Origin of the sequence: Nonomuraea sp. NPDC052634 (assembly GCF_040678535.1) — a bacterium.
In the GTDB taxonomy this organism is placed as follows: Bacteria; Actinomycetota; Actinomycetes; order Streptosporangiales; family Streptosporangiaceae; genus Nonomuraea; species Nonomuraea fastidiosa.
This window is the reverse complement of the sequence record NZ_JBFATY010000005.1, coordinates 112926-228268: the sequence shown is the minus strand read 5'-3', so window position 1 is coordinate 228268 and position 115343 is coordinate 112926. Positions and strand designations below refer to the sequence as shown.

Genomic DNA, 115343 nt, shown 5'->3' with positions numbered 1-115343 from the left:
CAACGAGTGGACCAGCGGCCAGAACCAGGGCGGCTTCACCGCCAACATCACGCTCAAGAACACCGGCGACCCCATCAGCTCCTGGACCCTGGCCTTCGACTTCCCGACCACGGGCCAGCAGTACACCCCGAGCGGCTGGGGTGCGAACTGGAGCCAGTCGGGCACCCGCGTCACCGCCACCAACATGCCGTACAACGGCAACCTGGCCACCGGCGCCTCCGTCTCGATCGGCTTCAACGGCACCTGGACGGGCAGCAACCCGAGCCCGACCACGTTCAGCGTGAACGGCGTCACCTGCGGTGAGACCGGCTCCGCGCCCACCGTCACGCTGACCTCGCCCACCGCGGGCCAGACGTTCACCGCCCCGGCCACCGTGCCGATCGCGGCGACCGCCTCCGACTCCGACGGCACCATCAGCAAGGTCGAGTTCTACCAGGGCACCACCCTGCTCGGCACCGACACCTCCGCCCCCTACACCTACGACTGGACGAACGTCGCGGCCGGCAGCTACTCCATCACCGCCCGCGCCACCGACAACAGCGGCCTGGTCACCACCTCCGCGCCCGTCGGCATCACGGTCTCGCCGAACACCGGCCCGGCGCTCGTCGTCAGCCCGACGACGGTCTCCGTGCCCGAGGAGGGCGAGGCCACCTTCAGCGTCCGGCTCTCGCAGGAGCCCTCCTCGGACGTGACTGTCAGCGTCGCCCGCGTCAGCGGTGACACCGACCTCACGGTCTCGCCCGAGTCCGCGACGTTCACCCCGAGCGACTACGACGAGGCGCAGACCTTCACGATCAGCGCGGCCGACGACGAGGACACGACCGCCGGCTCGGCCGTCTTCCGCGTCAGCGCGGACGGATACACCGCCGTGGACGTGACCGCCAACGAGGCGGACGACGACGTCGGCGGCGACAACGAGTACGTGCAGCGCTTCGTCGAGCTGTACAACGAGATCCACGACCCGGCCAACGGCTACTTCTCGCCCGAGGGCGTGCCGTACCACTCGATCGAGACGTTCATGGTCGAGGCGCCGGACCACGGTCACGAGACCACGTCCGAGGCCTACAGCTACTACCTGTGGCTGGAGGCCACCTACGGCCGGGTGACCGGCGACTGGTCGAAGTTCAACGCCGCGTGGGCGTCGATGGAGCAGTACATCATCCCGTCCACCGCCGACCAGCCGACGAACTCGTTCTACGACCCGTCGAAGCCGGCGACGTACGCCGCCGAGCACACCGACATCAGCGAGTACCCGACGCAGCTCGACAGCAGCGTGTCGGTCGGCTCCGACCCGATCGCGAACGAGCTGCAGAGCGCGTACGGCACCCGCGACATCTACGGCATGCACTGGCTGCTGGACGTCGACAACACCTACGGCTTCGGCCGCTGCGGCGACGGCACCACCAAGCCCGCCTACATCAACACCTACCAGCGCGGGGCCGAGGAGTCGGTCTTCGAGACGATCCCGCAGCCGTCCTGCGACACGTTCGCGCACGGCGGTCCGAACGGCTACCTGGACCTGTTCACCAAGGACGCCTCCTACGCCAAGCAGTGGAAGTACACCAACGCTCCCGACGCCGACGCCCGCGCGGTCCAGGCCGCCTACTGGGCGCTGACCTGGGCCAAGGAGCAGAACAAGGAGTCGGAGATCTCCGACACCGTGGCGAAGGCCGCCAAGATGGGCGACTACCTCCGCTACGCGATGTACGACAAGTACTTCAAGCAGCCCGGCTGCACGAGCCCCTCGTGCCCGGCCGGCACCGGCAAGAACGCCTCGCACTACCTGCTGAGCTGGTACTACGCGTGGGGCGGCGCGACCGACTCGAGCGCCGGCTGGGCCTGGCGCATCGGTTCGAGCCACAGCCACTCGGGTTACCAGAACCCGTTCGCCGCCTGGGCGCTGTCGAACGTGAACGAGCTCAAGCCGAAGAGCGCCACCGGCGCCAGCGACTGGAGCACCAGCCTCACCCGGCAGCTCCAGTTCTACACGTGGCTGCAGTCGGCCGAGGGCGCGATCGCCGGCGGCGCGACCAACAGCTGGGAGGGCCACTACGGCACGCCGCCGTCGAACCTGCCGAAGTTCCACGGCATGACCTACGACTGGCAGCCGGTCTACCACGACCCGCCGTCGAACCAGTGGTTCGGCTTCCAGGCGTGGACGATGGACCGCGTGGCGCAGCTCTACTACGCCACCGGCAACGCCGACGCCAAGGCGCTGCTCGACAAGTGGGTGGAGTGGGCGCTCGACCACACCACGATCAACTCCGACGGCAGCTACGAGATCCCCTCCACGCTGGAGTGGACCGGCGCTCCCGCCGGTGACTTCGACTCCGACACCGGCATGCCGCCGGCCAACCCGAACCTGCACGTGACCGTCAAGGACTACACGCAGGACGTCGGCGTGGCCGGCGCGTACGCCAAGGTGCTGATGTACTACGCGGCCAAGGCGAACCACGCCGAGGCCAGGGACACCGCCAAGGCGCTGCTCGACGGCGTCTGGGCCAACCGCGACGACAAGGGCGTCTCGGTGCCGGAGACCAAGGCCGACTACCAGCGCGTGGACGACCCGATCTACGTCCCGGAGGGCTGGAGCGGCACGATGCCGAACGGCGACCCGATCAACTCGGACTCCACGTTCCTGTCGATCAGGTCGTTCTACGAGGACGACCCCGACTGGGAGAAGGTCAAGGACTACCTCGACGGCACCGGCCCCGCCCCGGTCTTCAACTACCACCGGTTCTGGGCGCAGGTGGACGTCGCCGTCGCCCTCGCCGAGTACGGGCGGTTGTTCCCGTGAGAAAAGCGGTGATGATCGCCGCGGCGTCGCTGGTCCTGCCCCTGCTCGGGGCAGGGCCGGCGGCCCACGCCGCGAAGGACGCGCACGCCGCCGCAGCGCAGGCCGCGCCCGCCTTCGCCTACGGCGAGGCGCTGCAGAAGTCGCTGTGGTTCTACGAGGCCCAGCAGTCGGGCAGGCTGCCCGACTGGAACCGCGTCTCCTGGCGCGGCGACTCGGGCCTCGACGACGGCAAGGACGTCGGACTCGACCTGACGGGCGGCTGGTACGACGCGGGCGACCACGTCAAGTTCGGCTTCCCGATGGCCTTCTCCGCCACCATGCTGGCCTGGGGCGCGGTCGAGTACCGCGACGCCTACGTCTCCTCCGGCCAGCTCACCCACCTGCTCAACAACCTCAAGTGGGTCAACGACTACTTCATCAAGGCCCACCCGTCGCCGAACGTGCTCTACGGGCAGGTCGGCAACGGCGGCACCGACCACGCCTGGTGGGGCCCCGCCGAGGCGATGGCGATGAACCGGCCCGCGTACAAGATCGACGCCTCGTGCGGCGGGTCGGACCTGGCGGGCGAGACGGCGGCGGCCATGGCGGCCTCGTCGATCGTCTTCCGCCCGACGAACCCGTCCTACGCCGATACGCTGGTCACGCACGCCGAACAGCTGTACAACTTCGCCGACACCGTCCGGCAGAAGTACACCGACTGCATCACCGACGCCTCCGGCTACTACAACTCCTGGAGCGGCTACAACGACGAGCTGGTGTGGGGCGCGATCTGGCTCTACCGGGCCACGAACGACGAGTCCTACCTGGCCAAGGCCGAAGCCGGGTACGCGAACCTCGGCACCGAGCCGCAGACCGACATCAAGTCGTACAAGTGGACGATCGCCTGGGACGACAAGTCGTACGGCGCGTACGTGCTGCTGCACAAGCTCACCGGCAAGCAGCAGTACCTGGACGACGCCAACCGCTGGCTCGACTGGTGGACGGTCGGCGTGAACGGCTCCAAGGTGGCGTACTCGCCGGGCGGGCAGGCCGTGCTCGACCGGTGGGGCTCGCTGCGCTACGCGGCCAACACCGCGTTCGCCGCGCTGGTGCACAGCGACTCGATCACCGACGCCACGCGTAAGGCCCGCTACCACGACTTCGCGGTACAGCAGATCAACTACGCGCTCGGCGACAACCCGCGCAACTCCTCGTACGTGATCGGCTTCGGCGACAACCCGCCGAAGAACCCGCACCACCGGACCGCGCACGGCTCGTGGACGGACCAGATCACCAACCCCGAGGAGACCCGCCACACGCTGTACGGCGCGCTCGTCGGCGGCCCGCCCGACCCCAACGACGCCTACACCGACGCGCGTGACGACTACGTGATGAACGAGGTCGCCACCGACTACAACGCCGGCTTCACCAGCGCGGTGGCCCGGCTCTACCAGGAGTACGGCGGCGAACCCGCGGCGAACTTCCCCGTCGAGGAGACCCCGGACGGTCCCGAGATCTTCGTGGAAGCGGGCGTGAACGCCTCCGGCTCGACGTTCACCGAGATCAAGGCCATCGTGCGCAACCAGTCGGCCTGGCCGGCGCGGGTGCTGTCCGACGGCAAGTTCCGCTACTACTTCACGCTCGACGGCGACACCACCGCCTCGCAGATCAGCGTCTCCTCCGCCTATACGCAGTGCGAGGCGCCGACGCTGCACCAGGCGAGCGGGCGGACGTACTACGCGGAGATCGACTGCTCGGGGCAGGCCATCGCGCCCGCCGGTCAGTCGCAGCACCGCAGGGAGGTGCAGTTCCGGATCGCCAGCGCGGGGACGTGGGACCCGTCCAACGACTGGTCGTACCAGGACATCCCGACCACGCCGGGCACCACGCCGGTGCGTACGGACCGCATCACCCTCTACAGCGGCGACACCAAGATCTGGGGTGAGCCGCCGGGTCAGGAGGAAGAGGACACGACGCCGCCCAGCAAGCCGGGCACGCCCGAGGTCTCCTCGATCACGGGCTCATCGGCCCGGCTCACCTGGACGGCCTCGACCGACGACGTGGGCGTCGCGGGATACGACGTCTACCTGGGGTCCACCGTGGCAGGCACCGCCACCACCACGTCCTTCGACCTGACCGGGCTCACCCCTGCCACGTCCTACACCGTCCACGTGGTGGCGCGGGACGCGGCAGGCAACACTTCGGAGCCGTCCGAGACCGCGGAGTTCACCACCGAGGACTCCGCCGACCAGACGCCGCCCAGCAGGCCGGGCAAGCCGGCGGTGTCCGGGATCACCGCCACCGGCGCCCTCGTGAGCTGGGAGGCGTCCACGGACGACGTGGGCGTGGCCGGTTACGACGTCTACCTGGGGTCCACCAAGGCAGGCACGGCCACGACCACGTCGTTCGACCTCACCGGGCTCAGCCCTGACACCGAGTACACGGTGAGCGTGGTGGCGCGCGACGCGGCCGGCAACAGCTCGCAGGCATCGGAGAGCACGTCGTTCACCACGTCCGGCTCGTCGCCGTCCGGCGGGTGCTCTGCGGCGTACACGCTGGTCAACTCGTGGGGCGGCGGCTACCAGGCCGAGGTGACCGTCACCAACGACGGCAGCTCCACGATCAGCGGCTGGACCGTCTCCTGGAGCACGCAGAGCACGATCACGCAGCTCTGGGGCGGCCGGCACACCGCCTCCGGCGGCACGGTGACCGTCTCCAACGAGGCGTGGAACGGCGGGCTCGCGCCCGGCGCGTCCGCGACGTTCGGGTTCATCGCGAACGGCACGTCCACGACCCCCGAGATCACCTGCACCACCGCGTGAAGACCCCGCCCCCGCCGCAGTAGCGGCGGGGGCGGTTCCACTGAACCCGTCGGCCCACAGGTGCGTATGAGGAGGTGAGGCGAACCCTTAAATCCCTGCCCGAACACCATCCCCGCCCGGATGGGACGGACGCGGCCGAACCTTCACTCGGCCGCGTCCGTGTTTCACCGCCCCTTTTCACCGGCTTCCCTGTCGCCGCTCAGAAGCGCTGTCGGACGGGCCACCGTGCGGAGGGCGGGCCGGGCGTGCGGAGGGCGGGCCGAGCGTGCGGAGGGGGCCGGGCGTGCGGAGGGCGGATGGGGCCGCGCGGTCGTCGGGGCGGGTCGCCGCTGGGGCCGGTCCGGCGGATGGAGGCGCCGTCCGGGGCGGCACGCGCACCCCTGCCTCGCAAGAGCGTTACTTGGCCGCCGACGAGGCCAGGGCGAAGCGTTCGCGGGCGGCATCGATCGCGCTGTCGTCCTGGAAGTCCTCGAACGCCTGCTGATGGTAGCGCTCGGGGATCAGCCGCTTGACCCGCTCAGGATAGCCGGGGCCGGGCTCGGGCACCTTGATCTGCGGCGGGATGCCGATCTTCACGGCGATCGGCCCCGAGGCGCGGACGGACGAGGCCCACTCGGGGCTCTCGCCGGTGACGGCGCACATGTGGCGGGCGTAGACCCAACGCACCTCGACCAGCGAGGTCGCGTTCGGCGGCTCGGTGCCGAAGGGTTCGACGGCGCACACGACGCCGGACTCGAAGTTGTGTCCATGGGCGTGGTGCTCGCCGGGCGACGCCTGTTCGAGTATCAGTGTCACCTGCGCGGCGAGCTCCTCGTTCAGCGTGGAAGACGGCTGCCTGCTCGCGAAGAACATCACCCCGGCCAGGGTGATCCCGGCCAGGGTGATGGTCGCCGCGATGAGCCCGCGACGCGAAGTGATCACGAGCTGGTGCAGGTCAGGCTCGGTGCGGGGTTCGGGATGGAGCCGGTGGCGTTGAACCCGAACGTGGTGGAGGCACCGGGCGCGAGCTGCCCGTTGTGCGTGGCGTTCGTGACCGACACGTTGGGCGCTTGGGCCGAGAGCACGCCGTTCCATGGCGAGCCTTCGAAGCCCTGGCCACCGGTGTAGGTCCACTTGACGGTCCAGCCGTTGATGGCGCTGGTGCCGGTGTTCTTGACCGTCACCTCACCCTGGAAGTGGCCGGCCCAGCCGGTGTCGGTGGCCTTCCAGGTGGCGGTGCAGTCGCCGTTGGGCTCCGGATCCGGCTCGGTCGGTTCGGGGTCGGGCGACGGGCCGGGGTTGCTGCCGTCGGGGCCGACGCCCGTGACCTCACCGTTGCCGCCGTCGAAGACGACGTCGGAGCAGCTGTAGAAGTTCTCGGCGCTGTCCGAACGGATCCAGTGTGTGAAGATGATGTGCCGGCCGCTCTTGCCGGACGGGAGCTGGGCGTTCCAGTAGTAGTAGTTCAGGCCGCCCGCTCCGCCGGACTTGGGCGGGTCGGTGACGCTGCCGAAGAGCTCCAGGTCGGACCACTTCAGCGGGCTGGTGGGGTCCCAGCCGTTCTTGGTGATGTAGTAGTCGAACCTGCCGGGGTGCTCGGCCCAGTTGCTGTGCCGCATCTGGATGGTGGCGCCCGAGGTCAGGTGGGTCGTCGGCCAGTCGGTACGGGCGGCGTTGTAGGCGGTGAAGTCGTACGGGCCGCCGGTGCCGCCGCTGCAGATCTGGCCGTCGGGGATGAAGCCGGAGGTCCGGCCGGCGCCGTCGGAGCGCAGTACGGCGAACCAGTTGTACAGGGGAGTGGTGCCGCTCTGGGCGACGGCATCGGCACACGCGGGGTTGTACGGCTGGATCTGCCCGTTCTCCCGCAGGCCGTCCTGCCAGCACAGGAACGTACGGCTGCCGGGGAACATCGTCACGCCGTGCGCCTGCGCCTGTGTGGGCACCATTAACACTGAGGTGATGAGGACGAGGACGGCGGTGATTCCCGCCGACTTGAACAACTTCATGTGGAGATTCCCTTGCGCTGACGACAGAGGAAACCTGCCCACGACCTGCCCGCCCGGCCAGCGCATTGAATCACGACTTTTCGGGATTCGACAATCTTCCGTGAAACTTTCATCCGATCTTGGTCCCACTTTGCGCTGGTGACCGCCCGCCCGGCCCATGAAGCACGTAAGGAAATGCTTGCCGGACGTTTCCGTCGCCGGAAGGCTGACGATTGGGAGCGCTCCCACTACACTCCCCTGTCAGAGAGGCGGGAGCAAGACGCCATGAGGAACGCGCACATCCTTTTGCTCATCGGGGCGTTGTTCACGCTGGGCCTGGTCGCGTCGCCGGCCCATGCCGCACCGGTGATCTGCGAGAAGTACGGTTCCGCGAGCATCCAGGGCGGCCGCTACATCGTGCAGAACAACGTCTGGGGCGCGAGCACCGCGCAGTGCATCGACGTCAACCAGAACGGCGGCTTCAGCATCACCCAGTCCGACCACGACAACTCCACCAGCGGCGCACCGGCCGGATACCCGTCCATCTACGCCGGCTGCCACTACGGCAACTGCACCACCGGCAGCAACCTGCCCATGCAGGCGAGCGCTTCCGGCTTCGCCGCGCTCAGGAGCAGCGTCAGCATGTCGTATCCGGGCTCCGGCACCTACAACGCCTCCTACGACCTGTGGTTCGACCCCACGCCGCGCACCGATGGCCAGAACACCGGCGCCGAGCTGATGATCTGGCTCAACCGGCAGGGCTCGATCCAGCCCATCGGCTCGCGGGTCGGCACCGCGAACCTGGCCGGCGCGACCTGGGAGGTGTGGTTCGGCAACACCGGCTGGAACGTCATCTCCTACGTGCGCACCTCGCCGGCCACCTCGCTCGACTTCACCATCGACACCTTCTACTCGGACGTGGTCAGCCGCGGCTACGGCCAGCGGTCGTGGTACCTGACCAGCGTCCAGGCCGGCTTCGAGCCCTGGATCGGCGGTGCCGGGCTGAGCGTGAACTCGTTCTCGTTCACCACCGGAGGAGGCGGTGACGGCGGAGACGGCGGCAACGGCGGCGAGAACTGCGCGGTCACCGCGACCATCCAAGGCGAGTGGAACTCCGGCTACGTCGTCCAGCCCGTCACCGTGACCAACCGCGGCACCTCGACGCTGAACGGCTGGACGGTCACCTTCCCGCTGCCGCCGGGACATCAGATCACCGGCATGTGGAACGCCGAGTACACGGTCAGCGGCGACACCGTGACGGTCAGGAGCCTGCCGCACAACGGCGGCCTCGCGCCGAACGCCGGCGCCACGTTCGGCTTCCAGGCGTCGCGGCCGGACGGGAACTCGCAGGTGCCGAACGGTTACTCCTGCGCCTGAGGCTCGCGCGGGCACGCTTTGCGAGGGGCCCGGCCCGCGCGAACGAGGGGTACGGCTGGTGCTGCCGTACCCCTCACCCTTGCTCCAGCCGAGAAGCCTTCCGGGCCGGGAGCCTTCCCGAGACGGACCGCCGGGATCAGTCGCGTTCCAGCGCGGCCTCGATGTCGTCCAGCCTGGCTTGTAGCTCGCTCAGGCAGGCCGGCCGCAGGCGGCCTTCGCGCAGCCGGTCGGAGAGCTTCTGCCGCAGCTCGCCCGTCCTGGGGCCCTGCGCGGACGGCCCGTGCGCCGGCCCTTGGGCGGGGGCGACCACGGCGGCCAGCACCTGCTTGAGGTCGAGCACCACGTCGTCGTCCGTCGCGCCGCAGGGCGTCCTGGCCTCCAGCGTGGTCGTGAACTCGGCCGCGGCCTGCTCCAGCGTCCGCGCCGATGCGGGCGAACGCTCGATCAGCCGGGCCGAGGGAGACGGCGGCACCGCCACCGGGTCGGGCGGCGCCTCACGCTGCGGCGCCGACTGCTGAAACCACAGCAGCGCCGACAGCGCGAGCGCCGCCGAGCCCGCCACCGTCAGTCCGCGCCGCACGTTGCGGCCGAGCGAGGCGGTGCCGAGCGCGCTGGTCAGCGCGGCGACGATCTGCGCCGCCGTCGGGCGATCCTCCGGCCGGTGCGCCAGGCAGCGCTGGCAGAGCGTGGCGATGGCGTTCGGCACGCCGGTCACGCGGGGCGGCGGCTCGGTCCTGCGCACCGCCTCGATCTCCTCCCATGTCGTCTCCGGGTACGGGGTGCGCCCGGTCAGCATGAGGTGCAGCAGCACGCCGAAGGCGTACACGTCCACGGCGGGATGCGTGGGCACGCCGAGCAGCCGCTCGGGGGCGACGTAGGGCGGGGTGCCGCGGTCGTCGTCGGGGTCGCCGGCCCAGGCCGCGATGCCGAAGTCGAGCAGCTTGGGCCCTGTGGGGGTGAGCAGCACGTTCTCGGCCGTGACGTCCCTGTGCACCAGGCCACGGGCGTGCCCGGCCATCAGCACCCTGGCCAGCCGCAGCCCGATGGCGGCCGCCTCCTGCCACGGCAGCGGGCCCTGCTCGATGCGCTCGGCCAGCGGGGTGCCGTCGAGCAGCGGCATCACCACGTACGCGGCCACGCTGCCGCTCGCGGTGACGGTCTCGCCGTAGTCGTAGATCTCGATCGAGTCGGGGTGGATGAAGCGGGCGGCGGCGCGGGCCTCGCTGCGTACGCTGACCCGTTCGAACGGATCGTGCAGCGAGGCCGTGAGCACCTTGACCGCGACCATCCGGTGCAGAGACTGGTCGAAGGCGCGCCAGATGACCGACATGCCCCCGCGGGCCAGCGGATCCAGCAACAGATACCGCCGGGCCAGGACGTCCCCAGGCTCAAGCCGACTCACGGACGACCAGTTCCGTGGGGAGTACCGGGTCGACGCCCGTCGCCCCGGTCAGGAGCAGCCGGGTGGCGACCGTGGCGAGCTCCTCGACGGGCTGGCGGATGGTGGTCAGGGCCGGGACGGTGTGCCGGGCCACCGGCGCGTCGTCGAACCCGATCACCGCGACGTCGGCCGGCACCTTGCGTCCGGCTCTGCGCAGCGCCTGGATGGCGCCCGCCGCCATGAGGTCGGAGGCCACGAACACGGCGTCGAGCCCGGGTGCGTGGCGCAGCAACCACTGCATGGCGTGGGTGCCTGAAGCTGCGGTGAAGTCACCGTACGCGACGGGGACGTCGGGCGCCCCGGCCGCCTGGAGGGTGCGGACGAGGCCCTCCAGCCGGTCGCGGGCGCCGGGTAAGGAGGGCGGGCCGCCGATGGCGGCGACGTTGCGGCGGCCGGTGAGCAGGAAGTGCTCGGCCGCCTGGCGGCCGCCGTCGAGGTTGTCGACGTCGGCGAACGGAAGCTTGAGGTCGTGGGGCGGCCGGCCGATGTTGCGGACCGGGATGCCCGATGTCGATAACTTGATGGCCAGGGGATGGCGCTCTCTGGCGCCGATGATGAGCACGGAGCCGGATAACGCGGGCAGCGTGGACGAGGTCGGGGTGACGGTGGTCACCATGAGATGGGTGCCGTGTTCGCTGATCACGGCGCCTGCGGCGGACAGGAGCCGGGCGTAGTAGGGCTCGGAGAAAAGCCGGGGCAGGTGGTCGCAGATCACCGCCGTGACGCCGTCGGTGCTGGTCTTGGCGGCGCTTCCCCGGGGTGCGCGTTGTCGGACGTATCCCATACGGGACACGGCGTCGTAGACTTGGCGGCGGGTCGAGGTACTGACCCGCACCGAGCCCGTGAGGACTCTTGATGCGGTCGCGGGGGAAACCCCTGCAGCGGCCGCCACCTGTGCCAGTGTGGGCTGCTCGGTCATGGAGCACCTCGCGGAAAGATCCTGGGAGCGCTCCCACGTTACCAATGTTTCGCCGTTGTTAATAGGGCCTTTGCTGAGAGTGCGTCCGCGTGTGCGGACGCACTCCGAATTTGCTCAGCTAGAGGCGGTGGTAACTCGTAGAGGTTTCCGCGAGGTCAACTGATCACGACGGTATTTCCGTGCCCGATTTGTCTTATCCGACAATGAGGAAACCGCTCCTATCGGGTGATCATTAGAAGTCCGAGTCCGCCTCGTCGAGCTGCTCGATGCCGTCGTCTCCGTTGGTGGCGTCGTCCGGCGAGGTCTGGCGGACCGGCGCGCAGCCCGAGCCGCAGCCGCCGAAGCGGGCGGTGTTCACCGGGTGGAAGTCGGTGGGCGGCACGCCCTTCAGCGCGGCCATCATCGTGTCCTTCCAGATCGGCCCGGGGATCGAGGAGCCGAAGACGGAGGGGTAGTACTTCCCGCCGATGGTGATGTTGTTCAGCTTGTGGTCCTGCGCGCCGCGCGGGTCGCCGATGCTGACCGCGCCCGCGAGGTCGGGGGTGAACCCGGCGAACCAGGCGGTGGCCTGGTTGTCCGTCGTACCCGTCTTGCCGGCGGCGGGCCGGCCGATGCCGCCCACGCCCCGCATGGTGCCCTTGGTGAACACGCCCGACAGGATGTTCGCCGCCGCGTCGGCGACCTCGGGGTCCAGCACCTGCTTGCACTGCGGCCGGTAGGTGGTCACCTTGCCGTTGCGGTCGGTGATCTTGGTGATCGCCATCGGCTTGCAGTACTTGCCGCGCGCGCCCAGCGAGGCGTACGCGTTGGCCACCGTCACCGGGTCCATCTCGTTGGTGCCGAGCGTGAAGGTCTCGTACTCGGTCAGCGGCAGCCCGTCGGAGCGGTGGATGCCGAGCGACTTGGCGGTCTGGATCGTCTCACACAGGCCCACCTTCTGTTCCAGCATGACGAAGAAGGTGTTCACCGACTGCCAGGTGCCGGTGGCCAGCGTCTTGAAACCGCCGCCGCCCTCGTCGTTGGTGACGGTGTGGGTGGGGTCGCCGATGTTCTCCTTCTTGCAGTTCTTGAACGACGAGTAGTACGGCGCGCGGTAACCGCTGCCCACGGTGAACCCGTCGTTGATCTTCCAGCCCTGCTTCAGGGCGGTGACCAGCGTGAACGTCTTGAACGTCGACCCCGCCTGGAAGCCGGTGCCGCCGCCGTGCTGCGCGTCGGCGACGACGTTGTACGACATCTCCTTCTTGCGCTTGTTGTTGCCGTACTTGCGGCTGGCCGCCATCGCCTTGATCTGACCGGTGCCCGGCTGCACCAGGGCCTCGGCGGCGACCGGGTCGTCGGAGGCGTAGACGTGCTTCCTGATCGCCCGCTCGGCGGCGGCCTGCATCTTCGGGTCGATCGTGGTCTGGATGGTCAGGCCGCCCCGGTTGAGGAACTGCGCCCGCGCCTTGGCCGTCTTGCCGAAGGCCGGGTTGCTGAGCACCTCGTTGCGCACGTACATGCAGAAGTACGGGTACTTGCTGGAGGCGCAGCCGCCGGGCAGCGGGGTGCCCTTGTAGCCGAGCGGCTTGGCCTTGGCCTCCGCGGCCTCCTCGGGGGTGATCTTCTTCAGCTCGGCCATCCGGTCGAGCACCACGTTGCGCCGGGCGAGCAGGCGCTTGCGCTGCGCCTTGCCGAGGTTGGGGTCGGTCGCGTTCGGGTCCTGCACGGCGCCGGCAAGGGTCGCGGCCTGCGCGAGGTTCAGCTCGGAGGCGCGGACGCCGAAGAAGCGCTTGGCGGCGGCTTCGATGCCGTTGGCGTGGGCGCCGAAGTAGGCGATGTTGAGGTACTTCTCCAGGATCTCGTCCTTGGTGTACTTCTGCTCGACCGCCATCGCGTAGCGCAGCTCCTTGAGCTTGCGCGCGTAGCTGGCCTCAAGGGCGGCGTTGCGCTCCTTGTCGGTGGTGGCCGAGTTGAGCAGCACCTGCTTGACGTACTGCTGGGTGATGGACGAGCCGCCCTGGGCGATGCCGCCGGAGGAGAGGTTCTTGGCCAGGGCGCGCAGGGTGCCCTCGATGTCGATGGCGCCGTGCTCGTAGAAGCGGAAGTCCTCGATGGAGATGATGGCCGTCTTCATGATCGGCGCGACCTCGTCGAGCGTGACCGACTCGCGGTACTGCTCCCAGAACTGCGCGATCACGTTGCCCTTGGCGTCGACGACCGTGGTCTTCTCCGCGAGCGGGGGCTCTTTGAGCTCTTCGGGTTTGATCCCGAGTTCCTCGGATGCCGAGACGAATATCGCTCCAGTGCCGCCGACCGCGGGCAACGCGACGGCGGCGGCCAGCACGCCGGCCGCCGCGGCGGCCGCCGTCAGGCGCGCGACACTCGACAGACGGGAACCCATGGTGGTAAACCCCTCCCACTTGTGGCAATAGGGTGCATCCTAAACCCGGGCATCACATGCTCCGCGTAAAAGCTTGGACGCCCCTTGGGCCCCGAAAGTTGTGCGGGATCGGCGTTTTTTACGGGGATCCTGGGTATAACCGCTGTTTGCCCAGCTTGAGGCTGCTGCGGTCCGAGTGATCTCCTGTGGCGGCTGAGATTCCCCCAAGCCGCGGGCAAGGATGCGTGTCGGCCACCGTGTCCCCCGGCCCGGACTGGCAACGTCTACCAGGCCATTTCTTCCTGCGCCTTGGTGGAGGGGCTTATGCGTCACGTCGGGGAAGGTGAGCACGTCGACCGGCTGCTCGCCGCCGCCAGGACCTGCTGGGGAGACGGCCCGGGCGGTGACGGATACGTCGCGGTCGAGGCGTACGACGAGGACCTGCGGGCTGTGGCGAGGACGCTGCTGGTGGCGCGGGCGCTCTGCGCGCTGCTGGGGACGCGGCTGGTCGCCCGCACCCGCCCCGAATGGGCCCGGCTGGCCGTGGCCTTCGGCGCCACCGACACCACACCCGACCAGCCGCCCGCCGCCGTGGTCACCACGGTGGCCGACCGCTCGGTGCCCAGGGAGATCCCCGTCGTCCACGTGCACGGCAAGGGCTCGCTCCAGGCGTACGCGCTCTTCCCCGACCACGGGGCCTGCTCGATCGACGAGGAGCTGCCCGCCAGGGTCGGCGCGTTCTTCGAGCGGCACGTCTGGCCACGGCGCCACGAGATCAGGCCGGGCGCCGAGCGGGCCACCCGGCGGGCGCGGCGCGGCTACCAGGTCCGTACGGAGACCGAGCGCCGCCAGCTCCGCCACTACGGCTGCGCCAGGCTCGGCCTCGACCCCGACCGCCCCACGATCACCGTCCACGCCCACGCGCCGGGCCGCGACGACCGGATGTTCGGCGCGCTCACTCAGTTCGCCTCCTGCGACGAGTCCGCCAACTGGCTCTTCCACGACCCCGTCACCGGCCACTCCCGCGTCCGCCGGGTGGACGGCCGGCTGTCTGCGAACCTGCTGTGGAGCATGACCGACGCGGCGGTCACATTCGGCGAGAGCGACCTGCCCGCGTTCGGCATCCCCGTCATCCAGGCCGGCTGGTCGGAGGGCCGCGCGTGCGGCGCCGTCCACGCTCCGGCCACCCCGTCGGAGCTGCGCGCACTGCTCGCCGAGGCCATCGCCAGGCACGCCAAGGGCGAGAGCATCCTCGGGCCGGAGCAGCGCGAGCGCGCCAGGCTCTGGCTCTGGCTGCGCCGCTGCGGCGCGGACGCGCCGAGCCAGCTCCTGCCCCACTGGGAGCAGGGCGACGACTACGCACGCGTGCTCGCCGTCAACCTGCGGCACGTCGAGCCCGACGGAGACCCCCTCTTCGGCGCCGTGGCCCGGCTGTGGGAGCGGCGCGACCCCATGCTCACCCGCTTCGACTTCCACGATCAGGACATCACGTGCACCCCCTGGAGGAACACCCGATGAGCAGCACAGGATCGGTCACCGACGTCGACCCGGTGATCCTTCCCGCCATCCCGCCCGTCCACCTGAACAGCGGCAAGGTCGCCGCGCTCCAGGTGACCGACCGGCTGCGCCGAGGCACGCAGATCGTGGGCAGGTTCGAGACGTCGGGGCTGGCCGGGTTCAAGGTGTCGGCGCAGGGACGGCCGCTGCGGGTGCACGTCTCCCTGTCCACCGACGAGCGGTCGGTCAGCGGCTGGCACGAGGGACGGGCCGAGCCGGTCGGGCCCGTGCCGCGCTTCGTCCAGATCAGGTCCCAGGGCCGGATGCGGCAGTGCGTGCTGCTGCGCGGCCGCAGGGCGCACGCCAAGGTCGCCTTCGACCTCACGCCCGAGGAGATCCCCGACGACGGCCTCATCTGCATCGAGGTGCTGGACATCACCGAGGGCGACGGCGTGCACCCGGACGTGCGCGACGCCGTCTGCGGGCGGGTCGCCGCGGACGGCGCGGCCGGCGTGCGGCTGGACAAGGTCGTCTTCGAGGAGCCGCCCCCGGTGGACTACGACCCCGACACGCTCGACGGGTCACGCTGCGAGCTGTACGGGCTGATCAGCGCGGGCGGGCTGGCGAACGCCCACCGGCAGGGCAGGCGGGCGTTGCGATCGGGCATGTTCGTCGTGAACCCCGTGCTCAAGGACCGGTTCGGCTCCAAGGAGAAGATCATCCTGCGGCTCGGCACCCGTGCGGAGGCGGTCAGCATGATCCCCGCGACCTGGCGACGGGTCAACAGCGAGCTGCGCTGGCTGCGACACGCCACCAGGAAGCTGCTGCACTCGGCCGCGCCCAGGGTGGAGCGGGTGCTCAGCATCAGGGACGGCGACCTGGGGGCGCCGGACCAGAGCGAGCAGGGGAACGTGACCGAGCTGGTGCTGCCGGGCCCGTCCGGGTCGCCACTGCTGGTGCTGCTCGGGCCGTCCCCCGACTGCGTGCCGACGCTGGAATCGGGCACGCAGTCCGACTGACGCACGCGCGTCTCAAGGCCGGGATGTGCTCGTTCCGCCGCATTAGGCGGGCCTGGCGCGGCGCGCGAATCATGCCCGTTCCGTCACCTGCGGCCCTCGAATCGGCGATCACCTGTGAGAACGCCGCTCTGTGGGCAGTGTCTATCTGTGAGCAGGAGCGGATTGCTGATCGAGACGACCCGGCACCTCCACTGCACGGTCGTCCGTGCCGCCGGCGTGCTCGACCATGCCGGCCGCGAGCGCTTCAGCTCCTGCGTCGACATCGTGTGGAACTGGTCGGTCGGCCCCGTTCTCGTGTTCGACCTGGCCGACCTCGACTTCTACGACGCCTCGATCATCGGCGTGCTCGGCATGGTCATGCAGCGCATGGAGGAGGAAGGGGGCAGCGGCCGGATCATCCTCGTCCGGCCCAGCGCCCACCTGCTCACCGTGCTGCGGCTGACCGGCCTGCTGCCGCACGTGGAGCTGCGCGACAGCGTGGCCGAAACGCTGACCGAGCTGGCCCTGCACCCATCAGAGCACCCGCCCGGGCACCCGTCAGAGCACCCGTCCGGGCACCCGGCGGAGCATTCGTCTGAGCACCCGTCCGGGCAGCGGACGGTGCCCGATGAGCGGCCCGGTGCCGCCGGGCGCGCCACCGGGTGAGGATTCACAGCCCGTACGTCTCCAGCAGCCGCAGCCAGATCTCGCTCACCGTCGGGAACGACGGCACCGCGTGCCAGAGTCGGTCGAGCGGCACCTCGGCCGTCACCGCGATCGTGGCCGCGTGCAGCAGCTCAGCCGCGCCGGGACCCGCGAACGTGACGCCGAGCAGCACCTTCCTGTCCTCGTCCACCACGGCCTTGGCCTTGCCGCGGTAGCCGTCGCCCAGCAGGTACGCCCCGGTGACCGCGCCCATGTCGTACTCGACCGCCCGCACCCGGAAGCCGTCGGCGCGGGCCTGCTCCTCCGTGCGGCCCACCGCGCAGACCTGCGGGTCTGTGAAGACGACCTGGGGCGAGCCGTAGCCGTAGGCCAGGTCGCGCATCGCGGGCAGCTCGTCGCCGCGCGCCCTGGCGGCGATCACGTCGCCGCAGATCCGCGCCTGGTACTTGCCCATGTGCGTGAGCAGCGCCCGGCCGTTGACGTCACCCACGGCGTACAGCCAGCCCTCGGGCACGCCGGTGGCCCGCATGCTGTCGTCCACCTCGACGGGGGCGTCGTCCGGCAGGCCGACCGTGTCGAGGCCGAGCCCGCGGGTGGCGACGTTGCGGCCCGTGGCGACCAGCAGCTCGTCGGCCTCGATCGGCGGGCCGTCGCTCAGGTGCACGGTGACCTTGCCGCCGGGCTCCGGCCGCTCGACGCGTTCCATGCTCGTGTTGAAGCGCACGTCGATGCCGGACTCGGCGAACGACTGCGCGACCAGCTCGCCGGCGAACGGCTCCATGCGGCCGAGCAGGCGGTCCCCGCGTACCACGATCGTCGTCTGGCGGGCGCCCAGCCCGTGCATGGCCTGCGCCATCTCGCAGGCGACCACGCCGCCGCCCAGCACCACCAGCCGCTCCGGGATCGAGGATGCCGCCGTCACCTCGTGGCTCGTCCACGGCTTCGCCTCGGCCAGGCCCGGCACGGGCGGCACGGCGGCGGTGCTGCCGGTGGCGAGCACGACGGCCTGGCGGGCGGTCAGCACGCGCTCGTCGCCGTCCTCCGTGGTGACCCGCACCCGCTTGGGGCCGTCGAGCCTGCCGCGGCCCCGTACGAACTCGGCAGGAACGCTCTCGATCCAGCGCACCTGCCCGCCGTCGTCGTAGCCGGACACCGCCTCGTCCCGCCTGGCCAGCACCTTCCGCACGTCGATCTCGCCCAGCGTCATCCCCGGCACCCTGGCCACATCCGCCGCGAGATCGACCGGCCGCAGCAGCGTCTTACTGGGGACACACGCCCAGTAGGAGCACTCGCCGCCGGCCAGGCGCTCCTCGACGATGGCGGCGGTCAGCCCGCCGCGCACGGCGCGGTCCACCACGTTCTCTCCTGCGGGCCCGGCGCCGATCACGATCACATCGAACTCGTCCGCCACCGCTGCCTCCCCAAGCACTCGCCCGGTCTTTTAGCCGATGCTTTCACGCCCCGCCGCCGGACGCAGCGACCGGTCCACGGTACGAGGCTCGGCGGGGGTGGGGTGGCGAGGCGTTTGCGGTGGTCGGCGGGGGCTTGTGAGGTGCGCGCGGCGGTCAGCGAGGGCCGGGGCGCTTGGGACGGTGGTCGGCGGGGGCTTTAGGGGTGTGCGGCGGTCAGCGAGGGCCGGGGCGCTTGGGACGGTGTTCAGCGGGGGCGGCGGGGAGCCGGCTGCACGGTGCGGAGGCGGGGGAGATGGCGGCGGGCGGGGCCTGCCGGGCGGTACGCGGCCACGCCGGCCGCCGCGAGGGCCTCCGCCATGGTGGCGAACACCGGGATCGCCGCGTCCGCCTGCTCGCCCATCAGCGCGATGAGGCGGCGCAGCGGCGGGCGGGCCCCGGCGACGGCCAGGTGCCCGCCCTTGGCCCGCAGCGCGCGGTGGGTGAGCGCGAGCCGTTCGATGCCGCTGAGATCGCAGAACCACAGGTCGCCCGCCGCGACCAGCACGTGCGTGAGCGGCGATTTGGGCACGGGGTCGAGAAACGAGGCCAGCACGGGCCGGGTGGTACGGTCCAGCTCGCCGGTCAGGGTGATCACCAGGGTCGTGTGATCGATGGGAACGAGCCGGACGGACAGTTGCATCATCGCGAGCCCCCCTCTCAGAACATGGGGCGCGTGAGCCGGTGCCCATCTTCCTTCCCCGGCGGGCACGGCGATAGGCACTTCGCGTCAAAGAGTTCCGATGAGCGGGTTCGGCAGCGTGGTCCAGCGGTCGCCCGCGCCCTCCATGCGGGCCAGCAGGTGGGCCTTGGCCGGGAGCCGTTCACCGAACAGCGCGGCGCGGTCGGCGGCCGGCAGCGACCCGGCCGCGTCACGGGCGGCCGTGGCCACGACCTGCCACAGCTTCGCCTCTGCGGCCCTGTCGCCCTGCCCGAAGGCGGAGATCAGGCTGCCGAACGTGGTGCCGATCAGCGAGCCGAACAGCTTCGCGTGCAGGACGGCCGGGTCGTCGCTGAGCAGCCGCGCGCTCACCGGCGGGGTCTCGACGCCGTGGCGGGCGAGCCTCGCGGGGCTGATCCTGACGTCGGCGAGATCGCGGTAGATCAGCCGGTACGGCCGGCCGCCGCCGTCCAGCGCCACCAGCAGGTTCTGGCCGTGCGCCTCCATGGCGATCCCGCAGGCCAGCATGCCCAGGGCCGACTCCCAGGCCAGTCGTGCGAACGCGGTCAGCCACGCCACCGGCTCCCGCGCGACGGCGCAGAGCGCGGGCGCGGCGGGGCCGGGGAACTCGTGGCCGGGCGATGCGGGTCCCTCGGGGGCGGTGAGGGGCCGGGCGGCGAGGGGCCGGGCGGTGAGCGGGCGGACGGCGAGGGCGAGGGCGGCGAGCGGGAGGACGGTGCCTGGGCCGGTCCCGGGTTCGGGCTCGGGCGTGGGATCGCGGAGCATGATCGACACATCGGCGCTCGGCCGTCCGTCGATCGGACCGGCCGCGCCCGCCAGGTAGCGGGCGATGCGCAGCCCGCCGCCGCAGCGCGCGGCCACCGTGGTGAGCAGGCCGGACAGGGGCACGCAGTCGCGTACGGAGCCGGGGGAGATGTCCCTGACGTCCGAGGTCATGCGGGTGGAGAAGGCCGTCTTGAGATGCGGCCCGCCGTCGAGCGGGGCGAGCGTGCGTACGGCCATGAGCGGGCGCGCGGGGATCACCCCGGTCGCGTGCGGCCGCAGCCCCAGCCCGGCGAGGACATGCGCGCTCTGCCACGGATGCACGGGCAGCAGCAGCCGGTCGCCGTCCCTGAGGGAGTCCGGCCACGGACCGGTGACGAGGCAGTCGCGGGCGGGCACCGCCAGCAGGTCGAGGCGGACGATGGGGCGGTGCTCGGGCATGTACGCGAGCTGCTCGGCCACCGACACGCCGGGGCGGTTGCGGCAGCCCGGATGGTAGGGATGGCCGTCGATCACGGCCTGCTCGTGCTCCTCGGGCGTCGCGGCGGGCCGGGCCGGGGCTCCGGCTCTGGAGAGCGCGAGCGAGGCGACGCTGTTGTCCAGATCTGCGATCAGGGCGGCGGTGCCGGGTAGGGCGAGCGCGTCGAGCAGCGCGGCCGGGTGGGTGTGCGGGTGTCCGTCGAGGTGCAGTACGGGCTCGTCGCGCACGTCGTACGGCCGCCGCTCGGGCCCGGTGAGCTTGCGTCCGTCGGTGAGCACCACGCACCCGGGCCCGGCCGCCGACAGGCCCGGCAGCGTCTCGTACAGCAGTCCCCGCCACAGCCGTCCCATGACGGCGGCCCGCGCGCCGGGCAGTGCGGCGGTGTAGCGGCCGGACAGCTTAGGCCGTACGCGGGCCAGCTCCTCGGCGAACTCCGCTTCCACCGGCCTCATCACGGCCCCCATGATCTCCGCCTTCCCCGTCTCCAACCCGTCGGCTACCCCGTGGGCACCAACGGGGACAAAAGGGTAGGAGTACGGTCGCCATGGCGACTACCGACGATCCGTCCCTATCCGCCGACCCGCCACATGACCTCGCGGGCCCGGGCGATGCCCCCGTGCGCACACGGGACGACCCCACCGAACCGCGACCCGAGCCCGCCGGACGCGCGACTGAGCCCGCAGGGTCGCCGGACGCGCTTGCCGGACGGCCGGTTGGGCCTGCCGGGCCGCAGGAGGGGCGGGCCACGTCGCCGACTGAGCCCCCCATACCGCCGATCGGGCCTCCCGGACGGCCGGTTGGGCCTGCCGGGCCGCAGGAGGGGCGGGCCACGTCGCCGACCGGACCTCCCACACCGCTGACCGGGCCTCCCAGACCGCCGGTTGGGCCTGCCAAGGCGCCGGGTGAGCCGACAGGGGCGCTGGAGCGGGTGGGTGACGAGGCCGAGGCGATGGCGATCACGGCGTTGCTGCGTTGCCTCATCCGGGAGGTGGCCGAGCCCGCCGGAGCGGGGGCGTACCGGTTGCCGGCCACCGGGCGCGTGCTGCGGGTCGAGGGCGGGCGGCGGCCGAGCGCGCCGATGCTGCGTGACGCCGGCGGGTGGCGGGCGCTCGGGCTGGCCGAGCTGGTCGAGGTGGCCGCCGGCGAGCTGCGGGCGAGCACCGGGGCGGTCAACGACGTGCTGCCCGCCGAGATCCTGCACAGCCGCGACGTCACCGCCGCGCTGCTCGCCGCCAGGAGTGACACGACGCCGCCCGCCGACCTGTACCTGCGCTCCGAGCAGGCCCTGATGGCGGGCCACCCCTACCACCCGGCACCCAAGGCGAGGGGCGGCGGAGGGGCGCAGGCGTGGCTGCCGTACTCGCCGGAGGCGCGGGCGAGCTTCCCGCTGACACTGCTGGGCGTCCCCGAGAGCGAGCTGATCGAGGTGGGGGACACGAGCGCGTTCGACCGGCTCGGCGGGACACGGGAGGCCGGTCTGGTGCCGCTGCCCGCGCATCCCTGGCAGGTGGAGCTGCTCGGCGGCCTGCCGGAGCTGCCCGAGCTGGGCCGTACCATCCGGCGGGCGGTGGCCACGGCCTCGATCCGCACCGTCTACCTGCCGGAGGCGGACCTGTTCTGCAAGTTCAGCCTGGACGTGCGGATCACGAACGACGTACGCCGCCTGTGGCTGCACGACCTGCGTCACCTCCCGGTGGTCGCGGCCCTGCTTGAGGCGGCCTTCGACGACATGCCCGCACATCTGCCCAGGCCGTCGCTGCTGCGCGACCGCGGCTACCGCAGCGTGGAGCTGGGCGGAGACGGCGGCGAGGCGCTGGCGGTGATCGTCCGCGACGGGCTGCGCGAGCACGTACGCCCGGGGCTGACGGCGCTGCTGGCGGCCGGGATCGCGGAGGGCTTTCCCGGCAGCCCGCTGGACGGCCTGGACGCCGACGGGGCGCTGCTGTGGTGGCAGCGCTACCTGGAGCACGTGGTGCCGCCGGTGCTGCACGCGTACCTGCGGCACGGGGTGGTGCTCGAATGCCACCTGCAGAACGTGCTGGTCGCGGTGGACGCGGCCGGGCTGCCCGGGCAGGCGCTGTTCCGCGACTACGAGGGCGTCAAGCTGGTCGCCGACCGGCACGCAGGCGGCGGAGGCCCGCTGCTGGGCGAGCGGCGGGCGTGGGAGCGGCTGGTCTACTGCCTGGTGACCAACAACCTGTGCGAGATCGCGGGTGCGCTGGCCGACCGGCATCCGGGGGTGCGGGCGGAGCTGTGGTCGCGGGCCAGGGCGGTGTTCGCGGCGGCGGCCAAGGACTACGGCGATCCGCAGGAGCTGCGCGAGCTGCTCGCCGCCGCGTACGTGCCGGCCAAGGCCAACCTGCTGCTGCGCTGGCTGGACGACGACGGCGCGGCCATGCGCTGGGTGAACGTCCCCAATCCTTTGCGACTCTTTACGCCATAAGCTATCGTCGCCACACAATCCTTTACGGCGTAACGAGTTAGCGGAGGGGCGCCATGTCCAGGGCGACGCTGCACGACGGCAGGACGATCGAGGTGGAGGTGCGCGGATCGGGACCGGCCGTGCTGCTGCCCGTCGATCCACACCCTGTGGAGGGCGAGCAGGCAGAGGAGATGCGCACATGGGGCAACGACCCGGCACTCGGGCGCAACCTCATCGACGGCCTCGCCGACACCTTCCAGGTGGTGGCCTTCGACTACCAGGGCCACGTGATGGAGCACCCCAAGCCGGACACCCTCACCCCCGACAACATCGCCCGCGACTTCCTGGCCGTGGCCGACGCGGCGGGGGCCGAGCGGTTCGCGTACTACGGGTACTCGTGGCTGGCGCTCAGCGGGCTCCAGCTCGCCGTGCGCACCGACCGGATCTCCGCGCTGGCCATGGGCGGGTTCCCGCCGTACGCGGGGCCGTATGCGGAGATGCTCAAGGTCACGACGGCGACGTACGAGCTGGCCACCGCCCCCGAGCCCGCCCCCGAGCCCGCCGCCGAGACCGAGCAGGACGACGACCCCTGGTCCTCGGCCGCCGGGCTGCCGAACGAGGAGCAGGCCCGGCAGTTCGTCACCCTCTACGAGAACCTGCGGGACTTCGACGACACGAAGGTCCGGCTCACGTGCCCGCGCCTGTGCTTCGCGGGCTCGGCCGACCAGATCCGGTACGACCAGAAGTGGGGCGGCGTGACCGTGGACATCGGCGGCCCGCTGGTCCGGCACCGCGCCGAGCTGGCCGAGCGGGGCTGGGACGTCGAGGTGCTCGACGGGCACGATCACATGACCGCGATGCAGCCCGCCGCCGTGCTCCCGGTCCTGCGCCCCTGGCTGTCCAAGGTGCTCGCGGTCTGACGACGCTCAAGGCAGCAGGCGCATGCGGCCGATGATGGCGGTCGTGGAGTGGTCGGGCAGGTAGCCGAGCACCCGCACCTCGCCGCCCAGCGCCCGCACGAGCGGCGCCTCCGGCAGCATCTCGGCGGTGTAGTCGCCGCCCTTCACGTACAGCTCGGGACGGATCATCCGCAGCAGCCGCTCCGGGGTGTCCTCGTCGAACTCGGTCACGTAGTCCACGAACGTGAGCGCGGCCAGCACCGACATGCGGTCCTCGCACGGGTTGACCGGCCGTCCCGGACCCTTGAGCCTGGCCACGCCGGCGTCGCTGTTCACCGCCACCACCAGCACGTCGCCGAGCCGGCTCGCCTGCTCCAGATACGACACGTGCCCCCGGTGCAGCACGTCGAAGCAGCCGTTGGTGAACACCACCCGCTCGCCCCTGCGCCGGTGCTCGTCCAGCAGCTCGGCCAGCCGCTCGGCGGGCTGCACGCTGCCCTCCTGGCCCTCCTGGCGGCGCAGCGCGCGCAGCAGCTCGTACCGGGTGCAGACGGCGGTGCCCTGGCGGCGTACGACGACCCCGGCCGCCGCCTGCCCGGCCCGCGCGGCCTCTTCGGGGGGCGCGCCGCCGGCCAGCCAGAGCGCGAACGCCGCCGTGAACGTGTCGCCCGCGCCCGTCGCCATGTGCTGCGGCGCGGGCTGGGCGTAGGTCCGGTACGGCGGCCGCCCGGCCCGGTGCAGCAGCGTGCCCTCGCCGTCCAGGGTGGTGACGATCATGTGGGCGCCGGTCAGGTCAAGGAGCTGCTGCGATCTGGCCATCAGGTACGCGGGCCGGTCGCCGGTCTCGTCCTCGTCGTCGAGCAGCCGGACGACCTCGGCGAAGTTCGGCAGCACCGCGTACGGGCCGCACTCCCGCCACGGGGCCACCGCGTGCGCGTCCACGATGAGCAGCGGCAGCCCCGCCAGGGCCTTGCGGACGGCGGGGGTGCAGACGCCGCCCCCGTAGTCGCAGGCCACGACCACGTCGGCGGCCGGCAGTACGTCGCCGAGCCGGCGCAGCAGCTCGCGCTCGGCCGACTCGGGCAGCTCGGCGTGGTCCTCCTCGTCGTAGCGCGCGGTGAGCTGGCCACTGGTGATCAGCCGCCGCTTGTGCGCGGTCCGCCGGCCGGGCACGGTCACCAGGTCCACGCCGACGCCGTGCAGGCGCAGCGCCTCGACGAGCTTCGCGCCGCACTCGTCGTCGCCCACGACGCCGACGAGCCGCACACCGGCCCCGAGCGCGACGAGGTTGGCGGCGGTGTTGGCGGCACCACCGGGGGCGTCCTCGGTGGATTCCAGGCTCATGACGGGCACTGGCGCTTCCTGGGCGAGGCGCTTGGCAGAGCCGTGGAGCCACGAGTCGAGCATCACGTCACCGACGACCACGGCGCTGACGATCTTGTCTGTGCCCATGAGTGGCGAGTACCAGCAAAAGCGCTGTTCAAACCCGGCATAAGGGAAGTTAGGCGCGATAGGGGGCGGGTAGCCAGGCCGCTATGCAGGGCCCTGGAGACCTCGATGTGCTCGTACCGGCCGACCCGGAGGGCGGGAACGCGGGCGCGTCGCCCGGCCTCGCGATGGACGCCGGGCCGGTCGACGGAGTGCGGCGGATCGCGGTGCTGCGGGCCAACGCGCTCGGCGACTACCTCATGGCGGTGCCCGCGCTGGAGGCGCTCAAGCGCGCCTACCCGGACGCGGAGCTGACCCTGCTCGCCACGCCGTGGCACGCGACGTTCCTCGACGGGCGGCCAGGACCGGTGGACGACGTGGTGGCGCTGCCGCCGATCACCGGCGTGTCCACGTACGAGAACGGGCGCACCGCCCCCGACGCGCTCTACGACGAGCTGCGCGACCGGCGCTTCGACCTGGCGGTGCAGATCCACGGCGGCGGGCGCTACTCCAACCCGTTCATCAGGCGGCTCGGGGCCAGGGTGACCGCGGGGCTGCGCGCGCCGGGGGCCGAGAGCCTCGACCGGTGGCTGCCGTACACCCACTACCATCACGACACGCTGCGCTTCCTCCAGGTCGCGGCGCTCGTGGGCGGGGTGGGCGGCGGGCTCGAGCCGCGCATCGAGGTGACCGCCGCCGACCGCGCCGAGCTGGCCCGCACGCTCGGCCTGCCGCCCACCGGGCTGGTCGCCGTGCATCCCGGCGCGACCGACCCGCGGCGGCGCTGGCCGGTCGAGCGCTTCGCCGAGGTCGCCGACCGTACCGGCAGGCCCGTTGTGGTGACCGGCACCCGCGCCGAGGAGGACCTGGTGGCGGGCGTCGTCGCGGCCATGCGGGGGCCCGCGATCCCCGTCGTCGGCGTGCTCGGCATCGGCGGCCTCGCCGCCCTGTACGAGCGCTGCGACCTGCTGATCTCGAACGACACCGGCCCACGCCACCTGGCGGCGGCCGTCGGCACCCCTACGGTGGCCGTCTACTGGTGCGGCAACCTCATCAACGCGGGCCCGCTCAGCAGGGCCGCGCACCGGCCGCTGATCTCGTGGACCACGGCCTGCCCGACCTGCGGCGCCGACGGCGTCGACCCCGCGGCCGAGCGCTGCCCGCACGAGGAGTCATGGGTGCGCGACGTGACGGTGGACATGGTGGCGGAGCAGGCGTACGACCTGCTCCACGGAACTTCGGGGGAGAGCGGATGACGGATCACGTGGTGCTCGACGAGCTGCGCAAAGCCATCGACGAGGCGTTCCAGGGGCGCGAGCGGGTCGCGATGAGAGAGGTGTACGCGCAGGCGTCCCGGCACGTCGGCCTGCCCGCCGACCTGCTCGGACACCTCAACGAGCTGACGGAAGGCGACTACGACAGGCGGGAGCTGACCGAGGCCATCAACGAGGTGATCACCCGCAGGGGCGAGCAGGACACGCTCGGCCTGCTGGAGGTGCCCAGGCAGCGAGCCGCGGAGGACAAGCCCGTACGGGACCACCTCGGCTCCATGACGGACGACGACGACCCGGACATCATGCGCTAGGTCGCATAGCGGCGCGGCCGCACGGCGTCTGCAAGGGTGATAGTCGATTCCCTTGGAGGTGACCGTGGACGCCGCGGACGAGCCACTGTTCCGCGAGTTCGTCGCCGATCGTTCGCCTGCCCTCATGCGGCTCGGGTTTCTGCTGACCGGCGGGGACCAGCACGCGGCCGAAGACCTGGTGCAGACGGCGCTGGCGAAGCTGGCGGGCAGATGGCGGCAGGTGGCGGCGCCGGAGGCGTACGTCAGGCAGATCATGTACCGCCAGCAGGTGAGCTGGTGGCGGGCGCGCGTGCGCAGGCCCGAGGTGGTGCAGCCGATCCTGCCCGAACGCGCGGCCCGCGATGCCCACCATCAGAGCGAGCTACGCCTGATGTTGCGCTCGGCCCTGGCCAGGCTCACCGCCCGGCAGCGGGCGGTGCTGGTGCTGCGCTATTTCGAGGACCTGCCGGAGCAGGAGGTGGCGCGGGTGCTGGGCTGCTCCGTCGGCAACGTACGCAGCACCGCGCACCGGTCGCTGGCACGGCTGCGCGAGATCGCCCCCGAGCTGGCCCAGGAGATGAAGGAGGTGGCCAGGTGACCAGGCTGCTGCGCGACACGTTCAATGAGTGGGCCGACGAGGTCAGGGTGCCGCACGACCTCGCCGACCGGGCGCTGCGCGGCAGGCGCTCCCTCTGGCTGCCGCTGGGCGCCGCGCTGCTCGTCGGCGCGATGATCGCGGCCGTCGCCGTGTTCGTCACCATGCGGCAGGAGCCCGACGTCCAGCCCGCACAGGGCGTGGAGCTCCCCGTCCGGCCCTCGCCCGCGCCCACGGACGTGCGCACCGACACCGGGAACGTCCCGCCGGCCAAGCTGATCGCCGCGGGGAACCTGGCCGTGTCGGCGTACTACGTGACCACCAGGGAGAAGACCGAGGACGGCATGGTGCGGGAGCGGCGGACCTGGTCGGTGTACGACCCGGCGAGCGGCGGTTACGCGCGGACCCCGTACGCGTGGGTGGACGTCGCCCCCGGGCTCCAGGTCGCGGCCGTCATCGAGGGCGACCTGATGGGCAACCGGGTGGGCGTGCTCGACCTGAACACCCGGAGCATCATCGACTGGTACGAGCTGGACCACGACGTGGCCTCGGTCGCCTGGTCGCCGGACGGTACCAAGATCCTCGCCACCGCGTACTCGTCGTATCCGGACGTCTTCGAGCCCGTGAAGGACCAGCCCGGCCAGCTCATGCCCCAGAAACAGCCCAGCCCGCGCACCGGTTACTACGTGATCGACGTGCCGGCGGGCGTGTACGAGTACCGCGAGCTGGCGCCGCTGCCGACTTCCGGTCAGTCCACCATCTCCCGGCCGCGGACCACGGACCGCACCTACCTCTCGCAGCCCGAGGCGAACGCCCGCCAGGACCTCGACTGGAGCCTCGACGGCAAGCTGATCTGGGGCCCCACGATCAGCAGGTCCGACCGCGTCTGGTACACGATCGACGGCCGCACGGCGGACGCGCCGAAAGGGCAGCGCTATGTCCGCCACTCGCGCCATTCGGCGCTCTCGCCGGACGGCCGCCTGCTGCTCGGCCCCGACGGGCTGCCCACGAGGATCACCGACATCGAGACGGGCAAGGTGGCCGGCCGGCAGCGGGTGCTGCGGCTGCTCGCCTGGGCGGACGACCAGCACGTCATCGCGCTCGGCTGCGCGGGCAAGTGCGAGAACGAGTTCAACAACGGGCTGGTGCTGGTCAGCGTGGACGGCTCCGAGATGACCCAGCTCGCCGCCAACACCGACAACGAGGAGAGCCGCTCTTGGGACTGGGTCCTCACTCCCAGATAGATTTTTGACCGATCGGTCTCGATACTGCTAGCGTCACGTCCGTGGCAAGGACCAAGGAGTTCGACCCGGACGTGGCGCTGCAGCGCGCCCTGGAGCTGTTCTGGGAGCGCGGCTACGAGTCGACCTCGATGAACGACCTCGTCGAGCGGCTCGGCGTGGCCAAGGCGAGCATCTACGCCACGTTCGGCGGCAAGCGCGAGCTCTACATCAAGGCGCTCGACCGCTACCTGCGCCGGCGCGATGTGATCGGCCCGCTCGCGCAGCCGGGGCCCGCGGTGCCCGCCGTACGCGCCTTCCTCGACTCGTACGTGGCCACCTGCCTGGCCGACGAGCTGCGGCGGGGCTGCATGGTGGTCAACTCGGCCGTCGAGTTCGCCTCCCGCGACCCCGGCGTGCTCGCGAAGGTGGCGGCGAGCTGGACGGAGCTGGAGACCGCGCTGGCCGGCGCGCTCACCCGGGCCCGCGCCCAGGGCGAGATCCCCGAGAGCAAGGACCCGCAGGCCCTGGCCAGGTTCCTGCTCGTGCTGCTGCAGGGGCTTCAGGTGCTCGCGAGGGCCGACCCTGACCCGCGCAGGCTGCGCGACGCGGTCGATCAGGCCATGGTGGCGGTGCAAATATGAGAACGATTGGTATTGAATGATGGTGCGACGGTTCGAGGGGAAGGTCGCGCTCGTCACGGGCGCGAGCGGAGTCGTGGGGCGGGCATCGGCCCTCGCGTACGCCAGGGAGGGCGCGGCCGTCCTGGCCGCGGGCCGCGACGAGGCCCGGCTCGCCGAGCTGGTGAAGGAGATCGAGGGGAGCGGCGGCCGGGCGAGCGCGTACGCCGTGGACATCACCTCCTCGGCCTCGGTCGCCGGCATGGTCGAGGCCGCCGCCACCCGCTACGGCCGCCTCGACGTCGCGCTCAACGCGGCCGGCGTCTTCGGCGCGGTCGCGCCGCTCGCCGACTACGACGAGGACACCTGGGACGACGTCATCGCGGTCAACCTCAAGGGCGTGTTCCTGTCGATGAAGCACGAGATCGCCTACATGCGGGCCCACGGCGGCGGCGTCATCGTGAACGTCGCCTCCAACCTCGGCGCGCACTACCGGCGGCCGGGCGCGAGCGCGTACGTCGCGTCCAAGGCCGCGGTCAGTCATCTGACCAGGACCGCCGCCCGCGACCACATCGCCGACGGCGTCCGCATCAACGCGCTCAGCCCCGGCCCGATCGACTCGCCCATGTCCCTGCGGCCCGGCGAGACCCGCGAGGACCGCGACGCCCGCATGAAGGCGGCGCTGCCGATCGGCCGGGTCGCCACGCCTGAGGAGATCGCCGCCGCCGCGCTGTGGCTGTCGTCGGAGGAGTCGAGCTTCGTGGTCGGCACCGACCACGTCGTGGACGGCGGCGCCGCCGCCTGACCCGTTCAGTCCGCCGGTGGCAGGCCGAGCGCCTGGGCCGGCGGGATTCGCCGGGGAGCAGAAGACGGCGCCTGCACAGGAGACGGCCCGCGCCCGGGAGGTAGCAGGCGCGGGCCGTGGTTCCTGGAGGGTCAGCGGCTGATGCGGACGGCGTCGGCGATGACGAGGCCGGTGCCGCCGGTCCAGCGGCTCACTGCGACCACGTTGTACGTGCCCGCGTTCAAGGAGAAGGTTCCGATGGAGCGCCAGGATCCGCCGCCTGATCGTTGATCGACGTACACGGTCTGGTTGCCGCTCGATGTCGCCACTATGTAGGGCGCCGAGCTGTTATAGCCGGGGTCGGCCGGATACCAGACCTCGATCTGGTACGTGCCGGCGCTGGGGATGGTCGCGGAGTACCAGGCCGGGTCGCTGGCGGCGACCGGCTCGGCGAAGCGGTAGTTGGTCCCGTAGCGCTGGCTGGAGTAGGCGGAGGTGCCCCAGTTCTCGCTGGCGGTGAACTGGCCGGCGGTGGCGTTGTCGACCGTGGTCTGCCAGGTCGGGGTGCCGCCACCGGTCACGTAGTTCATGTACGTGGTCCAGTTCCAGTTCGAGCCGGGGTCGGTGTGGGTCGCGCCGGGCACCTCGCTGTGGCCGATGATGCCGGTCCGGTTCTTCGGAATGCCGTACTTGTCGCACAGGTAGCGGACCAGCGCGGCGGACGACCGGTACATGGCGTCGGTGAACCACGAGGCGTCGTTGACCCAGCCCTCGTGCTCGATGCCGATCGAGCGGTTGTTGTAGCTGGAGTTGCCCGCGTGCCAGGCGACGTCCTTGTCACGGACCATCTGGGTGATGGCGCCGTCGGAGGACCTGACCACGTAGTGGGCGGAGACCTGCGCGGAGGGGTTCTGGAACCAGGAGATGGTGCCCGCGTAGGAGCCCTGCGTCACGTGGATGACGACGCGGTCGATGTTGTAGCTGGTCTCGCGGTTGGAGACGCGGTAGTTGCTGGAGCTGGCGGCGACCCAGGCGGCGGGCGGGTAGTCGGGGCTGGCGATGCCGACGGGGCCGTCGGCGGCCTGGCCGGACTTGTCGCTCGCACGCGCGTTCAGGTCGCGGGCCTTGGCGTACTCCCCGCGGTCGGCGGTGACCTCCTGAGGCGCGACGCGCACGCCGCGGATGTCGATGCCGAGGCCGAGCTGCTCGTAGACGGCGTCGGCGTACAGGCGGGCCAGCTCGGGCGAACTGGCGTTGCCGTACTTGGCGACGGCCTTGTACCAGCGGCCCGGGTCCTTCCTCGCGGTCTCGTCGAGGCCGAGCGCGTCGGCGTGGGCGCGCAGGACGGCCGCGCCGCCGAGGATGTTGGACGCGTCGTCGGTCTTGAGCTTGTCGGCGGGGATGCCGGTGAGCTTCTCCGCCTGTTCGAGCGAGTGGTTGGTGGGGTTGCTGACCAGGTGCATGACGCCGTAGCCGCCGCTGGCGCTCGGCTCGCCGTCGTGCCCGTCGAGGTGGGTCTCGGCGTAGGCGAGCGCGACCAGCAGGTCACGCGGTACGTCGTGCGTCTGCGCCGCCTTGGCGAAGGCGGTGGCCAGCGGGGATTCGGCGGCGGTCTGGGACCAGGCCGGCCGGCCTGCGCCGACGAGGATGAGGGTGAGGATCGCGGTGGCGAGGGCTGCTAATCGCGTGCGGGCGAGAGTCATGGAGGGCTCCTCGTTCACAGACGTGACGCCAGCACGCTACGGCAATCTCCTGACTAATGTCGATAATTGACATTACTTCTGAGTTAAGTGAAAATTCTCTCCCTCTAGCGTGGCCTTGACATAGCGATCTTTCTGAAAACTATTGCGCTCGCCGTCAATTGCGCTGAAACTTCCCTTCGTGACCGCGCTTCCGCGTATCGTCCTGGCGGCGCTCACCGCCGCGCTCCTCAGCCTCGTGAACCCCGTCTCCGCCGCGGCAGCGGCCTGCACCCCCGACCCCGCGACCCCCAAGCGCCAGCTCCGCGCCATGTGGATCTCCTCCGTGGCCAACATCGACTGGCCGAGCCGCACCGGGCTCAGCGTCTCGGCACAGCAGGCGGAGTTCCGCGCCTGGCTCGACCTCGCCGTCTCCAAGCGCATGAACGCCGTGATCGTGCAGGTCAGGCCGACGGCCGACGCATTCTGGCCGTCGCCGTACGAGCCATGGTCCCAGTGGCTGACCGGCACCCAGGGCCGCGACCCCGGCTACGACCCGCTGGCCTTCATGGTCGCCGAGGCCCACGCCAGGAACCTGGAGTTCCACGCCTGGTTCAACCCGTACCGGATCGCCAACCACGCCGACCCGTCCAGGCTGGTCTCCACGCATCCCGCGCGGCAGCACCCGGACTGGCGCTTCGCCTACGGCGGCAAGCTCTACTACAACCCCGGCATCCCGGAGGTCCGCGACTTCATCGAAGACGCGATCATGGACGCCGTCAGCAGGTACGACGTGGACGGCGTGCACCTCGACGACTACTTCTACCCCTATCCGGTCAGCGGCGAGAGCATCCCCGACGCCGACACCTACGCCCGCTACGGCGGCTCGTTCGGCGACATCGGCGACTGGCGGCGCGACAACGTCAACCGCCTGGTCCGCGAGCTCGACCAGCGCATCCACGCCGCCAAGCCGCACGTCGCGTTCGGCATCAGCCCGTTCGGCATCTGGCGCAACGCCTCCACCGACCCGCTCGGCTCGCGCACCTCGGGCCTGCAGTCGTACGACGCGATCTACGCCGACAGCCGCACCTGGGTCAAGCAGGGCTGGGTCGACTACCTCGCGCCGCAGATCTACTGGCACATCGGCTTCGGCACCGCCGCGTACGAGGTGCTCACCGCCTGGTGGTCCGACGTGGTCAGGGGCACCGGCGTGCAGCTCGTCGTCGGCCAGGCCGCCTACCGCGCGGGCGCGTCCGGGCAGGACCCCGCCTGGCAGGACCCGGCCGAGCTGAGCGACCACCTCACCGACAACCGCAATCACCCCGAGATCACCGGTGACGTCTTCTTCAGCGCCAAGGACGTCAAGGCCGACAGGATCGGCGCGTTCACCAGGGTCGTCCGCGACCACTACGGCAGGCCGGCGCTGGTGCCGGCGCGCGGCTCCGCCGCCGCGCCCGCCGCGCCGTCGATCACCTCGGCCACCCGCTCCGGCGGCGGCGTGCAGCTCGCATGGAACGGCTCCGGCACCGCGTACGCGGTCTACCGGGTGGACGGGACCGCGGACGAGTGCTCGTTCGCCGACGCCAGGAACCTCATCGGCACGACCAGGCAGAAGACGTTCACCGACCCCGCGCCGACGTCCTCGCCCACCTACTACGTGACCGCGCTCAACCGCACCCACCAGGAGAGCGCGCCCAGCCAGGGCCGCGCGCCGGAAGGCGACGGCGACAGCGGGTTCAGCGTCGTGGTGGACAACGCCGACTCCGGGTTCACGGCGAGCTCGTCCTGGGGCACGTCCGCGTACTCGGGGCAGCGCCACGGAGCCGACTACCGCTTCGCCGAGCCGGTCGCGGCCAGCGACCCCGCGTGGTTCCGCGCCGCGATCCCGAGCGCGGGCACCTACCGGGTCGAGGTGTGGTATCCGGCCGACGCGGGCTACAACAGCGCGACGCCGTACATCGTGGCCGCATCGGGCGGGAACCGGACGGTCACCGTCGACCAGCGCAGCGGCGGCGGCGCCTGGCGCTCCTTGGGGACCTTCTCCCTCAACGCCGGCACCTACAACGTCGTCGGGGTGAGCCGCTGGACATCGGCCTCCGGTTACGTCATCGCCGACGCCGTCCGGATCACCCGGGTCTGACCGGCTACTGGAACAGGGGTGGGCAGGCACGGCGGGTGATCGTACGATGATGCGGTGGACGGTGCCCGCCCGCGACCGATCGACGCCCTCGCGGTCCTGGTCGCGGCCGGCTTGACCCTCGCGACCGGCCACCGGGGCGCGGTCCTGGCGATCCTGCTCGCGGCGGCGGTGCCGGTGCTGTGGCTGCGCCGCGCGCCGCTCGTCGTGGCCTGGATCTGCGCGGGCACGGCGGTCGCGCTGCCCGTCCTGTCGGTGCTCTTGCCCTCGGCCGTGCCGCCTCCCGTGGCCGACGCCCCGATCTGGCCGCCCGCCGGTCCGTTCGCCGCCTACGGCGTGATGGCCTTCGCGTCGGCCGCCCGCACGCCCGCCCGCTGGCTCCCGCTGGCCGTGCTGGCGCTCGGCGTGTTCGCGCTGCCCGACCGGCTTCCGCTGGCCGGCCGCACCGAGGCCGCGCTCGCCCTGTCCGTCATGTACGGCCGCTACGTCCGCGTCAGGGAGCGCCTGCGCGCCGAGCTGGCCGAGCGGGAGCAGCGCATCGAGCGCGAACGGCTGGCCGGCGAGCTGCACGACGTCGTCATCCACCGGGTCAGCCGCATGGTGCTCCAGGCCGGCGTGCTCGCGATGAGCACCGGTGACGAGCGGGCCAGGGCGGCGGCTGAGGAGATCAGGGCGGCCGGTACGGAGACGCTGGACGAGCTGCGCCACATGGTCGCGCTGTTACGGCGCGGCACCGGCGAGGGCTTCGACCTCGGGCTGCCGCTGCCCGACCTGCGGCCCCTGGTCATCGACGCGGCCAGGGACGGGCTGCCGGTCGAGCTGTCGGTGGACGGCGAGCCCGCGCCGGTGCCCGGCCAGGTGGGGCGCACGGCGTACGTGGTGGTGGAGACCGCGCTGGCGCACGCGCGCAAGCACGCGCCGGGAGCGGGCGCGCGGGTGCTCGTACGGTGGCTGCCCGGCACGGTACGCGTGTGCGTCCGGCATACCTGCGGCCGCCCCGACGCCGGCCCGCCGCACTTCACCGCCACCTCCGCCATGGACCTGCTCGATCTGCGGCGGCAGGTGGAGCTGGCGGGCGGCACGCTGGAGTGCGGCCCGCTGCCGGACGGCGGACAGCGCATCGAGGCGAACTTTCCCATCTGACCGCGGCCACCGTCCAGGCGAGCGCCTCGCACGGGGGCGCGCCTTGCGTCAGTCGCCGTAGATGACCGACAGGAAGCGCACCAGCACCGCCTCCCTCGACGCCGGGGGCAGCGCGTCGAGCACGGCGTTCACCATGGCCATCTCCGGCTGTCCCGAGCCCGGCCGCAGGTCCACGCCGACAGAGGCGCTCAGCTCGGCGAACGTCGCGTCGTCGATCGCCTCCAGATCGAGCCCGGCGACCAGCTCGACCAGCCCCTCCGGCAGTACCGCAGGGCCGCGCTCGCGGGCGGCGTGCGCCGACTCGGCGATCACCTTCAGCATGGCGTCCACCCCGGCCAGCGTGACGCCGGTGACCGTGACGTGCAGGTTCGCGGGGATGCCCGCGTACGAAAGCTGCGGCTGCAGGAACCAGCCGCGCGCCCGCGCCTCGTCGGCCAGCACGAACACGTCCACGTCCGCGCCGGTGAAGGCCACCAGCGACGACTCCGGCTCGCCCAGCACCCGCAGCCCGGGGATCCCGGACAGGCCGTCGCGCAGCCTGCGGGTCGCCTCCCACGTGGCCCGGCCCAGCTCCAGGTAGCCCTCGCGGCCCAGCGCCTGCAGCGTGGCCCACGCGCCGCCGAGCGGCCCGGCCGAGCGCGAGCTCTGCACGGTCGCGTTGATGATCGTGTACCCGGGCCAGTCCGCCGACGCGAAGTACGCCTTGCGGCGCATCGCCGGATCGGCGAACAGCAGCACCGACGCGCCCTTGGGGGCGTAGCCGAACTTGTGCAGGTCGCAGGAGAGCGACGTGACGCCCGGCACCGACAGGTCGAACGGCGGCACCGGCGCGCCCGCCTCGCGTAACCAGGGCAGCAGCCATCCGCCCACGCACGCGTCCACGTGGCACGGGATCCCCGCACGCGCGGCCAGCGCCGCGACCTCCTCGACCGGGTCGATCACGCCCTGCGGGTAGGACGGCGCGGAGACGACGACCAGGATCGTGCGCTCGTCGATCGCGGCCGCCACGTCGCCGGGCCGCACCTTGTACGTCTCCAGGTCCACCGGCACCGGCTTCACCTCGACGCCCAGGTAGTGGGCGGCCTTGTGGAAGGCGGGGTGCGCGGTGACCGGCAGCACCAGGTTCGGCCGCTCGCCCGGGGCGAGGCGCCGCGCGGCCCCGTCTGCGGTGGCCCCGTCTGCGGTTGCGCTGTCTGCGGTTGCGCTGTCTGCGGTGGCGCGGTCTTTTGCGGCGGCGAAGTCGCGGGCGGCTTTGACGGCCAGCATGATCGACTCGGTGCCGCCGCTGGTGAAGATCCCGTGACCACCGCCGAGCAGGTCGCTGACCGCGCCGACGACCTGCCGCTCCATCGCGACCACGCTGGGGAACGCGGTCGGGTCGAGGCAGTTGACCTCCAGCATCTCCAGGTAGGCCCGGGTGGCGGCGTCGTGCACGGCGGCCCGCCCGGTGTCGTAGACGTAGGCGGTCACCTGGCCGCCGCGTACCGGCAGGTCGTGCTCCTTGAGCCGGGCGATCTCCGCCAGCAGGTCCTCGGTCGATCGTCCGGCCGGGGGCAGGTTCACGCGGCCTCCTTTCTCGTGAGGGCGAGCCTGCCGTACCGGAGGATGAACGGCAGGCTGATCAGCATGAGCAGGGCGGGCAGCGCGGTGAACCCGAGCAGCAGCCCGGTCAGCGCGCCCGCCGGTTGCGCGACCGGCGACTCCGTCGCGGCGGAGACGAACCCGGAGGCGGCGAGGACCAGCGCGTACAGGCCGGGGCCGAGCGCCAGGCCCGCCGTCTCGCCGGCCGTCCACAGCCCGGTGAACGCCCCCGCCTGCGTCTGCCCGGTACGCGCCGCGTCGGCGTGCACGGTGTCCGGCAGCAGCGACAGCGGCAGCAGTTGCAGCGCCGCGTAGCAGACGCCGGCCAGCGCGGTCAGCGCCAGCGTGGGGACTAGGCCGCCCGCCGCGATGGCCCAGATCAACGCCACCGCGATCGCGCAGAAGCCGGCGGACGCGGCGAAGTAGCAGCGCACCGTCCCGTGGGCGCGCGCCAGCCTGGCCCAGACGGGCACGGCGAGCATGCTCGGCCCGACGAGGCAGACGAACATCACCGAGGTCAGCCCGTCGTCGCCCAGCCGGTACGCCGCCACGTACGGCGCGCCCGCCAGCATCACCGCCACCGCCAGCGCCTGCGTCACGAACGCGGCCAGCAGCACGAAGAACGGCCGGTTGCCCCTGGCCAGCCGGAAGGCCGCCATGGGGCCGAGCTGGCGCTGCCCCGGCAGCGACGGCACCCACCGGGTGGCCAGCGTCGCGGCGACCAGCGCCGCGCCCATGATCGCGCCGATCGTCACGCCCATCACCGCGTAGCCGGGCCTGCCGCCGCCCGCCACGTCCACCAGGGCAGGGGCCAGGCCGCCCGCGACCAGGATGCCGACCGTCAGGCAGACCACCCGCCAGGACATGATCCTGGTCCGCTCGCCCTGGTCGGGCGACATCTCGGCGGGCAGGGCGACGTACGGGACCTGGAAGCAGGCGAACGCGGTGGCCGCGAGCAGGAACGCCGCCCCCGACCAGACCGCCCCCGGCACGTCGCCCGGCACGCTGAACATCAGCGCGAACGCCACCGGCAGCGCCACCGCACCGGCCATCAGCAGCCGCGTCCTGCGGCCGGTCCGCACGGCCTCGCGGTCGCTCGCGGCGCCGACCAGCGGGTTCAGCAGCACGTCCCAGATCTTGGGCGCGACCAGCACGGCCCCGGCCACCGCCGCGGGCACGCCCAGCATGTCGGTCAGGTAGTAGAGCAGCAGCAGCCCGGGGACGGCGGAGAACACGCCGGTGCCGACCGAGCCGATGCCGTAGCCGAGCAACCGGCCGCGCCCGAGCGCGACGGCACCGCGGGCGGTCACCGGGGGTCGCCGGGCAGGCCGAGCGTGCGGTGCACGACGTGGTGCAGGTGGGTGCGGAAGCGGCGCAGCGCCGCCCGGTCACCCGCCGCCCTGCGGCGGCCCTCCGCGTCGAGCACGCCGCCCTTGGCGAAGCCGTGCACGGCCCAGATGACGGTCCAGACGGTGTACTCCACGTCGGCCTCAGGGGAGATCAGCCCCGACTCGACGGCGGGCCGCAGCGCCGCGCTCACCGCTTCCATGAGCGGCTTGACGTATTGGCGTTCGAGCTGGGTGATGTCGCCCGCGTCGGAGAGCCAGCGGTGCATCCACAGGGCCGGCACCTCGGGGTGGTCGACGCAGAAGTCGAGGTAGTCGTCGGCGAGCCGGTGCAGCGCGGCCACCGGGTCGCCGCCCGGCAGGCGTTCGAGCGCGCGTTCCAGCGCCGCCTTCTCCGCCTGGTGGGCTCGCTCCATGACCGCGAGATACAGCTCCCGCTTGCCGCCCACGTGGTAGTTGACGGTGGCGATGTTCAGCCCGGCGGCCTCGGCGATCTGGCGGGTGGAGGTGCCGTCGTAGCCGAGCGCCGCGAAGAGCTGGGTCGCGACCTTGAGTATGAGGTCGGCCTGGGTGCTCTCAGCGGGAGTCATAGGGCGACGCTAATTGTGCCCCGGCCTCCCGGTCAATCACTTGATGGAGAGCTTTACGAGGTGATGAGGCTCTTTACCGGTGCTAGGGGCTTCACCCGCGTTGTGGGGGCTTCACTTGGGTTCTGAGGGGGTTGCACTCGCGCGCTGAGGGGCATCACTCGCGTTCTCAGGGGGCATTACTCGCGTTCTGAGAGCTTCACCCGCGCCCGAAGCGCACCGGGCCGTCCGGCTCCCAGCGGGTGAGCACCGTACGGTGGCCGGTCTGCACGCCGGTGCCAGGGTCGAGGGCGAACGCGCCGTACAGGGTGGTGGTGCGCAGCCCGGCGGCGGCCTGCCAGAGGTCCTCGCGCGCGGTGCCGCCCGCGAGGCCCGCGCAGTGCACGGCGATGATCGCGGCGGCCGCGGCCTGGACGGCGGGGTAGTCGGGCGGCGCGCCGTACGCGGCGATGAACTCCCGCTCGGCGCACCCGATCGCCGGCTCGGGCCCGCTGCCCGGGAACCACTGGCCGACGCCGTAGACGCCGCGCGGATCCGGTACGGCGCCGCCGAACGCCCGCACACCTGCCGCCACCGCGCACACCGCGCCGGGCACCTCGATCCGCGTCACCGCGGCGACGTCCTCCTCGAACGAGCCCGCGCTGAACAGGTGCCACGACGGCTCGCGCGGCTGCCGCGCGGTCACCGCCAGCCCCGCCACCCGCGCCTGAAGCTGCGCGCCGAGCGCCACCTCGCGGGCGAAGCGGCCCTTGCCCTGGACGATCCACAGCGGCCGGAAGTCGCCGCTGCGCACCAGGTGCCGGACGAACGGTTCGGCGTACCGGTACGCGGGGGTGAGCACCGGGACCACGTGCCCGGGGAAGGCCGGGCCGCCAGAGCCGCCGTGGTTCCACAGCAGCAGCCCCTCGTCCACGGCCACCTGCCCGGCCCGGCGTACCAGGCCCACCGAGTACGGCCCGAGCAGCAGGTCGCACCGGCCCGCCAGGTCGCGCAGCACCCGCTCCAGCGTGTCCGGGTCGCTGCGGTCGTCCTCGACCAGCAGCTCGGCGCCGTCCGCGAGCGAGCGCCAGGCGGCGAGCCCGCGCGCGGCCTGCTCACCGAACCGGGCGAACCGGCCGGACAGCGAGAGCGGCGCCCCGATACTCAGCACGCCGTCCTCCTGCCCGCGACCGGGCGGCTCAGACCCGCTCACCTGGGCTTCCAGTACTTCTCCAGCGCCCGCTCCAGGTCGGTCACGACCGGCTTCCAGGTCGGCGGAAGCGAGTAGCGGCTGACCCGCCGCCCGTCGTAGGCCAGCGTGTACTTGATGAAGTCGGCCCCCTGCGGCGGCGGCTCCGGCGCGCCCAGCCGCAGCGCGCGCAGGTGGGTTCGCAGCCTGCGCAGCTCCCCGGCGGTCAGGCACGCGCCCATCGCCCGCCCTCTGCGCCGGTCGAAGCGCGCGCATCCGTCGGCGTGCACGGTCACGCGGTCGAGCAGGCCCGCGAAACCCCCCTCCTTGCGCAGCTCCACCAGCACCCGCTTGCCCGTCGCCCGGTCCGCCGCCGTCGCCTGGGCGGGCGGCATGGACGTGCTGGGGAGCAGGAGGAGCAGGGGCAGGAGCGCGATTCGCCACAACGTCATGCCCTCTTCCACGTATCCCGCCCTCAAACGGCTCACGGCCGACCGGGGGACATGCGACGGGCCTGGGTCGGCTCACGGCCGGTCGGGGGTGGGAGGGTGTGCGGGCGTGAGCCGGCTGACGGCCGGGCGGGGAGGTGATGCGGCGGTCCTGGGTGGGCTTGCGGCCGGTCGGGGGTGGGAGGGTGTGCGGGCGTGAGCCGGCTGACGGCCGGGCGGGGAGGTGATGCGGCCGGTCGAGGTGCGGGCGTGAGCCGGCTCATGCGGGCGGGCCGAGTGAAAGCGGGCCCTGGCGATGGCCGTGCACCGGGGCCTCGCCTCCCGGACAGCCGGTCGGGTGTCAGCGCACCCGTCCCGGCGACCGGGGTCGAGACGTTCCGGCGCCGCCAGGGCCCGTTCCCCTCTCCTCCGCGACGCCGTCGCCCGCTTCACGGCGGGCGCGGCGCCTCCGCACCCTGCGCGGGCGCAGGTGGAAGGGCGGGACGACGAAGCCGGTCCGGTCGCGGGGGCGGCCGGTTACGGCTCCGTCCGGCAGCGTAGTGGTCTTCCTGCCGTACCAGGACGTAACTACCAGAATCCGGGCGATTCGGCAGCGAGTTTCGGTCTCATCGGCAGCGGGCGCCGTTCAGGTGGAAGACCTCGGGCGCCGGGTTCGGCCCCGACGGGTTGGTGCCGTTGAAGCCGAACGTCACCACGTCGCCCGGCTTGATCCGGCCGTTCCAGTCCGTGCTCTTGGCCGTCACCACCGAGCCGGACTGCGAGATCGCCGCGCCCCAGGCGTGCCCGACCCGCTGCCCGGCCAGGAACGACCAGCGCAGCTCCCAGCCGTCCACCGCCTTCTTCCCGCGATTCTCGACCACGACCTGGGTGGTGAACCCGCCGGGCCACGCGCCGTGCGCCGAGTAGCGCACCCGGCAGTCCGACCGCTCGCCCCTGTCGGCCAGGAACGCCGAGACCCAGGCGAGCGGCGAGTTCCAGTTGATGGTCAGCTCGTTGGTCGACCACGACTCGATGTCGTCGATGTAGCAGAACTGCGGCTTGCAGCCCTTCAGCAGGCGCTGCGCGATCGGGTCCTGGATGGAGGAGTTGGGACCGCCCGCGAGCGTGCCGCGCGGCGGGTTGGGCAGGTCGGGGTTGAGCTGGCGGGCGTACCAGCGGCTGTGCTGGTTCTTCGAGGCCACCTCGCCGTAGCCGGTCACGTACGACTGGTTGAGCGCGTTGCGGCCGAGGATGTAGTCCATGCCCTCGCGCACCGCGGCCCGGTACTTCTCCTCGCCCGTCAGGTCGTACGCGGTGGCCAGCACGACCAGGTTGTTCAGGATCAGGTTGTTGGAGCCCCAGTCGTAGTCGGGCACGTCGTACGGGATGCCGTACGGGTGCGCCCGCTGGATCGCCAGGTACTTCTCCGCGCCTTCGACCACCGACTGGCGCACCTGCTCGCGGTCCGGCAGCGCGTTCGGCACGGTCGCCAGCTCCAGGCGGCCGAGCTGGGCGGTGTTGCCCCAGTCGAAGCCCCGGTCGCGCCAGATGTCGCCCGTGTGGTGCGGCGACGCCAGCACGAAGTCCCTGAACTCCTTCTCACCGGTCGTGATGAACAGCTCCGCCGCCGCCCAGTAGAACTCGTCGGTCACATCGGAGTCGTTGTACGCGCCACCGCCGACGCCGTCGTTCGGGTCGGCGTACTTGTCCGGGTTCGTCTTGGCCGCCGCCCACGCCTTGCGCGCGGCCGCCAGGCTCTTCCCGGCGAACTCCGCGTCGTACGGCGCGAAGAGCCGGGCCGCCTGCGCCGCCGTCGCGGCCAGGTTCAGCGTGGCCGCGGTGGACGGCGGGTGCAGCTCGCGCGGCTGCGGGTCGAGGTGCGGCAGCAGCGGCAGGCCCGTCCACTCCCGGTCGTGGATCTTGTGGTGCGCCATGCCCTCGAACGGCTTGCCGTCCGGCACCTGCATGCTCAGCAGGAACTCAAGCTCCCAGCGGGCCTCGTCGAGGATGTCCGGGCGGCCGTTGCCGCTCTCCGGGATCTCGAGCTGGCCGTCGCCGAAGGCGGCCTTGTTCCGCTCGTACGCGGACATGAGCTGGTGCACCGAGATGCCGCCGTTGACGACGTACTTGCCGTGGTCGCCGGCGTCGTACCAGCCGCCCTTGACGTTCAGCGTGTAGTCGCAGACGCCGGGCTGGCACGGCACCTCCACGTCACCCTGGTTCGGGGCGACGCCCACGTGACCGGCCGGGCGGCCGTAGCCGGGCCTGAGGCTGTCGAGGATCTCGATGCCGCTGCGCTGCGGATAGTAGAACTTCAGCGCGTCCGTCGGCAGCTCGTCGTACAGGTCCTCCTTGATGTCGAACGGGCGGCTGGTCTCGCCGTCCGCGCTCAACGTGTAGCCGGTGCCCTCCTTGCGGTAGGCGCCGAAGTCGAGGGTGTGCACGTTCTGGCCCGAGCTTGCGTCCACACCCCTGGGGACGGTCCTGCCGCGGGCCACGGTCTTGCCGTCGTCGTTCTTCAGCTCCCACTCCAGGGGCTGCGTCTCGGACGTCACCAGCGTCGCCTTCTTCGGGCCGCCGGGCAGGTAGCCGACCATGTTGACGCGGACCCGGGGGCCGGTGTCCGGCACGTACTCCTCGGGCTCCGCGCCGCCGCGCAGCGACACGTCGTCCATGCAGAACCTCCAGGGGTCGGCGCTGCCGCCCAGCTGGAAGACGACCTGGGCGTCCGGCAGCGACACGGGGGCGGTGAACGTGTAGGAGTATTCATTGCCCGAGACGCTCAGCTCGGGGTTGGCCGCGAAATACTGCGTCCACGGGTCCACCGGGAGCTGGATGAGCGCCTTGCCGACCTTGGCGGGGGTGCCGGAGCCGAAGAAGCGGAAGGCGTACGTCTCGCCGGCCACGAGCGGGATGTCGTTCTGGCCGATGATGACGTCCCAGGGGTTCGCGGTGCCGCCGGGGATGTCGGCGCACAGCCGGCCGTCGTCCACGGCGAGCGTGACGTTCTCGGTGCCCCACCAGGGAGCGGTGCCGTCGTCGAAGGTGCCGTTCACGATCTGCTCGGGTCCCTCGTCGGCCGCGTGGGCGGTGGTGGGGACGGCGGATAACGCGAGAGTGGTGAGGAGGGCCAGTAAGGCTGCTCGGCATCGGGTCATGGAGGTCCTTCTGCTCGTTTTGGGAGCGCTCCCAACGGAACGCCCCGATCCTCCTCAACCCCTGATGCGCCGTCAACGGCCCCGTGCCCGGCCGGGCGGCGCGCCACGGCCGGGCCCACGGTGCGCCCGTGGCAAGACGCTGAAACTTTCATCGCACGCGTCCCGGCTCATCGGCTCCCGCGTCGCTATCGCGCCGGTCCGTGTCGCCGGATCCGGCGTCGCTATCGCGCCGGTCCGTGTCGCCGGATCCCGCGCCGGTCCTGGCGCCGGTCTGCGTCGCCGGCCCCGCCCCTGACGGTGACGGGACCGGCGGGGGCGATCACAGGTCGGAGCTGACGGCGCCGGTGACGATGGTGGCGAAGTTCTGCATGCCGCGCGCGTTCGGGTGGAAGGGCGCGGCGGGGGAGGCGGGCACGTACGGCTCGATCCACCGCTGGCTCGACGAGGCGCACGGGGAGTGGTCGGCGCTCGGGGTCTGCAGGTCGATGAAGCCGGCACCGGCCGCGGCGGCCTGCTCGGCGAGCATCCGGTTGAAGTACATCAGCGTGGCCCTGATGTAGTTGGCGTCGGCGCGGATGATCGGGACGCGCGGGTAGCAGCCGTCCGGCGGCGCGTACGTGGCGTACCCGACCACGAAGATCCGCGCCTGCGGAGCGCGGGCGCGGATGTCGGAGATGACGCTGAGCAGCCGCGGGCGTAACGCGTCGGTCTCCACACGCCACTTGTCCTGGCCGTTCACCACGTAGTCGTCGTTGCAGGCGTCGCCGACGGGCGGGGGCAGCAGGTTGAGGCAGTCCTCGATGAAGTCGGTCAGGCCGAGGTCGTTGGCGCCGATCTGCAGCGTGACCAGCGTCGTGTCCTGGCCGAGCGCGTCGAACTGGGGCGGCACGTCGCCGAGGTCGGTGTTCTGGGACTCGTACAGGTCGTCGGTCTTGGCGCCCGAGCAGGTGGCGTCGCGCAGCTCGCGCGCGCCGATGGCCTGGGCGGTCAGGTGGGCGTAGTTGCGGTCGGAGCGCCAGCAGCCGTAGTGAGGGCCGATCTGGTTCGGGATGAGCGGGCCTGCGGCGGCCGAGTCGCCGAGCGCGACGTACACCTCTCCCTGGGCGGCCTGGGCGGGCGGCGCGAGGCTGAGCACGAGTAAGGCCGCGCCTAACGCGACGAGCATCCGTCGGACCATGAGGACTCCCTCCGGCAGGTGTTGGGGGGGGCGGCCACGACCGGCCGGGGGTGCTGGCCGGTGGCGTGGGCGATCACCCACACGATGAGCCATGGCCGCCGGTCTGTGAACCGCGCGGAGAGAGCGATGCTGAGGTGGTATGGATCAGTGCGTGCCGGGCCACCGGCCAGTGCGCGCCTGAGCCGATCATGGGCACCTCGCCCTGCTCGATGCCCTGCTCGACGCTGGTCAGGAAGCCGCCGGTCAGCACCCGGTGCCGCTGCCCGCGTTCGGGCACCAGGTAGGTCACGGAGCGCAGCCCGGCGGACGCGGTGGCGATGAGCTCGGCGGCCTTGGCCGCGTCGGCGGCGGTGGCGGTGCGGATGGCGGGCCGGAGGTTGAACAGCCGGCCGCCCGGCCTGCTTCCTGCACGTCCGCGGCTTCACCGCCCGTGACCGGCCCGGTCTCAGCCGTTAGGGCTTCGGCCGCTAAGAGCTGACGTGCCCCTTACGCGGTTGGGAGATCCACTTGTTCTGGCCTGGGGTATCGGTGCCCGAGATCACGATCAGGAGGCAGCGAGATGGCGGACTTCCCCATTGTTGTCGGGATAAATCGCACCCAGGATGGTTCCATCGCCGTCGCCCTCGGCGAGTCGGGCATGTACAGCCTGCAAAAGGAACGGATCAGCCGCAGGAAGCACCACTGGGGCCGGCTCGGCGACCTGTCCGACCGCTACCTGCCCGCCATGCCCCTGCTCAAGGAGCCGGTGGACCTCGTGGTCGAGGGCTACTCGTCGGACACCGAGATCGAGCACGCGGTCGCGTACCAGCAGGAGGTGCGCGAGACGCTCGGGCTCAAGGACGGCGCGCAGGTCGTGCTGGTCTCGCACCACCTCTCGCACATCTACAGCGCGTTCCACCCGTCGCCGTTCGAGGAGGCGGCCGGGCTGGTGATCGGTACGCGGGGCAGCCACGTGAGGGACTTCACCGAGCAGGTCGAGCTGCCGCCCGGCACCGGCGGCGACCTGATGGAGGTCGCCTCCTTCTACCGGTGCACGCGCGGACGCGTGGAGTGCCTGGCCAAGCAGCTCTGGGACGGCGACTGGGAGCGGCCGGCCGGGCTCGGGAGCTTCTACGCGCTGCTGACCGCGATGATCTGGCCGGAGAGCCAGGGCGATGAGAGCGACGAGGGCAAGGTGGCGGCGCTGGCCGCGTTCGGCGACCCCGACGCGCTCGGCCTGCCCGACCTCGACGTACGCGGCCACGAGGTGCACATCCCGCCCGCCTGGTGCGAGCTCTTCGCCCGCCGCGACGACTACGTCTACGAGCCGGGCGGCGAGGAGTTCCGCCGCGCCGCGAACCTGGCCGCCGCCGGTCAGCGCGCCTTCGAACGGGCGCTGATCCGCCTCGCCGCCTGGCTGCACGACAGGACCGGTCTGGACGCCCTGGCCTACGCGGGCGGCGCGGCGCTCAACTGCGCGGCCAACGCCAGGATCGTCCGCGAGTCGCCGTTCCGCGAGGTGTTCATACCGCCGAGCCCGCACACCGGCGGCACCGCGGTCGGCTGCGCCCTGTATGGACTGATCGAGCACCTGGAGGTCGAGAGCGGGTTCCGCTGGGGCGACGACTTCCTCGGCCCCGACCAGGACGACAACGCGATCGAGGCGGCCGTACGTGGCCTGCCCGCCGGCCTGTACGCCGAGCGCCCCGCCGACCTGGCCGCCGAGGTGGCCGGGCTGCTCGCGAGCGGCCGGGTGGTGGGCCTGCACCAGGGACGCAGTGAGTCCGGCCCGAGAGCGCTCGGCAACCGAAGCGTTCTCGCCGACCCGCGCAACCCGGTCATGCAGGACTACATCAACTTCGAGGTCAAGGGCCGCGAGTGGTTCCGCCCGCTGGCCTCGCTGGTGCCGGCCGAGCACGCCGGGCGCGTCTTCGAGGTGGACCGCCCGTCGCCGTTCGGCCAGTTCGTCGTCCCCGTACGTCCCGGCTACCGCGACCGGCTGCCCGGCATCACCCACGTGGACGGCACCGCGCGCCCGCAGACGGTGGAACGGTCGAGCACGCCCTTCCTGCACGCGCTGCTGACTGAGTGGAACGCGCTCACCGGCGTACCGGTGCTCATCAACACCTCGCTGCACGGCCCGGGAGAGCCGCTGGCCGAGACGCCGGAGCACTCGATCGAGGTGCTGCGGACGACCGGCCTGCACGCGCTCGCGCTGCCGCCGTACGTCATCCGCAAGCACGACGAGCCCTCGCTGCCGGGCGGTGAGCGATGAACAGCCCGGGTACGGCCCTCGGCATGCGTACCCGTACGGCCCTGCTGATCACGCTGATCACGCTGGTGGCGCCGGTCGGCCTGGTCGCCGGATGCGGGGGTGACGAGGCGGCGCCCGCCGTACGCGAGACCCCCGTCGCCGGTTCGCCCACCGCGACCGGAACACCCGGCTCGGGCCCGCTGGCGGGCAAGGTCGTGGTGATCGACCCCGGCCACAACGGCGGCAACGCCTCGCACCCTGAGGAGATCAACCGGCCGGTCGACATCATCACCGGACGCAAGCCGTGCAACACCACCGGCACCCAGACCGCCGCCGGCTACCAGGAGCACGCCTTCACCTGGGACGTGGCCACCCGGCTCCGGCCCATCCTGGAGAGCAAGGGCGCCAAGGTCGTGCTCACCCGGCCCAACGACAAGGGCGTCGGCCCCTGCATCACCGAGCGGGCCGCCATCGGCAACAAGGCCGAGGCCGACGCGGTGCTGTCCATCCACGGCGACGGCGCCGCGCCGAGCGGCCACGGCTTCCACGTGATCATGCCGGGGCTGATCAAGGGGCACAACGAGGCCGTCATCAAGCCGTCCCGTCGGCTCGGCCGCGACGTCCGCGACGCCTACCGCGAGGGCACCGGCATGCCGTACGCGAACTACACCGCGCGCAACGGCCTGCAGACCCGCACCGACCTCGGCGGGCTCAACCTGTCGACGCGGCCCGCGGTGTTCATCGAGTGCGGCAACATGCGCAACAAGGGCGACGCGGCCAAGATGTCCGACCCCGCGTTCCGCCAGCGCATGGCCGCCGCGATGGCGGACGGGATCGAACGCTTCCTGAAGGGCTGACCGGGCCGGGCGGCGTCACCTGCGGGTGGTCGGTCGTCCGCGGTCCGGTGCCGCCATCCGCGGGGTGGTCGGCCGTCCCCAGCCCGATGGTGTCACCCGTGGGGTGATCAGCCGTCGCGGCACAGCGGGTCGCCGCCCAGCACGCAGGCGATGTCGTCGAGCCGGCAGCTCAGCAAGGTGCCGTCCATGGCGAGCACGAGCACGAGGTCGCGCTGGGACGGATGCGCCAGCACCACCCTGCCGACGACGCCGTTGTCCAAGATCACGGTCGGGCGGCCTGTCGCGTTGTCCATGCCCTCGCGACTCCTCTCAGGTCCGGAACGAGCCCTCGCGCCGGACCCGTCCCCACCAGGATGCACAGGCTCATGCCCTCAGCGCATCGGTCATGAGGCGGTAATTCCGTACGCCGAGGACAGTACCTTCATGCCTGAGGCAGGCACACGCCGGGTATGGAAGCCGACCGCCGAGTAATATGACGGCCAAGCTGCCCGTGGCGAAGGAGACGGCCCTGTGACCGAGCTTGAGCGGGTACCACCCGGCGTCGACCCCAACGTCCCCAGCTCCGCGCGGGTCTACGACTACCTGCTCGGTGGCAAGGACAACCTGGCGGTGGACCGCCAGATGGCCGAACGCCTCCTCAAGGTCGCGCCCGACAGCCGCCTGGTCGCCAGGGCCAACAGGCAGTTCCAGGTTGAAGTGGTCAGGCATCTCGCCGAGCAGGGCATCCGCCAGTACATCGACCTCGGCACCGGCATCCCGACCTCGCCCAGCATCCACGAGACCGTACGCTCGGTGCACCCGGCCTGCCGGGTGATCTACGTCGACTACGACCCCGTCGTACGCCTGCACGCGCAGGTGCTGCTCGCCGACTCGCCCGGCGTCGCCGGCATCCAGGCCGACCTGCGCCGTCCCGGCGACATCCTCGCCGACCCCCACGTCACCGGCCTCATCGACTTCGACCAGCCGGTGTGCGTGCTCATGGTCGGCGTGCTGCACTTCATCATGGACGAGGAGGATCCGGCCGGCATCGTGGCCGCGTTCAAGAAGCGCATGGCGCCGGGCAGCCACCTGGTGATCTCCCACGCCATGGCCGAGAGCGACCCCGAGGCCATCGCCCAGCTCCAGGCCGGTGCGGCGGGCTCGCCCGTGCAGTCCAGGTTCCGCACCCGCGAGGAGGTGCTGGCGCTGTTCGAGGGATTCGAGCTCATCGGGCCTGGGCTCGTGCCCGTGCAGGACTGGCACATCGGCCCCGACGACACCCGCATCCCGCTGCTCGACGCGCCACCCCGGCTCCGCATCGACGGCGCGGTGGGCCGCGTCCCCGCCTGACGCCCCTGCGCCCGCCTCACGGGGCAGCCCAGGCGGTCAGGCAGCGCAGGCGGGTCTGACGCCCCTGCGCGCCTCACGGGGCTCTTCCCCCGAGGGCCCCGCACCGGCCTTCTGGCGTTACCGCCCGAGGGCTCGCCCTCACCCGCCTTCGCGCTTTCTCTCCCGAAGGGTCCTCACGCGGCGGTCGGCGGGTACGTCTTGAGCTTGATGTCGGTGGCGAACTTGTCGGTCACCTTCAGCATCAGGCCGAGCAGGAAGCCGTACTTGAACGTCCAGTTGCGCATGAGCATCTTGGCCCGGCTGCCGGGTGCGAGGAACGGCCCGGCGTTGCCGCTCTTCGCGATCTTGGCGTAGGGGCGGAACCGGCGCTCGTACTCCGCGAAGGCCACCCGGTGATCGCCGCCCGCCGCAGCCAGCTCGCCCGCCAGCACGTACGCGCCCACCACGGCCAGCCCGGTGCCGAAGCCGCCCAGGGTGTTGCCGTAGGCCGCGTCGCCCAGCAGCACCACCCGGCCCTGGCTGTACCGGTCGATCCTGACCTGGCTGATCGAGTCGAAGTAGACCTCGCGCGCGCCGCGTACCGCTTCCATGATCTCGGGGACGCGCCAGCCCATCCCGGCGTACGCACGATCCAGCAGCTTCTTCTGCTGCTCCACGTCGTAGCGGTCGTACTGCAGCGGCTCGGACGCGAACACGAAGAACGCCGGCGCCTTCGTCCCGCCCACCGCCACCATGCGGCCAGGCTCGTTGTACATCTTGCCCGGCTCGCCGAAGTCCAGGCCGGTCTCCACTAGCGCGTAGTAATGGCCGAGGAAGCGGACGAACCGCTCCTCCGGCCCGAACACCAGCCTGCGCACGTTCGAGTGGATGCCGTCCGCGCCCACCACCAGGTCGAAGGTGCGGGGCGCCGAGCGTTCGAAGGTGACGTGCACGCCGTCCTTGGTCTCGGTGAGCGAGGTGATCGAGTCGCCGAAGACGTACTCGCAGGCGGGGGCGGTGCGCTCGTACAGCAGGCGGGACAGGTCACCACGGGTGATCTCGATGTCGCCGCCGCTGAACTCGCCGGGGATGACCGCCAGCGTGCGGCCCGCCGCGTCCACGATCTCCTGGTCGCTGCCGCCGGTCTGGTGGCGGCGCACGTCGTCCAGGATGCCCATGCGGCTCAGCACCGTACGGTGGGTCTCGCCCTTGAAGTCGACGGCCTGGCCGCCCAGGCGGAGCGACGGGGCGCGTTCGACGACGGTGACGGCGAAGCCGTACCGGATGAGCCAGTGTGCGAGTGCGGGTCCGGCGATGCTCGCGCCGGAGATGAGGACGGTGGTGTTCTTCATGCCCGCCAGCTTCGTAAGCCTCGCTGACAGCCGGGCGACGATCGGCTGACAGCCGCTCCCTGGGCTGTCAGCGCCCGCGCTTGAGCGCGGACAGGGCGTCGTCCGTGGTCATGGCGGCGCCTCTGGCGTCGCCCTTGGTCATGGCGGCGCCTCTGGCGTCGCCCTTGGTCATGGCGGCGCCTCTGGCGTACGCGGCGGCGAATTCCTCGGGGCCTAGGATCGTGGTGGCTCTCGCTGCGGTACGCGCCACGTCCCGATCACCGGCCACCGCCATCCCCCGCAACGCCACCGCCACCCCGAGCAACCACGCCGCCCTCTCCGCCGGGCCGCGATCCGGCGAACCGGCGGCCGTGACGCCGGCCAGGCCCTCGGTGGCGTCGGCGAGGTCGGCGGCCATGGGGGAGGTGAGTGCGGTGGCCAGGGCCTGGGCGTGCAGGCCGGCCGCTCGTTCGGTGTCGCCGCGCGCTTCGGCCAGCCGGCCCAGCGCCGTGAGCGCGTGCGAGCGCGTACCCGCCGAGGTGAACGCCCCGCTCTCCGACCCGGCCAGCGCCGCCGACAGCAGCCGCTCCGCCTCGTCAAGGTCACCTGCGTGCCGGGCGATCTCCCCGAGCTGGAGCCGCAGCGCGGCGGTCAGCTCGGGCCGTCCGAGCCGATGCTCCAGCTCGGCGACCCGCGCGCAGTCGGCGCGGGCGGCGGCGACGTCACCGGCCCGCCACAGGGCGGCGGCCCGCCGGATCAGCACGTCGGCCAGCTCGTCGAGGGCGCCCAGCTCCTCCAGCAGCCCGAGCGCCTCCCGCCACAGCCGCCGGGCCCGCGCCCAGTCGCCGCGCCAGCCCGCGATCACGGCGAGCCAGTCGAGCGCCTGCGCCGTGCCCCAGCGCTCGCCCAGCCGGGCGAAGGCGGCGCGGACGTGTTCCAGCTCGGGCTCCGCCTCGGCGGGCGCGCCATCGAGCACCTTCAGCAGGGCGGTGCCGAGGTCGCCGAGCGCCCGGCTCCACGGGTCCTGGCTGAGCGTCTCGCGTCGTACGCGCTCATCCTCGGCCTCGCCGGGCGGCCCCGCGATCATGCTCCACAGCGCCACACCGAACCGGTGGCGCATCGGCCGTCCCAGCGACGCGACGATCTCCCCGGCCCGCCGCCAGTGCGGCGAACCGGACTCGGGTACGGCGTGCAGCACGGTCATCACGTACTCCTCCGCCAGCCCGGCAGGCGGCTCGGTGCCGACGCGGTCGAGCAGGCGGGCGGCGTGCGGTGCGGCCTGGCCCCGCCGCCCGCTCAGCCACCAGTACATGGCCAGCGCCGCCGTCAGCCGCAGCCCCGTCGCCGGGTCGTGCTCGGCGCTCCACCGCAGGGCCGCCCGCAGGTTGGCGTCGTCGGCCGACAGCCGGGCCAGCCAGTCGAGCTGCTCTTCCCGGTAGAGGTGGTCGTCCGCTTGCCCGGCGAACTCCAGGAACCAGGCCGCGTGCGCCCGCCGTGCCGTCTCCTCCTCTCCGGCCGCCGCCAGGCGTTCGAGGCAGAACAGGCGGATGGTGTCGAGCATCTGGTACCGCTCGCCGTCGGTCTCCACCAGCGACTTGTCCACCAGCCCGGCCAGCACCTCCGCCCCTTCCTCCGGCCGGTCAGGCGTGCAGACGCGCTCGATGGCCTCCAGCGTCGCGCCGCCGGTGAAGACGGCCAGGCGGCGGGCCAGGGCCTGCTCGCCGGGGTCGAGCAGGCTCCAGCTCCACTCCACGACCGCGCGCAACGTCCGGTGCCGGGCCGCCGCCGTACGGTCGCCGCGCGACAGCAGGCTGAACCGGCCGTGCTCGGCCAGCCTCTCCGCGATCTCCGCCACCCCGAACGTTCGCACCCGCGCCGCCGCCAGCTCGATCGCCAGCGGCAACCCGTCGAGGTCGGCGCAGATCCGCGAGATGGCGGCGAGGGTGCGGCCTTTCGCGGTACGGGCGAAGCCGGGCCGTACTGCCGCCGCTCGCTCGGCGAACAGGCGGACGGCCGGGTAGGCCAGCGGGTCCTGCGGCGGTTCTTCGCCGGGTGGCGGCACGGGGAGCGGGGTGAGCGGGACGAGGTGCTCGCCGGTGAGCCCGAGGGGTTCCCGGCTGGTGGCGAGGATCCGCAGGCCGGGGCAGGCGGACAGCAGGCGGCGTACGAGGGCGGCGGCCTCGTCGATGACGTGTTCGCAGTTGTCCAGGATGAGCAGGAGTTCCTGCTCGGCCAGCGCGGAGACGAGCCGCCGCACGGGGTCGGGCCCGCCGGGGCCCGACGGGCGCAGCGCCGGTTCTCGCAGCCCGAGCGCCTGCCACACCACCCGTGCCACCGCCCCGTCCCCACCGGCCTCGGTGGCACGGTGGGCTTCGGCGGGCGGGGCGGGGTCCACGAGGGTCAGGTCGGTGAAGGCGGCCGGAGCGGCGGTGGCGGTGCGGAGGGTGTGTTCGATGGCCAGGCGGGTTTTGCCGGTGCCGCCGGGGCCGACGATGGTGATCAGGCGGGCGTCGTGGAGTGAGGCCAGGTGGGCCAGCTCGTCCTCGCGTCCGACGAAGCTGGTGAGCTGGGCCGGTGGGCGGGCCAAGGAGGTGCGTTCCTGAGGGCCGCGCAGGATCTCCAGGTGGAGGGCGGCAAGCTCGGGAGACGGGTCGGCGCCCAGCTCGTCGGCCAGCTGGCGGCGGCCCTCGTCGTACACGGTCAGCGCCTCCGCCTGGCGGCCGGCCGCGTGCAGGGCGCGCATGAGGAGGCCGCGCGTGCGCTCGCGGAACGGGTGGGCGGACAGCAGGTCGCGCAGCCCGGCCACGGGCGGGGCGGAGCCGGGGAGCGACAGTTCGGCCTCGTACAGGTCCTCGGTTGCGGCCAGGCGCAGCTCGTCGAGCCGGAGCGCCTGCGGGGCGGCGAATGGCGCGTCGGCGACGTCGGCGAACGCCGGGCCGCGCCACAGGTCGAGCGCCTCGCGGAGCACGGTCGCGGCGGCGGCGTGCCGTCCGGCGGTGAGCAGGGCGCGGCCGTCGCGGGCGAGGCGCTCGAAGCGGTGGACGTCCACGTCGTCCCGGTCGACGGCGAGGCGGTAACCGGACCCGTGGGACTCGATCAGCCCGCTCGGCAGGCGCCGTCGCAGCCGGGACACCTGCGCCTGTACGGCGTTGGCCGCGCCGGACGGGGGCCGCTCGCCGTACTGGCCGTCGATGAGACGTTCGAGGCTGACCAGTCGTCCGGCGTCGAGCAGCAGCAGGGCGAGCAGCGCGCGCGGGCGCGGACCGCCGACGGAGACGGGCTCGCCGGCATCGGTCCGCACGTCCAGCGGACCAAGGACGCGGAACTGCACCCTTCCGATTGTTCCTCAGCTTTTGCCGCCGAGGGCCCGCTCTTCGCTCCCGGGGCCTCGGATCTTGGAGGTCGCGGGGGCGGGGTCGTGCGTCCCGCACCCCTCGGTCTGGGTCCGCGCCGGAGGGGGCGGTGTGCGTTCCAAGATCCTTTTGGGGCAGAATGATCTTGTGCGAGCCCTGTCCGCAGCCGGGGCTCGCACGCCCCCCGGTAGGCTGACCACACTATGGACGCCACGCCCGGGCTGCGCGAACGCAAGAAGGCCGAGACTCGCCAGGCCGTGCACGAGGCGGCGCTGCGGCTGGTGGTCGAGCACGGCCTCGACGCGGTCACCGTCGAGTCCATCGCCGACGCCGCCAACATCTCGCGGCGCACGTTCTCCAACTACTTCTCCAGCAAGGAGGACGCGCTGCTCTACGGCGAGGAGCAGCGGATAAGAGCGCTGGTCGAGCGGGTGCGCGCGCAGCCGCCCGAGCTGAGCGCCTGGGAGGCGCTGCGCGTCTCGGCCGACGAGCTGCAGGACGAGCTGGGCGAGCCGCATCGCGAGTGGGCGGTGCGCACCCGGCTCGCCAAGAGGCATCCGTCGCTGCTGGCCCGGCAGCTCGCCAACCACGCGGGGCTCGAGCGGGATCTCGTCGAGGCCGTCGCCGACAGGAAGGCCGACGTGCCGCCGCGGGTGCTGGCGGCGGCGTTCCTGGTGGCGTTGCGGCTGGCGTCCCATCAGTGGACCGAAGAGGACGAGGCCCGTACGTTGCGCGAGGTCGTCAGCGAGACCCTCGACCAGATGGCCCGCCCCTTCAGGTGACCCCAGACCGAACGGGCCCCGCCCACAGGACAGGGCCCGGCGAGGTCACGGGGTCATGACCACTTCTGCGGGTACAGGCCGTCGCGCTCCCTGAGCTGCACCTTGGTGTGGTCGGCGGTGCCCTGCGCGCCGGCGTCCAGGCACTTGCCGCCGGGCCCGGTGATCTGGCGGGCCGGGCTGGGGAGCGTGCTGATGCCGTAGCGTACGGCGCACTGGTTGCCGGTGAGGTGGACGGCGGTCAGGTAGCGGAAGCCGGTCTGATCGTCCGCGAGAGCACGGCGGGCGAGCAGCCCGCCTGAGCGCGTGAGCGCGCACTGCGACGCCGACGGACCTGCGCCCGCTGGGCGCCTCGCCTACGACGGACAGCGCCTTCCGTGCGCTCTTGAGGGAACCGGTTAATCTCGCTATGCCAGCCGTTGACGGCCCTATGGCTCCCACGTAGAGTCGCGGGGGCTTACTCGGTTTAGTGAGAGCGGTATGGGAGAAACACGTGTTCCGTGCGCTGCACGACGGCTGGACCCTCCGCGCAGGCGGCGACGACAGGCGTGACCTGGCGGGCGTTCCGGCCGCTGTGCCGGGCAGCGTCCACACCGACCTGCTCGCCGCCGGCCTCATCGACGACCCCTACCGCGACGACAACGAGCGGCGGCTGACCTGGATCGGGCGTACGGACTGGATCTACGAGACCGCCTTCGACTGGCACGACGACGGCTCGGAGCGGACCGACCTCGTCTGCGAAGGGCTCGACACCGTGGCCACCGTGCTGCTCAACGGCCACGAGCTGGGCCGCACCGCCAACATGCACCGCACCTACCGCTTCGCCGCCCGCGACCTGCTTCAGGAGGGCCGCAACACGCTCGAAGTGCGCTTCCGCGCCCCCTACGCCTACGCCGAGGAGCAGCGGGAAAGGCTCGGTGACCGGCCGGCCGCCTACGACGAGCCGTACGCGTTCATCAGGAAGATGGCCTGCAACTTCGGCTGGGACTGGGGCCCCACGCTGGTGACCAGTGGCATCTGGCGGCCCATCGGGCTGCACTCCTGGTCGGGCGCCCGGCTGGCCGAGGTGCGGCCGCTGGTGCGCGGCGACGGCGTGGACGTCCACGTACGCGTCGAGCGTACCGGCGAGGCCCCCGTCACCGTCACCGCCGAGGTGGCCGGCGTGAGCGTGGAGGCCAAGCTGGGGCAGGGCCGCAGCGAGGCCGTGCTGCGCCTGGACGTGCCGCACGCCGAGCGGTGGTGGCCGCATGGCCACGGCGCGCAGCCGCTCTACCCGCTGACCGTGCGCGCCGGCTCCGACCAGTGGCGGCGCGAGATCGGCTTTCGCACGGTCGAGCTGGACACCGACGCGTTCCGGCTGATCGTGAACGGCCGGCCGGTGTTCGTCCGCGGCTTCAACTGGATCCCCGACGACTGCTTCCCCGCCCGCGTCACCCCGGAGCGGCTGGCCGAGCGCTTCGCGCAGGCGGTCGCCGCCGGTGCCAACACGCTGCGGGTGTGGGGCGGTGGCGTCTACGAGTCCGACGCCTTCTACGGCCTGGCCGACCGGCTCGGCCTGCTGGTGTGGCAGGACTTCCCGTTCGCCTGCTCGGCCTACCCGGAGGAGGAGCCGTTCCGCTCCGAGGTCGAGGCCGAGGCGCGCGAGAACGTCGCCAGGCTGTCCGCGCATCCGAGCCTGGTGCTGTGGTGCGGCAACAACGAGAACATCGAGGGACATCAGCACTGGGACTGGCGCGGCCGGCTCGGCGACAAGAGCTGGGGCGCCGGGTTCTACTACGACGTGCTGCCGTCGGTGGTGTCGGAGCTGGACCCCACCAGGCCGTACTGGCCGGGCAGCCCGTATTCGGGCAGTCCCGACCGGGACGTGCGCGACCCCTCCACCGGCACCGTGCACATCTGGACGGTCTGGGGCGGCGGCCAGGACTACGTCCATTACGCCGACTACACGCCGCGCTTCGTCGCCGAGTTCGGCTACCAGGGGCCGCCGACGTACGCCACGCTGCGCGCCGCCTCATCCGACGAGCCGCTGACCCCCGGCTCCTCGCACCAGAAGGCCCCGGGCGGGCAGGAGAAGCTGATCGCCGGGCTGGGCGAGCACCTGCCGCGCCCCGAGACGTTCGACGACTGGCACTACTACACGCAGCTCAACCAGGCCCGCGCGATGGCGTTCGGCGTCGAGCGGTTCCGCGCGCTGATGCCGTACTGCATGGGCACGATCGTCTGGCAGCTCAACGACTGCTGGCCGGTGACCTCCTGGGCGGCCGTGGACGGCGCGGGCCGCAGGAAACCCCTGTGGTACGCGCTGCGCCGCGCCTTCGCCGACCGCCTGATCACCCGGCTCGGCGACGAGGTGGTGCTGGTCAACGACACCGACGCCGCCTGGGAGGGCACGCTCACCCTGGCCCTGCGCGACCTTTCGGGCCGGGCGCTGGCCGCGCAGAGCGAGCAGGTCACGGTGCCGGCCCGCGCCACCCTGCGCGTCGCCCCGCCGCAGGGCCAGGCGGCCGCGCTGCTGACCGCCGAGCTGGACGGGCACCGGGCGCTGTTCCCCGCGGCCGAGGACCCGGCCATGGGCTACCCGCCGGCCGAGTTCACCGCCACCGTGGACCGCGAGCCCGGCGGATACGCGGTCACCGTCACGGCCGCCACGGTCGTGCGCGAGCTGGCGCTCTTCCCCGACCGGCTCGACCCGGCGGCGAGCGTGGACGAGCAGCTCGTCACGCTGCTGCCGGGCGAGAGCGTCACCTTCCACGTGGCCACGGAGGCCGAGCTGGACGCGGCGGCGCTCACGTCGTACCCGGTGCTGCGCTGCGTCAACGAGCTCAGGGGACCAGGGCGCGTTTGAGTATCTTGCCGGTGGGGCTCATCGGCAGCTCGTCCACGAACGTCAGGCGGCGCGGATACTTGTAGGCCGCCACCCGCTCGCGGACGAAGTCGCGCAGCTCGTGGTCGCTCACCGGGGCGCGCAGCGCCACCACGGCCGCGATCTCCTCGCCGAGCTCCGGGTGCGGCACCCCGACCACGGCGGCCTGGCGCACGGCCGGGTGCTCGTAGAGCACCTCCTCGATCTCGCGCGGGTAGACCGTGTAGCCGCCGCGGATGATCACGTCGCGGCGGCGGTCCACCAGGAAGAAGTAGCCGTCGTCGTCCACCCTGCCGAGGTCGCCGGTGTGGAACCAGCCGTCGCGGATGGCCTCGGCGGTGGCGGCGGGGTCGTTCCAGTAGCCCTTCATCACGTTGGGGCCGCGTACGACGATCTCGCCGATCTCGCCGCGCGGCACCTCGCGGCCCTCCTCGTCGACGACCTTCATCTCGACGTCCCTGATGGGCCAGCCGATCGAGCCGGGCCTGCGGTGCCGGCCGCCGCGGTTGGTCGCGGCGACGGGGGAGGTCTCGCTGAGCCCGTACCCCTCGATGATCTCGCAGCCGAAGCGGGTCTCGTACGCGCGCAGCACGTCGAGCGGCAGCGCAGCGCCGCCGGACGCGCAGACCCGCAGCATGGACATGTCGGAGGCGCCGGGATGGTCGAGCAGCGCGATGAACATGGTGGGCACGCCCTGGAACACCGTCACCCCGTCGCGCCTGATCACCTCAAGGGCCCGGCCAGGGTCGAAGCGGGGGAGCAGCGTCAGCCGGGCGCCGGCGTGCACGGTGGCGTTGAGCGAGCAGGTCTGGCCGAAGGTGTGGTAGAGCGGCAGCGCGCCGAGCACCACGTCGTCCACGCCGAGCGCGTGCATGCGGGCCACGGTGGCGGCGTTGCCGCCCAGGTTGCCGTGGGTCAGCTCGATGCCCTTGGGCCGGCCGGTCGTGCCCGAGGTGTAGTGGATGACGGCCGTGTCGTGCGCACCCGTGGGGGTGATCTCGCGCTCGGGGGTGACGCGGCGCAGCAGCCTGCGGAACTCGCCGGGCACCACGAAGAAGCAGTCGGCCTTCGTGCCCGCAGAGCCCGCCTCTGCCGTCTCGGCGAAGGCGTGCCAGGCGATGAGCAGCCGGGCCCCGCAGTCCCCCAGGTACGCGGCGATCTCCCGCCGCTTCAGCAGCGGATCGAGCGGCACCACCACCGCGCCGGTCCGCAGCACCCCGTAGTAGACGACGCCGAACTCCGGCACGTTCGGCAGCATGATCGCGACCCGGTCGCCGGGGCCGATACCGCGGCACCGCAGCAGGCCCGCGAGGCGGGCGCTCAGCTCCTCCAGCGCCCCGTACGTCAGCTCCGCCTCGTCCAGCGTGAGAACCGCCCGCCCGCCGAGCCGGTCGGCGGCGGTGTGGAGCCGGTCAGCGAGGTTCATGGATCGACCGTACGTCCGCTCTCCCACGCCCCTCATTGGTCACGGTGCCCAGTCTTTCCCGCCCGGCATTGGTGGGCAGCGCATCGTGCAGCGCGATCGCGACCAGCAGCTCCAAAAGATCGTTGATCGAGCGCAGGCTCCGCCCGGTGCGCTCCTGGATGCGGCGCAGCCGGTACTGGGCGGTGTTGGGGTGGATCTGCAGCCGTTCGGCGGCGGCCCGCAGGTTGAGGTCGGCCCCGGCGAACGCCCTGATCGTGGCCGTGAGCACGCCGCCGCGCGCCCGGTCCTCCGCAAGCAGCGCGGTGATGCGGCGGTCCACGAGGTGGCGCGCGGTGTCGTCGGCCTTCAGCGCGAGGTACTGGAACGCGGTGATCCTGGGCAGCGCCGCCACCCCTCCCTCCTCACCCACGAAGTCCAGCACCGCCCGAGCCTCCTGGTACGCCTGCGGGATCCGTTCGGTGCCGGTGACGACCGTGCTGATGCCCATGGCCAGCCTGATGCCCTCGGCGGCCAGGCTGTCGCGCACGCTCTGCAGGCGGTCGCACAGCTCCTCGGCGTCCGCTCCGGGGCCGAGCACGGGGATCGCGACGATCTCCGACTGGCGCACCACCGACAGCGTGCGGGTGCCGTTGCCGCCGGTACGCGCGATCGCCGCGCAGGCGGCGTGCCGGGCGTCGGCCCCCTGGTCGGGCCCGCTCGTCACGGAGGGAGGACCGGCCAGCACCGCGATCACCACGAGCAGCGGCGTGCGCGCGTCGGGGGCCAGGCCGTGCGCCTGCGCGGCGGCCAGCTCCCTGCCGCGCGTCGGCACCGAGCCGGCGAGCAGCGTCTCCAGCAGGTCGCGGCTCTCGCGCACCGCCTCGGCCGCCGCGTACTGCTGGAACTCCATGTACGCGTTGGCCGCGTGCGTGCTCGCGAAGTCGCAGTAGCGCATCAAGGGGCCCGCCAGCGTCAGCGCCGCCTCCCGCCCGGCGAACGCGGCGCCCGCCCGCTCGACCACGGCTTCCCAGAAGACCTGCTGGCCCACCCTGAACGCGTTGATGTAGTCGGCCAGCGCCACTCCCGCCCTGGCCCGGCGCATCGCCGCCCGCCTGGTGAAGGAGATGTCGTCCAGCGTGACCGTGCGGTCCTCCAGCAGCACGCCCAGCTTGGCGCGATAGTGCCTGACCACCTGGTCGCGAACGTCGGCGTGAAAGTCCGGGCCCTGGGCGTCGTAGGCGGGGATCTCCGCGCGCATCGTCGCCACGGCGATGTCGGCGAGGTGGGGCAGGTCGTCGAGCAGCTCGGAGAGTATGCGTGTGCGTTCCGCGCGTACGGCGGCTTCCACGGTGTGCGAACCGGTGGACATGCCGGGATGATCCATGGCCTGCGGCGGGCGGTCAACGGGTCGTAACCGTGATGAGACCCTCGCTGTGCTCAGAAGACAACTCGCCCGAAACATCTTGGGTCACCGTGCCCAATGCGGCTCGCGACGAGCGGCTCCTACGCTGAGGCCAACTTCAGAACATTGTTCTCCAGGAGGCCGGATGCTGGAGGTACACGATCTTACCGTTCGCTTCGGCGGCATCACCGCGCTGGACGGGGTGGGGTTCGGCGTCGCGGGCGGGGAGATGGTGGGGCTCATCGGGCCGAACGGCGCCGGCAAGACCACCCTGTTCAACTGCCTGACCCGGCGGTACGACCCCGACGCGGGCAGCGTCACGTACGAGGGCACCGACCTGACCACGCTGCCCCCGCACGCCATCGCCGGGCTCGGCATCGCGCGCACGTTTCAGAACCTCGGCCTGTTCCCACGCCTGTCGGTCCGCGACAACGTGCTGGTCGGCGCGCACCACCGGGCCCGCGCCGGCTTCCTGTCCGCCGGGCTCCGGCTGCCCGGCGTGCGCCGCGAGGAGCGGGAGCTGCGCGCCGACGCCGACGCGGTGCTGGAGCGGCTGGACCTCGCCGGCGTGGCCGGGCACCCGGCGACCGGGCTGCCGTTCGGCACGCTGAAGCGGGTCGAGCTGGCCCGCGCGCTCATCGGCAGGCCCCGGCTGCTGCTGCTCGACGAGCCGGTCAACGGCCTCAACGCGGCCGAGGTGGAGGAGTTCGCCGGCACGCTCGGCGCGATCCGCGACGAGTACGACCTGACGGTGATCGTGGTCGAGCACCACATGGGCTTCGTCATGGGCACCTGTGACCGCATCGTCTGCCTCGACTTCGGCCGCAAGATCGCCGAAGGGCCGCCGGAGCAGGTGCAGCGCGATCCCGCCGTCATCGAGGCCTACCTGGGGACCGCCGGCGAGGAGGCGGGCGCATGAGCGATCTCGTGGTGGACGGCCTGGTCGCCGGTTACGGCGACGCACAGGTGCTGCACGGCGTGCGCTTCACCGTACGGCAGGGCGAGGTCTGCGCGATTCTCGGGCCCAACGGCGCCGGCAAGACCACCCTGCTCCGAGCCCTGTCGGGAATGGTCAAGGCCCGTGGCACGATCACGCTCGGCGGCACCGACCTGACCGGGCGGCCGCCCGACGCCGTGGCCAGGCTCGGCGTCGCCCACGTGCCCGAGGGACGCGGCACGTTCATGCCGCTGACCGTCGAGGAGAACCTGCGGCTCGGCGCGTTCGTCCGCCGCGACCGCGCCGCCGTGGCGCGCGACCTCGACCGCATCTACACCTACTTCCCGGTGCTGAAGACCCGGCTCAAGCAGGCCGCGGGCAGCCTGAGCGGGGGCGAGCAGCAGATGCTGGCCATCGGCAGGGCGCTCATGCTGCGCCCCAAGGTGCTGCTGCTGGACGAGCCGTCGCTCGGCCTGGCCCCGCTGGTCACCCGGGAGCTGTTCCGCATCGTGCAGGCCATCAACGCAGAGGAGCAGACCACCGTGGTCGTCGTCGAGCAGAACGCCCACCTCGCTCTCGGCATAGCCCAGCAGGCCCACGTCCTGGAGACCGGGCGGATCGTGCTGTCCGGCACGGCCGCGGAGATCCGGGCCGACGAGCAGGTCGCACAGTCCTACCTCGGATACCGGGTGTAGGCGATGGCCGGATTCCTGCAGCAGATCGTCGAGGGGCTCGGCGCGGGCGCCATCTACGCCAGCCTGGCGCTGGCCCTGGTGCTGATCTACCAGTTCACCGGCATCGTGAACTTCGCCCAGGGCGAGCTGGCCATGTTCTCCACCTACATCGCCTGGCAGTGCATGGCGGCCGGGCTGCCGTTCTGGGTCGCGCTGCCGCTGACGCTGGTGGTGTCGTTCGCGGGCGGCATGCTCATCGAGCGGATCATCATCAGGCCGGTCGAGGGCGCGCCCGAGCTGACCATCGTCATCGTCACCGTCGGGCTGTTCATCTTCGTCAACGCGGCGGCCGGGTGGATCTGGACGTTCCTCATCAAGGACTTCCCCAACCCGTTCCCCGGCGGCGCACTGGAGGCGGCCGGGATCAGCGTCTCCTTCTCCACCCTGGGCGTGCTCGGCGTGGTGGCGCTGGTCATGGGCCTGCTCTACCTGCTCTTCCGGCACACAAAGATCGGGCTCGGCATGCGCGCGGTGGCGGCCAACCCGGCATCGGCGCGGCTCGTCGGCATAAGGGTCGGCTGGACGCTCGCGCTCGGCTGGGGCCTGGCCGCCACCGTAGGCGCGGTGTCCGGGGTGCTGGTCGCGCCGCTGCTGTTCCTGGAGCCGAACATGATGGGCGGCGTCCTCATCTACGCGTTCGCCGCGGCCACGCTCGGCGGGTTCGACAGCCCGCTCGGCGCGGTGGCCGGGGGGCTGATCGTGGGCGTCGCGGAGACGCTCGCCGGCGCGTACATCGGCGTCATCGGATCCGACCTCAAGGTGGGGGTGCCGCTGGTGATCATCCTCGGCGTCCTGCTGCTGCGGCCCCAGGGCCTGTTCGGGCGAGCGGTGGTGGAACGCGCATGATCCACGTGAAACATGCGGAAAAGGCCACGCGGGCGCCCGTGCAGGCGCGGCGCGCATCCGACCCGCGCTGGCGGTGGGCCACCCTGGCGCTGCTGCTGGCCGCCGCCGTCTACGCGCCCTTCCAGCTCGCGCCTTTCCACGTCTTCCAGCTCACGATGGTGCTGATCTACAGCGTGGCGCTGCTCGGGCTCAACCTGCTCGTCGGGCACGCCGGGCAGATCTCGCTCGGGCACGGCGCGTTCTTCGCGGTCGGCGCGTACACGGGGGCCATCCTGCTCGACCGGTACGACCTGCCGTACCCGCTGACCCTGCCCGCCGCCGCGGCCGTGGCGTTCGTGCTCGGCCTCGCGCTCGGCGTGCCGGCGATGCGGCTGCGCGGCCTGTACCTCGCGCTCGTCACGCTCGCCATCGCGATCTTCCTGGTCCCGCTGCTCAAGCGCTTCGAGGAGCTGACCGGCGGCTCCATGGGCCTGACGCTGGCCAAGCCGGCGCCGCCCGCCTGGAGCGGCCTGGCCGAGGACCAGTGGCTGTACTTCATCACGCTCGCCTTCGCCGCCGTCGCCTTCCTGGTGGCCGCGGGGCTGCTGCGCTCGCGGGTCGGCCGGGCGCTGCACGCCATCCGCGACAACGAGACGGCGGCCGAGGTGATGGGGGTGCGGCTGTCGTCGTACAAGACGCTCGCCTTCGCCTGGAGCGCCATGTACGCCGGGGCCGCCGGATGCGTCTACACCTGGGTGATCGGCTTCGTCTCGCCCGACTCGTTCACCGTGAACCTGTCGATCACCCTGTTGGCCGGCCTGGTCGTCGGGGGACTCGGCTCGCTGCCAGGACCCGTGCTCGGCGGGCTGTTCGTGATGTTCGTGCCGAGCATCTCGCAGGACGTCAACGACGCCGCGCCCGGCGTCATCTTCGGCCTGCTGATCATCGCCGTCATGTACGTGGCCCCGACGGGGCTCGCGGGTCTGGCCGGGCGGCTGCTTCAGAAGATTCCCCGGAAGGAGTAAGAGGGATGCGACGAGTATCTGCGATCGGCGGTGCGGCGCTGCTCCTGCTCGCCGTCGCCGCCTGCGGGGGGCGTGACAGCGGCGGCGGCACCACCGGCACGGCGGCCACCGGCCAGTGCCAGGGGCAGCAGACCACCGGCATCACCGACACCAGCATCAAGCTGGGCGGCATCTACCCGCTGTCCGGCCCCGCCTCCGCCTACGGCGACATCCCCAAGGGCATCAAGGCGTACTTCGACTACATCAACGCCGAGAAGAACGGCATCAACGGGCGCAAGGTCGAGTTCATCGTCCGCGACGACGGCTACCAGCCGCCCAAGGCCGTGGAGGAGGCCCGCAGGCTGGTCGAGCAGGAGCAGGTGTTCGCCCTGTTCCAGACCCTCGGCACCCCCTCGACCGCGGCCACCTGGGACTACGCCAACCAGCGCAAGGTCCCGCAGATCTTCGTCGCCACCGGCGCCTCCCAGTGGGGCACCGACACCGCCCACCCGTGGACGATCGGCTGGCAGCCCAACTACATCTCCGAGGCCCGCGTCTACGCCGCGTACCTGAAGAGGGAGAAGCCGCAGGCCAAGGTCGCCGTGCTCTACCAGAACGACGACTTCGGCAAGGACCTGCTCGGCGGGTTCAAGCGGGCCATCGAGGGCACGCAGGTGCAGGTCGTCGCCGAGCAGAGCTACGAGGTGACCGACCCCAGCGTGGACCCGCAGATGCGCAACCTGGCCGAGTCGAAGGCCGATGTGTTCCTCAACGTCACCACGCCCAAGTTCGGCTCGCAGGCGCTGGCCGCCGACGCCAAGAACACCAAGTGGAACCCGCTGCACATCGTCAACAACGTCGCCGCCTCGATCACCGTGCTCAAGCCGGTCGGCTTCGACAACGTGCAGGGCGTCGTGTCGTCCGCCTACTACAAGGACCCCAACGACCCCACCTGGGCCGACGACCCCGAGATGCGGCTCTACAAGGAGAAGATGAAGCAGTACGCGCCCGAAGCCGACGTGAACGTGCCGTACCACACGTTCGGCTGGGCCGTGGCGGCCAGCTTCCACAAGGCGATGGAGGCCGCCGCCTGCCCCACCCGCGAGGGGCTGCGCGACTCCGTGCGCAACCTCAAGGGCGTCAAGGTCGACATGTTGCTGCCCGGCGTCACGATGGACACCGGGCCCGACGACGGGTTCCCCATCGAGTCGATGCAGCTCATGCGGTTCAAGGGCGAGCGGTGGGAGCTGTTCGGCGACGTGATCGACACCCGCGCCGAGTTCGGCCCGCTGACCGGCTGAGCGTCACTTACGGCTTGATCGTCGTTACGGCTTGATCGTCCCCGCGCGCACCAGCCAATCGACCGCCTCGGCGATCGCCTCCAGCGAGGTGTAGCGGGGACGGTGGCCGAGCAGCCGCTCGGCCTTGGCCATGCTGCAGTGGGGGCTGTGGGCGATGTGGTCGTACGTCAGCGTGGCGTCCTCCTCCGAGACCGTCTTGCGCCACTGCTCCCACGGCAGGAACGACAGCCGCGCCTCCTTGCCGAACCAGCCCGCCACCGCCTCGGCGTAGCCGCGCAGCGTCAGGGCGGTGGTGGACACCGAATGGAAGCTCTCGCCGATCGCCGCCGCCCGGTTGTTGATGGCGTCCACGAACAGCCTGGCCACGTCGTCGGCGTGCACGTGCTGGACGGTCTCCAGGCCCAGATTCGGCAGCGCCAGCTCCGAGCCCTCGGCCAGCTTCTGGAACACCTCCGGGTTGACGTTGCCCGCCGGGTTGACCGGCACCCATCCCGGCCCGGTGATGTGGCCGGGATGGATGATCGTGGCCGGGAAGCCGTCGCGCTGCGCCCGCTCCAGCAGCATCGCCTCGATGGCCGCCTTGCGCACGCCGTACTCGCCGAAGGGCGTGCGCTTGGCGTCCTCCGTCGTCGGCACTTGGGCGCTCGGCCCGTGCACCCAGATCGTGCCGCAGTGCAGGAAGTGCCGCACCTTGCCGGCCAGCGCGTCGGCCAGCAGCGCCGCGCTGCTCTCGGTGAAGCAGATCAGGTCGATGACGACGTCGGGCTCCAGCTTCGCGATGCGCCGCCCGAACGTGTGATCGGCCTCGTCCACCTTCCTGTCGGCGGTGACCGTGGTCACCTTCCGCCACGCGCCGTGCGGGGTGTAGGGCTCGCGCGTGCCCCTGCTCACGTTGATCACCTCGTGCCCGGCGCTCACCAGACGCGGGATGAGGTACGTACCGATGTGCCCAGAACCGCCGATCACCACAACGCGCATGCGAACAGCGTAGACCCGCTCGCTACCAGGCCACCTCCAGGGAGGCGAGGCCGTAGACGATGCTGAACGTGCGGAACTGCGGCTCGTTGTCCGTCAGGCGCAGCCCCGGGAAGCGGTCGAGCAGGGCGGGGAAGGCGATGCGCAGCTCCATGCGGGCCAGCGGGGCGCCCAGGCAGTGGTGCACGCCGTGCCCGAACGCGAGGTGGCCGGGAGCGCCGCGGCGCAGGTCGAAGGTGTCGGCGTCGGGCAGGAACGACGGGTCCCTGTTGGCGGTGGGCAGTGAGCACAGCACCAGGTCGCCCTCCGCGATCCGCTGCCCGCCCACCTCGGTGTCCCTGGTGGCGACCTTCGTGGTGCCGGAGTTGACGATGCTGAGGTAGCGCAGCAGCTCCTCCACCGTCGCGTCGATGCGCTCGGGCTCGCGGCGCAGCAGCTCGAGCTGCTCGGGGTGGCGCAGCAGCGCGAGCGTGCCGAGCGAGAGCATGTTGGAGGTGGTCTCGTGCCCGGCGAACAGCAGCAGCCCGCCGATGCCGATCAGCTCGTCGGTGGTCAGGTCGTCGCCGTGCTCGCGCACGAGCATGCCGAGCAGCTCCTCGCCCGGGTCGGCTTGGATGCGCGCGACCAGGCTCTCCATGTAGGCGCGCTGCTCGAACTGCAGCCTCATGCGCTCCTCGCCCGGCACGGTCATGTCGAGCATCCGGTTCGTCCGCTGCTGGAACTCGTCGCGGTCCGCGTACGGGACGCCGAGCAGCTCGCAGATCACCAGCGACGGGATCGGTAACGCGAACGACGGCACGAGGTCGGCGGGCGAGCCGGCGGCCTCGATCGCGTCGAGGTGCTCGTCGACGATGCGCTTGATCCGGGGTTCGAGCCGCTGCATGCGGCGGATGGTGAACTCGGGCGTCAGCATCCTGCGCAGCCGCGTGTGCTCGGGCGGGTCCACGCCGAGCAGGTTGCCCGCGCGGACCTTGGCGAGCTGCTCCTCGGTCATCGGCGGCGCTCCGGGCAGGCGGGCGATCGTCTGCGGCGCCACCTTGAACGTCTCCGCGTCGCCCAGCACTTCGCGGACGTCCGCGTGCCTGGTCACGAGCCACGCCTCAGAACCGAACGCGGTCGTGATCTTCTTGATACCTTCCTTGTCCCTGAGCGCCGCCAGCTCCGGCGCGGGATCGAACGCCACCCGCCGCATGTGCAGCGGCATCGCCGAGGTTTCGCTCATGCAATCCCCTGAGATGGTTCCGTTACTTGCACAGCACCGTACTGATCCCGGTGATCGCTTCACTAGAAGCGATCATCAATCGTTGCGGGGTCGTACCAAAACCTCGGCCGCATCGCGGCTGCAGGGCGGCCGGCGGGTTGACGCGCGCTCGGCGGCGCAGGAAACATGCCCCCGCTCATCATGATGAAGAGGACGGCCCATGGATTTGGTACGGCAAGTTCCCGGCTCTGTGCCCGTGCTGGTGGCCGGAGGCGGGCCCGTCGGCCTGTCGACCGCGGTCGAGCTGGCCTATCACGGCATCGAATGCCTGGTGGTCGAGCCGCGCGAGACGGTGTCCTGGCTGCGCCCGCGGGCGAAGACCACCTCGGCCCGCTCGATGGAGATCCTGCGCAGATGGGGTCTGGCGGACACCTTACGCGCGCGTGCGCCGCTCGCGGTGTCCTGGTCGGACGAGGCGGTGTTCGTGAGCAGCCTGCTCGGCCGGGAGATCGCGCGAATCGACCGCTGTTTCGGCCTCGACCTCGTCGGCTCCGACCTGGCCGCCGAGCCGGGCCAGCAGGTGCCGCAGCCGCTGGTGGAGGAGGTGCTGCGCGAGGCCGTCGGCGACGCGCTGCTCACCGGCTGGAAGGTGACCGGCCTCGAAGAGGACGCGGACGGCGTGACCGTGCGCATCGCGAACGCCGAGGGCGCCGAGCGTGAGATCCGCGCCCAGTACGTCGTGGGCTGCGACGGCTCCCGCAGCGTCACCAGGGACGCCATCGGCGCCCGCTACGAGGGCCGCCAGGACGCCCGCCCCAACTTCAACATCACCTTCCGCGCCCCCGACCTCGCCGACCGGGTGCCGCACGGTCCCGCCGTCCACTACTGGGTGCTCAACCCGGCACAGCCCGGCATCGTCGGCCGCCTCGACCTCAAGGACACCTGGTGGTGCATCGCCCAGGGGGTGCGCGCCGAGGACGCCGACCCCGTACGGCTGGTGCGCAACCTCGCCGGCGCCGACATCGACGTGGAGATCCTCGCCACCGACCCGTGGACGGCGCGGATGCTGCTGGCCGACAGGTACGCGGGCGAGCGCGTCTTCCTGGCCGGCGACGCCGCGCACCAGAACCCGCCCTACGGCGGCCACGGCTTCAACACCGGGGTCGGCGACGCGGTCAACATCGGCTGGAAGCTGGCCGCCGTACTGCGCGGGTGGGCGCCGCCGGCGTTGCTGCAGACGTACGAGAGCGAGCGCAGGCCCATCGCGGCCGACACCATCGAGGCCGCCGCGGCGAACATGGCGACGCTCGCCCCCGAGCTCGCCGACCCGGCGCTGATGGGCAGCGATGAGGAGTTCGCGCGGGTGCGCCCGGCCGTCGCCGAGGCGATCTTCCGTACCAAGGACAGCGAGTTCCACAGCCTCGACCTGGTGCTCGGCTACACCTACACCGGCTCGCCGATCGTCGCGCCCGGCACCGGCGAGCGCCTGCCGCACCGCTGGCTCGCGCCCGGCGAGTCGCTGTACGACCGGCTCGGCCGCGGCTTCAGCCTGGTCGGCGACCTCGGCTCGCCGCAGGCCGCCTCGCTGATCGACCAGGCGCGCGAGATGGGCGTGCCCCTGGCGGAGGTGCACCTGCCCGGGGAGCCGCTGGCGCTGGTGCGCCCCGACCAGCACGTGGCCTGGCGCGACGGCGACCCGGCGGGCGCGCTCCGCATGGCTTTGGGGCACCTGAGGTAGCCGGTCGCCGGTTGTCCCCATGGACGCCGATCCGTGGGGACAACAGGGTGAGCGCCCGGGGTTGCGGCGAGTTTACCGGGATCAAGACCGTCATAGAGTAATCAAAACGCTACTCCTGGTTACGATGGCGCAGTTCGCACCTATCACTCCAGGGGGCTGGATATGACTGACGAGACCCGGGCCGGCAAGGCGACGATCGACGCGGAAGACGGCGTGCTCGGCGGCGAGGCCGCCCTGCTGCACGCCCAGGACGACCCCGCGGCCTCCGCCGCCGTGGACGCGGCCGTCGAGGCCGAGCTGCTGGAGGACGCGCCGGCCCGCGAGGCGGTCGAGGCCAGGCGCGAGAGCGAACGCCAGATCGCCGACCTCGCCGCCCAGGACCAGCAGCGCATGCGCGACATCCAGCGCGAGCTGCGCACGATGGGCGCCGACGTCTGGCCGATCTCCCGCTGGTGGGGCTTCGAGATCCACCTCAACGAGTCGGCCGCGCTGCTCGCCGCCGACATCCCGCAGCTCATCGGGCAGGCCGCGGCGACCGTCGTGGGCTCCTGGCTGGCTCCGCTCATCGAGCGCGCCGTACAGAGTAAGGCCGGCTGGATCGCCTCCATCGCCAGGCCGTACGGGGTCAAGCTGGTCTCGCCGTGGACCGCGCCCGGCATGCTCGTCCCCGCCAGGCAGGACGGCAGGCCCGCGGGCGGCGCCGGCCTGTACTGGGCGGTCCACGAGCCCGACGAGGGGTGGAGCGCGGACCAGCGGTTCATCGACCACTTCAGCGTGACCGGCCCGGCGCTCGGCCAGTTCCAGGACCGGCTGTTCCTGGCGCACCGGGGCCGCGACGGCGACCAGAGCCTGTGGTGGGCGGTCTACGACGCCGAGGAGGGCTGGAGCGACGACCAGCGCTTCCCGCAGCACCTCAGCCAGGCCGCGCCCGCGCTGGCGGCGTGGGACGGGCGGCTTTACTGCGTGCACCGGGGTGCGGGGGACGACGCGGCGCTGTGGTGGACGCGCTGGGACGGCTCGCAGTGGACTCCCGACGAGCGGCTGCCCCGGCACTTCAGCGAGACCGCCCCGGCGCTGGCGGCGTACGACGGGCGGCTTTACTGCGTGCACCGGGGTGCGGGGGACGACGCGGCGCTGTGGTGGACCCGCTGGGACGGCTCGCAGTGGAGCCCCGACGAGCGGCTGCCCGCCCACGCCACCGGCGCGAACCCGGCGCTGGCCGTCTACCGCGGCCACCTCTACTGCGTGCACCGCGGCGCGGGCGACGACACCGCGCTGTGGTGGACGCGCTGGGACGGCTCTACCTGGAGCCCCGACCAGCGGCTGCCCGGTCACCACGCGGCCGAGGGGCCCACGCTGACCGTCTATAAGGACCGCCTCTTCTGCGTGCACCGCGGCACCGCCGACCAGAGCCTGTGGTGGAGCAGCTTCAACGGCGCCTCATGGAGCGCCGACGAGCGGCTGCCCGGCCACTTCAGCGGCGAGGGCCCCGCCGTCATCGCCTACCGCGACAGGAACGCCACCCGCGACCAGCTCCTGTGCGTGCACAGGGGAGTCCGCTGAGTCAAGGTCCGTGAGACGGGCGCCGGTCTTCGCGGCCGGCGCCCGTTCTCTTGGTCGGCGCGCTCTTGACAGGCGGGCTCTTGGTCGGCGGGCCTCAGTAGGCGGGCTCTTGACAGGCGGGCTCTTGGTAGGCGGGCTCTGGTAAGCGGGCTTTTGGTAGACGGGGCGGCCACGGGGCAGGGGGCGCGGAGGAGCGTTCTTCGCAACGTGACCGATCGCGCGAGGTGAGGCACGATGCCCGAACGACGTGAGGATGACGAGTTCTTCGCCCCCGTGCTGAGAGAGCCGCCGCCCGGCGAGGACGCCAGCGACACCGGCGTGCCGCACGTGCACGGGGCCGGACACGGGAACTGGGCGCGCAGGCCCGCGCCGTCCAACGCGGTCAGCCTGTGCCTGCTCGCGGCCGCCCTGCTGGTGCTCGGCGGCGTGGTGCTGGCCGTGCTCGCCGTGCTCGCGGGCAACGCGCCGCTGGCCGTGCCGCCCGCGCTGGTGGCCCTGGCCGCCGCCGTCTACCTGGTGCTGTTCGGGGTGCGCAGAGCCCGCCAGAACGGCGGCCCGCCCACCTTCGGCTGACCCCGCGCCGGGTTTCACCGCTTCTCACCGGGTAAACGGCCTGCTGGGAGGGCCTGATCGGAGGAGTGGTGTGATGTCCGCGACGTCACTGATCGACAGGGAATGCGTGCGCCGGCTGCTGGACTCCCGGCACCCGGACGCCACGCTGGTGTTCATCCGCGGGGGCTGCGAGGTCCTGCCCGCCTCGGAGATCGACGACGCGCACAAGGGCCTGGTGATCGCCAGCCGCGACGAGCTCATGGCCAGGTTCGCCGGCGGCACACCGTCGGACCGGGAGCTCGACGAGCTGGCGCACCGCCTCGACAACATCGTCCGCGACCTGGGCTCATAGCGCCCTCGCGCGTCACGCGCGCCGGTGGCCGCTCTCCAGATACTGCAGGACGGCGGCCACCCGCCGGTCGGTCCTGTCGGTGGGCGTGAGGTCGAGCTTGGCGAAGATGTTGCGGATGTGCTTGTGCACCGCGCCGTCGGTGACGACCAGCCGCTCGGCGATCGCCGCGTTCCCGAGCCCCTCCGCCATCAGCGCCAGCACGTCGCGCTCGCGCGGGCTGAGCCGGTCGAGCCGGTTGTCCGGCCTGGTGCGGGTGAGGAGCTGCGCGACCACCTCGGGGTCGATGGCGGTGCCGCCCTCGGCCACCCGGTGCAGCGCCGTCAGGAACTCCTGCACCCGGCCCACCCGCTCCTTCAGCAGGTAGCCCAGCCTGGCGCTGCCGTGCGACAGCAGCTCGGTGGCGAACGCCTGCTCCACGTACGCCGACAGCACCAGCACCGCAAGACCGGGCAGCCGGTGCCTGGCCTCGACCGCGGCCCTGATGCCCTCGTCGGTGTGGGTGGGCGGCATGCGCACGTCCACGATGGCCACGTCCGGCTCGTACTCGTCGATCGCCTTCAGGAAGCCGTCCGGCTCCGAAGCGGTGGCGACCACGTCGAGCCCTTCGGCGCGCAGCAGCAGCGCGAGACCCTCGCGCAGCAACGGGTCGTCCTCGGCGATCACAATCCGCATGGAAGGCTCACAATCATGGTGGTCGGTCCGCCGACGGGGCTGGTCAGCTCGAACGTGCCGTCGTGCGCCTCGGTCCTGCGGCGGATGCCGCTCAGCCCGGACCCTCCGGACTCGGCCGCGCCGCCGCGCCCGTCGTCGGTGATCTCGATGCGCAGCCAGGAGTCGGTACGCCGGACCGTGACCCGGGCCCGCGTCGCCTGGCTGTGCTTGGCGATGTTGGTCAGTGCCTCGGCCACCACGAAGTAGGCGGTGGCCTCGACGGAGGCGGGACACCGTCCCGGCACGTCGGCGTCGATCTGGCACGGCACGGGGCTGCCCGCGGCCAGGCCGGTCAGCGCGTCCGGCAGGCTGCGGTCGGCCAGCACCGGCGGCAGGATGCTCCGTACGACGCCGCGCAGCTCCGCCAGCGCCTGCTCGGCCGCGTTCTGCGCGCTTTCGAGCACGGCGTCCGCGGTGGCCGGATCGCGTTCCAGCGCCCGCCGGGCCGCGCCCAGCAGCATGGTGACGGCCACGATGCGGTTCTGCGTGCCGTCGTGCAGCGAACGCTCGATCCTGCGCAGCTCGGCGGCGTGCGCGTCGAGCGCGGCCGCCCGCGTGGCGGTGAGCTGGGCGACGCGCAGCGCCAGGTCGGTGGTGGGGTCGGCGGACAGCAGCTTCCGCCCCGGCCACGCCTGAAGCCTCGCCATCGGCGGCACCAGGATCAAGGTCAGCGCCAGCCAGAACAGGCTGAGCGCGCTCACCGCGAACGCGCTGCCGACGGTGTCGCCGTCCCAGATGAACAGCCCGGCCCCGACCGTCTCGCCCGGCGGCAGCAGCCGCCAGTAGAGCGGGTAGAGCAGGTCGCGTACCGCGCTGAACGGCAGCGTCAGCCCCACGAAGCCGATGAGCAGGCCGATCGTCGCGTGCGGCACCACCCAGGCCAGCTCTCTGCGGCTCGCGGGCCGCGCGATGGCCTCCCGCCACCCGTCGGGCACCGGATCCGGGCTGATCAGCTCGTCCGGGCCCCAGCGGGACAGCCGCGCCCGCTCCCTGTCGGCCACCGCGCGCAACGCGCGCAGCGCCGTCGGCAGCAGCGGCAGGCCCACGCCCACCAGGCAGGCGACCCCCACGAGGATGAGGCCGACCAGCGCCAGCAGCGCCAGCGCGCCGGTCCCGATGCCGCCGACGAGGTGCTCGATCCCGTCGAGCGTCGTCCTGGCGCGGGCGGACAGGCCCCGCGCACGGGCACGCCTTCGCCCGTCCGCCATGTCGTGACCTGTCATCCGCACCTCCTCGCCACCTGAATGTAGGTCACGAGCAGGCACCGACGTCAGGGGCGGGCCGGAAGAGTACAGCAGGCTGTACCACTCGTCCGATCGTCGGATTGTGAGCGTGCCGGCGTGGTCACGGGGCGCGTGAGTGACCGGGGGCGTGCGCCTCGCCGGTTCGCGGGTGTGCGTCGTGCGGGGGCCGGTGGCAGAGCGGCAGGGCGCCTGTTTCACCAGCTCACGGGCTGTGTGGTGCCCTCAGGGGGTGGCCGGCGAGTACAGCAGCCTGTACGCGGGTTGTCGCGTTGACGGGATCGATGGGGCACCGGGGTGATTCGTAGCGTTTTCGGTGTCAGCGAGTCGAGCACCGCAACGGCAAAGGAGTTACGCCATGACCCAGCACACCACCGAGATCCGTCCCGCCGCCCGCCACCGTGTCAGCCGCCCCCTGCTGTGGGCGCTGCTCGCGGTCTTCGCGGTCGCCAACGTGGTCACGTCGGTGTCGACCCTGCCGGTGTACGTGGGCGTCGGCTTCGGCCTGGCCGCCCTCGCCTGCGCCGCCACCCTGATCCACCAGCACTACGCCACCCGCCGCCACTGACCCCCGCCGCCCGCCCGCCTTGCGCCCCCGCCGCGGTCCGGCGTGGGAGGGGTTCGGACGTCCGGCCGAGGGAGTTCGCGTCCGGCCGGGAGGGGGTTCCGCCTCGGCCCCTGGGGAGGGGGTGCGCGTCTGGCTGGGGTCCCGCGTCCTGCCCTCGCGTCCGGCCCTGCGGAAGGGGTCGCGCGTCCGGCTCTGCGGAAGAGGTTGCGCGTCCGGTCGGCACGTTCGTGTGTGGCGGCGTTGCCGTACGGGGGCGGTGGGTGGGAATCTCTCCCTCAGCGAGCCACGCCGCTTGTCAGCCGGCGGTGGGTAGGATTTCCCCTTCCAAGGATGAAAGGGGATATTTGTGGAAAAAGCCTCGGAAAATCGTCCTGATCAGGAAGCGTACGTACGCAAGGAGCTGCAGCGGCTCCGCGACAGCATCGACAACCTCGACGCCGCCCTCGTCCACCTGCTGGCCGAGCGGTTCAAGTGTACGCAGGAGGTCGGCCGCCTCAAGGCGGAGTACGAGCTTCCCCCGGCGGACCCCGAGCGGGAGGCCGCGCAGATCCGCCGCCTGCGCGCCCTGGCCGAGCAGTCGAAGCTCGATCCCGTTTTCGCCGAGCGTTTTCTGAATTTCATCATCGCCGAGGTCGTCAGGCACCACGAGCTCATCGCCAGCAACCGGGCGGCCGCCCGCGCTACCTGATTTCGCCGAGGAAATCGAGCACCCGCTCGGTGAGCAGCCCGGCGGCGGCCCGATCGTAAGAAGGCAGACCCGGGTCGGCGAAGTTGTGCCGGTCGCCGGGATAGAGGAACAGCTCCGCGTGTGCGGCCGACCCCACAAGGGCCCGCGCCGCGTCGAGGTCGCCCTCACCGGCGAAGATCTCGTCGGCCTCCATCCCGTGCACCTGCACCGGCACCCCCTGCGGCCACGCGTCGCCGAACTCCGTGACGGGCACGCACGCGTCGATCAGCACCGCGCCCTTCGCGCCCGCGCGCGTCTGCGCGAGGCTCTGGGCCGGCAGCACCCCCAGCGAGAACCCCACGTAGACCAGCTCGGCAGGCAGGTCGAGCGCGGCGGTCCTGCCACGCTCGACGATCGTGCCGAAGCCCGCCTTCTGCGCGTACGCCACGCCGTCCTGCAGCGCGTCGAAGACCTGCCCTTCGTACAGGTCGGGCGTGTGGACGGTGTGACCCGCCGCCCGCAGTGTGGCGGCGAACTCGCGTACGCCCTCCGTCAGTCCGTGCGCGTGATGGAACAGCAGCACCTCGGCCACGCCGGCCCTCCAATCCTCGATCAGGTTTTCGAGTATCGCAGGCTGTGTGCGGCGGCGCCACCGGATCAGACCAGAGCCACCTTGACCTGGCGGGGGTCGTCGACGCCCAGCGGGATGGCGAAGACGGCCGTGCGGTCGCGGGCCCCGTACACCACGAAGCGGATGCCGTCCTCGTCCCACGTCTCCTGGACGTCCGAGGTGAGCTGGGCGGACGCCGAGCAGAACGCGGGGCTGCGGCGCAGCAGGTGCAGGGACGCCTCAAGCGGCACCCCGTCCGGGGGCGGCGCGGCCACCAGGCGGACCAGGCGGCGGCGCAGCGGCGTGAGCCAGTAGCCGTCGAGCTCCGACGACAGCGCGAGGAGCGCCAGCACCTCCACGACGACGACCACGGCGACGACGGCTGCGGGAAGCGTGCCCTCGGGCGCGAGCGCCGCGAGCACGGCGGCGAGCAGCAGCAGCGCGGCGCGGGCGAAGGAGCGCACGTCCACGGGGCGCGAGTGCGTACCGAGGCAGCCGCAGGACGCGGTCGGCGCGGCGACGTGCGCGTACCCGAGGTAGGCGAGGAACCCGGCCGAGAGCAGCGCCGCCGCCCCCGCGTTCCACGGGTGGGCGGACGGCACCAGCAGCCCGGCCGCCACCGCCAGCTCGACCAGACCGACCAGCCGCAGCGCGGGGACCGCGCGCGCCGGGCCGGTGAGCCGGGCCAGGGCCGTGCGCCCGGCCTGTGCCCGCATCCGCCGGCTGAGCAGCTTCAGCAGACCTGCCCAGAGGAGGAAGGTAGCGATCACATACGGCTGCGACGCGGCGATCCCGTTCACGAACTGCCTCCTAGTGCGGGGAGAAGACCGTGGCGATGTCCACTTCGTTGGTATCCGGACGCCATGCGCCCAGGATCTGCACGTGCTGGCTGACGCGCAGCAGCGACAGGTCCGTGGTCGGCGGCCCGTCGGAGCGGATGGCGACGGACGTGCCGGCCACGACGTGGCAGAGCACTTCCTGCCCGTTGTGATCGAGGTGGAGCGTCTGGTCCTTGATGTTCGTGATGTGGCCCTTGATGTTGACGATGTTCAGCCACACCGACTCGGCGGCCAGTACGCCGTCCGGCATGCGGACGCCTCTGGCGTACAGGCCGTCGCCCGGCTTGGCCGCGTCGAACCCGACCGGGCCGAGCTTCCACAGGCTGGTGCCGTTCACCACCCTGATCGTGTGCAGGACCATGTTCGAGCCCAGGACGAGCATGGTGTCGTCCTTGATCGAACGGATCCTGCCCTCGGCGAAGTCGGGGTCGGGCGCGCCCGGCTCGACCTTCTGCTTGGTGGGGGCGGTGGCGGCGAAGGCCGCCTCGGGGCCGAGCGAGCCCATCGCGGTCGCGGCGACGACGCTCGCGCCGCCACCGAGCACGGCCGACTTGAGCAGGTCTCTTCTGCTGCGCATGAGTACCCCGCCCTTCAGGCCGTCGAGATCTCGACCGGCCGCAGGCCGGAGGAGAGGCTGGCGATCTGGCTGTAGGCGGCGGGCGTGAGGTCGATGAGCCGGTTGCTGGCGCAGGTCGAGCCGCAGCAGCTCCGCTCGCCGCAGAACAGGTCGGTCTGCGGGCCGCAGTCGGCGATCGCGGTGACGACGCTGCCGCCGCCGCACAGCGAGGTGATGCGGTGGCGGAAGCCGCACGTCCGGCGCGACAGGCTGACGCCGCAGCGGTCGGGACGGGTGATGGACCAGCACGCGTCGGAGGCGTTCGGCCAGGCGTGCTGCAGGTTTCCTGAGTTGCAGGTGCCGCAGGCCCCCTTGCCGGTGCTGCTGCACGGGCCCCAGGCGGTGCCGCAGCAGAACCAGGAGACCTCTCCTTGGACGGGGCCGAGTAAGTCGGCGGGCGGGTCGGTGGCCTTGCTTCGCGCCATGCGCGTCCTCCTTGGGTGCGCTCGTTGACGATCTCTGCGGGGGGTTGAAGGTTTCCGACTCGATCTATGAGTACCATGTAAGGATTTTTCGTCAATGCCCTGTTTTTCGGATATTTTTGAGGCTTGTGGGATTTAAGTGACTGGTGTGACTACGTGACGATCCTGGGTGTGACATGACGCGACGGTGACGCCCGCCCCGAGCGCGCGCGTCACCGTCACCGCCCCAGGAGCACGACCACCGTCCCAGGAGCACGACCACCGTCCCAGGAACAGGACCGCCGTCCCAGGCCGCCGTCCTTGTCCGCTTTCGGTCAGGGCCGCCGGTCAGACCGCGTCGGCGCTCTCGGCGGCCCGGTAGACGGCCATCGCCTCGTCTCCGAAGAAGGGTCCGAACATGAAGCCCGGCGCGAAGTTATAGGTGAAGCTGTTCACCGAGTTGAGCGAGCCGAGCCCGGTGGCGGGGTCGAAGTTCAGGAACCAGGGCCCGCCGCTCGACCCGCCGGTCATGTTGCAGCGCAGCCCCTGATCCTGCGTCATGACCGTGTCGTTGAACACGCGCCCGCTGCAGTAGATCAACCGTGCCCCGTCGAACGGCTCCGCCGCCGGGTACCCGAAGGAGAACATCTGCTGCCTCCTGGCCTGGTTGAACGCCACGCCCTGCCCGCCGACGACGTCGGTCAGCGTCTGCCCGTTGAGCGGCGCCACCACGACGGCGGCCACGTCGAAGTTGATGTCCTCGCGGGCGTTCCACTGCTGGGTGGTGAACATCCTGGTGCCCACCCACGTGCCGAACGGCCGCCGGCCGTTCTCGAAGGCGGGCACGAAGACCCAGTTGCGGTGGGCGGCGCCGTTCAGCTTGACGCAGTGGCCCGCGGTGATGACGACGCTCTCGTTCGCGCTGGTCACGGCCGTGCCGGAGCAGGAGGAGTTGCGTCCGTCCGCGGTGGTGAAGAAGACCCGGCCGGTGGTGCGGACGACGGCGCCGCCGTCGGTCCACCGCAGGCCGGGGCTGTTGTTGACGGCGCTGCGCTGCTGGTTGCCGTTCCCCTGACCGCCCGTGCCCTGGCCACCGTTGCCCTGATTGCCCTGGCCGCCGCTGCCTTGACCGCCGTTGCCCTGGTTGCCCTGGCCTCCCGTGCCCGGGTTGCCGGTGCCGCGGTTGCCCGTGCCCTGGCCGCCGTTGCCGTAGTGGCCCGTCCCCTGTTGGGCCGACCAGGTCGTACGGCTCCCGGCCGAGCCCCGCGTGGGCCGCGCGGACCAGGGGTTGCCCCGCGACGGCCCGCGCCACTGGTTGCGCCGGGGGGCGGGGGCGTTGAGCGGCTTGGCCGCGAGCATGCGGTTGGCGGTCCAGTACTGCGAGACGGTCCTGCGCTCCGACCAGGAATCCGTGGCGGTCCACGTGGCGGGCCGCCGGAAGTCCGGCCCGCCGGCGGCGTTCGCGGTGCCCATGGGGGCCAGGGCGCCCGCGAGGGCGAGCGCGGCGGCGGAGAGCAGGGCGACTCTGCGGTGCATTACGTACCTCCCGAAACCCGGTAACTGCCGTAGGGAGGTACGTACGGTGCGAACGATGTTCCTCAACGCCTGCCCAAATGGATATACCGACATCACGGGACGAAGGCGACACATCGCGCAGGGTGTCATATGGCACGCATAGGCCGAGGCGCTAATTTTTCTTTACTGAAAGCCATTCGCAGTTGGTGCTTTTCACCGATTCTTTCCGGGTGCGGGATATTCGGCTGCGGCGTGGCGTTGTCATTCGGCTCGCGGCAACTGTAAGCATCGTACCGGTCTGGCGACCATGGGTCGTATTCCGAAAGGAACGGTAAATGCTCACCCCAATGAGAAAAATGGCGAGGCCGGCGGTGCACGGGCTGCTCGCGGTGGCGCTTGCGGTCACCATGGCACCTGCGGCGAGCGCGGATAACCGCGACGACCACCATCTGCGCAAGTTCAAGGGCATCCACAGCGACAGGGGCTTCCACACCGGCAGGAAGGACGAGGACGGCGGCCGTAACTGCAGGCCGCACACGTTCTGGCGGATCCACAAGCTCTCGCCGCGCAACTTCTTCGTGCCCCGCACCCGCTTCATCGACGGCCCTGGCGGCTCGATGACGGTGTCGGTCACGCGCGAGCACGAGGTCCTCGCCTTCCTCGAAGCCGAGAACGAGAAGACCAAGACGCTGGAGAAGACCTTTACGCATGACGACGAGGACGGCACCCCCGACACCAAGTCGGTGGTGGAGAGCCTGCGCCGGCTCGGCCTGCCGCACCTCGAAGAGCGGCACATGGTCTTCACCGGGCACGAATACACCCGGGAAATCAGCCCGGGCAAGTACGGCAACATGTGGTACCGCGTTTTCGGTTACCGCATCGGCTGGTCGGCCTGGAACGTGCTCGGCACCTGCGAGCGCCACAGGGTCGCCACCGGCATCGCGAACGTGCCTTCCCGCGTGGAGGGCTGGCGTTACTGGGAGACCAAGCACCCGACGTTCAAGGGCCGCAAGCTCTCCAACAAGTAACCGGATTTCGCAGGTCAGGGTACTGGCCGAGCGTGGCGGGTATGGGGGCTTCAGTCCGGCACCGCCGGACGCGCAGCCGTCCGGTGTGCCGAACCCCACGGCTTCCACGAGGGGGAACGATGGCCATACAGCGTTATCTCGGACTCAGAGCCTTCCGCCTGCCGTTCGCGCCCGAGCCCACGCCGGGCAACGGGGGCGACACCTACGGACGGGCCCGACGGCGCCGACGGCGCCGCCGCTGATACGCCGAGGGACCGTCAGGAGATGTGAGGGTGTCGAGAACCCTCACATCTCATCTCTTTTTCCGGGCGGATTCTTCCGGGCCCGCGGCTTGCCACCAGCGGTGATAAGGCCGGTATCAGGGGGTGCGAACGCGCGCGATCCCCTGCTTAGCCGGTGTTTACGGATCAGCGCGCACGCTTGTGTCATCGGGACCTGAGGAGATGACATGAGCGCGAACGAGCCGAGCGAGCCTCGCACCGACGGCTGGAGCCAGTTCGGTGCGACCCCACCGTCCGCCGGAGGGTTCACCCGGCCGATCCCTTCGATGCCGCCGCCGCCACCGCCCGCGCGCAAGCACGCGTTCACGTTGACCCGCAAGGCGATCGCCGGGCTGGCGCTGGCCGCCGTCGCGGCGCTGGGAGCCGCCGCGGTGGGCGGCGGGGCCGTGGGGGCGGCCCTGGCCGGAGGCGGCACCCCGGTGCCGGCGGCGACCGCCACGCCGAACACGCCGAGCCCGGTCTTCCGCACCGCCTCGGACCAGTACACGGTGGCCGAGGTGGCGGCGAAGGTGCAGCCGTCGGTGGTCATGATCCAGGGCCGTACGAGCGAGGGCTCCGGCGTGATCCTGTCGGCCGACGGGCTGATCCTCACCAACAACCACGTGGTGTCCGGGCAGGACAGCGGACTGACGGTGAAGTTCAACGACGGCAAAATGGCCAAAGCCACGGTCGTCGGCACCGACCCGGCCACCGACCTCGCCGTGATCAGGGCGCAGGACGTCTCGGGCCTCGCCGCGGTGGCATTGGGCGACAGCGACCAGCTCAAGGTGGGCGACGACGTGCTGGCCATCGGCAGCCCGCTGGGCCTGGACGGCACGGTGACCGCGGGCATCGTCAGCGCGCTCGACCGTACGGTGACGGCCGGCAGCGGCCCGCGCGACCAGCAGCTCCCGCCGGGCTGGGGCGGGCGGGGGCAGGCCGAGGAGGTCACCACGCTCGGCGGCATGATCCAGACCGACGCCGCCATCAACCCGGGCAACTCCGGCGGCGCGCTGGTCAACGCGGCAGGCGAGCTGGTCGGCATCAACAGCGCGATCGCTCCTGAAGGCGTCAACCTGGGCTTCGCGATCCCGGTGAACACCGCCAAGCACGTCTCGGAGCAGCTCGTCAAGAACGGCAAGGTGACCCACGTCTACCTGGGCGTGAGCGTGACCGACGCGACCGGCGACGTGCCCGGCGCGCTCATCCGCGACGTGACCAAGGGCAGCCCGGCCGACAAGGCGGGGCTGAAGGAGGGCGACCTCATCACCAAGATCGGCGAAACGCCGGTGCAGGGCGGTGACACGGTGGTCGGCCAGGTGCGCGGGTTCAAGGTCGGCCAGCAGGTGCAGATCACGTACCAGCGCGACGGCAAGGAGTCCACGGTGACCGTCACCATGGAGGAGCAGAAGAACTGACGTTATAGACGATCCCGATCGCCCCTTGCTCCGGCAGGGGCGATCGCGTTGTCGTACGCCTTTCTCACTTAGTGCGATCGGGGGCGGGAGATACGCGGGCGGGCGTGAATTAGGCCCTCCTCGATCGGCGTAACTCGGGTTACATTCACGTTAATTTGCCCTCTCTTATCCACCCGAGTAGACCGAAGGAGAGAGGCGTGAGAGCGAGAACCATGATCGCGGTGCTGTCCGCCGCGGCGATGATCGTGCCGTTCGGCGCGCAGTCCGCGGCGCACGCCGAGACGGCGGCCCCACCGCCGGACGACCAGTTCCAGAAGGTGACGCTCAACGACCATCCGGGCGAGCCCATGGACCTCGCGGTCTTACCCGACAACCGGGTGCTGCACACGACCAGGCGCGGCGAGGTCTGGTTACACGACCCGAAGACCGGGCTCAACACCCTCGCCGCCAAGCTCGACGTGTACCAGCACGACGAGGAGGGGTTGCAGAGCATCGCGCTCAGCCCGGGCTTCGGGAAAGGCTCCAAGAAGGACGACTGGGTCTACCTCTACTACTCGCCTCCGCTCGACACCCCCGTCGACGATCCCGCCACCCCTGACGTCAACGAGGGCGACGCACCCGTCACCGGCACCCCCGCCGACTTCGCCCCGTTCAAGGGCCTGATCAGGCTGTCACGCTTCCGCTTCACCGGATCCACCATCGACCTGCGCTCCGAGCAGCGCATCCTGGACGTGCCGGTGGACCGCGGCATCTGCTGCCACGTCGGCGGCGACATCGTCTTCGACGCCGCGGGCAACCTTTACCTGTCCACCGGCGACGACACCAACCCGTTCTCCTCCGACGGCTTCACGCCGATCGACGAGCGGCCGGACCGCAACCCCGCGTTCGACGCCCAGCGCAGCTCGGGCAACACCAACGACCTGCGCGGCAAGATCCTGCGCATCAAGCCCAAGGAGAACGGCGGCGGCTACACCATCCCCAAGGGCAACCTGTTCCGGCCCGGCACGAAGGGCACCAGGCCCGAGATCTACGCGATGGGGCTGCGTAACCCGTTCAGAATCGAGCTGAACAAGAGGACCGGCGAGCTGTATGTCGGCGACTACTCGCCCGACCAGCAGCAGGCGGACCCGAAGCGCGGCCCGGCGGGCACCGGCAAGTGGACGATCGTCCGCAAGCCCGGCAACTACGGCTGGCCGTACTGCGCGACGGCTGAGCTGCCGTACGTGGACTACGACTTCGCCACCGGCGAGTCGGGTGAGACGTTCGACTGCAAGGCGCCGATCAACGAGTCGCCGCACAACACCGGCCTGCGCGAGCTGCCGCCGGTCACCCAGCCCGACGTGTGGTACTCGTACGGGCTGTCGCCGGAGTTCCCCGAGCTGGGCACCGGCGGTATCGGGCCGATGGGCGGGCCGGCGTACGACATCCGCACGGCCGACACCAAGGGCCGCGACTCGGTGGCCTGGCCGAGCTACTACGACGGCGTGCCGCTGCTGTACGAGTGGACCCGCGACTACGTCAAGGCGATGCACCCGGACGGCCGCATCGAGAGCGTGCTGCCGTCGATCGTCTTCGACAACCCGATGGACATGGAGTTCGGCCCGGACGGCGCGCTGTACGTGCTGGAATACGGCGACGGCTACTTCAGCGAGAACCCGGAGGCGCAGCTCTCCCGCATCGACTACATCGGCCGCACCGGCAACCACTCGCCGATCCCGGTGGCCGCCGCGTCGGTGACGGACGGGCTCGCGCCGCTCACCGTCGACTTCACCAGCACGGGCACCAGCGACCCCGACGGCGACCGGCTCAGCTACGCCTGGGACTTCAACGCCGACGGCAAGGTGGACTCGCGCAGCCCGTCGGCGTCGTACACGTTCAAGGAGAACGGCCTGTACAACGCCACGCTCAAGGTCACCGACCCGAAGGGGCGGTCGGCCTCGACGTCCGTGCGGATCGTGGTGGGCAACGCGGCCCCGGTGGTCGAGCTGGTCAAGCCGGTGGACGGCGACCGGTTCAGCTTCGGCGACGTGGTCGAGTTCGAGGTCCGCGTCACCGACGACCAGCCCGTCGACTGCGCCAACGTGACCGTGGACTACATCCTCGGCCACGACGACCACGGCCACCCGCAGACCACGGCCCGCGGCTGCACGGGGTCGATCCAGACCACCGAGCCGAGCGGGCACGACCCGGAGAACGACAACCTCACCGGTGTCTTCGTGGCCACCTACACCGACCCGGGTACCGGCGGCCTGCCGCCGTTGACCGGCAGCGCCCAGGTCGTGCTCCAGCCCACAGCGCCGGCCACGAATTAGGCGGACTCAGGAGGACCACTATGTGTTACGGCTACGGCCCCAGCAGGCGTTCCCTGCTCGCCGCCGGGTTAGGGCTGGGTGCGGCGGCGGTGGCCGCCGCGTCGCCCGCCGCCGCGGCGGCGGTGCACCCGCCCCGCCATCACGGCGAGCGGGTGCCGCCCGGCAAGATCAGCATCCAGCTCTACACGCTCCGCGACGACCTGAGCAAGGACTACGACGCCACGCTCCGCTACGTGGCCAGGGCCGGATACCCGAAGGTCGAGCTGGCGCTCGGCTACTTCGGCCGCACCGCGCGCGAGCTGCGCCGCTTCCTCGACGGGCTCGGCCTGCGCGCCAGCTCCAGCCACGAGGACATCAGCTCCGACGCCGCCGGGCTCGAAACGAAGATCGAGAACGCGCTGACGCTGGGCCAGAAGTACATGGTCGTGCCCTATCTGGCATCCGACAGCCTGGACCAGTGGAAGGCGTGGGCCGAGCGGATGAACGTCGAGGCCGAGGCCGCCCGCAAGGCCGGGCTGCGCTACGGCTACCACAACCACGCCCACGAGTTCACCACCGACCTCGGCAACGGGGTCACCCCGTGGGACGTGCTCACCTCCGAGCTGGACCCGCGCCTGGTCCACCTGGAGATCGACATCTACTGGGCGGTCACCGGCGGCGTGGGCCGCGGGGAACGCGACCCGGTGAAGTTCGCGATCGACGTGATCCGCAGGGCGCCGCAGCGCGTGCTGCAGTACCACGTCAAGGACCGGCACCTCGACGGCGACATGGCCGACCTGGGGACGGGGACGATCGACTTCCGCCGGGTGTTCCGCGCGCACCGAGTGGAGGAGTACATCGTGGAGAACGACACCCCGGACGTGACGCCGCAGCGTACGGCGGAGGTCGGCTACCGGTACCTGCGCGAGCTGCGCTACTGACCGCGTGACCGCGTGACCGCGTGACCGCGACGGGCGCTCCGGCGTGCGGGCGCCCGTCGCGGTCGTGCAACCTGCGGCCTGCGGGCGCCTGTCATGGTCTTGCGGCCGGCGTCCTGCAGGTGCCTGTCGCGGTCTTGTAGCCGTCGCCTGCGGGCGCTTGTCGCGGTCGTGCGGCCGGCGGTCGGCCGGAAGGCGCGCGGTCAAAAGTTCGTACGGATCTTTGCGACACGCGCGGAGGAAACGGTCATTCCCCCCTTAGTGGGAATTTCTCTGGCACAGCAATACCGGGGGGAGTGACCATGTATCGCTTTCTCGGCGTTCTCGCCGTTTCAACCGTGGCGGGCCTTGGCGTCGTGCCGGGCCCCGCCGCCGTCGCCGCGCCCGTCGTGCCGCCCCACGTGGACACCATCGCCCACCGGGGCGGCATGGCGAAGGCACCGGAGAACACGATCGCGGCCTGCGCCCTGGCCAGGAGGCAGGGTGCGGACGTGTGCGAGTTCGACGTCCAGCAGACCAAGGACGGCAAACTCGTGCTGATGCACGACGAGACGCTCGACCGGACCACGAACGTCGAGAAGCTCTTCCCGGAGCGGGCGCCGTGGCGGGTCTCGGACTTCACGCTGGAGGAGATCCAGCGGCTCGACGCCGGCTCCTGGTTCTCCCCCCGCTTCCGGGGTGAGGGCGTGCCGACGCTCGCGCAGGCCCTGCGCTCGGTACGCGGCACCGGCACCCGGCTGCTGCTGGAGATCAAGCACCCGCCGGACCGGCCGGACATCGACCGCAGGGTGGCCGCCGAGCTGCTGGAGACGCGTGACCTGTGGGGCGACGGGCGGCTCGCCGTGCAGGCGTTCGGCTGGCAGTCGATGCGGGTGCTGCGCGCCATGGTGCCGGGACTGCCGATCGCGCTGCTCGGCCGGCCGCACGAGGCCCGCCTGAGCGAGCTGGCCCGCTACGCCGACGGGCTCACGCTGGCGCACAAGCAGCTCACCCCTCGGTACGTCGAGAAGGTGCACAGGCGCGGCATGCGGGTCTACACCTGGACGGCGGAGAAGCCCGCCGTGCTGCGCAAGCTGATCTCGTACGGGGTGGACGGCATCATGACCAACCACCCCAGGCGGCTCACGACCGTCAAGCGCGCGCTGCGCTGAGCCCCGCCGTCGTCCGCCGGCCGGTCGCCGGCGAGCCCGCCAGCACGCTACAGCGCCTTCACGCCTGGCAGGACGCGCGGCACTCGGTGGGGCTGGCGCCGTAGAAGCGCTTGAACGCCGTGCTGAACCCGAACGCGTCGGCGTACCCCACCCGGCGGGCGACCGCGGCGACGGTCGAGGCGGGCTCGCCCAGCAGGTCGGCGGCCAGCGCCATCCGCCACTCCTTCAGATACGTCAGCGGCGGCATCGCCGAGGTCGCCGCGGTGGCGCTCACCGAGGACGGCCACCACGAGCAGGTCTACACGCTGTCCGGGCCGCGCGGGCTGACGTTCGGCGAGGCGGTGGCGGCCATCGCCAAGGCGTCGGGGCGGTCCATCACGTACGAGACGGTGACCCCTGAGCAGTACCGCGAGGAGCTGCTGGCGGAGGGCGCGTCGCAAGAGGCGGCGGAGGAGCTGAACGCGTTGTACGCGAAGATGCGCGGGCCTGTTCGTCGAGCCGCGCGACGGGGTGCGGCGGGCGCTCGGCCGCGATCCGATCGACTTCGGCGACTACGTCGCCCGTACGGTGTCCGCCTGGCGCTGACGGGCGCGTTTTCAGGCGGAGGGTCAGGTGGCCGGTGGACCCGGACGTCGTTGGCCGGGTCGGCCGGAAAGAAGAAGGCCGGTTGGATCAGGCCCGTCAGATCAGGCCCATCAGATCAGGCCCGTCAGATCAGGCCGAGGGCGAGCATGGCGTCCGCGACGCGGCGGAAGCCGTCGATGTTCGCGCCGGCCACGTAGTTGCCCGGCATGCCGTACTCGTCGGCGGTGGCCAGGCAGCGGTCGTGGATGTCGCGCATGATCTCCTGCAGCCGCTGCTCGGAGAACTCGAACGTCCAGGAGTCGCGGCTGGCGTTCTGCTGCATCTCCAGGGCGCTGGTCGCGACGCCGCCCGCGTTGGCCGCCTTGCCGGGCCCGTACGCGATGCCCGCCTCCTGGAACACCTTGATGCCCTCGGGCGTGGTCGGCATGTTGGCGCCCTCGCCGACCGCGATCAGGCCGTTGGCGACCATGGTGGCGGCGTCGTGGCCGGTGATCTCGTTCTGAGTGGCCGACGGCATCGCCACCTCGCCGGGCACCTCCCAGACGCTGCGCCCCGGCACGAACGTGGCGTGGGGGCGGCGCTGGGCGTACACGTCGAGCCTGGCTCGCTCCACCTGCTTGATCTGCTTGAGCAGGTCGAGGTCGATGCCCTTCTCGTCGAGCACGTAGCCGGAGGAGTCGGAGCAGGCCACGACGACGCCGCCGAGCTGCTCGACCTTCTCGATGGTGTAGATGGCGACGTTGCCCGAGCCGGACACCACGACCCGCTTGCCGTCGAACGACGTGCCGCGCGCCTTCAGCATCTCCTGCACGAAGAAGCTGCAACCGTAGCCGGTGGCCTCGGTGCGCACCTGGGCGCCGCCGTAGACCAGGCCCTTGCCGGTGATGACGCCGGACTCGTAGCGGTTGGTGATGCGCTTGTACTGGCCGAACAGGTAGCCGATCTCGCGGCCGCCGACACCGGTGTCACCGGCGGGCACGTCGGTGTACTCGCCGATGTGCCGGTAGAGCTCGGTCATGAAGCTCTGGCAGAACCGCATGACCTCGCCGTCGGAGCGGCCCTTGGGGTCGAAGTCGGAGCCGCCCTTGCCGCCCCCGATGGGCAGTCCGGTCAGGCTGTTCTTGAAGATCTGCTCGAAGCCCAGGAACTTGACGATCCCGAGGTAGACCGACGGGTGGAAGCGCAGGCCGCCCTTGTAGGGGCCGAGCGCGCTGTTGAACTCCACCCGGAAGCCCCGGTTGATGTGCACCTCGCCCTTGTCGTCCGTCCATGGGACGCGGAAGATGATCTGCCGCTCGGGCTCGCAGATCCGCTCGATGATCTTCGATTCGGCGTACTCGGGGTGCTTGCCGAGCACTGGGCCGATGCTTTCGAGGACTTCGCGCACCGCCTGGTGGAACTCGATCTCGCCAGGGTTGCGGCGCAGGACGTTGTCATAGATCGCCGACAACTTCTCGTGCAACACGTACTCCAAGCTCACAGGGGTTGTGGCGGACACCTCACTGTACGGGGAAGTGAGTTGTGAGGAGCACGCGGGGCCGTCGAGTTCAGGCCGCGGCGATCGACGGCCCCGCACAGCACCCGGGCGGCCTCACAGGCTGACCTGGTAGCGGTACATCCAGGCCAGCGACTCCTGGCCGGCGCTCTTCTTGAGGAAGAACGGCATCATCAGGTCGCGGATGACCCGCACGATCGGCCCCGCGGCCTTGCTGTTGCTGATCGTCCTGGAGTACGCCACCACGCGCTCCGCCCGCGGCCGCCGTTCGGACTCGAAGCGCTTGAACGCCTCCTCGTGGTCGCCGCTCTCGCGCAGGCAGCGGGCCAGCACGATCGCGTCCTCGATCGCCAGCGAGGCGCCCTGGCCGGAGCTGGGCGAGGTGGCGTGCGCGGAGTCGCCGGTGAGTAGCACCCGGCCCCGGTGCCAGGTCGGCAGCTCGGGCAGGTCGTAGATGGGCAGCCCAGGGCCGACGTCGCTGCGCCTGATGAGGTCGGCGGAGGCGTTCGCGTCCCGCTTGAAGGCGTCGACCAGCACCGGCTTCCAGTCGGCCGGCACGTCGCCGAGCTTGCGCGGCAGGTTCGCGAACCACCAGGTCTCGCCGGACGCCGCCACCGTGTAGCCGAAGAAGGCGCGCTTGCCGAACACCATGTGGTACGTGCCGGGCTCCCCGGCGAGGCCGGACTCGGCGACGATGCCGCCGAAGCCGTACAGGCCGCTGTAGCGCGGGGACGGGGCCTGCGGGTCGAGCACCGTGCGGGTGCGCGAGTGCACGCCGTCGCAGGCGATGAGCAGGTCACCGGTGGCGCGGCTGCCGTCCTTGAACACCGCCGTCACCGCGTCCGGCTTCTCGTCGTAGAAGGTGAGGCGCTTGCCGTACGTGATGGGGATGCCGCGCCGCTCGGCCTCGTCGCGCACGATCCGGTAGAGGTCGGAGCGCAAGATCGTGTGGCTGACCGTGCCGTCGTCCAGCTCCAGCCCGTTGGCCACCTCGCCCAGCCGCTTGCCGGTGCCGCTCCACATCACCATGCGCGGCGTGGGGATGCCGGCCTTGAGCACTTCGTGGTGGGCGTCGAGCACGCGCAGCGCGGCCAGGCCGTTGGAGGCCACGTTGAGGAAGGATCCGACGTCGTCGGCGCCGCGCGCGTACGCCTCGTAGATCTCGGCGTCGATGCCCACCTCGCGCAGCGCCATCGCGGTCACGGGTCCTGCGATGCCACAACCTATGATCAGAGCCTTCATGGTGATAACCTTTCGTTCGGACGAACGAAATAATAGGCAAGGGTGGCGAACGGTGTCGAGAGATATTTCGGAGCGACGAAAGAGTCTGCTGGAGGCGCTCACCACGGCCGGGCGCGAGCAGAGCAACGCGGCGGTGATGTACCACAGCGCGCTCGGCGAGCGGCTCGGGCTCGGCATGACCGAGGAGAAGACGCTCGACCTGCTGCAGCGCCTCGGGCCGCTCACCGCGGGGGAGATCGGCCAGCACACCGGCCTCGCGCCCGCCACGGTCAGCGGGCTCATCGACCGGCTGGAGGCCAAGCAGCTCGCCCGGCGCGTACGCGACACCAAGGACCGCCGCCGGGTCATCGTGGAGATCGACCACGCCCGGCTGGCCGGCTTCGCCGAGCTGTTCGAGCCGTTCGTGACCAGGCTCGCCGAGCTTTACGACCGGTACACCGACGACGAGCTGGAGCTCATCCTCGACTGGGTCACCCGCGCCACCGCCGCCCAGCGCGCCGCCATCCAGGAACTGACGGAGGAGTGATGCGCGCCGGGGGTGCGTTGTCCGCGCCCCTGCGGCAACTCGCGTATTCGCCATACCCCCTGCGCGCCGGCTCGCCCCCTGCCCCGTGAGCGCCGGCCGCGACCCCGCCGCCGGGTCTCGGGCTCAGGAGGTGGGGAGGGCGGAGGCCAGGCCGGCGGCGCCGCTCGGCCGCCAGCGCCGCGTACGTGTCCTTCGCCTCCTGATCCCCGCCGGGCGTGGCCGTCAGGCGGGCCGCGTCGTCCTCGGCGGGCTCCGTAGCGGTCAGCAGGTCACCGCCCGAGTAGCCGGCGAGCCGGTGCGGCGCCCGCACGTCGAACCAGTACGCCCCATTGCGCACCCACCCGATCCCGGGCCGGCCGACGTTGACGACGTCCATGCGCACCGCCGTGTCGGGCACGCCGGACGGTGGCGGGTAGGCGACGGGCCCGGTCGTGGGCGTCTGTCGTCCCCAGGGCAGCGGCGGCAGGGCCGGGGGCTGTGTGCCGGTGACCGGCTGCGCCGCTTCTGCGCCCGCGTACAGCGCGTGGCCCCGTACACACGGAACGAGGCGCGTGCCCGCCGCAAGCCCCTGAGAGCGGCGGGGCACGCGCCCCGGTCTGGCAGCGCGCCCGATCTGGTGGCGCGCCCGGTCTGTGGTCCGGCCGCTACGGGCCGATCGGATGTGGCCGGTTCGGACCGGCTGGTCAGGGATGGCCGGTCAGGACAGGCAGGTCGGGGACGGCCGTCCGGGACCGGCTGGTGAGGGACGGCCGGTCAGGACAGGCAGGTCGGGGATGGCCGGTCAGGATCGGCCGGTCGGGGCAAATTCGGGTGGAGCAGACCCGGCTGGTCAGGACTGGCCTCCGGCGGCCTGCCCGGCGACCCGCTCGATGGACTCGACGGCGAGCTCGGGCTGGTCGACGTAGATGTAGTGCTCGCTCTTGTCGGCCACGATCAGCTTGCTGTTGCTGGACAGGCCGAGCCACTTGCGCTGGCCGGCGGTCCAGGCCTGCTCCAGCTTCTGCCCGTACTGGGGGATCGCCGCGAGGTACTCCTTGCCGTGCTTGAGCACCTCGACCGGGATGTCACCGGCGGAGCCGACCGGGCCGTCGGGCATGCTCAGCAGCTCCGGGTTCTGCCCCTTGAAGACCGCGAGGTTCTGGGCGCGGAGCTGGCCGGCCGGGCCCTTGGCGTTCGCGGGGATCGACTTCTCCATGTCGCTGAGCATGGTGGGCGGGGTGGCGTCCATGAGGACGACGCCCTTGACCCTGTCGGTGTGCTCGGGGGCGTACCGGCCGGCGAGCAGGCCGCCGAGCGAGTGGCCGGCCAGCACCACCGGGTGGTCGCCCGCGGCCTTGTCGAGCACCGCGGTCAGCACCTCGCCCGCGCTGTCGAAGGTCTGCGGGCCCTTGGGCTTGTCGCTGGCGCCCTCGCCGGGGCGGTCGTAGGAGCAGACCCGGTGCTTGGCGCTCAGCGTCTTCTGCAGGGAGGCCAGCTTGTCCAGGCCGTCACCCGCACCGGCCATCAGCATGATCACCGGCTTGTCCTTCTCGGCCTCGCCGGTGCAGGACACGTTCACCTTCACGCCCGCCACGTCGATCTTCTGGGTCCCGGTGAACAGCTTCTCTGCGGGCTCCGAGGACGTGGTCACCAGGGAGTCGAGCTTGTCCAGCTTGTCCAACTCGTCAAGCTTGTCGAGCTCGTCGGGGTTGCAACCGGCGGCCGCCATGCCGAGCAGGGCGACGGCGACGGCGGTCAGGGCGGTCTTCTTGAAGGTGCGGAACATGGTGTCCTCCAGGGGCTTAAAGGAACGTCCTCGGCGTTACGTCCGTTACGCTACGGAATCGAGCACCCCTGAAGCGTCACCACACAGTGGACAATCGCCAGTAGCTCGCAAGGGGGACAAGCCGCCACGACTTCGCTCCGAATTGGGCATACCACCCCGCGCAACCGCTAGGCTCGCCGGGTGATGGATCTTCGACGCATCGGGGAGGTCTGGCGGCGGAGCGACGTCACAGTACGGGACCTCCCCCTGGCGCTCCTGCTGGTCGTCCTCTCGCTGGTGCCCGAGTTCCACGGCAGCGGCACCTCGCTCGGCCTGCTGCCCAACCGCCCCTTCGACGTCTTCGCGCTCGTGGTGATCGCGCTGGAGGCCCTGCCGCTCATTGTGCGGCGGCGGCGCCCGGGCCTGTGCGTCACGCTGGTGGTCATCGGCTTCTCGCTCGACCAGGTCATGGCCTACCACGCGGTGAGCAGCATGGCGCTGCCGCTCGCGCTCATCAACACCGGCGCCCACCTCGAACGCCGCAGGAAGCTCACCGCCGTCCTGCTCACGCTGGCGTACCTGGTGCTGATCTCCTGGCTCGAGATGCTGGGCTCGAAGGAGACGCCGTCGGACCTGGTGGTGTTCTACGTGGCGCTCGTGGTCCTGTGGGGAGTCGGCTCCTGGGTGCGCTCCACCCGCGCCGCCGAGGCCGAACGCCGCCGCCGCATCGCCGAGGCCACCCGCACCGCCGAGCGCACCCGCATCGCCCGCGAGCTGCACGACGTCGTGACCCACCACGTCACCGCCATGGTCGTGCAGGCCGAGGCGGCGCGCTACCTCACCGCGGCCCCCGAGCGCCTCGACAGCGCGCTCGCCTCCGTCACCGAGACGGGCCGGCGGGCCATCTCCGACCTGCGCCACCTGCTCGACGTGCTCAACCCCGAGCACGAGGCGGACTTCACCGTGCCGTCGGCGAGCGACATCGGCGACCTGATCGAGCAGACCCGGCAGGCCGGACAGCCGGTCGAGTTCGACGAAGAGGGCAAACCATCCGAATCGGCGGGCAGTGCCGAGTTCGTCACCTATAGAGTCGTCCAGGAAGCTCTGACGAACGCCCTCAAGTACGCGCACGGCAGCCACACCGTTGTCCAGGTGCGCTATGGCGAGGAGGAGATCAGCGTGGCGGTCACCACCGACGGCTCCGGCTCCCGTGCCGCGGCCGTGGGAGGCAGCGGGCGCGGCCTGACCGGGCTCCGCGAACGCGTCGAAGCCCTCGGCGGTGAGTTCACCGCCGAACCGCAGGCCGGCGGCGGCTTCGCCGTACGCGCCGTCATCCCCACGGGGAGCGGGTCGTGACCGCGCCGATCCGGGTGCTGGTCTGCGACGACCAGGCGCTCATCCGCACCGGGTTCGCCACCATCATCGACGCGCAACCCGACATGGAGGTCATCGGCGAGTGCGGTGACGGCCGCACCGCGGTCGAGATGGCCCGCAAGCTCGGCCCCGACCTCGTCGTGATGGACATCCGCATGCCCGTGCTCGACGGCATCGAGGCCACTCGCCGGCTCGCCGGGGCCGGCGTCGAGGATCCCATCAAGGTGCTCGTCGTCACCACCTTCAACCTCGACGAGTACGTCTACGAGGCGCTCCGCGCGGGTGCCAGCGGCTTCCTGCTCAAGGACGCCCCGCCGGCCCAGCTCCTGCACGGCATCCGTACGGTCGCCACCGGCGCCGCGCTGATCGACCCGGAGGTGACCAGGCAGCTCGTCGGCAAGTTCGCCGCCCGCATCCGCCCCGCCGACGTCCAGGCCACCGAGCCCGCCCTGACGCCGCGCGAGCTGGAGGTGCTGCGCCTCATCGCCGACGGCCAGTCCAACAGCGAGATCGCCGCCACCCTGGTGATCAGCCAGGAGACCGTCAAGACGTACGTCTCCCGCATCCTCACCAAGCTCGACCTGCGCGACCGCGTCCAGGCCGTCGTCTACGCCTACCGCCACGGCCTCGCCTCCTGACGCCCGCCCGCCCGCCGGTGACCGAGCCGGGTGATGAGCTGGGAAAGCGCGTGTCTATAGTGCTTCCTGCCCTTTTCGCGACTCCTGCTGGGAGCGGCACTGAGAGGTCACCACCGCATGCTCGTCTACCGCAACGCCGCCATCCGCACCGGTGTCGCCGGCGCTCCCGCCGCTTCGGCCATGGCCGTGGACGGCGAGCGGATCGTGGCCGTGGGCACCGAGGACGAGGTGCGCGCGGCGGCGGGCCCGGCGGCGGAGCCGGTGGACCTCGACGGAGCCGCCGTCCTGCCCGGCTTCTACGACGCCCACATCCACACCGCCCAGTACGCCAACAGCCTCACCGGCGTCGACCTGCGCGACGCGCGTTCCCTGGACGAGGCGCTGGCCAGGATCGCCGCGCACGCGGCCAGGCTGCGTCCCGGCGGGTGGCTGTTCGGCGGCCGGTGGGACAGCAACACCTGGGACCCGCCCGTCCAGCCCGACCGCCGCGCGCTCGACTCGGTCTGCCCCGACCTGCCCGTGGCGCTGCCGAACGCCGACACCCACACCGTCTGGGCCAACACCGCCGCACTGCGGCTGGCCGGCATCGACGCGAGCACCCCCGACCCGGTGGGCGGCGAGATCGTCAGGGACGCGGACGGCGAGCCCACCGGCATCCTGCGGGAAGCGGCGGCGGCCCCGCTGCGCGCCCTGATGGTCTCCGGCGACCTGCGCGACCGCCTGCGCGCCGGCCAGGAGGAGCTGCTCGCGCTGGGCGTGACCAGCGTGCACGACATCGACGGCGAGGACTGCCGCGCCGCCTACCTGGAGCTGCGCGAGGCGGGCGAGCTGAAGATCCGGGTGCACAAGGCGATCCCGCTCGACCACCTGGAGGCGGCCATCGCCGAAGGGCGCAGGACCGGGGACGGCGACGACTGGATCCGGACGGGGCCGGTCAAGGTGTTCAGCGACGGCGCGCTCGGCTCGCACACCTGCCACATGCACCGGCCGTTCGCCGGCGAGGACGGCAACACCGGCATCGCGGTCACCCCGTACGAGGACCTCGTCCGCATCTTCCGCACCGCGGCGGCGGCCGGGATCGCGGTGGCCACGCACGCCATCGGCGACCGGGCCAACCGGCTGGTGCTGGACGCGTACGAGGAGATCGGACCGACCCCGGGCCTGCGGCACCGCATCGAGCACGCCCAGCACCTGAGGCCGCAGGACCTGGCGCGGATGGCCAGGCTGGGGGTCGTCGCCTCGATGCAGCCGGTGCACTGCACCAGCGACATCTCCCTGGTGGACGCGCTGCTCGGCGGGCACGACCTCGCCTCGTACGCCTGGCGCGGCATGCTGGACGCCGGCGTCGCGCTCGCGTTCGGCTCCGACGCGCCCGTGGAGAGCCCCGACCCGTTCGCCGCCCTGTACGCCGCGGTCACCCGCACCAGGCAGGACGGCACCCCCGAGGGCGGCTGGCAGCCCGAGCAGCGGCTCACCATGGCCGAGGCGATCACCGCCCACACGCTGGGCGCCGCGTACGCGGCCGGCGAGCAGGACCGCAAGGGCGTGCTCGCGCCCGGCATGCTGGCCGACTTCATCGCGGTGGACACCGACCCCTACCTGGAGGCGCCGGCGGCGGTGCTGCGCACCCGGGTGCTCACCACCGTCGTCGGCGGCGAGATCCGCTGGCGGCGATCCTGACAAGGAGTGCTTTCGACCGTTGTCGCGTATCCCCCAAGGCGGAGCCTGGCTGCTCGCCTACTTCCTCCTCAGCAGCGTCGCCGAGGCGCTGCAAGCGGTCGCCATCCTCTGGGCGTCGTACGAGCTGACCCACAACGCCACCGTCACCGGCGTGGTCAACGCCGCCGCGTACGTGCCGGGCATCGTGCTCGGGCTCGTGCTGCGCAAGCGGGTGGACGGCGGGCACGCCTCGCGGCAGCTCGCCCTCACCAACTGGGCGCTGGCCGGCGGCTCGGCCGCCCTCGCCCTGGTGTACGCCGCCGGGTCGTCTCATGACGTGGTGCTGGGCGCGTTCATCGTCGCCCAGTGCGTGCTGAGCGTGGTCAAGGCGCTGAACAAGGCGTACGTCGGCCGCGTGATCAGGCAGCGGTTCCCGTCGCCCGCGGGCATCAGGCTGCGCGAGCAGGTGACCTCGCTCGGGCTGGTCGGCGGGCTGGTCGGCGGTGGCGCGGCGGGCCTGGTGCTGGAGACAGGTGCCGCCGGGTGGTGTTTCGGCGGTGCGGCCCTGCTGTACGTGCTGAGCCTGGCCTCGGCCTGGCGGGTCGGTTCCCGGCCGGACGCCGATACCCGCCCGGCCGCCGCGAACGGCCCCGGCGACGAGGGCTCGTCCGGCGAGGAAAACCCCGCCGGCGAGCGATCCGCCGCCGAGGCCCCCGCCGGGGCCGAGGTGGAGGCCGATCCCGTGCCGGAGCCGGAGCAGCCGCGCGGATCCGGTCCCGCGACGGGGCCGGGGCGCGGGTCCGGCTCCGCGCCGGACGCGGGCGCGGCGGGGCGGCTGCGGCTGATCCTGCTGTACTCGGTGCCGAGCAGCGGCTCGCTGCCGTTCATCTCGACGCTCACCGTCCCGCTGGCGCAGGCCGTCGCGCCCGGTTCGAGCACCCTGTACTCGATCCTCACCGTGGCGAGCACCTGCGGCGGCTTCCTGGCCGGGGCCGCGCTGTCCAGCGGCCGCATGTCCTCGCGCACGTTCCTGAACGCCGCGCTCGTCGCGGGCGGCGTGCTGTCGGCGGCGGTGGCCGCGACGCTGTGGCCGCCCGCCGTCGTGCTGGTCATGCTGGTGCTGAACATGGTGATGACCGGCCACGTCATGGCGATGCAGGTGCTGACCAACCAGGCGCCGCCCGAGGATCAGGTGGGCAGGTTCGCGGTGGTGCGCAACGCGGTCGCGGGCACGGCCAAGGCGGGCTTCTCGCTGCTCGCGGGCTGGCTGGTCGAGGCGGCGGGACTCACCGTGGCCTGGCTCTTCCTGGCGGTGGTGCTCGGCGTGTTCGGCGCGGCCTGGTGGACCGTGCGGCAGCGTACGGCGATCCTCCGCCTGGTCACCGTCACCTAGCCGGCCCAACCAGCGGGCTCGGTAGCATGCCCGCATGGGGGGAGGCATCTCGCCGGGGCGCGTCACGCTGGACGACGAGTCGGCCGAGTGGGTGCGCGCGCTGCGCGGCTCCGCGCCGGAGCGTCAGCAGGCCGTCGACCGGCTGCACGCGCTGCTGCTGCGCATCGCCAGGAAAGAGGTGGCCAGGCGCGCTGCGCGGCTCGGCGTGACCGGGCCCGAGCTCGACGACCTCGCCCAGCAGGCCACCTCCGACGCGCTGCTCGCCATCACCCGCAAGATCGGCGATTTCCGGGGTGAGAGCCGGTTCACGACCTGGGCGTACAAGTTCGTCGTGCTGGAGGTGGCGGGGAAGGTCGCGCGGCACTTCTGGCGCGACCCCGGCGTGCCGATGGAGGGCGAGCGGTGGGAGCGGCTGCCCGACCGGTTCGGGCTCGACCCGGCCAGGGAGTCGGAGTGGCGCGACCTGCTCGCCGCGCTGCGCCAGGCCGTACAGGACACGCTGACCGAGCATCAGCGCCGCGTCTTCGTCGCGCTGGTGCTCACCGGCGTGCCGCTGGACGTCCTGGCCGCCGAGCTGTGCACCAACCGCAACGCCATCTACAAGACGATGTTCGACGCCAGGCGTAAGCTCAGGGCCGCGCTCGCCGCTAAGGGTTACGTGGACGACACGATGGTGAGGCGCCCATGAACGACTGGGCCGAGCTCGACCGCTTCCTGCGGACCGACCCGCGCGACGTGGGCTGCGAGGAGGCGATGGCCATGCTGCACGTGTACGTGGAGCTGGCGGCCGAGGACCCCGCCGAGGCGGAGCGGCGTCATCCGGGCATCGCCGCGCACCTGCGCGCCTGCGGCCCGTGCGACGACGACTTCGAGGGCCTGCTCGCCGCCATCACCGAGTGACCTGCGTCACATCGCGGTAAGGGTTCGCCCCCGGTCGTCGCGAACGGGGCATGACCGATTCGTTCACAGGCAGGGCCGCCCTGGTCACCGGAGCAAGCCGGGGGATCGGCCGGGCCATCGCCGCCGGTCTGGCCGCGGGCGGCGCGAGGGTCGCGCTGCTCGCGCGGTCGGAGGACGAGCTGGCCGGTACGGCCGGCATCATCAAGGCGGCGGGCGGCACCGCGTACGTGGTGCCCGCCGACCTGGGCGACGAGGGCGAGCTGTCCCGCGCGATCGAGCGGGTGCGCGGCGAGCTGGGCCCGGTCGACATCCTCGTCAACAACGCGGGCGTGGTGTGGCCGCTGCGGCCCACGCCCACCCTGGACGTCGCCGACTACGCGGCGGCCACGCGCATCAACCTGCTCGCGCCGGTGACGCTCGCGGTGGCGTTCACACCCGGCATGGTCGAGCGGGGCTGGGGCCGCGTCGTCAACGTCTCGACCTGCGCCGTCACCCGCCCGGCCAGCATGATCGGCGGCAACGCGTACGTCACCACCAAGGCCGCGCTCGAGATGCACACCATCAACCTCGCGCTCGAGCTGGACGGCACCGGCGTCACCGTCAACGTCTACCGCCCCGGGGTGGTCGACACGGCCATGCCCGCCTACATCCGTGCCCAGGACCCCGCGAGGATCGGGGCCGCGCTGCACGAGCGGTTCGTCCGCACGCACGCCGAAGGGCGCCTGATCACGCCGGAGCAGTCGGCGAAGAAGCTGCTCGACCACCTGGCGAACGACGACGGCACCGCCCAGGTCTGGGACGCCGACGCCGCCTGACCAGCCATCACCCCGAGAGAGGAAACGACGAGATGAGCCTGCTCGACACCGGAGACACCTTCCCCGGCCTCACCCTGACCCTGCCCGGCGGGCAGACCCTCGACCTGCCGGGCGCGCTCGCCGGCCACTACGGCGTGGTGCTCTTCTACCGGGGCGCGTGGTGCCCGTACTGCAACGCCCAGCTCCGCGCGTTCCAGCGCTCGCTGGACAAGCTGGCCGACCTGGACGTCAAGGTGGTGGCGGCCTCCGTGGACGACGAGGCCACCACCAAGGAGACGATCCACAAGCACGGCCTGGAGTTCCCGGTGGGGTACGGCGCGGACGCCCATGCGTTCGCCGCCGCCACGGGCGCGTTCGTCAACGAAGACCCGCTCTACCTCCAGTCGACCGGCTTCGTGCTGGACCCGAACGGCCGGGTCCTGATCAGCGTCTACTCCAGCGGCGCCATCGGCCGCCTCGTCCCCGAGGACGTCGCCGGCCTGGTCCGCTACATCCGCGAGCACGTGTAACCGGGGCGGGACGATGAGCAGCCGACTGAGACGAGCCGAGGACGTGGCGAAGTCGCTGGCCGGCCGGTTCACCAGCACACTGCACTCGGAGCAGGTGGCGGCCAAACTGGGCATGTGGCTGGGCGTCAGCTTCACCGTCGCGTTCGCGACCGGGCTGTTCAGCCACTTCGTCCAGCACCCGCCCGCCTGGCTGCTGTGGCCGTCGCGGCCGGTCAACCTCTACCGGGTGACGCAGGGACTGCACGTCATCGGCGGCATCGCCACGGTCCCGCTGCTGCTCGCCAAGCTGTGGACGGTCTATCCCAAGCTGTGGCAGTGGCCGCCGCTGCGCTCGGCCGGGCACGCGGCCGAGCGGCTGTCGGTGCTGCTGCTGGTCGCGGGGGCGCTGTTCCAGCTCGTCACGGGGCTGATGAACATCGCCTACACGTACCTGTGGCCGTTCGGGTTCGTGCAGGCGCACTACTGGACGGCGTTCATCGTGTACGGCGCGCTCGTCATCCACGTCGCCAACGAGTGGGCCAAGGTCAGGCGGCACGCCTGGACGCGGGTGGAGCAGCCGGACCGCCGCCGCTTCCTCGCCACGGTGGCCGCCGCGTGCGGCGTGGCGGCGCTGGTCACCGCGGGCGAGACCGTCACGCCGCTCAAGCGGCTCGCGGTGCTCGCGCCGCGCGATCCGGACGTGGGGCCGCAGGGCGTGCCGGTCAACAGGTCCGCCGCGGCGGCCGGGGTCACGCAAGTGCTCGGCGACCCGGCGTACCGGCTGGTCGTGACCGGCGCCGTACGTACGGAACTGTCGATCAGCTACGCCGAGCTGGCCCGCATGCCGCAGCACACGGTGCGGCTGCCGATCGCCTGCGTGGAGGGGTGGAGCGTGGAGTGCGAGTGGACGGGCGTGCGCCTGCGCGACCTGATCGCCGCGGCCGGCGGCGCGCCCGACGCGTTCCTGACCGTCGAGTCGCTGGAGCGCAACGGCTACTACCGCAGCAGCGAGGTGCGCCCGCCGCACTGGCAGGACCCGCTCACCCTGCTCGCGCTCAAGCTCAACGGCCGCACGCTCGACCCCGACCACGGCTATCCGGTACGCCTCATCGCCCCGAACCGGCCGGGCGTCATGCAGACCAAGTGGGTGGGGACGGTGCGGGTCGCATGAGATGGATCATGTACGCGGCCGGCGCCGCCCTGGTGCTGCTCGGCTTCGCCGGGCTCATCGCCGAGAGCAATCCGGTGGGCTGGGCCGTGTGGTTCGGCGGCGCGGCGGTGGCGCACGACGCGATCCTCGTGCCTCTGGTGCTGCTGGCCGGGCTGGCACTGCGCAGGACGGGCTGGGCGGTGCGGGCCGCCGCGATCGTGGCGGGCACGGTGACGCTCGCGACCCTGCCGACCGTGCTCGCCCTGGGCCGCCGCGGCGACAACCCGTCGATCCTGCCGCTGGCTTACGGCCGCAACCTGCTCCTCGTCCTCGCCGCCCTCGCTCTTGCCGCCCTCCTGCCCAGGCTGTGGGAGCTCTTGGCCCGGCTGCGCCGCCGCCCCCGGGAGTGATGGATCAACACGTTCTCAACACATCCTCAACACGCCCATGCCCAGACTTCTGATCGAGAAGTCACTTCGAGGGATGGGAGAGGCATATGCGGTTGCTGAGCAAGGCTGCGGTGGCGCTGGTGGCCGCCGGAGTCGCCCTGTCGGGAGTCCCGGCCGCCCACGCTGTGGCAGCCGGGCCTCCCAAGGACGAGCAGTGGTACGTCAGATGTGCGCGCGTCAGCACGACGACCGGGCCCAACCTGGACGACGGCTATGGGGTGATGAAGGGGTCGTTCAACCTGAAGAAGGACCCGGCCCAAGGCGCGTGCAACGTCACCCGGATGCGCGCGGGGCAGGTGCTCTACTTCCACTGCTGGAGGAAGAACTCCCACGGCAACCTCTGGGTCTACGGGCGGATCAAGGGCACCAGGACGCACGGGTGGATGTCGCTCGCCAACTTCCGCTCGGTGTACAAGACCGACCATCCCCGGTGCGACTGGAACAAGGACAAGGACCACACGTAAGCCGCGCATCCACCGATCGGTTGATTCGCGGCTCAGCCGTATCGGCGCCGGTTCGTGGCCGGCCGGGCGATTCGGGCGAGGGGCCTCTCCCGCCACAGTAGGGGCATGGCGGTTATCGAGGTGGACGCGCTCGTCAAACGGTACGGCGGGCTGCCGGTGGTGAACGAGGTCTCGTTCTCCGTGGCGGAGGGTGAGATCTTCGGCATCCTCGGCCCCAACGGGGCGGGCAAGACGACGACGGTGGAGTGCATCGAGGGGCTGCGCCGGCCGGACGGCGGCTCGGTCAGGGTGCTCGGGCTGGACCCGGTCAAGGATCGGCGGGAGCTGAGCCACCAGGTCGGCGTGCAGCTCCAGCAGTCGCTGCTGCCGGAGAACATCAAGGTGGAGGAGGCGCTGCAGCTCTTCGCCTCCTTCTACCGATCCCCCAGGGATTGGCGGGGGCTCCTGGAGGATTGGGGGCTGGCCGACCGGCGCAAGGCCAGGTTCGGGGCGCTGTCGGGCGGGCAGAAGCAGCGCCTGTTCATCGCGCTGGCGCTGGTGGGCGATCCGAAGGTGGCCTTCCTCGACGAGCTGACGACGGGCCTGGACCCGGCCGCGCGCCGCGCCACCTGGGAGCTGATCAAGCGGGTACGCGCGGCGGGCGTCACGGTCGTCCTGGTGAGCCACTTCATGGACGAGGTGGAGGAGTTGTGCGACCGGGTCGCGGTGTTCGACCGGGGCAGGATCGTCGCGCTCGACACCCCGGCGAACCTGATCTCCGCCGTGGACGCCGATCAGCACCTGCGGTTCAAGCCGCTCGCGCCGTTCGACGACGCGCTGCTGACGGGGCTGCCCGGGGTGGTGTCGGTGACCCGCCAGGGCGAGCAGGTGATCGTGGCGGGGCGCGGGGAGTTCGCGGTCGCGGTGACGTCCGCGCTGGCGCGTGAGCGCGTGCCGGTGGCCGGGCTGCGCGTCGATCAGCACACGCTGGACGACGCGTTCGCCGCCCTGACGGGACGTCCGTTCGACGGCGGGGAGGACGCGTGACCGGCTTCGGAAGTCTCGCCCGCGTCGAGTCCAAGCTGCTGCTGCGCGATCCCGGCGCGATCTTCAGCATGGTGATTCCGCTGTTCATCCTGGCGGTCTTCGGCAGCGGCGCCGCTCCCGGGGACGTCGCGCTGCCCGCGATGTCGATGACGGTCGCGGTGGGCCTGGTGGGGCTCTACATGGTGCCGACCACGCTGGCCACGTACCGGGAGCGGGGCATCCTGCGCCGGCTGTCCACGACCCCGGTCAGCCCGGTCACGCTGCTGGGCGTGCAGCTGACGCTGCAGCTCGTCTTCGCGGTGCTCGCCTCGGCGCTGCTCGTGGGCGTCTCGGTCGCGGCCTTCTCGGCGGCCGTGCCGGCGCGAGCCGTGACCATGGCGGTCGCGTTCCTGCTCGGCACCTCGGCGGTCTTCGCGATCGGCCTGCTCATCGCCGCGACCGCGCCGAGCGGCCGGGCCGCGAACGGCATCGGCGTGCTGCTCTACTTCCCGCTCGCCTTCCTCGGCGGCCTGATGCAGCCCAAGGAGGCCATGCCTGAGGTGCTGGCCGCGATCGGGGAGTGGACCCCGCTGGGGTTGTTCCGCCAGGCCGTGTTCGACGCCTGGAGCGGGGCGGCGACACAACCCCTCATTCTTGCCATAATGGCGGCATATGCGCTGGTAGTTGGTGGGGTCGCGGCGCGAATCTTCCGCTGGGAGTGAGGTACGCGTGAGCGAGCAACCCGAGACCGCGCACACGCGCGTGACCCTCGGTCTCGCCGCCGTGCCTTACGTGCTGCTCGTCGTCTCCGCCGGGCTCGCGCTGCTCACCGAGGACCTCACGACGGTTCAGCGGAACGCGGTGATCGTGCTGAGCACGCTCGCGGCGGCCTGGACGGCGTGGCTGGTCACGCTGTGCCCCGCCCGCACGGCGAGCGCCAGGGGCGCCGCCGTCTACATCGCCGGCCTGGTCGCGCTCATCGCCGCGCTCGGCCTGCTCAGCCCATGGTTCGCCGGCTTCTACGCCTTCATCGGCTACTTGCATTCATGGCAGCTGCTGCGCGGACGCTGGCGGATCGCGGGCGTGGCGGCCACGGCGGCGGCCGCCGTCACCGGCTTCTTCGGCGGGCTGCCCGGGCCCGATCCGGCCGTCATCTCCTCGTACGTGCTGGTCATCGCCGCCATCGTGGTCATGGTCGTGCTGTTCAGCCTCTTCGGCGACATGATCAACGATCAGAGCGTACGCAGGCAGCAGATGGTCGAGCAGCTCGCCGCCACCAACGCCAGGCTCGAGGAGACCATGCGGGAGAACGCCGGGCTGCAGGCCCAGCTCCTCCTGCAGGCCCGCGAGGCCGGCGTCACCGACGAGCGGCAGCGCATGGCCAGGGAGATCCACGACACGCTGGCCCAGGGGCTGACCGGGATCATCACGCAGATCCAGGCCGCGGTGAAGGCCGAGGACGATCGCGACGCCTGGCGCCGTCACCTCGACAACGCCGCCCGCCTGGCCAGGGAGAGCCTGGCCGAGGCGCGCCGGTCCGTGCACGCCGTGGGCCCGGCCGAGCTGGAGTCCGCCCGGCTGCCCGAGGCGCTGGCCGACGTGGTGCGGCGGTGGGAGTCCGTGCACGGCGTCCCGGCCGCGTACACGACGACGGGGACGGCCAGGCCGCTGCACCCCGAGGTGGAGGTGACCTTGCTGCGGGTCTGCCAGGAGGCGCTCGCGAACGTGGCCAAGCACGCCCGTGCCTCCCGCGTCGGCGTCACCGTGTCGTACATGGACGACGTGGTCACACTGGATGTGCGCGACGACGGACGCGGGTTCGTGCCGGGCACCGGTGGCGGCTTCGGCATGACGTCCATGCGGCAGCGCGTCTCCGCGCTCGACGGCACGCTGGAGATCGAGTCCGAGCCAGGCACGGGCACCGCCGTCTCCGCCACCGTCCCCGCCAGGGAGCCCCGATGACCGCGTTGCACGAGGCGTCCATCCGGCTGATCGTCGTCGACGACCACCCCATCGTCCGCGACGGGCTGTGCGGCATGTTCGCGGGGGAGCCCGGCATCGAGGTGGTCGGGGTCGCGGGCGACGGCGCGCAGGCGGTCGCGCTCGCCGAGGAGCTGCGGCCCGACGTCATCCTCATGGACCTGCGGATGCCGGGCACCGACGGCGTCACCGCGATCAAGCGGCTGGCCGAGCGGGGGAGCACGGCCAGGGTGCTCGTGCTGACCACGTACGACACCGACCGGGACGTGCTGCCCGCCATCGAGGCGGGCGCCACCGGCTACCTGCTCAAGGACGCGATGCCCGACGAGCTGGTCCGCGCCGTCCGCGCCGCCGCCCGTGGCGAGTCGGTGCTCTCGCCGTCGGTGGCCACCCGCCTGCTCGGCCGGGTACGCGCGCCGTCCGACCCGCTCAGCGCCCGCGAGCTGGAGGTGCTCGGCCTGATCGCCCGGGGCTGCACCAACAGGGAGGCCGCCGCGCGCCTGTTCATCAGCGAGGCCACGGTCAAGAGCCACCTGCTGCACATCTACGCCAAGCTCGGCGTCAACGACCGCGCCGCCGCCGTCGCCGCCGCCTTCGAACGCGGACTCTTCGACCGCCCCTGACCGCGCCTCAGCCCTTGGTGGCGCCGGCGGTCAGGCCGGAGACCACGTACTTCTGGACGAAGAGCGCGATCACCATGATCGGCAGCGTGACCACGGTGGTCGCGGCCATCAGGCCGCCCCAGTCGATGCTGGCGTACCCGACAAAGTCGAAGATCGCCACGGGCAGGGTCTTGGTGTCCGCGTCGGACAGCACCAGCGCGAACATGAAGTTGTTCCACGAGAAGATGAACGACAGGATCCCCGCGGTGGCGACGCCCGGCACCGACAGCGGCAGCGTGATCCGCCGGAACGCGCCGACGTGCGTCAGCCCGTCCACCAGCGCCGCCTCCTCCAGCTCCGTGGGCAGGCTGTCGAAGTAGCCCATCATGATGTAGACCACGAGCGGCAGCGAGACGAACATGTGGCTGATGATCAGCACCCCGAAGCCGCCGACCATGCGCAGGTTGGAGAAGACGTAGAACCACGGCACGAGCAGCGACACGCCGGGGATGATCCGGGCCATCAGCACGACCAGCGCCGACTTCTTCATGTTGAACCGGCTCATCGAGTACGCGGCCGGCACGCCCAGGATGAGCGAGGCCACCGTGGCGGCGAACGCCACCCACAGGCTGTTGAGTATGAAGTCGATGTAGTTGGCCTGCTGGAGCACCTTGCCGTAGTTGTCCAGCGTGGGGGAGAAGGCCAGCGCCTTAGCGGGGTCGTAGATGTCGACGTTCGTCTTGAGCGACGCGGCGACCATCCACACCAGCGGCGCGATGAGCACGAGCACCACGACGGTGAGCGCCACCGCGCGGAAGATCCGGTACGCGGGCCGCAGCCTCATCGCCGTGCCTCCTTGCGCCGGGCGGTCAGGGCCCACATCGCCCCGATGATGATGAGGAAGAAGAGGATGAGGACGGTGGACGAGACGCCGTACTCGTTGTAGTCGAAGCTGAGCCCGTAGGCGTACACGTTGAGCGTCTCCACCTCGTGGAAGGAGCCGCCGCCGCGGCCCTTGGTGGCGTACAGGATGTCGAAGGTCTTGAGCGCGTCGATGCCGCGCAGCAGGACCGCGACGGTCAGGGTGGGCGTCAGCAGCGGCAGCGTGATGTGCCTGAACCGCTGCCAGGTGCCCGCGCCGTCGATGAGCGCGGCCTCCTGCGGCTCGTCGGACAGCGAGGTGAGCCCGGCGAGCAGGATCAGCACCACCATCGGCGTCCACTGCCACACGTCGATGAGGATTGTGGTGGGCAGCGCGGTGTGCTGGCCCGCCAGCCAGGGCTGTGGGGAGATGCCGAACCAGCCGAGTATCTGGTTGGCCAGGCCGATGTTCGGGTCGAAGATGAGCCGCCACATCATGCCGACCGCGACCGGGGTGGCGACGAGCGGCAGCAGGATGGCGACGCGGACCCACCGCTCGCCCTTGAACGGCCGCCACAGCAGCAGCGCGATCGCCATCCCGAGCACCACCTCGAACAGCAGCGCCGTGAGGGTGAAGGCGGCCGTTCTGCCGACGGCGGGCCAGAACCGCTCGGTGTCGGTGAGGACGTCGAGGTAGTTCCGCAGGCCGACGAAGTCGCTCTCCGCGCGGACGGAGCCCTCGGCGTCGGTGAGGCTGAGGTAGATCGTCCAGGCCAGCGGGAAGACGAGCAGCACGGCGACGAACGTCATCGCCGGCGCGGCGAAGAGCCATTTGCGGTGATCGTCCACCCAGCGCGCCCACCCGGGGGTGACGGGGGTCTCGGTGGACGCGCTGCGCGGTGGCTCGGTGGTGGTCGTTGCCACGGGATCTCCAGTGAAGAGGCGAGGTAGAGCGGCTACCTGGCCTCGTCGTCCAGGAACTTCTGGAACGCGGCGTTGGCGGTGTCGGCGGCCGCCGCCGCGTCCTTGCCGGTGATCGCGTCGACGATGGGCTGCCCGACGATCTCGCGGGACTCGGCGACCTTCACCACCAGCGGCCGGTCATGACCGACGCCGCCCTTGGTGCTGGCCGCGATGGCCTCCGCCAGATCCTTCGGGAAGGTCGAGGTGCCCTCGGGGTCCTCCCACACGGACGTACGGGCGCCCGGGACGCCGGCCTTCTGCTGGGCGAGCGTCTGTTCCTTGCTGGTGGCCCACTCGATGAACTTCCACGCGTTGTCCGCGTTCTCGGAGGCCGCGTTGATGCCCAGCGCCCACGACGGGATGTTGTACGGCTTCGACCCGGCCGGCCCCTCAGGGAACGGCGCGAAGCCCACCTTGTCGGATACCTTCGACTTCGCGGGGTCGGTGGCGTTCTGGTAGAGCGAGTTGGCCTCGGTGTAGAAGGCGGCCTTGCCCTGGGTGAAGATGGCCATCGCCTCGGGCCAGCTCATGTCGGTGCTGACGTTCGCCGGGCCGGCGTCCTTGATGAGGCCGCCGTAGTAGGCGTACGCCTGCTTGGCCGCGTCGGTGGCGACCGCGGCCTTGCCGCTCGCGTCCATGAAGTCGCCGCCGAAGCTGTAGAGGAAGCTGGAGAACTGCGTGACGGCAGCGGACTTGCCGGTGCGCGCGACGAACCCGGCGACGTCCGGCTCGCTCTGCTTGATCTTGAGCGCGGCCTCCTTCAGCTCGTCGAGGGTCTTCGGCGGCGCGTCCAGCCCGGCCTTCTCCAGCAGGTCCTTGCGGTAGTAGAGGACCTCCTGCTCGGTGATGATGGGCACGCCGACCGGCTTGCCCTCGTACGTGGTGGCCTCGACGGGCCCGGCCTGGAAGTCGGAGTAGTTCCAGTTCGCGGCGGCCTTGACCCGGTCGGTCAGGTCGGCCAGGTACTTGTTCTTGGCGAAGAGCTTCCCCTCCTGGAGGGGGCGGTACATCATCACGTCGATGTCGGCGGAGCCGGCGTTCAGCTTGACGTTGTACTGGTCGGAGAGCTGGTCCTCGCCAAGCTGGGTCACCTCGACCTTGAGCCCGCTCTGCTTCTCGAACTCGGGCAGCGCCTTCTTGATGTTGTCGGTCCACACGTGGTTGGCCAGCGTGACCCGCAGCGTGGTGGACGAGCCTTCGCCGTCGTCGCCGCCGCAGGCGGACAGGGTCAAGGACGCCACCACGGCCAGAGATGCACCGATGATCGACCGATGTCGCACGTGATCTCGCCTTTCTGTCATGGTCGCTGCCCCCAACGCGCCATGTTTCCGTTACATCGGGTTAATGCGGGGATGCTAGGACAAAAAAGCAGACTTATTCAAGAGTCGTCTCTCGATAGATATGCTTTATATGTGACTCAGTCCTCCCCCATGGGCGCACCAACCCCATCCGCCCCTGCCGAGGCTGGGCTGCACGCTCGCGTCCTCGACCGGCTCGGCACCGTCATCTGCAACGGCGACATCCCCGCCGGCTCGGTCATCAGCATCGACGACCTGATCGACCGCTATCAGGTGTCCCGCTCGGTGATCCGCGAGGTGCTGCGCGTGCTGGCGTCCATGGGGTTGATCGAGACCCGGCGCCGCGTCGGCATCATGATCCAGCCCCCCAGCGCCTGGAACGTCTTCGACCCGCAGGTGATCCGCTGGCGGCTCGCCTCCGACGGGCGCATGGCGCAGATGCGCTCGATCACGGAGCTGCGCACCGCCGTCGAGCCGCACGCCGCCTTGCTGGCCGCCGCCCACATCAGCGACGACGACGCGAGCGAGCTGGTGGGCCTCGCGGCCAAGATGTGGGCCGCCGGCAAGGCCGGCGACGAGCAGCGCTTCCTCGACCTCGACATCGAGTTCCACCGGCGGGTGCTGGCCGCGTCCGGCAACGAGATGTTCGAAAAGCTCCACGTGATCGTCGCCGAGGTGCTCGCGGGACGCCACCACTACCACCTGATGCCGCACTATCCGGACGAGCAGGCGCTGCACCTGCACACCGACGTGGCCCAGGCGATCCAGCGCCGCGACGGCGAGCGCGCCAGGCGGGCCATGGTGGGGATCATGGAGCAGGGGTTCGCCGAGATGAAGTCGATGTGGGAGCGAAACGCCGAGCCCGGCGGCGCGTGAAAGACCCTTAAACGGCTGACAGACCCTTGCGCGGCCCTTCTTGATCCACTTAACATGACCGAAAGTCCCCCTTACCGTGAATCCTGAGGGAAAGTCAGGTCGCATATGACAACTCTCGGCATCTGACGGGCACTCGCTGAGCTTTCTGAAAACGGCCTGACCCCGGGCCTCCGAAGATTGGATCGCAGGTGCACGCTGTAGTGGCCGATGTCATTTCCGTGGACCGGTGCAGATGATGTCCGCGGCTCCAGAAGAGCAGACGAAAGGGTGGGGCAGGCGCCTGCTCGAATCCGTCGAGATGCAAACCGGGCCGCGCCGGGTCCTCGCCGTCTCGACATTGGTCAACACCGCGGGAAACGGGCTCTTCATCACCGCGGGTGCGCTGTACTTCACCCGGGTCGCCGGCCTGTCCGCCGTGGAGGTCGGTGCGGGACTGACCATCGCCGGCTTCGTCGCGCTCACCGCCGGCATCCCGGTGGGGCGGATGGCCGACCGGTGGGGCCCGCGCCGCCTGTGGGCCTGGTTCCTGGTGGTCGAAGCCTTGGCCATGGCCGCTTTCCTGCTGGTCGACTCGCTCCCGCTCTTCGTGCTCGTCGCGTGCGTGAGCCAGTTCGCCGCGGCGGCCAGCCAGACCGCGCGCATGCCGGTCTTCCGCCGCATCGGCGGCGCCGGCGCCACCCGGCTGCGCGCCGTCCTGCGCTCGCTCGTCAACATCGGATCGAGCGTCGGCGCGCTCGCGGCCGGCGTCGTCATCACCGTCGACACCCAGGCGGCCTATACCGTGCTCATTCTCGCGAACGCGGCGACGTTCGCGGTGAATGTGCTGCTGGTGATGATGCTGCCGAAACTCGAACCGCTGCGCACGAAATCCACGGCGAAAACCGGCGTGGCGCTGCGGGACCGGCCATTTCTGGCGGTCACCGTACTGTGCGGCGTCCTTTCTCTGCAGGGGCCGGTGCTGACATTCGCGATACCGCTGTGGATCGTGCAGCACACCGAGGCTCCGCGCACGCTCGTCGCCATTCTCGTCACCATCAACACCGTCATGGTCGCGCTGCTGCAATTGCCCGCGACAAAAGGCATCGACGGCGTGCTTCTCGCCGGGCGCGCGGCCCGGGTCGCGAGCTTCGGGCTGCTGGCCGCATTCGTGCTCTACGGCCTGACGTCCGGGCTCGGCGCTGTGGCCGCGACGGTGATCCTCGTGGCCGGCACGATCGTGATGACGCTGGCCGAGCTGCGCTACGCCGCCGCCGAGTTCGAGCTGAGCTTCGGGCTCGCGCCGGTCGAGCTTCAGGGTGAGTACAGCGGCGTGTTCGGGCTCGGGCAGGGCCTGGCGGGCGCGGCGGGGCCGTACCTGCTGGCGGTGCTCGTGCTCGGCGTCGGCGTCCCCGGCTGGATCGTGCTCGGCGCCCTGATGGTCGCCGCCGGCCTCCTGCTGCCCCCGGCCGTGGCCTGGGCCGAGCGCACCCGTACGCATGAGCCCGAGGCCGGACAGGAGGTCACCACGTGACCGGCAGGCGTTCCAGGCCGTAGATGACGCTGGCCTCCCTGGTCGGCACCTCCTCGCGGGGCACGGCGAGGCGCAGGCCGGGGAGGCGTTCGAACAGCGCGGGGAACGCCAAGCGCATCTCGCTGCGGGCGAGCTGCTGGCCGAGGCACTGGTGGATGCCGTGCCCGAAGGCGAGATGGCCCATCCGCCGCCCCGCGCGCGTGAACCGGGTGAGGTCGAGCCGCTCGGGGTCGTCGAAGCATTCGGGGTCGCGGTTGGCCGCCGACAGCGACATGCAGACCACCTGGCCCTTCTTGATGGTGACGCCCTCGATCTCCACGTCCTCCAGGGCCGCCCGCATCGGGCCGATGTGAATGATGGTGAGATAGCGCAGCAGCTCCTCGACCGCGCTGTCGATCAGCGACGGGTCCTGGCGCAGCGCCGCGACCTGCTCGGGATGCTCCAGCAGCGCGAAGGCGCCGAGCCCCAGCATGTTGGCGGTGGTCTCGAAACCCGCCCCGAACAACATGAAGCCGATGTTGGTGAGCTCCTCGTCGGTGAGGTCGCTGTTGTTGATCAGGTCGCTGTAGAAGTCGTCCGTCGGCCGTGCCCGCTTGCCCGCGATCAGCGGCGGGAACAGGCTCTGCATCGTGAGGAACGCCTCGACGAGGTCCTTCTGCTTGGTGTTGAGGTTCACGGCGACGCCCATCGCCCGCTGGAACTCGCCGCGCTCGCTCTCCGGGATGCCCAGCAGGTCGCAGATGACGGCCGACGGGATCGGGATGGCGAACTCCTCGACGAGATCGACGGGGCCGCCCGAGCGTTCCATGGCGTCCAATCGGTCGTTGATGACCGCGGTGATGCGCGGTTCGAGCTGCTTGATGCGCCGGACCGTGAACTGGGCGATGAGCAGCCGGCGGTAGCGCGTGTGCTCCGGCGGGTCCATGCGGATGAACATGCCGGGCTCGGACGGCTGCCGCTTCGTGGAGATGTCCCGCGCGACCGGCAGGTGCATGAGCTCGCGCCGGTTGCTGAACCGGTCGTCGGAGAGGATCTTCCTGACGATGCGGTGGCTGGAGGCGAGCCAGCCCTCGTGCCCGTCAGCGAACGTCATGGGGGTGAGGGGACGCTCCTCGCGGATCTTGCGGAAGACGTCCGGCGGGTCGAACGGTCCTGGCCTTTTGTCGGTGGGAAAGCGGAAAGCGGTCTCCGTCACGGTGACTTCCTCAAAGCTGTGAAGGCCGTCGCGGGTGACGGCCCTCAGGGGGAGAACGGGGGAGCCTGGCGGCTGCGGAGTCAGGCGGCTCCGGTCAGCACGGGAAGCTGCTTCGGCACCCGGACCGCGGGCTTCGGGCCCGGCAGCCGCCGCCGGTGCAGGATCGGCAGGCCCAGATAGCTGTCGTCGTCGCGTACGACGAGGCCGGCCGCGAGCAGCCGGTCGAGAGCGCCCGCGATCTCCTCGGCGGGCACCGGCACGGGCAGCGCGCGCTCGATCGCCTTCGCCGACCTGAGCTGGTCGAGCGCGATGAGCACGCTGCTCGCCGCCGGGTCGAGGTCGAACTCCCTCTCCGAGTGCGGGCGGGCCGGGCGGGTGTCGAGCACGCGCAGGTGATCGCCCATCCAGGACGCCTCCAGCCGCGACTCGGGATGGTCACGGCGCCACCGGTCGGCCGCCGCCCGCAACGCGGCCAGCACGCCCTCGGACGCGAGCGGCCGGTCGCAGCGCATCCGGAAGAAGTACGCCATGTCCCGGCGCTCGGCGCGGGGCAGGTCGGCGTAGATGTGGTCGTAGGCGATCTCGTGTTCGAGCTCGACGATGCCGAAGTCGGCGCCGGACTCGTAGAAGGGGCTGAACCGGTCGGCGCGGGCGGGGCCGACGTGCTCGGGCGGCGACAGGTGCGTGACGAGGCCGAACAGCTCCGGCAGGTCGGCGTAGTCGTCGTCGGTCTCTCCGGGGAAGCCGTGCAGGTAGTTCCACGACACGTCGATGCCCAGCTCCGTGCACCACTTCATGGTCTGCAGGTTGCGCAGCCTGGTGGTGCCCTTGCGCATGGCCTCCAGCAGCCGGTTGCTCATCGACTCGATGCCGGGCTGCAGGTGGTAGACGCCCGCGTCGCGCAGCAGCATGAGCTGGTCGAGACGGAGGTTGGCCTTCACCTCGTAGTGGAGTGTCACCTTCAGATCCGACTGCGCGATCATCGGCAGCAGGTCATTGAAGTAGCGGTAGTCGAGGATGTTGTCCACGACGAGGACGTCCGTGCGGCGCTTGCCGCCCTTGCCGTACTCGTGCACCAGCCGGCGCAGCTCGTCGAAGGCCCTGGCGGCCGACTTGCTGCGGAACGCCATCGTCAGGCCGTTCAGCCCGCAGAACGTGCAGTGCTTCTTGTCGCCCCACCAGCAGCCGCGCGAGGTCTCCAGCGGGACGGCGGTCTCGACGGGCAGGGTGCTGCCCGGGCGGGTGGTCCGCAGCCGCGCGTAGAAGTCGTGGTACTGGGGCACCGGCAGGTCGTCCATGCTGGGGGCGGTGCCGGCCTCGATGACGGCTCGGCCGCCCGGATGCGGCTCCACGCGGTCGCTCCAGAACGTGTCGGACTCGACCCAGCCGGGGCGGGCGCCGGCCGCGCGCAGGTCGCGGACGAACCGGCTGATCAGCCACTCGGCCTCGCCGCGGAAGACGTAGTCGATGGCGGGGTAGTTGCGCAGGACCGCCGAGCCCATGGGGCCCTCGCAGTTACCACCGCCCATGATGATCGTCAGGTCGGGGCGGAGCCGCTTGAGGCGCTTGGCGAGCCCGAAGCTGGCGGCGTTCTGCTGGAAGGTCGAGGTGAAGCCGACGATGTCGTAGCGGCCCCAGATCTCGTGGCGGGCCAGCGCGTCGAGGAACGGCTCGGTCAGCTCCTTGATCTCGCCGAGCCGGTAGACGGTGGCGAAGTCGGCGAAGTCCGCGTGCTCGGCGAGCAGGACCTCGGTGAGGAAGCGCTCGTCCGCGCCGTCGGACCGTTCGGCGAACAGCCACTCGCCGACCAGCGCCACCTTCGGCGAGCTGGTGCCGATGCGGTTGTAGGTGTCGTTGCCGACGGCCTCGGCGAAGTCGAGATTGGCGTAGATGACGTCGGCCGCCAGGCCGTCGGCCGCGAGGGCGGACTGTAGCAGCGAGACGCCGATGGACGCCCAGCGGGTCTCGGCCCACGGCATCACGACGAAGGCCACGCGCGGGGATCCGTCATCGGCCGCCGGCTTCGCGGCGGCGATGTCCAGGCTCACCGTCGCCAGGTCGCCAAGGCTTCGCCCGCCGCCTCCGCGGGCGAAGAAGGACTCGATCTCCTTGAGCATCGATACGCCGGACGCACTCGACGGATCGATTCCGGCGGCACGCACGGCTGACGACGCGTCATCTCGTAGTGCTTTTCGAAAGGAGGGGTCGATGAACGTGCGGGTCAGCAGCGCTCTCTGGTCGCCGGAGAGCTCGCTGGAGACTCCCATATGCGCTTCCCTTCCATCAGTTATACCGGGAGGCACAGCAGATTCCAAGATTCTAAGCGAAAAGGATGGCCGCGCAACCATTGCGACGCCTCACAAGGTGGCTTCTCAATACCGTCTCACAATCATTGCCCGGCAAAACTGAGTTCTTGACCGAATGCAGTCAGGGTGTTATAGGAGCCGTCGGCCTCGAGGGGCTTGAGGTCGCCCAATGTGTACGGGACTGGAGTGCTTGACGGGGTGTGTACCGGAGCTTACGATCACTTAACGTCCGGGCCAATAGATGGGGAAAGGAGGATGACGTGAAGAAGCGCTATGTGAAGCCCGTCGTGCGGCACATCGACCTTTTGGGCGCTGTGATCATCGACTAGCTCGACGGAATGGTGTAAGAAATGCACAGGCGGTCCATTCAGTGTTCACTCGCGAGGGAAGAGTCTTGAGTGAGATCTGCCTCCGTGGAGCCGACCGGCGTGAGCTGAGCGAAGTGGCGTCGGTGGTGATTGGGTGGTCACTGGATGGGCCGTCCGTCGAGGCTCTGCGGGATAGGGCCAGGAAATCCGAGTCGCTTCAATCGATCGGCCGGGCCGTGCGCCACAGGCTCCGCGAGGACGGTTACGCGCTGCTGCGCAACGTCCCGTGCAGCGAAGACGCCGAGCTCGTCGCCCTCATCGGCCTCGTCGCCGTCCCCTCAGCGCTGGGCAACGGCGACACCCTGTTCTTCGACATCTCCCCTGACTCGTCGCGGTCCGAAGACGTATCCGGCACCAAAGCCGAGTTCCCGCTGCACACCGACTCCACTTTCTTCGCCATTCCTCACGATTTCCTCGGTCTCGCCTGCGTGCGAAACAGCGACTCGGGCGGCGAGTCGATTATCGTGCGCGCGGCCGATGTGGCGGAACGAGTGCGGGCCGTCGGCGGCGACGAAGTACTCGCCGCGCTCGGCGACCAGGTCTATCCGTTCTATCTGCGCGACCCGCTCTTCGGACACGGCATCCAGCTCGTCCCCATTCTCCATCGCGACGGCGACGAGTGGTCCATTCGCTACCGCCGCGACATTCTGACCGCACTGGCCGAGCGCTTCGACCTGGACGATATTCACCGGCGCGCGCTCACCGTGCTGCACGAGGTGCTCGCCGACCCGGGTTCGTTCGCCGTGCAGGTGCGTCTGGAAACGGACGAGCTCATTCTCATCGACAATCATCATGCGCTGCACGCCAGGACCGCGCTGGGCCCGGGCGAACGACGGCTCAGAAGGGTCAAGGGCTATTTCCTGGAGAACTCCGCCCGGCGAGTCCTTTAACTGATCGCGCCCTCCCCGAAATAAGTCCGCAGCGAGCTGCGAGAATATGGACGGACATGCTTGTCGTGAAACTTGGCGGCGCGATACTCACCCGGCGGGGCGGCTCGCGCGTGCTCGAACACTCCTGGTGCGACTGGCTGCCCGAGCTGCTCGGCCGGCATGACGGCCAGCTGTGCCTGGTCCACGGGCTCGGGACGTTCGGCCGGGCGTGGATGCCGCTCTACGACGGGCCGTCCGCGACGATCGGCGGTGAGCGCGCCCTGCTGGCCAGGACCATCCAGGCCGACCTGCGCTCGCTGCACGACCAGGTGGTGGCCTGCCTGCAGCCGATGGGCAGGACCCTGCGCAGCTTCGACCCGCAGTCGCTGTTCCGCTGCCACGCGGGGGACATCACCGACGGCTGGCCGGGCCCGATCGCCGCGTCGCTCGCCGCCGGCGAGGTGCCCGTCCTGTACGGCGGCACCGTGCTCGACGACGACGGGACGTACTCGATCGTGTCCAGCGACGCGATCGTCGAGTTCGTCGCCCGCGAGATGCCGGCCAAGCAGGTCATCTGGCTCTCCGACGTCCCCGGCGTGTTCGTCGACGGGCCCGACGGCACCCGCGAGGTGGCCCCGGTGCTCGAACGCGCCCACCTCGACCGGCTCAGCCTGATCGGTGACGACGACGGCGACGTCACCGGCGGCATGCGCGGCAAGCTGCGTTCCGCCTTCCGCCTGCTGGAGCACGGCGTCACCTCGCGCATCGTCTCCGGCCGCGACGTTCCGGCCGTCCGCGCCGCTCTCGCGGGCGAGCCGGCCGGAACGTTCATCGGCTAGCCCGCCCGCTCGGCCATCTCCGTGACCGCCTTCTCCAGCTTGGCCAGGCCCTCTTCCAGCACGTCGTCGGGCACCGCGAACGTCATGCGGGCGAAGCCCTCGCCGACGCTGCCGAACGCGGTCCCGGGAACCACGGCGACGTGGTGCCGTTCGAGCAGCTCCTTGGCGAACTCCTCGGAGGTCATCCCCAGCCCGCGGACGTCGAGCATCACGTAGAAGGTGGCCTCGGGAACGACGCAGTCGAGCCCCGGCATGCGCTTGATGGCGGCCACCGCCTTGTCGCGCTTGGCCCGCAGGCGGGAGACCACCTCTTCGGTGTGGTCCTGCGGCCCGGTCAGCGCGGCGAGCGCCGCCTCCTGCACGAACACCGGGACGTTCGTCACCGAGTTCTGCTGGTAGATGTCGAGGGTCTTGATGATGTTCTCGGGGGCGATGCACCAGCCGATGCGGAAGCCGGTCATCTGCCACGACTTCGAGAAGGTGTCGATCACCACCGTGCGGTCCCTGGCGCTCTCGACCGTGGAGATCGACCGGTGGCCCTCAGGGGCGTAGACGATGCGGCTGAAGATCTCGTCGCTGATGATCGGCACCTGGTGCTTGGCGCACAGCTGCGCGATGTCGTCGATCTCGTGGTGCAGCATGCCGGTGGGC

The 115343-nt window shown here is 71.3% G+C and carries 99 protein-coding genes (2 of these 99 cut by a window edge); 57 read left to right on the top strand and 42 right to left on the bottom strand.

The window, feature by feature from the left end:
• Both AB0K67_RS23470 and AB0K67_RS23465 read left to right on the top strand, forming a co-directional pair.
• Window positions 1-2797, top strand: the 3' portion of a protein-coding gene (locus AB0K67_RS23470) for a glycoside hydrolase family 48 protein (protein WP_364063827.1). The gene continues 95 nt to the left of window position 1, outside the view; 2797 of the gene's 2892 nt are visible here — the last part of the coding sequence; its start codon lies beyond the left edge, outside the window; its stop codon occupies window positions 2795-2797.
• 11 nt (window positions 2798-2808) lie between these two features.
• Window positions 2809-5598, top strand: a complete 2790-nt coding sequence (locus AB0K67_RS23465; protein WP_364064741.1) for a glycoside hydrolase family 9 protein — start codon at window positions 2809-2811, stop codon at window positions 5596-5598.
• A gap of 396 nt (window positions 5599-5994) precedes the next feature.
• Here AB0K67_RS23465 and AB0K67_RS23460 read toward each other — a convergent pair whose 3' ends face one another.
• Window positions 5995-6519, bottom strand: a complete 525-nt coding sequence (locus AB0K67_RS23460) for a hypothetical protein (RefSeq protein WP_364063824.1) — start codon at window positions 6517-6519, stop codon at window positions 5995-5997.
• Window positions 6516-7583 carry a lytic polysaccharide monooxygenase gene (locus AB0K67_RS23455; RefSeq protein ID WP_364063821.1) on the bottom strand — a complete coding sequence of 356 codons (1068 nt, stop codon included), beginning with the start codon at window positions 7581-7583 and terminating at the stop codon, window positions 6516-6518. The genes AB0K67_RS23460 and AB0K67_RS23455 overlap by 4 nt, the downstream gene beginning before the upstream one ends.
• Window positions 7584-7847: 264 nt before the next feature.
• Here AB0K67_RS23455 and AB0K67_RS23450 point away from each other — a divergent pair, with 264 nt between their 5' ends.
• Entirely contained in the window at window positions 7848-8939 is a 1092-nt protein-coding gene (locus AB0K67_RS23450) for a cellulose binding domain-containing protein (RefSeq protein ID WP_364063818.1), read from the top strand.
• A gap of 136 nt (window positions 8940-9075) precedes the next feature.
• On the opposite strand, the gene AB0K67_RS23445 is transcribed toward AB0K67_RS23450, so the two are convergent.
• The 3 genes from AB0K67_RS23445 to AB0K67_RS23435 all read right to left on the bottom strand — a co-directional run bounded on the left by AB0K67_RS23445 (window position 9076) and on the right by AB0K67_RS23435 (window position 13682).
• Complete coding sequence (locus AB0K67_RS23445; RefSeq protein ID WP_364063815.1) at window positions 9076-10341, bottom strand: serine/threonine-protein kinase; 1266 nt, start codon at window positions 10339-10341, stop codon at window positions 9076-9078.
• Complete coding sequence (locus tag AB0K67_RS23440; RefSeq protein WP_364063812.1) at window positions 10328-11299, bottom strand: LacI family DNA-binding transcriptional regulator; 972 nt, start codon at window positions 11297-11299, stop codon at window positions 10328-10330. Before AB0K67_RS23440 ends, AB0K67_RS23445 begins: the two co-directional genes overlap by 14 nt.
• Before the next feature lie 232 nt (window positions 11300-11531).
• Window positions 11532-13682, bottom strand: a complete 2151-nt coding sequence (locus AB0K67_RS23435) for a transglycosylase domain-containing protein (RefSeq protein ID WP_364063809.1) — start codon at window positions 13680-13682, stop codon at window positions 11532-11534.
• Between the two features lie 303 nt (window positions 13683-13985).
• On the opposite strand from AB0K67_RS23435, the gene AB0K67_RS23430 reads away from it, so the two are divergent.
• From AB0K67_RS23430 to AB0K67_RS23420, 3 genes are all read left to right on the top strand, one after another.
• Window positions 13986-15179, top strand: a complete 1194-nt coding sequence (locus tag AB0K67_RS23430) for a hypothetical protein (RefSeq protein WP_364063806.1) — start codon at window positions 13986-13988, stop codon at window positions 15177-15179.
• Window positions 15176-16177, top strand: coding sequence for a hypothetical protein (locus tag AB0K67_RS23425; protein ID WP_364063803.1), 1002 nt, complete (start codon window positions 15176-15178; stop codon window positions 16175-16177). Before AB0K67_RS23430 ends, AB0K67_RS23425 begins: the two co-directional genes overlap by 4 nt.
• A 147-nt stretch (window positions 16178-16324) precedes the next feature.
• Window positions 16325-16822, top strand: a complete 498-nt coding sequence (locus AB0K67_RS23420; protein WP_364063800.1) for an STAS domain-containing protein — start codon at window positions 16325-16327, stop codon at window positions 16820-16822.
• A 4-nt stretch (window positions 16823-16826) separates the two neighbouring features.
• Here the strand turns inward: AB0K67_RS23420 and AB0K67_RS23415 are convergent, their stop codons facing one another.
• The 3 genes from AB0K67_RS23415 to AB0K67_RS23405 all read right to left on the bottom strand — a co-directional run bounded on the left by AB0K67_RS23415 (window position 16827) and on the right by AB0K67_RS23405 (window position 20659).
• Entirely contained in the window at window positions 16827-18233 is a 1407-nt protein-coding gene (locus AB0K67_RS23415) for an NAD(P)/FAD-dependent oxidoreductase (RefSeq protein ID WP_364063797.1), read from the bottom strand.
• Window positions 18234-18478: 245 nt separating this feature from the next.
• On the bottom strand, window positions 18479-18916 hold the full coding sequence (locus tag AB0K67_RS23410; protein WP_364063794.1) for an STAS domain-containing protein: 438 nt from the start codon (window positions 18914-18916) through the stop codon (window positions 18479-18481).
• Window positions 18917-19000: 84 nt separating this feature from the next.
• Complete coding sequence (locus AB0K67_RS23405; protein ID WP_364063791.1) at window positions 19001-20659, bottom strand: IucA/IucC family C-terminal-domain containing protein; 1659 nt, start codon at window positions 20657-20659, stop codon at window positions 19001-19003.
• Window positions 20660-21123: 464 nt separating this feature from the next.
• On the opposite strand from AB0K67_RS23405, the gene AB0K67_RS23400 reads away from it, so the two are divergent.
• Together AB0K67_RS23400 and AB0K67_RS23395 are read left to right on the top strand one after the other, a co-directional pair.
• Window positions 21124-22638, top strand: coding sequence for an IucA/IucC family C-terminal-domain containing protein (locus AB0K67_RS23400; RefSeq protein ID WP_364063788.1), 1515 nt, complete (start codon window positions 21124-21126; stop codon window positions 22636-22638).
• Window positions 22639-22691: 53 nt separating this feature from the next.
• Window positions 22692-23537 (top strand): alpha/beta hydrolase, encoded by an 846-nt coding sequence (locus tag AB0K67_RS23395; RefSeq protein ID WP_364063786.1) that lies wholly within the window; start codon window positions 22692-22694, stop codon window positions 23535-23537.
• A gap of 6 nt (window positions 23538-23543) precedes the next feature.
• Here AB0K67_RS23395 and rfaE2 read toward each other — a convergent pair whose 3' ends face one another.
• Window positions 23544-24968: a D-glycero-beta-D-manno-heptose 1-phosphate adenylyltransferase gene (gene rfaE2, locus AB0K67_RS23390; RefSeq protein ID WP_364063783.1), complete on the bottom strand. Its 1425-nt coding sequence runs from the start codon at window positions 24966-24968 to the stop codon at window positions 23544-23546.
• An 83-nt stretch (window positions 24969-25051) separates the two neighbouring features.
• Between rfaE2 and AB0K67_RS23385 the strand changes: the two genes are divergently transcribed.
• The 6 genes from AB0K67_RS23385 (at window position 25052) to AB0K67_RS23360 (ending at window position 29748) form a co-directional block, all read left to right on the top strand.
• Entirely contained in the window at window positions 25052-26200 is a 1149-nt protein-coding gene (locus AB0K67_RS23385; protein WP_364063781.1) for a glycosyltransferase family 9 protein, read from the top strand.
• Window positions 26197-26529 (top strand): hypothetical protein, encoded by a 333-nt coding sequence (locus tag AB0K67_RS23380; protein ID WP_364063778.1) that lies wholly within the window; start codon window positions 26197-26199, stop codon window positions 26527-26529. The genes AB0K67_RS23385 and AB0K67_RS23380 overlap by 4 nt, the downstream gene beginning before the upstream one ends.
• Before the next feature lie 64 nt (window positions 26530-26593).
• Window positions 26594-27106, top strand: coding sequence for a SigE family RNA polymerase sigma factor (locus AB0K67_RS23375; RefSeq protein ID WP_364063776.1), 513 nt, complete (start codon window positions 26594-26596; stop codon window positions 27104-27106).
• Window positions 27103-28347, top strand: coding sequence for a hypothetical protein (locus tag AB0K67_RS23370; RefSeq protein WP_364063773.1), 1245 nt, complete (start codon window positions 27103-27105; stop codon window positions 28345-28347). The genes AB0K67_RS23375 and AB0K67_RS23370 overlap by 4 nt, the downstream gene beginning before the upstream one ends.
• 41 nt (window positions 28348-28388) lie before the next feature.
• Window positions 28389-28967: a TetR family transcriptional regulator gene (locus AB0K67_RS23365; protein WP_364063770.1), complete on the top strand. Its 579-nt coding sequence runs from the start codon at window positions 28389-28391 to the stop codon at window positions 28965-28967.
• Between the two features lie 16 nt (window positions 28968-28983).
• Window positions 28984-29748: an SDR family oxidoreductase gene (locus tag AB0K67_RS23360; protein ID WP_364063767.1), complete on the top strand. Its 765-nt coding sequence runs from the start codon at window positions 28984-28986 to the stop codon at window positions 29746-29748.
• A 131-nt stretch (window positions 29749-29879) separates the two neighbouring features.
• Here the strand turns inward: AB0K67_RS23360 and AB0K67_RS23355 are convergent, their stop codons facing one another.
• A complete protein-coding gene (locus AB0K67_RS23355) occupies window positions 29880-31430 on the bottom strand; it encodes an N-acetylmuramoyl-L-alanine amidase (protein ID WP_364063764.1) in 1551 nt (516 codons plus the stop codon).
• A 178-nt stretch (window positions 31431-31608) separates the two neighbouring features.
• Here AB0K67_RS23355 and AB0K67_RS23350 point away from each other — a divergent pair, with 178 nt between their 5' ends.
• On the top strand, window positions 31609-33546 hold the full coding sequence (locus AB0K67_RS23350) for a family 10 glycosylhydrolase (RefSeq protein ID WP_364063761.1): 1938 nt from the start codon (window positions 31609-31611) through the stop codon (window positions 33544-33546).
• A gap of 54 nt (window positions 33547-33600) precedes the next feature.
• A complete protein-coding gene (locus AB0K67_RS23345; RefSeq protein WP_364063758.1) occupies window positions 33601-34686 on the top strand; it encodes a histidine kinase in 1086 nt (361 codons plus the stop codon).
• 48 nt (window positions 34687-34734) lie between these two features.
• Here the strand turns inward: AB0K67_RS23345 and AB0K67_RS23340 are convergent, their stop codons facing one another.
• From AB0K67_RS23340 to AB0K67_RS23305, 8 genes are all read right to left on the bottom strand, one after another.
• On the bottom strand, window positions 34735-36249 hold the full coding sequence (locus AB0K67_RS23340; RefSeq protein WP_364063756.1) for an aspartate aminotransferase family protein: 1515 nt from the start codon (window positions 36247-36249) through the stop codon (window positions 34735-34737).
• Entirely contained in the window at window positions 36246-37577 is a 1332-nt protein-coding gene (locus tag AB0K67_RS23335) for an MFS transporter (protein ID WP_364063753.1), read from the bottom strand. Before AB0K67_RS23335 ends, AB0K67_RS23340 begins: the two co-directional genes overlap by 4 nt.
• A complete protein-coding gene (locus AB0K67_RS23330) occupies window positions 37574-38203 on the bottom strand; it encodes a TetR/AcrR family transcriptional regulator (protein ID WP_364063751.1) in 630 nt (209 codons plus the stop codon). Before AB0K67_RS23330 ends, AB0K67_RS23335 begins: the two co-directional genes overlap by 4 nt.
• Before the next feature lie 196 nt (window positions 38204-38399).
• Window positions 38400-39350, bottom strand: coding sequence for an ABC transporter substrate-binding protein (locus tag AB0K67_RS23325; protein ID WP_364063749.1), 951 nt, complete (start codon window positions 39348-39350; stop codon window positions 38400-38402).
• 38 nt (window positions 39351-39388) lie between these two features.
• Window positions 39389-39820: a hypothetical protein gene (locus AB0K67_RS23320; RefSeq protein ID WP_364063746.1), complete on the bottom strand. Its 432-nt coding sequence runs from the start codon at window positions 39818-39820 to the stop codon at window positions 39389-39391.
• 602 nt (window positions 39821-40422) lie between these two features.
• Window positions 40423-42954, bottom strand: a complete 2532-nt coding sequence (locus tag AB0K67_RS23315) for a glycoside hydrolase family 9 protein (protein ID WP_364063744.1) — start codon at window positions 42952-42954, stop codon at window positions 40423-40425.
• Window positions 42955-43273: 319 nt separating this feature from the next.
• Window positions 43274-44119: an SGNH/GDSL hydrolase family protein gene (locus tag AB0K67_RS23310; protein ID WP_364063742.1), complete on the bottom strand. Its 846-nt coding sequence runs from the start codon at window positions 44117-44119 to the stop codon at window positions 43274-43276.
• Between the two features lie 85 nt (window positions 44120-44204).
• The gene (locus tag AB0K67_RS23305) at window positions 44205-44420 is read right to left on the bottom strand and encodes a hypothetical protein (RefSeq protein WP_364063739.1); all 216 of its coding nucleotides are present in this window, start codon (window positions 44418-44420) and stop codon (window positions 44205-44207) included.
• A 270-nt stretch (window positions 44421-44690) separates the two neighbouring features.
• On the opposite strand from AB0K67_RS23305, the gene AB0K67_RS23300 reads away from it, so the two are divergent.
• On the top strand, window positions 44691-46385 hold the full coding sequence (locus tag AB0K67_RS23300; RefSeq protein WP_364063737.1) for a carbamoyltransferase C-terminal domain-containing protein: 1695 nt from the start codon (window positions 44691-44693) through the stop codon (window positions 46383-46385).
• Window positions 46386-46408: 23 nt separating this feature from the next.
• Window positions 46409-47221, top strand: a complete 813-nt coding sequence (locus AB0K67_RS23295; RefSeq protein ID WP_364063734.1) for an N-acetylmuramoyl-L-alanine amidase — start codon at window positions 46409-46411, stop codon at window positions 47219-47221.
• Between the two features lie 107 nt (window positions 47222-47328).
• On the opposite strand, the gene AB0K67_RS23290 is transcribed toward AB0K67_RS23295, so the two are convergent.
• Entirely contained in the window at window positions 47329-47514 is a 186-nt protein-coding gene (locus tag AB0K67_RS23290; protein ID WP_364063731.1) for a hypothetical protein, read from the bottom strand.
• A gap of 217 nt (window positions 47515-47731) precedes the next feature.
• Here AB0K67_RS23290 and AB0K67_RS23285 point away from each other — a divergent pair, with 217 nt between their 5' ends.
• A complete protein-coding gene (locus tag AB0K67_RS23285; RefSeq protein ID WP_364063728.1) occupies window positions 47732-48550 on the top strand; it encodes an SAM-dependent methyltransferase in 819 nt (272 codons plus the stop codon).
• Window positions 48551-48723: 173 nt separating this feature from the next.
• Here AB0K67_RS23285 and AB0K67_RS23280 read toward each other — a convergent pair whose 3' ends face one another.
• Together AB0K67_RS23280 and AB0K67_RS23275 are read right to left on the bottom strand one after the other, a co-directional pair.
• Window positions 48724-49881, bottom strand: a complete 1158-nt coding sequence (locus AB0K67_RS23280; protein WP_364063725.1) for an FAD-dependent monooxygenase — start codon at window positions 49879-49881, stop codon at window positions 48724-48726.
• Between the two features lie 67 nt (window positions 49882-49948).
• Complete coding sequence (locus AB0K67_RS23275) at window positions 49949-53161, bottom strand: BTAD domain-containing putative transcriptional regulator (RefSeq protein WP_364063722.1); 3213 nt, start codon at window positions 53159-53161, stop codon at window positions 49949-49951.
• Between the two features lie 255 nt (window positions 53162-53416).
• Between AB0K67_RS23275 and AB0K67_RS23270 the strand changes: the two genes are divergently transcribed.
• Together AB0K67_RS23270 and AB0K67_RS23265 are read left to right on the top strand one after the other, a co-directional pair.
• Window positions 53417-53995, top strand: a complete 579-nt coding sequence (locus tag AB0K67_RS23270; RefSeq protein WP_364063719.1) for a TetR/AcrR family transcriptional regulator — start codon at window positions 53417-53419, stop codon at window positions 53993-53995.
• A gap of 490 nt (window positions 53996-54485) precedes the next feature.
• The gene (locus tag AB0K67_RS23265) at window positions 54486-56837 is read left to right on the top strand and encodes a glycoside hydrolase family 2 protein (RefSeq protein WP_364063716.1); all 2352 of its coding nucleotides are present in this window, start codon (window positions 54486-54488) and stop codon (window positions 56835-56837) included.
• Here AB0K67_RS23265 and AB0K67_RS23260 read toward each other — a convergent pair.
• Window positions 56815-58281: a long-chain fatty acid--CoA ligase gene (locus AB0K67_RS23260; protein ID WP_364063713.1), complete on the bottom strand. Its 1467-nt coding sequence runs from the start codon at window positions 58279-58281 to the stop codon at window positions 56815-56817. The genes AB0K67_RS23265 and AB0K67_RS23260 overlap by 23 nt on opposite strands.
• A complete protein-coding gene (locus AB0K67_RS23255; protein WP_364063710.1) occupies window positions 58268-59629 on the bottom strand; it encodes a helix-turn-helix domain-containing protein in 1362 nt (453 codons plus the stop codon). The genes AB0K67_RS23260 and AB0K67_RS23255 overlap by 14 nt, the downstream gene beginning before the upstream one ends.
• Window positions 59630-59807: 178 nt before the next feature.
• Between AB0K67_RS23255 and AB0K67_RS23250 the strand changes: the two genes are divergently transcribed.
• From AB0K67_RS23250 to AB0K67_RS23230, 5 genes are read left to right on the top strand one after another with little or no spacing between them, the layout of a single operon-like run.
• Window positions 59808-60581 (top strand): ABC transporter ATP-binding protein, encoded by a 774-nt coding sequence (locus AB0K67_RS23250; protein ID WP_364063708.1) that lies wholly within the window; start codon window positions 59808-59810, stop codon window positions 60579-60581.
• Window positions 60578-61294: an ABC transporter ATP-binding protein gene (locus tag AB0K67_RS23245; protein WP_364063705.1), complete on the top strand. Its 717-nt coding sequence runs from the start codon at window positions 60578-60580 to the stop codon at window positions 61292-61294. The genes AB0K67_RS23250 and AB0K67_RS23245 overlap by 4 nt, the downstream gene beginning before the upstream one ends.
• 3 nt (window positions 61295-61297) lie before the next feature.
• On the top strand, window positions 61298-62179 hold the full coding sequence (locus AB0K67_RS23240; RefSeq protein ID WP_364063702.1) for a branched-chain amino acid ABC transporter permease: 882 nt from the start codon (window positions 61298-61300) through the stop codon (window positions 62177-62179).
• Window positions 62176-63183: a branched-chain amino acid ABC transporter permease gene (locus tag AB0K67_RS23235; RefSeq protein ID WP_364063700.1), complete on the top strand. Its 1008-nt coding sequence runs from the start codon at window positions 62176-62178 to the stop codon at window positions 63181-63183. The genes AB0K67_RS23240 and AB0K67_RS23235 overlap by 4 nt, the downstream gene beginning before the upstream one ends.
• 5 nt (window positions 63184-63188) lie before the next feature.
• On the top strand, window positions 63189-64463 hold the full coding sequence (locus AB0K67_RS23230; protein WP_364063697.1) for an ABC transporter substrate-binding protein: 1275 nt from the start codon (window positions 63189-63191) through the stop codon (window positions 64461-64463).
• Between the two features lie 24 nt (window positions 64464-64487).
• Here the strand turns inward: AB0K67_RS23230 and AB0K67_RS23225 are convergent, their stop codons facing one another.
• Both AB0K67_RS23225 and AB0K67_RS23220 read right to left on the bottom strand, forming a co-directional pair.
• Entirely contained in the window at window positions 64488-65441 is a 954-nt protein-coding gene (locus tag AB0K67_RS23225; RefSeq protein ID WP_364063694.1) for an NAD(P)-dependent oxidoreductase, read from the bottom strand.
• A 22-nt stretch (window positions 65442-65463) separates the two neighbouring features.
• Window positions 65464-66660, bottom strand: coding sequence for a cytochrome P450 (locus AB0K67_RS23220; RefSeq protein ID WP_364063691.1), 1197 nt, complete (start codon window positions 66658-66660; stop codon window positions 65464-65466).
• A 199-nt stretch (window positions 66661-66859) separates the two neighbouring features.
• Here AB0K67_RS23220 and AB0K67_RS23215 point away from each other — a divergent pair, with 199 nt between their 5' ends.
• The 4 genes from AB0K67_RS23215 to AB0K67_RS23200 all read left to right on the top strand — a co-directional run bounded on the left by AB0K67_RS23215 (window position 66860) and on the right by AB0K67_RS23200 (window position 70844).
• A complete protein-coding gene (locus AB0K67_RS23215; RefSeq protein WP_364063688.1) occupies window positions 66860-68377 on the top strand; it encodes an FAD-dependent monooxygenase in 1518 nt (505 codons plus the stop codon).
• Window positions 68378-68539: 162 nt separating this feature from the next.
• Window positions 68540-69940, top strand: a complete 1401-nt coding sequence (locus AB0K67_RS23210; RefSeq protein WP_364063686.1) for a hypothetical protein — start codon at window positions 68540-68542, stop codon at window positions 69938-69940.
• Between the two features lie 234 nt (window positions 69941-70174).
• Window positions 70175-70513 (top strand): hypothetical protein, encoded by a 339-nt coding sequence (locus AB0K67_RS23205; protein WP_364063683.1) that lies wholly within the window; start codon window positions 70175-70177, stop codon window positions 70511-70513.
• Window positions 70514-70586: 73 nt separating this feature from the next.
• On the top strand, window positions 70587-70844 hold the full coding sequence (locus AB0K67_RS23200; protein ID WP_364063680.1) for a hypothetical protein: 258 nt from the start codon (window positions 70587-70589) through the stop codon (window positions 70842-70844).
• Between the two features lie 12 nt (window positions 70845-70856).
• Here the strand turns inward: AB0K67_RS23200 and AB0K67_RS23195 are convergent, their stop codons facing one another.
• Both AB0K67_RS23195 and AB0K67_RS23190 read right to left on the bottom strand, forming a co-directional pair.
• Window positions 70857-71516 (bottom strand): response regulator transcription factor, encoded by a 660-nt coding sequence (locus tag AB0K67_RS23195; RefSeq protein ID WP_364063678.1) that lies wholly within the window; start codon window positions 71514-71516, stop codon window positions 70857-70859.
• Complete coding sequence (locus AB0K67_RS23190; RefSeq protein WP_364063675.1) at window positions 71504-72778, bottom strand: sensor domain-containing protein; 1275 nt, start codon at window positions 72776-72778, stop codon at window positions 71504-71506. The genes AB0K67_RS23195 and AB0K67_RS23190 overlap by 13 nt, the downstream gene beginning before the upstream one ends.
• 376 nt (window positions 72779-73154) lie before the next feature.
• Between AB0K67_RS23190 and AB0K67_RS23185 the strand changes: the two genes are divergently transcribed.
• Both AB0K67_RS23185 and AB0K67_RS23180 read left to right on the top strand, forming a co-directional pair.
• Entirely contained in the window at window positions 73155-73364 is a 210-nt protein-coding gene (locus AB0K67_RS23185; RefSeq protein WP_364063672.1) for a hypothetical protein, read from the top strand.
• A gap of 346 nt (window positions 73365-73710) precedes the next feature.
• Window positions 73711-74052, top strand: coding sequence for a chorismate mutase (locus AB0K67_RS23180; RefSeq protein WP_364063670.1), 342 nt, complete (start codon window positions 73711-73713; stop codon window positions 74050-74052).
• On the opposite strand, the gene AB0K67_RS23175 is transcribed toward AB0K67_RS23180, so the two are convergent.
• The 5 genes from AB0K67_RS23175 to AB0K67_RS23155 all read right to left on the bottom strand — a co-directional run bounded on the left by AB0K67_RS23175 (window position 74045) and on the right by AB0K67_RS23155 (window position 78033).
• Window positions 74045-74623 (bottom strand): dienelactone hydrolase family protein, encoded by a 579-nt coding sequence (locus AB0K67_RS23175; RefSeq protein ID WP_364063667.1) that lies wholly within the window; start codon window positions 74621-74623, stop codon window positions 74045-74047. The two genes, AB0K67_RS23180 and AB0K67_RS23175, sit on opposite strands and share 8 nt — an antisense overlap.
• A 65-nt stretch (window positions 74624-74688) precedes the next feature.
• Window positions 74689-75441, bottom strand: a complete 753-nt coding sequence (locus AB0K67_RS23170) for a MauE/DoxX family redox-associated membrane protein (protein WP_364063664.1) — start codon at window positions 75439-75441, stop codon at window positions 74689-74691.
• Window positions 75442-75451: 10 nt separating this feature from the next.
• The gene (locus AB0K67_RS23165; protein ID WP_364063661.1) at window positions 75452-76057 is read right to left on the bottom strand and encodes a cell wall protein; all 606 of its coding nucleotides are present in this window, start codon (window positions 76055-76057) and stop codon (window positions 75452-75454) included.
• Window positions 76058-76071: 14 nt separating this feature from the next.
• Window positions 76072-76521: a hypothetical protein gene (locus tag AB0K67_RS23160; protein ID WP_364063658.1), complete on the bottom strand. Its 450-nt coding sequence runs from the start codon at window positions 76519-76521 to the stop codon at window positions 76072-76074.
• A gap of 324 nt (window positions 76522-76845) precedes the next feature.
• Window positions 76846-78033, bottom strand: a complete 1188-nt coding sequence (locus tag AB0K67_RS23155) for a peptidase (RefSeq protein ID WP_364063656.1) — start codon at window positions 78031-78033, stop codon at window positions 76846-76848.
• Window positions 78034-78368: 335 nt separating this feature from the next.
• On the opposite strand from AB0K67_RS23155, the gene AB0K67_RS23150 reads away from it, so the two are divergent.
• The 5 genes from AB0K67_RS23150 (at window position 78369) to AB0K67_RS23130 (ending at window position 85098) form a co-directional block, all read left to right on the top strand.
• The gene (locus tag AB0K67_RS23150) at window positions 78369-79040 is read left to right on the top strand and encodes a hypothetical protein (protein ID WP_364063653.1); all 672 of its coding nucleotides are present in this window, start codon (window positions 78369-78371) and stop codon (window positions 79038-79040) included.
• A 448-nt stretch (window positions 79041-79488) separates the two neighbouring features.
• The gene (locus AB0K67_RS23145) at window positions 79489-80718 is read left to right on the top strand and encodes a trypsin-like peptidase domain-containing protein (RefSeq protein WP_364063650.1); all 1230 of its coding nucleotides are present in this window, start codon (window positions 79489-79491) and stop codon (window positions 80716-80718) included.
• Window positions 80719-80915: 197 nt separating this feature from the next.
• The gene (locus AB0K67_RS23140) at window positions 80916-83030 is read left to right on the top strand and encodes a PQQ-dependent sugar dehydrogenase (protein ID WP_364063648.1); all 2115 of its coding nucleotides are present in this window, start codon (window positions 80916-80918) and stop codon (window positions 83028-83030) included.
• 20 nt (window positions 83031-83050) lie between these two features.
• A complete protein-coding gene (locus tag AB0K67_RS23135) occupies window positions 83051-83950 on the top strand; it encodes a sugar phosphate isomerase/epimerase (protein WP_364063646.1) in 900 nt (299 codons plus the stop codon).
• 299 nt (window positions 83951-84249) lie between these two features.
• Complete coding sequence (locus AB0K67_RS23130; RefSeq protein WP_364063643.1) at window positions 84250-85098, top strand: glycerophosphodiester phosphodiesterase family protein; 849 nt, start codon at window positions 84250-84252, stop codon at window positions 85096-85098.
• A gap of 58 nt (window positions 85099-85156) precedes the next feature.
• Here AB0K67_RS23130 and AB0K67_RS23125 read toward each other — a convergent pair whose 3' ends face one another.
• The 3 genes from AB0K67_RS23125 to AB0K67_RS23115 all read right to left on the bottom strand — a co-directional run bounded on the left by AB0K67_RS23125 (window position 85157) and on the right by AB0K67_RS23115 (window position 88420).
• Window positions 85157-85372: an AraC family transcriptional regulator gene (locus AB0K67_RS23125; RefSeq protein WP_364063640.1), complete on the bottom strand. Its 216-nt coding sequence runs from the start codon at window positions 85370-85372 to the stop codon at window positions 85157-85159.
• A gap of 435 nt (window positions 85373-85807) precedes the next feature.
• Window positions 85808-87148, bottom strand: coding sequence for an NADP-specific glutamate dehydrogenase (gene gdhA / locus AB0K67_RS23120; protein ID WP_364063637.1), 1341 nt, complete (start codon window positions 87146-87148; stop codon window positions 85808-85810).
• 126 nt (window positions 87149-87274) lie between these two features.
• Window positions 87275-88420, bottom strand: coding sequence for an NAD(P)/FAD-dependent oxidoreductase (locus tag AB0K67_RS23115; protein WP_364063634.1), 1146 nt, complete (start codon window positions 88418-88420; stop codon window positions 87275-87277).
• A 52-nt stretch (window positions 88421-88472) separates the two neighbouring features.
• Between AB0K67_RS23115 and AB0K67_RS23110 the strand changes: the two genes are divergently transcribed.
• On the top strand, window positions 88473-88946 hold the full coding sequence (locus tag AB0K67_RS23110; protein WP_364063632.1) for a MarR family transcriptional regulator: 474 nt from the start codon (window positions 88473-88475) through the stop codon (window positions 88944-88946).
• A gap of 829 nt (window positions 88947-89775) precedes the next feature.
• Here AB0K67_RS23110 and AB0K67_RS23105 read toward each other — a convergent pair.
• Window positions 89776-90711 (bottom strand): alpha/beta fold hydrolase, encoded by a 936-nt coding sequence (locus tag AB0K67_RS23105; RefSeq protein WP_364063629.1) that lies wholly within the window; start codon window positions 90709-90711, stop codon window positions 89776-89778.
• A 180-nt stretch (window positions 90712-90891) separates the two neighbouring features.
• Here AB0K67_RS23105 and AB0K67_RS23100 point away from each other — a divergent pair, with 180 nt between their 5' ends.
• From AB0K67_RS23100 to AB0K67_RS23030, 15 genes are all read left to right on the top strand, one after another.
• Window positions 90892-92046: a histidine kinase gene (locus AB0K67_RS23100; protein WP_364063626.1), complete on the top strand. Its 1155-nt coding sequence runs from the start codon at window positions 90892-90894 to the stop codon at window positions 92044-92046.
• Complete coding sequence (locus tag AB0K67_RS23095; protein ID WP_364063623.1) at window positions 92043-92702, top strand: response regulator transcription factor; 660 nt, start codon at window positions 92043-92045, stop codon at window positions 92700-92702. Before AB0K67_RS23100 ends, AB0K67_RS23095 begins: the two co-directional genes overlap by 4 nt.
• Before the next feature lie 117 nt (window positions 92703-92819).
• Window positions 92820-94382 (top strand): amidohydrolase, encoded by a 1563-nt coding sequence (locus AB0K67_RS23090; protein ID WP_364063621.1) that lies wholly within the window; start codon window positions 92820-92822, stop codon window positions 94380-94382.
• Between the two features lie 19 nt (window positions 94383-94401).
• A complete protein-coding gene (locus tag AB0K67_RS23085) occupies window positions 94402-95754 on the top strand; it encodes a hypothetical protein (protein WP_364063618.1) in 1353 nt (450 codons plus the stop codon).
• 34 nt (window positions 95755-95788) lie between these two features.
• Window positions 95789-96442: a sigma-70 family RNA polymerase sigma factor gene (locus tag AB0K67_RS23080; RefSeq protein ID WP_364063615.1), complete on the top strand. Its 654-nt coding sequence runs from the start codon at window positions 95789-95791 to the stop codon at window positions 96440-96442.
• The gene (locus tag AB0K67_RS23075; protein ID WP_364063613.1) at window positions 96439-96654 is read left to right on the top strand and encodes a hypothetical protein; all 216 of its coding nucleotides are present in this window, start codon (window positions 96439-96441) and stop codon (window positions 96652-96654) included. Before AB0K67_RS23080 ends, AB0K67_RS23075 begins: the two co-directional genes overlap by 4 nt.
• Before the next feature lie 50 nt (window positions 96655-96704).
• Window positions 96705-97469, top strand: coding sequence for an SDR family NAD(P)-dependent oxidoreductase (locus AB0K67_RS23070; protein WP_364063610.1), 765 nt, complete (start codon window positions 96705-96707; stop codon window positions 97467-97469).
• 32 nt (window positions 97470-97501) lie between these two features.
• A complete protein-coding gene (locus AB0K67_RS23065; RefSeq protein WP_364063607.1) occupies window positions 97502-97978 on the top strand; it encodes a peroxiredoxin family protein in 477 nt (158 codons plus the stop codon).
• Between the two features lie 13 nt (window positions 97979-97991).
• Window positions 97992-99128: a molybdopterin-dependent oxidoreductase gene (locus tag AB0K67_RS23060; protein ID WP_364063604.1), complete on the top strand. Its 1137-nt coding sequence runs from the start codon at window positions 97992-97994 to the stop codon at window positions 99126-99128.
• Window positions 99125-99517, top strand: coding sequence for a hypothetical protein (locus tag AB0K67_RS23055; RefSeq protein WP_364063601.1), 393 nt, complete (start codon window positions 99125-99127; stop codon window positions 99515-99517). The genes AB0K67_RS23060 and AB0K67_RS23055 overlap by 4 nt, the downstream gene beginning before the upstream one ends.
• Window positions 99518-99603: 86 nt before the next feature.
• Window positions 99604-100020 carry a hypothetical protein gene (locus tag AB0K67_RS23050; protein ID WP_364063598.1) on the top strand — a complete coding sequence of 139 codons (417 nt, stop codon included), beginning with the start codon at window positions 99604-99606 and terminating at the stop codon, window positions 100018-100020.
• 105 nt (window positions 100021-100125) lie between these two features.
• Entirely contained in the window at window positions 100126-101046 is a 921-nt protein-coding gene (locus tag AB0K67_RS23045; protein ID WP_364063595.1) for an ABC transporter ATP-binding protein, read from the top strand.
• The gene (locus AB0K67_RS23040) at window positions 101043-101747 is read left to right on the top strand and encodes an ABC transporter permease (protein ID WP_364063592.1); all 705 of its coding nucleotides are present in this window, start codon (window positions 101043-101045) and stop codon (window positions 101745-101747) included. Before AB0K67_RS23045 ends, AB0K67_RS23040 begins: the two co-directional genes overlap by 4 nt.
• Before the next feature lie 7 nt (window positions 101748-101754).
• A complete protein-coding gene (locus AB0K67_RS23035) occupies window positions 101755-102987 on the top strand; it encodes a sensor histidine kinase (RefSeq protein WP_364063589.1) in 1233 nt (410 codons plus the stop codon).
• Window positions 102988-102992: 5 nt separating this feature from the next.
• A complete protein-coding gene (locus tag AB0K67_RS23030; RefSeq protein WP_364064738.1) occupies window positions 102993-103628 on the top strand; it encodes a response regulator transcription factor in 636 nt (211 codons plus the stop codon).
• 7 nt (window positions 103629-103635) lie between these two features.
• Here AB0K67_RS23030 and AB0K67_RS23025 read toward each other — a convergent pair whose 3' ends face one another.
• Genes AB0K67_RS23025 through AB0K67_RS23015 form a run of 3 tightly spaced genes read right to left on the bottom strand, consistent with a single transcriptional unit; the run spans window position 103636 to window position 106663 of the window.
• The gene (locus AB0K67_RS23025; protein WP_364063587.1) at window positions 103636-104451 is read right to left on the bottom strand and encodes a carbohydrate ABC transporter permease; all 816 of its coding nucleotides are present in this window, start codon (window positions 104449-104451) and stop codon (window positions 103636-103638) included.
• Entirely contained in the window at window positions 104448-105392 is a 945-nt protein-coding gene (locus AB0K67_RS23020; protein ID WP_364063585.1) for a sugar ABC transporter permease, read from the bottom strand. Before AB0K67_RS23020 ends, AB0K67_RS23025 begins: the two co-directional genes overlap by 4 nt.
• Window positions 105393-105424: 32 nt before the next feature.
• A complete protein-coding gene (locus AB0K67_RS23015; protein WP_364063583.1) occupies window positions 105425-106663 on the bottom strand; it encodes a sugar ABC transporter substrate-binding protein in 1239 nt (412 codons plus the stop codon).
• A 180-nt stretch (window positions 106664-106843) separates the two neighbouring features.
• Here AB0K67_RS23015 and AB0K67_RS23010 point away from each other — a divergent pair, with 180 nt between their 5' ends.
• Together AB0K67_RS23010 and AB0K67_RS23005 are read left to right on the top strand one after the other, a co-directional pair.
• Complete coding sequence (locus AB0K67_RS23010; RefSeq protein WP_364063580.1) at window positions 106844-107605, top strand: FCD domain-containing protein; 762 nt, start codon at window positions 106844-106846, stop codon at window positions 107603-107605.
• Between the two features lie 232 nt (window positions 107606-107837).
• Window positions 107838-109115, top strand: coding sequence for an MFS transporter (locus tag AB0K67_RS23005; protein ID WP_364064735.1), 1278 nt, complete (start codon window positions 107838-107840; stop codon window positions 109113-109115).
• Here the strand turns inward: AB0K67_RS23005 and AB0K67_RS23000 are convergent.
• Window positions 109105-110310 (bottom strand): cytochrome P450, encoded by a 1206-nt coding sequence (locus AB0K67_RS23000; protein WP_364063578.1) that lies wholly within the window; start codon window positions 110308-110310, stop codon window positions 109105-109107. The genes AB0K67_RS23005 and AB0K67_RS23000 overlap by 11 nt on opposite strands.
• Window positions 110311-110390: 80 nt before the next feature.
• Complete coding sequence (locus tag AB0K67_RS22995) at window positions 110391-112577, bottom strand: RiPP maturation radical SAM C-methyltransferase (protein ID WP_364063576.1); 2187 nt, start codon at window positions 112575-112577, stop codon at window positions 110391-110393.
• 433 nt (window positions 112578-113010) lie between these two features.
• Between AB0K67_RS22995 and AB0K67_RS22990 the strand changes: the two genes are divergently transcribed.
• Both AB0K67_RS22990 and AB0K67_RS22985 read left to right on the top strand, forming a co-directional pair.
• Complete coding sequence (locus AB0K67_RS22990; RefSeq protein ID WP_364063573.1) at window positions 113011-113874, top strand: TauD/TfdA family dioxygenase; 864 nt, start codon at window positions 113011-113013, stop codon at window positions 113872-113874.
• Between the two features lie 56 nt (window positions 113875-113930).
• The gene (locus AB0K67_RS22985) at window positions 113931-114692 is read left to right on the top strand and encodes a hypothetical protein (protein WP_364063570.1); all 762 of its coding nucleotides are present in this window, start codon (window positions 113931-113933) and stop codon (window positions 114690-114692) included.
• Here the strand turns inward: AB0K67_RS22985 and AB0K67_RS22980 are convergent.
• Window positions 114689-115343, bottom strand: the 3' portion of a protein-coding gene (locus tag AB0K67_RS22980) for an aminotransferase class I/II-fold pyridoxal phosphate-dependent enzyme (RefSeq protein WP_364063567.1). 536 nt of this gene lie beyond the right edge of the window; only the last 655 of its 1191 coding nucleotides appear in the window; the start codon falls outside the window, past its right edge; the stop codon is at window positions 114689-114691. The two genes, AB0K67_RS22985 and AB0K67_RS22980, sit on opposite strands and share 4 nt — an antisense overlap.

Excerpts from the sequence above, each read along its gene's own strand:
- AB0K67_RS23465 (WP_364064741.1), top strand. The coding sequence starts at position 2,809 with ATGATCGCCGCGGCGTCGCTGGTCCTGCCCCTGCTCGGGGCAGGGCCG.
- AB0K67_RS23455 (WP_364063821.1), bottom strand. The coding sequence starts at position 7,583 with ATGAAGTTGTTCAAGTCGGCGGGAATCACCGCCGTCCTCGTCCTCATC.
- AB0K67_RS23450 (WP_364063818.1), top strand. The coding sequence starts at position 7,848 with ATGAGGAACGCGCACATCCTTTTGCTCATCGGGGCGTTGTTCACGCTG.
- AB0K67_RS23440 (WP_364063812.1), bottom strand. The coding sequence starts at position 11,299 with ATGACCGAGCAGCCCACACTGGCACAGGTGGCGGCCGCTGCAGGGGTT.
- AB0K67_RS23435 (WP_364063809.1), bottom strand. The coding sequence starts at position 13,682 with ATGGGTTCCCGTCTGTCGAGTGTCGCGCGCCTGACGGCGGCCGCCGCG.
- AB0K67_RS23430 (WP_364063806.1), top strand. The coding sequence starts at position 13,986 with ATGCGTCACGTCGGGGAAGGTGAGCACGTCGACCGGCTGCTCGCCGCC.
- AB0K67_RS23425 (WP_364063803.1), top strand. The coding sequence starts at position 15,176 with ATGAGCAGCACAGGATCGGTCACCGACGTCGACCCGGTGATCCTTCCC.
- AB0K67_RS23410 (WP_364063794.1), bottom strand. The coding sequence starts at position 18,916 with ATGATGCAACTGTCCGTCCGGCTCGTTCCCATCGATCACACGACCCTG.
- AB0K67_RS23405 (WP_364063791.1), bottom strand. The coding sequence starts at position 20,659 with ATGGGGGCCGTGATGAGGCCGGTGGAAGCGGAGTTCGCCGAGGAGCTG.
- AB0K67_RS23395 (WP_364063786.1), top strand. The coding sequence starts at position 22,692 with ATGTCCAGGGCGACGCTGCACGACGGCAGGACGATCGAGGTGGAGGTG.
- rfaE2 (WP_364063783.1), bottom strand. The coding sequence starts at position 24,968 with ATGGGCACAGACAAGATCGTCAGCGCCGTGGTCGTCGGTGACGTGATG.
- AB0K67_RS23385 (WP_364063781.1), top strand. The coding sequence starts at position 25,052 with ATGCAGGGCCCTGGAGACCTCGATGTGCTCGTACCGGCCGACCCGGAG.
- AB0K67_RS23380 (WP_364063778.1), top strand. The coding sequence starts at position 26,197 with ATGACGGATCACGTGGTGCTCGACGAGCTGCGCAAAGCCATCGACGAG.
- AB0K67_RS23360 (WP_364063767.1), top strand. The coding sequence starts at position 28,984 with ATGATGGTGCGACGGTTCGAGGGGAAGGTCGCGCTCGTCACGGGCGCG.
- AB0K67_RS23355 (WP_364063764.1), bottom strand. The coding sequence starts at position 31,430 with ATGACTCTCGCCCGCACGCGATTAGCAGCCCTCGCCACCGCGATCCTC.
- AB0K67_RS23330 (WP_364063751.1), bottom strand. The coding sequence starts at position 38,203 with ATGACTCCCGCTGAGAGCACCCAGGCCGACCTCATACTCAAGGTCGCG.
- AB0K67_RS23320 (WP_364063746.1), bottom strand. The coding sequence starts at position 39,820 with ATGACGTTGTGGCGAATCGCGCTCCTGCCCCTGCTCCTCCTGCTCCCC.
- AB0K67_RS23315 (WP_364063744.1), bottom strand. The coding sequence starts at position 42,954 with ATGACCCGATGCCGAGCAGCCTTACTGGCCCTCCTCACCACTCTCGCG.
- AB0K67_RS23310 (WP_364063742.1), bottom strand. The coding sequence starts at position 44,119 with ATGCTCGTCGCGTTAGGCGCGGCCTTACTCGTGCTCAGCCTCGCGCCG.
- AB0K67_RS23300 (WP_364063737.1), top strand. The coding sequence starts at position 44,691 with ATGGCGGACTTCCCCATTGTTGTCGGGATAAATCGCACCCAGGATGGT.
- AB0K67_RS23295 (WP_364063734.1), top strand. The coding sequence starts at position 46,409 with ATGCGTACCCGTACGGCCCTGCTGATCACGCTGATCACGCTGGTGGCG.
- AB0K67_RS23290 (WP_364063731.1), bottom strand. The coding sequence starts at position 47,514 with ATGGACAACGCGACAGGCCGCCCGACCGTGATCTTGGACAACGGCGTC.
- AB0K67_RS23280 (WP_364063725.1), bottom strand. The coding sequence starts at position 49,881 with ATGAAGAACACCACCGTCCTCATCTCCGGCGCGAGCATCGCCGGACCC.
- AB0K67_RS23270 (WP_364063719.1), top strand. The coding sequence starts at position 53,417 with ATGGACGCCACGCCCGGGCTGCGCGAACGCAAGAAGGCCGAGACTCGC.
- AB0K67_RS23260 (WP_364063713.1), bottom strand. The coding sequence starts at position 58,281 with ATGAACCTCGCTGACCGGCTCCACACCGCCGCCGACCGGCTCGGCGGG.
- AB0K67_RS23255 (WP_364063710.1), bottom strand. The coding sequence starts at position 59,629 with ATGTCCACCGGTTCGCACACCGTGGAAGCCGCCGTACGCGCGGAACGC.
- AB0K67_RS23250 (WP_364063708.1), top strand. The coding sequence starts at position 59,808 with ATGCTGGAGGTACACGATCTTACCGTTCGCTTCGGCGGCATCACCGCG.
- AB0K67_RS23245 (WP_364063705.1), top strand. The coding sequence starts at position 60,578 with ATGAGCGATCTCGTGGTGGACGGCCTGGTCGCCGGTTACGGCGACGCA.
- AB0K67_RS23240 (WP_364063702.1), top strand. The coding sequence starts at position 61,298 with ATGGCCGGATTCCTGCAGCAGATCGTCGAGGGGCTCGGCGCGGGCGCC.
- AB0K67_RS23235 (WP_364063700.1), top strand. The coding sequence starts at position 62,176 with ATGATCCACGTGAAACATGCGGAAAAGGCCACGCGGGCGCCCGTGCAG.
- AB0K67_RS23230 (WP_364063697.1), top strand. The coding sequence starts at position 63,189 with ATGCGACGAGTATCTGCGATCGGCGGTGCGGCGCTGCTCCTGCTCGCC.
- AB0K67_RS23225 (WP_364063694.1), bottom strand. The coding sequence starts at position 65,441 with ATGCGCGTTGTGGTGATCGGCGGTTCTGGGCACATCGGTACGTACCTC.
- AB0K67_RS23220 (WP_364063691.1), bottom strand. The coding sequence starts at position 66,660 with ATGAGCGAAACCTCGGCGATGCCGCTGCACATGCGGCGGGTGGCGTTC.
- AB0K67_RS23215 (WP_364063688.1), top strand. The coding sequence starts at position 66,860 with ATGGATTTGGTACGGCAAGTTCCCGGCTCTGTGCCCGTGCTGGTGGCC.
- AB0K67_RS23210 (WP_364063686.1), top strand. The coding sequence starts at position 68,540 with ATGACTGACGAGACCCGGGCCGGCAAGGCGACGATCGACGCGGAAGAC.
- AB0K67_RS23205 (WP_364063683.1), top strand. The coding sequence starts at position 70,175 with ATGCCCGAACGACGTGAGGATGACGAGTTCTTCGCCCCCGTGCTGAGA.
- AB0K67_RS23200 (WP_364063680.1), top strand. The coding sequence starts at position 70,587 with ATGTCCGCGACGTCACTGATCGACAGGGAATGCGTGCGCCGGCTGCTG.
- AB0K67_RS23195 (WP_364063678.1), bottom strand. The coding sequence starts at position 71,516 with ATGCGGATTGTGATCGCCGAGGACGACCCGTTGCTGCGCGAGGGTCTC.
- AB0K67_RS23190 (WP_364063675.1), bottom strand. The coding sequence starts at position 72,778 with ATGACAGGTCACGACATGGCGGACGGGCGAAGGCGTGCCCGTGCGCGG.
- AB0K67_RS23185 (WP_364063672.1), top strand. The coding sequence starts at position 73,155 with ATGACCCAGCACACCACCGAGATCCGTCCCGCCGCCCGCCACCGTGTC.
- AB0K67_RS23165 (WP_364063661.1), bottom strand. The coding sequence starts at position 76,057 with ATGCGCAGCAGAAGAGACCTGCTCAAGTCGGCCGTGCTCGGTGGCGGC.
- AB0K67_RS23160 (WP_364063658.1), bottom strand. The coding sequence starts at position 76,521 with ATGGCGCGAAGCAAGGCCACCGACCCGCCCGCCGACTTACTCGGCCCC.
- AB0K67_RS23155 (WP_364063656.1), bottom strand. The coding sequence starts at position 78,033 with ATGCACCGCAGAGTCGCCCTGCTCTCCGCCGCCGCGCTCGCCCTCGCG.
- AB0K67_RS23150 (WP_364063653.1), top strand. The coding sequence starts at position 78,369 with ATGGCGAGGCCGGCGGTGCACGGGCTGCTCGCGGTGGCGCTTGCGGTC.
- AB0K67_RS23145 (WP_364063650.1), top strand. The coding sequence starts at position 79,489 with ATGAGCGCGAACGAGCCGAGCGAGCCTCGCACCGACGGCTGGAGCCAG.
- AB0K67_RS23135 (WP_364063646.1), top strand. The coding sequence starts at position 83,051 with ATGTGTTACGGCTACGGCCCCAGCAGGCGTTCCCTGCTCGCCGCCGGG.
- AB0K67_RS23130 (WP_364063643.1), top strand. The coding sequence starts at position 84,250 with ATGTATCGCTTTCTCGGCGTTCTCGCCGTTTCAACCGTGGCGGGCCTT.
- AB0K67_RS23115 (WP_364063634.1), bottom strand. The coding sequence starts at position 88,420 with ATGAAGGCTCTGATCATAGGTTGTGGCATCGCAGGACCCGTGACCGCG.
- AB0K67_RS23105 (WP_364063629.1), bottom strand. The coding sequence starts at position 90,711 with ATGTTCCGCACCTTCAAGAAGACCGCCCTGACCGCCGTCGCCGTCGCC.
- AB0K67_RS23090 (WP_364063621.1), top strand. The coding sequence starts at position 92,820 with ATGCTCGTCTACCGCAACGCCGCCATCCGCACCGGTGTCGCCGGCGCT.
- AB0K67_RS23080 (WP_364063615.1), top strand. The coding sequence starts at position 95,789 with ATGGGGGGAGGCATCTCGCCGGGGCGCGTCACGCTGGACGACGAGTCG.
- AB0K67_RS23075 (WP_364063613.1), top strand. The coding sequence starts at position 96,439 with ATGAACGACTGGGCCGAGCTCGACCGCTTCCTGCGGACCGACCCGCGC.
- AB0K67_RS23070 (WP_364063610.1), top strand. The coding sequence starts at position 96,705 with ATGACCGATTCGTTCACAGGCAGGGCCGCCCTGGTCACCGGAGCAAGC.
- AB0K67_RS23065 (WP_364063607.1), top strand. The coding sequence starts at position 97,502 with ATGAGCCTGCTCGACACCGGAGACACCTTCCCCGGCCTCACCCTGACC.
- AB0K67_RS23060 (WP_364063604.1), top strand. The coding sequence starts at position 97,992 with ATGAGCAGCCGACTGAGACGAGCCGAGGACGTGGCGAAGTCGCTGGCC.
- AB0K67_RS23055 (WP_364063601.1), top strand. The coding sequence starts at position 99,125 with ATGAGATGGATCATGTACGCGGCCGGCGCCGCCCTGGTGCTGCTCGGC.
- AB0K67_RS23050 (WP_364063598.1), top strand. The coding sequence starts at position 99,604 with ATGCGGTTGCTGAGCAAGGCTGCGGTGGCGCTGGTGGCCGCCGGAGTC.
- AB0K67_RS23045 (WP_364063595.1), top strand. The coding sequence starts at position 100,126 with ATGGCGGTTATCGAGGTGGACGCGCTCGTCAAACGGTACGGCGGGCTG.
- AB0K67_RS23025 (WP_364063587.1), bottom strand. The coding sequence starts at position 104,451 with ATGAGGCTGCGGCCCGCGTACCGGATCTTCCGCGCGGTGGCGCTCACC.
- AB0K67_RS23005 (WP_364064735.1), top strand. The coding sequence starts at position 107,838 with ATGATGTCCGCGGCTCCAGAAGAGCAGACGAAAGGGTGGGGCAGGCGC.
- AB0K67_RS22995 (WP_364063576.1), bottom strand. The coding sequence starts at position 112,577 with ATGGGAGTCTCCAGCGAGCTCTCCGGCGACCAGAGAGCGCTGCTGACC.
- AB0K67_RS22985 (WP_364063570.1), top strand. The coding sequence starts at position 113,931 with ATGCTTGTCGTGAAACTTGGCGGCGCGATACTCACCCGGCGGGGCGGC.